The organism is Paenibacillus oceani (genome assembly GCF_014705615.1).
Classification (GTDB): Bacteria; Bacillota; Bacilli; order Paenibacillales; family NBRC-103111; genus Paenibacillus_AB; species Paenibacillus_AB oceani.
In genome coordinates this window covers 1-115343 of record NZ_JACXJA010000014.1, presented here as the reverse complement: position 1 = coordinate 115343, position 115343 = coordinate 1, and the positions used below count along the sequence as shown (strand labels likewise).

Annotated in this window: 97 protein-coding genes and 3 pseudogenes (1 of these 100 running past the window's edge); 27 read left to right on the top strand and 73 right to left on the bottom strand. The window is 56.1% G+C overall.

The window, feature by feature from the left end:
* The 3 genes in view from IDH45_RS11855 to IDH45_RS11845 are tightly spaced (at most 34 nt apart) and all read right to left on the bottom strand, a layout consistent with a single transcriptional unit that may run on beyond the window.
* Nucleotides 1–1746, bottom strand: the 5' portion of a protein-coding gene (locus IDH45_RS11855; RefSeq protein ID WP_190927780.1) for a hypothetical protein. 171 nt of this gene lie to the left of the window's left edge; 1746 of the gene's 1917 nt are visible here — the first part of the coding sequence; the start codon lies at nucleotides 1744–1746; its stop codon lies beyond the left edge, outside the window.
* A gap of 23 nt (nucleotides 1747–1769) precedes the next feature.
* A complete protein-coding gene (locus IDH45_RS11850; RefSeq protein WP_190927778.1) occupies nucleotides 1770–3089 on the bottom strand; it encodes an ABC transporter substrate-binding protein in 1320 nt (439 codons plus the stop codon).
* 34 nt (nucleotides 3090–3123) lie between these two features.
* Entirely contained in the window at nucleotides 3124–4407 is a 1284-nt protein-coding gene (locus IDH45_RS11845; RefSeq protein WP_190927776.1) for a sialidase family protein, read from the bottom strand.
* A 368-nt stretch (nucleotides 4408–4775) separates the two neighbouring features.
* Between IDH45_RS11845 and IDH45_RS11840 the strand changes: the two genes are divergently transcribed.
* Nucleotides 4776–5819 (top strand): LacI family DNA-binding transcriptional regulator, encoded by a 1044-nt coding sequence (locus IDH45_RS11840; RefSeq protein ID WP_190927774.1) that lies wholly within the window; start codon nucleotides 4776–4778, stop codon nucleotides 5817–5819.
* Nucleotides 5820–6509: 690 nt separating this feature from the next.
* On the opposite strand, the gene IDH45_RS11835 is transcribed toward IDH45_RS11840, so the two are convergent.
* The 3 genes from IDH45_RS11835 to IDH45_RS11825 all read right to left on the bottom strand — a co-directional run bounded on the left by IDH45_RS11835 (nucleotide 6510) and on the right by IDH45_RS11825 (nucleotide 10505).
* Nucleotides 6510–7397 (bottom strand): helix-turn-helix domain-containing protein, encoded by an 888-nt coding sequence (locus IDH45_RS11835; RefSeq protein ID WP_190927772.1) that lies wholly within the window; start codon nucleotides 7395–7397, stop codon nucleotides 6510–6512.
* Between the two features lie 98 nt (nucleotides 7398–7495).
* Nucleotides 7496–8572, bottom strand: a complete 1077-nt coding sequence (locus IDH45_RS11830; protein WP_190927770.1) for an SGNH/GDSL hydrolase family protein — start codon at nucleotides 8570–8572, stop codon at nucleotides 7496–7498.
* Nucleotides 8573–8633: 61 nt separating this feature from the next.
* Nucleotides 8634–10505 (bottom strand): twin-arginine translocation signal domain-containing protein, encoded by a 1872-nt coding sequence (locus tag IDH45_RS11825; RefSeq protein WP_190927768.1) that lies wholly within the window; start codon nucleotides 10503–10505, stop codon nucleotides 8634–8636.
* A 317-nt stretch (nucleotides 10506–10822) separates the two neighbouring features.
* On the opposite strand from IDH45_RS11825, the gene IDH45_RS11820 reads away from it, so the two are divergent.
* The gene (locus IDH45_RS11820; RefSeq protein WP_190927766.1) at nucleotides 10823–13510 is read left to right on the top strand and encodes an alpha-L-rhamnosidase; all 2688 of its coding nucleotides are present in this window, start codon (nucleotides 10823–10825) and stop codon (nucleotides 13508–13510) included.
* A 94-nt stretch (nucleotides 13511–13604) separates the two neighbouring features.
* Here the strand turns inward: IDH45_RS11820 and IDH45_RS11815 are convergent, their stop codons facing one another.
* From IDH45_RS11815 to IDH45_RS11805, 3 genes are read right to left on the bottom strand one after another with little or no spacing between them, the layout of a single operon-like run.
* On the bottom strand, nucleotides 13605–14681 hold the full coding sequence (locus tag IDH45_RS11815) for a serine hydrolase domain-containing protein (RefSeq protein ID WP_190927764.1): 1077 nt from the start codon (nucleotides 14679–14681) through the stop codon (nucleotides 13605–13607).
* Between the two features lie 22 nt (nucleotides 14682–14703).
* Nucleotides 14704–16008, bottom strand: coding sequence for an ABC transporter substrate-binding protein (locus IDH45_RS11810; protein WP_190927762.1), 1305 nt, complete (start codon nucleotides 16006–16008; stop codon nucleotides 14704–14706).
* A 25-nt stretch (nucleotides 16009–16033) separates the two neighbouring features.
* A complete protein-coding gene (locus IDH45_RS11805) occupies nucleotides 16034–17311 on the bottom strand; it encodes a beta propeller repeat protein (protein ID WP_190927760.1) in 1278 nt (425 codons plus the stop codon).
* 318 nt (nucleotides 17312–17629) lie between these two features.
* On the opposite strand from IDH45_RS11805, the gene tnpA reads away from it, so the two are divergent.
* The 6 genes and pseudogenes from tnpA to IDH45_RS33990 all read left to right on the top strand — a co-directional run.
* Complete coding sequence (tnpA, locus tag IDH45_RS35265) at nucleotides 17630–17743, top strand: IS66 family insertion sequence element accessory protein TnpA (protein WP_397327038.1); 114 nt, start codon at nucleotides 17630–17632, stop codon at nucleotides 17741–17743.
* Nucleotides 17740–17967: a hypothetical protein gene (locus IDH45_RS11800; protein WP_223836577.1), complete on the top strand. Its 228-nt coding sequence runs from the start codon at nucleotides 17740–17742 to the stop codon at nucleotides 17965–17967. The genes tnpA and IDH45_RS11800 overlap by 4 nt, the downstream gene beginning before the upstream one ends.
* Nucleotides 17961–18311, top strand: coding sequence for an IS66 family insertion sequence element accessory protein TnpB (tnpB, locus tag IDH45_RS11795; RefSeq protein WP_190927758.1), 351 nt, complete (start codon nucleotides 17961–17963; stop codon nucleotides 18309–18311). Before IDH45_RS11800 ends, tnpB begins: the two co-directional genes overlap by 7 nt.
* A 106-nt stretch (nucleotides 18312–18417) precedes the next feature.
* A pseudogene (locus IDH45_RS34635) lies at nucleotides 18418–18954 on the top strand (IS66 family transposase); the annotation flags it as partial.
* 85 nt (nucleotides 18955–19039) lie between these two features.
* Nucleotides 19040–19243, top strand: a pseudogene (locus IDH45_RS35260) (site-specific integrase); the annotation flags it as partial.
* A gap of 95 nt (nucleotides 19244–19338) precedes the next feature.
* Nucleotides 19339–19868, top strand: a pseudogene (locus IDH45_RS33990) (IS66 family transposase); the annotation flags it as partial.
* An 84-nt stretch (nucleotides 19869–19952) separates the two neighbouring features.
* Here the strand turns inward: IDH45_RS33990 and IDH45_RS11775 are convergent.
* Nucleotides 19953–20975, bottom strand: coding sequence for an arsenic transporter (locus IDH45_RS11775; protein ID WP_317891193.1), 1023 nt, complete (start codon nucleotides 20973–20975; stop codon nucleotides 19953–19955).
* A gap of 252 nt (nucleotides 20976–21227) precedes the next feature.
* Here IDH45_RS11775 and yqeK point away from each other — a divergent pair, with 252 nt between their 5' ends.
* Nucleotides 21228–21881: a bis(5'-nucleosyl)-tetraphosphatase (symmetrical) YqeK gene (gene yqeK, locus IDH45_RS11770; protein WP_190927753.1), complete on the top strand. Its 654-nt coding sequence runs from the start codon at nucleotides 21228–21230 to the stop codon at nucleotides 21879–21881.
* A 284-nt stretch (nucleotides 21882–22165) separates the two neighbouring features.
* Here yqeK and IDH45_RS11765 read toward each other — a convergent pair whose 3' ends face one another.
* The gene (locus IDH45_RS11765) at nucleotides 22166–22501 is read right to left on the bottom strand and encodes a YolD-like family protein (RefSeq protein WP_190927751.1); all 336 of its coding nucleotides are present in this window, start codon (nucleotides 22499–22501) and stop codon (nucleotides 22166–22168) included.
* Nucleotides 22502–22620: 119 nt separating this feature from the next.
* Entirely contained in the window at nucleotides 22621–23028 is a 408-nt protein-coding gene (locus tag IDH45_RS11760; RefSeq protein ID WP_223836576.1) for a hypothetical protein, read from the bottom strand.
* 585 nt (nucleotides 23029–23613) lie between these two features.
* Between IDH45_RS11760 and IDH45_RS11755 the strand changes: the two genes are divergently transcribed.
* Entirely contained in the window at nucleotides 23614–24297 is a 684-nt protein-coding gene (locus tag IDH45_RS11755) for an SOS response-associated peptidase (protein ID WP_190927749.1), read from the top strand.
* Nucleotides 24298–25220: 923 nt separating this feature from the next.
* Here IDH45_RS11755 and IDH45_RS11750 read toward each other — a convergent pair.
* The 8 genes from IDH45_RS11750 to IDH45_RS11715 all read right to left on the bottom strand — a co-directional run bounded on the left by IDH45_RS11750 (nucleotide 25221) and on the right by IDH45_RS11715 (nucleotide 37213).
* On the bottom strand, nucleotides 25221–26783 hold the full coding sequence (locus tag IDH45_RS11750) for an extracellular solute-binding protein (protein ID WP_190927748.1): 1563 nt from the start codon (nucleotides 26781–26783) through the stop codon (nucleotides 25221–25223).
* A 135-nt stretch (nucleotides 26784–26918) separates the two neighbouring features.
* Nucleotides 26919–29264 (bottom strand): DUF4962 domain-containing protein, encoded by a 2346-nt coding sequence (locus IDH45_RS11745; RefSeq protein WP_190927746.1) that lies wholly within the window; start codon nucleotides 29262–29264, stop codon nucleotides 26919–26921.
* Nucleotides 29265–29271: 7 nt separating this feature from the next.
* Nucleotides 29272–31431: a heparinase II/III domain-containing protein gene (locus IDH45_RS11740; protein ID WP_190927744.1), complete on the bottom strand. Its 2160-nt coding sequence runs from the start codon at nucleotides 31429–31431 to the stop codon at nucleotides 29272–29274.
* Nucleotides 31428–32198: an SDR family NAD(P)-dependent oxidoreductase gene (locus IDH45_RS11735; RefSeq protein WP_190927742.1), complete on the bottom strand. Its 771-nt coding sequence runs from the start codon at nucleotides 32196–32198 to the stop codon at nucleotides 31428–31430. The genes IDH45_RS11740 and IDH45_RS11735 overlap by 4 nt, the downstream gene beginning before the upstream one ends.
* A 75-nt stretch (nucleotides 32199–32273) precedes the next feature.
* Nucleotides 32274–34121, bottom strand: a complete 1848-nt coding sequence (locus IDH45_RS11730; RefSeq protein WP_190927741.1) for a cache domain-containing sensor histidine kinase — start codon at nucleotides 34119–34121, stop codon at nucleotides 32274–32276.
* Nucleotides 34118–35155 (bottom strand): response regulator transcription factor, encoded by a 1038-nt coding sequence (locus tag IDH45_RS11725; RefSeq protein ID WP_190927739.1) that lies wholly within the window; start codon nucleotides 35153–35155, stop codon nucleotides 34118–34120. Before IDH45_RS11725 ends, IDH45_RS11730 begins: the two co-directional genes overlap by 4 nt.
* 210 nt (nucleotides 35156–35365) lie before the next feature.
* Nucleotides 35366–36217, bottom strand: coding sequence for a carbohydrate ABC transporter permease (locus IDH45_RS11720; protein ID WP_190928013.1), 852 nt, complete (start codon nucleotides 36215–36217; stop codon nucleotides 35366–35368).
* Between the two features lie 39 nt (nucleotides 36218–36256).
* The gene (locus IDH45_RS11715; RefSeq protein WP_190927737.1) at nucleotides 36257–37213 is read right to left on the bottom strand and encodes an ABC transporter permease; all 957 of its coding nucleotides are present in this window, start codon (nucleotides 37211–37213) and stop codon (nucleotides 36257–36259) included.
* 104 nt (nucleotides 37214–37317) lie between these two features.
* Here IDH45_RS11715 and IDH45_RS33985 point away from each other — a divergent pair, with 104 nt between their 5' ends.
* Nucleotides 37318–37992, top strand: a complete 675-nt coding sequence (locus IDH45_RS33985) for a YdeI/OmpD-associated family protein (RefSeq protein ID WP_223836575.1) — start codon at nucleotides 37318–37320, stop codon at nucleotides 37990–37992.
* Nucleotides 37993–38046: 54 nt separating this feature from the next.
* Here IDH45_RS33985 and IDH45_RS11705 read toward each other — a convergent pair whose 3' ends face one another.
* The 5 genes from IDH45_RS11705 to IDH45_RS11685 all read right to left on the bottom strand — a co-directional run bounded on the left by IDH45_RS11705 (nucleotide 38047) and on the right by IDH45_RS11685 (nucleotide 44493).
* Nucleotides 38047–38334, bottom strand: a complete 288-nt coding sequence (locus IDH45_RS11705; RefSeq protein WP_190927735.1) for a stage VI sporulation protein F — start codon at nucleotides 38332–38334, stop codon at nucleotides 38047–38049.
* A 1069-nt stretch (nucleotides 38335–39403) separates the two neighbouring features.
* Nucleotides 39404–41458, bottom strand: a complete 2055-nt coding sequence (recG, locus tag IDH45_RS11700; protein WP_190927733.1) for an ATP-dependent DNA helicase RecG — start codon at nucleotides 41456–41458, stop codon at nucleotides 39404–39406.
* A complete protein-coding gene (locus tag IDH45_RS11695) occupies nucleotides 41455–42309 on the bottom strand; it encodes a DegV family protein (RefSeq protein ID WP_190927731.1) in 855 nt (284 codons plus the stop codon). The genes recG and IDH45_RS11695 overlap by 4 nt, the downstream gene beginning before the upstream one ends.
* A gap of 29 nt (nucleotides 42310–42338) precedes the next feature.
* Complete coding sequence (locus IDH45_RS11690; protein ID WP_190928010.1) at nucleotides 42339–44042, bottom strand: DAK2 domain-containing protein; 1704 nt, start codon at nucleotides 44040–44042, stop codon at nucleotides 42339–42341.
* Nucleotides 44043–44133: 91 nt separating this feature from the next.
* Nucleotides 44134–44493 carry an Asp23/Gls24 family envelope stress response protein gene (locus tag IDH45_RS11685; protein ID WP_190927729.1) on the bottom strand — a complete coding sequence of 120 codons (360 nt, stop codon included), beginning with the start codon at nucleotides 44491–44493 and terminating at the stop codon, nucleotides 44134–44136.
* 276 nt (nucleotides 44494–44769) lie between these two features.
* On the opposite strand from IDH45_RS11685, the gene rpmB reads away from it, so the two are divergent.
* Nucleotides 44770–44958: a 50S ribosomal protein L28 gene (gene rpmB / locus IDH45_RS11680; RefSeq protein ID WP_120745324.1), complete on the top strand. Its 189-nt coding sequence runs from the start codon at nucleotides 44770–44772 to the stop codon at nucleotides 44956–44958.
* 390 nt (nucleotides 44959–45348) lie between these two features.
* On the opposite strand, the gene spoVM is transcribed toward rpmB, so the two are convergent.
* The 22 genes from spoVM to IDH45_RS11570 all read right to left on the bottom strand — a co-directional run bounded on the left by spoVM (nucleotide 45349) and on the right by IDH45_RS11570 (nucleotide 68483).
* A complete protein-coding gene (gene spoVM / locus IDH45_RS11675) occupies nucleotides 45349–45429 on the bottom strand; it encodes a stage V sporulation protein SpoVM (protein WP_110840399.1) in 81 nt (26 codons plus the stop codon).
* A gap of 217 nt (nucleotides 45430–45646) precedes the next feature.
* On the bottom strand, nucleotides 45647–45922 hold the full coding sequence (locus IDH45_RS11670) for a hypothetical protein (protein ID WP_190927727.1): 276 nt from the start codon (nucleotides 45920–45922) through the stop codon (nucleotides 45647–45649).
* Complete coding sequence (gene rpe, locus IDH45_RS11665; RefSeq protein WP_190927725.1) at nucleotides 45919–46599, bottom strand: ribulose-phosphate 3-epimerase; 681 nt, start codon at nucleotides 46597–46599, stop codon at nucleotides 45919–45921. Before rpe ends, IDH45_RS11670 begins: the two co-directional genes overlap by 4 nt.
* Nucleotides 46600–46602: 3 nt before the next feature.
* Nucleotides 46603–47529, bottom strand: a complete 927-nt coding sequence (gene rsgA / locus IDH45_RS11660) for a ribosome small subunit-dependent GTPase A (RefSeq protein ID WP_190927724.1) — start codon at nucleotides 47527–47529, stop codon at nucleotides 46603–46605.
* A complete protein-coding gene (gene pknB / locus IDH45_RS11655; protein ID WP_190927722.1) occupies nucleotides 47529–49652 on the bottom strand; it encodes a Stk1 family PASTA domain-containing Ser/Thr kinase in 2124 nt (707 codons plus the stop codon). Before pknB ends, rsgA begins: the two co-directional genes overlap by 1 nt.
* Nucleotides 49649–50434: a Stp1/IreP family PP2C-type Ser/Thr phosphatase gene (locus IDH45_RS11650; protein ID WP_190927720.1), complete on the bottom strand. Its 786-nt coding sequence runs from the start codon at nucleotides 50432–50434 to the stop codon at nucleotides 49649–49651. The genes pknB and IDH45_RS11650 overlap by 4 nt, the downstream gene beginning before the upstream one ends.
* 8 nt (nucleotides 50435–50442) lie before the next feature.
* Nucleotides 50443–51558 (bottom strand): 23S rRNA (adenine(2503)-C(2))-methyltransferase RlmN, encoded by a 1116-nt coding sequence (rlmN, locus tag IDH45_RS11645; RefSeq protein ID WP_190928008.1) that lies wholly within the window; start codon nucleotides 51556–51558, stop codon nucleotides 50443–50445.
* Between the two features lie 618 nt (nucleotides 51559–52176).
* Nucleotides 52177–53703: a 16S rRNA (cytosine(967)-C(5))-methyltransferase RsmB gene (rsmB, locus tag IDH45_RS11640; RefSeq protein ID WP_223836574.1), complete on the bottom strand. Its 1527-nt coding sequence runs from the start codon at nucleotides 53701–53703 to the stop codon at nucleotides 52177–52179.
* A complete protein-coding gene (fmt, locus tag IDH45_RS11635) occupies nucleotides 53700–54659 on the bottom strand; it encodes a methionyl-tRNA formyltransferase (protein WP_190927718.1) in 960 nt (319 codons plus the stop codon). Before fmt ends, rsmB begins: the two co-directional genes overlap by 4 nt.
* Nucleotides 54660–54663: 4 nt before the next feature.
* Nucleotides 54664–55149, bottom strand: coding sequence for a peptide deformylase (def, locus tag IDH45_RS11630; protein WP_190927716.1), 486 nt, complete (start codon nucleotides 55147–55149; stop codon nucleotides 54664–54666).
* 70 nt (nucleotides 55150–55219) lie between these two features.
* Nucleotides 55220–57844 (bottom strand): primosomal protein N', encoded by a 2625-nt coding sequence (gene priA, locus IDH45_RS11625; RefSeq protein ID WP_190927714.1) that lies wholly within the window; start codon nucleotides 57842–57844, stop codon nucleotides 55220–55222.
* Nucleotides 57837–59054, bottom strand: coding sequence for a bifunctional phosphopantothenoylcysteine decarboxylase/phosphopantothenate--cysteine ligase CoaBC (gene coaBC, locus IDH45_RS11620; RefSeq protein ID WP_190927713.1), 1218 nt, complete (start codon nucleotides 59052–59054; stop codon nucleotides 57837–57839). The genes priA and coaBC overlap by 8 nt, the downstream gene beginning before the upstream one ends.
* A gap of 116 nt (nucleotides 59055–59170) precedes the next feature.
* Nucleotides 59171–59383, bottom strand: a complete 213-nt coding sequence (gene rpoZ, locus IDH45_RS11615; RefSeq protein ID WP_190927711.1) for a DNA-directed RNA polymerase subunit omega — start codon at nucleotides 59381–59383, stop codon at nucleotides 59171–59173.
* 3 nt (nucleotides 59384–59386) lie between these two features.
* The gene (gene gmk, locus IDH45_RS11610) at nucleotides 59387–60013 is read right to left on the bottom strand and encodes a guanylate kinase (protein ID WP_190927709.1); all 627 of its coding nucleotides are present in this window, start codon (nucleotides 60011–60013) and stop codon (nucleotides 59387–59389) included.
* Nucleotides 60003–60266, bottom strand: a complete 264-nt coding sequence (gene remA, locus IDH45_RS11605) for an extracellular matrix/biofilm regulator RemA (protein ID WP_110840413.1) — start codon at nucleotides 60264–60266, stop codon at nucleotides 60003–60005. Before remA ends, gmk begins: the two co-directional genes overlap by 11 nt.
* Nucleotides 60267–60375: 109 nt before the next feature.
* Nucleotides 60376–61263, bottom strand: coding sequence for a YicC/YloC family endoribonuclease (locus IDH45_RS11600; protein WP_190927707.1), 888 nt, complete (start codon nucleotides 61261–61263; stop codon nucleotides 60376–60378).
* Nucleotides 61264–61349: 86 nt separating this feature from the next.
* Nucleotides 61350–63209 carry a bifunctional homocysteine S-methyltransferase/methylenetetrahydrofolate reductase gene (locus IDH45_RS11595; protein WP_190927705.1) on the bottom strand — a complete coding sequence of 620 codons (1860 nt, stop codon included), beginning with the start codon at nucleotides 63207–63209 and terminating at the stop codon, nucleotides 61350–61352.
* Nucleotides 63210–63294: 85 nt separating this feature from the next.
* Nucleotides 63295–64131, bottom strand: coding sequence for a diaminopimelate epimerase (gene dapF / locus IDH45_RS11590; protein WP_190927703.1), 837 nt, complete (start codon nucleotides 64129–64131; stop codon nucleotides 63295–63297).
* Between the two features lie 412 nt (nucleotides 64132–64543).
* A complete protein-coding gene (locus tag IDH45_RS11585; protein WP_190927701.1) occupies nucleotides 64544–65452 on the bottom strand; it encodes a GNAT family N-acetyltransferase in 909 nt (302 codons plus the stop codon).
* A 100-nt stretch (nucleotides 65453–65552) separates the two neighbouring features.
* On the bottom strand, nucleotides 65553–66419 hold the full coding sequence (locus IDH45_RS11580; protein WP_190927699.1) for a sugar phosphate isomerase/epimerase family protein: 867 nt from the start codon (nucleotides 66417–66419) through the stop codon (nucleotides 65553–65555).
* 2 nt (nucleotides 66420–66421) lie between these two features.
* Entirely contained in the window at nucleotides 66422–67465 is a 1044-nt protein-coding gene (locus tag IDH45_RS11575) for a Gfo/Idh/MocA family protein (RefSeq protein ID WP_190927697.1), read from the bottom strand.
* Nucleotides 67466–67496: 31 nt separating this feature from the next.
* The gene (locus tag IDH45_RS11570) at nucleotides 67497–68483 is read right to left on the bottom strand and encodes a Gfo/Idh/MocA family protein (protein ID WP_190927695.1); all 987 of its coding nucleotides are present in this window, start codon (nucleotides 68481–68483) and stop codon (nucleotides 67497–67499) included.
* Nucleotides 68484–68749: 266 nt separating this feature from the next.
* Between IDH45_RS11570 and IDH45_RS11565 the strand changes: the two genes are divergently transcribed.
* On the top strand, nucleotides 68750–69664 hold the full coding sequence (locus IDH45_RS11565; protein WP_190927694.1) for an AraC family transcriptional regulator: 915 nt from the start codon (nucleotides 68750–68752) through the stop codon (nucleotides 69662–69664).
* A gap of 61 nt (nucleotides 69665–69725) precedes the next feature.
* Here IDH45_RS11565 and IDH45_RS33980 read toward each other — a convergent pair whose 3' ends face one another.
* The 4 genes from IDH45_RS33980 to IDH45_RS11555 form a co-directional block, all read right to left on the bottom strand.
* Entirely contained in the window at nucleotides 69726–69944 is a 219-nt protein-coding gene (locus IDH45_RS33980) for an ATP-binding protein (protein WP_223836573.1), read from the bottom strand.
* A gap of 3 nt (nucleotides 69945–69947) precedes the next feature.
* Nucleotides 69948–70493 carry a histidine kinase dimerization/phospho-acceptor domain-containing protein gene (locus tag IDH45_RS33975; RefSeq protein ID WP_223836572.1) on the bottom strand — a complete coding sequence of 182 codons (546 nt, stop codon included), beginning with the start codon at nucleotides 70491–70493 and terminating at the stop codon, nucleotides 69948–69950.
* Nucleotides 70439–70825 (bottom strand): two-component system response regulator, encoded by a 387-nt coding sequence (locus tag IDH45_RS33970; RefSeq protein WP_397327032.1) that lies wholly within the window; start codon nucleotides 70823–70825, stop codon nucleotides 70439–70441. Before IDH45_RS33970 ends, IDH45_RS33975 begins: the two co-directional genes overlap by 55 nt.
* 234 nt (nucleotides 70826–71059) lie before the next feature.
* Nucleotides 71060–73843, bottom strand: a complete 2784-nt coding sequence (locus tag IDH45_RS11555) for a calcium-translocating P-type ATPase, SERCA-type (RefSeq protein WP_317891192.1) — start codon at nucleotides 73841–73843, stop codon at nucleotides 71060–71062.
* A gap of 241 nt (nucleotides 73844–74084) precedes the next feature.
* Here IDH45_RS11555 and IDH45_RS11550 point away from each other — a divergent pair, with 241 nt between their 5' ends.
* Nucleotides 74085–75854, top strand: coding sequence for an Rqc2 family fibronectin-binding protein (locus tag IDH45_RS11550; protein ID WP_190927692.1), 1770 nt, complete (start codon nucleotides 74085–74087; stop codon nucleotides 75852–75854).
* Nucleotides 75855–76122: 268 nt separating this feature from the next.
* On the opposite strand, the gene IDH45_RS11545 is transcribed toward IDH45_RS11550, so the two are convergent.
* The 7 genes from IDH45_RS11545 to IDH45_RS11515 all read right to left on the bottom strand — a co-directional run bounded on the left by IDH45_RS11545 (nucleotide 76123) and on the right by IDH45_RS11515 (nucleotide 83695).
* Nucleotides 76123–77154 carry a helix-turn-helix domain-containing protein gene (locus tag IDH45_RS11545; protein ID WP_223836571.1) on the bottom strand — a complete coding sequence of 344 codons (1032 nt, stop codon included), beginning with the start codon at nucleotides 77152–77154 and terminating at the stop codon, nucleotides 76123–76125.
* Between the two features lie 22 nt (nucleotides 77155–77176).
* Nucleotides 77177–78178 (bottom strand): Gfo/Idh/MocA family protein, encoded by a 1002-nt coding sequence (locus IDH45_RS11540; RefSeq protein WP_190927690.1) that lies wholly within the window; start codon nucleotides 78176–78178, stop codon nucleotides 77177–77179.
* 898 nt (nucleotides 78179–79076) lie between these two features.
* Complete coding sequence (gene galU / locus IDH45_RS11535) at nucleotides 79077–79982, bottom strand: UTP--glucose-1-phosphate uridylyltransferase GalU (RefSeq protein WP_190927688.1); 906 nt, start codon at nucleotides 79980–79982, stop codon at nucleotides 79077–79079.
* Nucleotides 79983–79999: 17 nt separating this feature from the next.
* Nucleotides 80000–80893, bottom strand: a complete 894-nt coding sequence (locus IDH45_RS11530) for a PHP domain-containing protein (protein WP_223836570.1) — start codon at nucleotides 80891–80893, stop codon at nucleotides 80000–80002.
* Between the two features lie 368 nt (nucleotides 80894–81261).
* Nucleotides 81262–82173 (bottom strand): selenium metabolism-associated LysR family transcriptional regulator, encoded by a 912-nt coding sequence (locus IDH45_RS11525; RefSeq protein WP_190927686.1) that lies wholly within the window; start codon nucleotides 82171–82173, stop codon nucleotides 81262–81264.
* Nucleotides 82174–82716: 543 nt separating this feature from the next.
* Nucleotides 82717–83154, bottom strand: a complete 438-nt coding sequence (locus IDH45_RS11520) for a hypothetical protein (RefSeq protein WP_190927685.1) — start codon at nucleotides 83152–83154, stop codon at nucleotides 82717–82719.
* Between the two features lie 280 nt (nucleotides 83155–83434).
* Nucleotides 83435–83695, bottom strand: coding sequence for a YlbG family protein (locus tag IDH45_RS11515; RefSeq protein ID WP_190927683.1), 261 nt, complete (start codon nucleotides 83693–83695; stop codon nucleotides 83435–83437).
* Between the two features lie 72 nt (nucleotides 83696–83767).
* Between IDH45_RS11515 and IDH45_RS11510 the strand changes: the two genes are divergently transcribed.
* Complete coding sequence (locus IDH45_RS11510) at nucleotides 83768–84772, top strand: asparaginase (RefSeq protein ID WP_190927681.1); 1005 nt, start codon at nucleotides 83768–83770, stop codon at nucleotides 84770–84772.
* Nucleotides 84773–84788: 16 nt separating this feature from the next.
* On the opposite strand, the gene IDH45_RS11505 is transcribed toward IDH45_RS11510, so the two are convergent.
* From IDH45_RS11505 to IDH45_RS11495, 3 genes are all read right to left on the bottom strand, one after another.
* Entirely contained in the window at nucleotides 84789–85235 is a 447-nt protein-coding gene (locus IDH45_RS11505; protein WP_223836569.1) for a YlbF family regulator, read from the bottom strand.
* Between the two features lie 120 nt (nucleotides 85236–85355).
* Complete coding sequence (locus IDH45_RS11500) at nucleotides 85356–87371, bottom strand: helicase-associated domain-containing protein (protein WP_190927678.1); 2016 nt, start codon at nucleotides 87369–87371, stop codon at nucleotides 85356–85358.
* Complete coding sequence (locus IDH45_RS11495; protein WP_190927677.1) at nucleotides 87368–89077, bottom strand: DNA repair helicase XPB; 1710 nt, start codon at nucleotides 89075–89077, stop codon at nucleotides 87368–87370. The genes IDH45_RS11500 and IDH45_RS11495 overlap by 4 nt, the downstream gene beginning before the upstream one ends.
* Before the next feature lie 153 nt (nucleotides 89078–89230).
* Between IDH45_RS11495 and IDH45_RS11490 the strand changes: the two genes are divergently transcribed.
* Entirely contained in the window at nucleotides 89231–89941 is a 711-nt protein-coding gene (locus IDH45_RS11490; protein ID WP_190927675.1) for a thermonuclease family protein, read from the top strand.
* Nucleotides 89942–90078: 137 nt separating this feature from the next.
* Here IDH45_RS11490 and IDH45_RS11485 read toward each other — a convergent pair whose 3' ends face one another.
* On the bottom strand, nucleotides 90079–90495 hold the full coding sequence (locus IDH45_RS11485) for a CBS domain-containing protein (RefSeq protein WP_223836587.1): 417 nt from the start codon (nucleotides 90493–90495) through the stop codon (nucleotides 90079–90081).
* 120 nt (nucleotides 90496–90615) lie between these two features.
* Nucleotides 90616–91824 carry an amidohydrolase gene (locus tag IDH45_RS11480; RefSeq protein ID WP_190927672.1) on the bottom strand — a complete coding sequence of 403 codons (1209 nt, stop codon included), beginning with the start codon at nucleotides 91822–91824 and terminating at the stop codon, nucleotides 90616–90618.
* A 194-nt stretch (nucleotides 91825–92018) separates the two neighbouring features.
* On the opposite strand from IDH45_RS11480, the gene IDH45_RS11475 reads away from it, so the two are divergent.
* The 4 genes from IDH45_RS11475 to IDH45_RS11460 all read left to right on the top strand — a co-directional run bounded on the left by IDH45_RS11475 (nucleotide 92019) and on the right by IDH45_RS11460 (nucleotide 94824).
* A complete protein-coding gene (locus tag IDH45_RS11475; protein ID WP_190927670.1) occupies nucleotides 92019–92366 on the top strand; it encodes a YugN family protein in 348 nt (115 codons plus the stop codon).
* 19 nt (nucleotides 92367–92385) lie between these two features.
* Nucleotides 92386–93591 carry a putative lipid II flippase FtsW gene (gene ftsW / locus IDH45_RS11470; protein ID WP_190927669.1) on the top strand — a complete coding sequence of 402 codons (1206 nt, stop codon included), beginning with the start codon at nucleotides 92386–92388 and terminating at the stop codon, nucleotides 93589–93591.
* The gene (locus IDH45_RS11465) at nucleotides 93588–94088 is read left to right on the top strand and encodes a GNAT family N-acetyltransferase (RefSeq protein WP_190927667.1); all 501 of its coding nucleotides are present in this window, start codon (nucleotides 93588–93590) and stop codon (nucleotides 94086–94088) included. Before ftsW ends, IDH45_RS11465 begins: the two co-directional genes overlap by 4 nt.
* Nucleotides 94089–94302: 214 nt before the next feature.
* Complete coding sequence (locus IDH45_RS11460; protein ID WP_190927665.1) at nucleotides 94303–94824, top strand: Crp/Fnr family transcriptional regulator; 522 nt, start codon at nucleotides 94303–94305, stop codon at nucleotides 94822–94824.
* Between the two features lies 1 nt (nucleotide 94825).
* Here the strand turns inward: IDH45_RS11460 and hmpA are convergent, their stop codons facing one another.
* Complete coding sequence (hmpA, locus tag IDH45_RS11455) at nucleotides 94826–96067, bottom strand: NO-inducible flavohemoprotein (RefSeq protein ID WP_190927662.1); 1242 nt, start codon at nucleotides 96065–96067, stop codon at nucleotides 94826–94828.
* Between the two features lie 286 nt (nucleotides 96068–96353).
* On the opposite strand from hmpA, the gene IDH45_RS11450 reads away from it, so the two are divergent.
* Both IDH45_RS11450 and IDH45_RS11445 read left to right on the top strand, forming a co-directional pair.
* Nucleotides 96354–96842 carry an HPP family protein gene (locus IDH45_RS11450; RefSeq protein ID WP_190927660.1) on the top strand — a complete coding sequence of 163 codons (489 nt, stop codon included), beginning with the start codon at nucleotides 96354–96356 and terminating at the stop codon, nucleotides 96840–96842.
* A 103-nt stretch (nucleotides 96843–96945) separates the two neighbouring features.
* The gene (locus IDH45_RS11445) at nucleotides 96946–97503 is read left to right on the top strand and encodes a DJ-1/PfpI family protein (protein ID WP_190927658.1); all 558 of its coding nucleotides are present in this window, start codon (nucleotides 96946–96948) and stop codon (nucleotides 97501–97503) included.
* A gap of 533 nt (nucleotides 97504–98036) precedes the next feature.
* Here the strand turns inward: IDH45_RS11445 and IDH45_RS11440 are convergent.
* Entirely contained in the window at nucleotides 98037–98417 is a 381-nt protein-coding gene (locus IDH45_RS11440) for an Asp23/Gls24 family envelope stress response protein (RefSeq protein WP_190927656.1), read from the bottom strand.
* 174 nt (nucleotides 98418–98591) lie between these two features.
* Here IDH45_RS11440 and cax point away from each other — a divergent pair, with 174 nt between their 5' ends.
* Nucleotides 98592–99650 carry a calcium/proton exchanger gene (cax, locus tag IDH45_RS11435; RefSeq protein ID WP_190927654.1) on the top strand — a complete coding sequence of 353 codons (1059 nt, stop codon included), beginning with the start codon at nucleotides 98592–98594 and terminating at the stop codon, nucleotides 99648–99650.
* Between the two features lie 50 nt (nucleotides 99651–99700).
* On the opposite strand, the gene IDH45_RS11430 is transcribed toward cax, so the two are convergent.
* Nucleotides 99701–99994 carry a YlaN family protein gene (locus IDH45_RS11430; protein ID WP_190927652.1) on the bottom strand — a complete coding sequence of 98 codons (294 nt, stop codon included), beginning with the start codon at nucleotides 99992–99994 and terminating at the stop codon, nucleotides 99701–99703.
* A gap of 229 nt (nucleotides 99995–100223) precedes the next feature.
* Here IDH45_RS11430 and IDH45_RS11425 point away from each other — a divergent pair, with 229 nt between their 5' ends.
* Entirely contained in the window at nucleotides 100224–101471 is a 1248-nt protein-coding gene (locus IDH45_RS11425; protein ID WP_190927650.1) for a PucR family transcriptional regulator, read from the top strand.
* 107 nt (nucleotides 101472–101578) lie between these two features.
* Nucleotides 101579–102688, top strand: coding sequence for an alanine dehydrogenase (gene ald / locus IDH45_RS11420; RefSeq protein ID WP_190927999.1), 1110 nt, complete (start codon nucleotides 101579–101581; stop codon nucleotides 102686–102688).
* 104 nt (nucleotides 102689–102792) lie between these two features.
* Here ald and IDH45_RS11415 read toward each other — a convergent pair whose 3' ends face one another.
* The 5 genes from IDH45_RS11415 to IDH45_RS11395 form a co-directional block, all read right to left on the bottom strand.
* On the bottom strand, nucleotides 102793–103038 hold the full coding sequence (locus IDH45_RS11415; protein ID WP_190927649.1) for an HPr family phosphocarrier protein: 246 nt from the start codon (nucleotides 103036–103038) through the stop codon (nucleotides 102793–102795).
* A gap of 119 nt (nucleotides 103039–103157) precedes the next feature.
* On the bottom strand, nucleotides 103158–104273 hold the full coding sequence (locus IDH45_RS11410) for an aminopeptidase (protein ID WP_190927647.1): 1116 nt from the start codon (nucleotides 104271–104273) through the stop codon (nucleotides 103158–103160).
* Between the two features lie 25 nt (nucleotides 104274–104298).
* Nucleotides 104299–104985, bottom strand: a complete 687-nt coding sequence (locus tag IDH45_RS11405) for a TVP38/TMEM64 family protein (RefSeq protein WP_190927645.1) — start codon at nucleotides 104983–104985, stop codon at nucleotides 104299–104301.
* 147 nt (nucleotides 104986–105132) lie between these two features.
* Nucleotides 105133–106011, bottom strand: a complete 879-nt coding sequence (locus IDH45_RS11400) for a hypothetical protein (protein WP_190927643.1) — start codon at nucleotides 106009–106011, stop codon at nucleotides 105133–105135.
* An 80-nt stretch (nucleotides 106012–106091) separates the two neighbouring features.
* Complete coding sequence (locus IDH45_RS11395) at nucleotides 106092–107981, bottom strand: sensor domain-containing diguanylate cyclase (protein ID WP_190927641.1); 1890 nt, start codon at nucleotides 107979–107981, stop codon at nucleotides 106092–106094.
* Between the two features lie 521 nt (nucleotides 107982–108502).
* On the opposite strand from IDH45_RS11395, the gene rpsD reads away from it, so the two are divergent.
* Nucleotides 108503–109102 carry a 30S ribosomal protein S4 gene (gene rpsD / locus IDH45_RS11390; RefSeq protein WP_190927639.1) on the top strand — a complete coding sequence of 200 codons (600 nt, stop codon included), beginning with the start codon at nucleotides 108503–108505 and terminating at the stop codon, nucleotides 109100–109102.
* 111 nt (nucleotides 109103–109213) lie between these two features.
* Here the strand turns inward: rpsD and tyrS are convergent, their stop codons facing one another.
* The gene (gene tyrS, locus IDH45_RS11385) at nucleotides 109214–110470 is read right to left on the bottom strand and encodes a tyrosine--tRNA ligase (protein WP_190927637.1); all 1257 of its coding nucleotides are present in this window, start codon (nucleotides 110468–110470) and stop codon (nucleotides 109214–109216) included.
* Nucleotides 110471–111034: 564 nt separating this feature from the next.
* Here tyrS and IDH45_RS11380 point away from each other — a divergent pair.
* On the top strand, nucleotides 111035–114202 hold the full coding sequence (locus IDH45_RS11380) for a transglycosylase domain-containing protein (RefSeq protein ID WP_190927635.1): 3168 nt from the start codon (nucleotides 111035–111037) through the stop codon (nucleotides 114200–114202).
* Nucleotides 114203–114284: 82 nt separating this feature from the next.
* Here the strand turns inward: IDH45_RS11380 and IDH45_RS11375 are convergent, their stop codons facing one another.
* Entirely contained in the window at nucleotides 114285–115025 is a 741-nt protein-coding gene (locus IDH45_RS11375) for a metallophosphoesterase family protein (RefSeq protein WP_190927633.1), read from the bottom strand.
* Nucleotides 115026–115343 lie beyond the last annotated feature (318 nt).

The window sequence follows — 115343 nt, the reverse complement described above, 5'->3', positions numbered from 1 at the left end:
GATAACTTTGATCGTGGCCGTATCGCCCGCGACAGAATGATCTTTATCCAACATGATGTCATAGACGTAAGCAGCAGTTCCGGCCGTCGGAGCGAATTGCAGCTCGGTCGGGGTCATTCTCGGCTTTACCGTATATGTACCGGCGGCTGAAACACTCACCGCTTGGTATCGCTTGACCGCCGGATTCGGCACGTCTTGCACCGCGAATATTCGCGTTCGGTTGATCGACGCATCCATCGCGATGCAAGCCGTCACCGCCGTGTGATTACCCCTCAGCGTGTAGGCGCCGATCGTGATGTCCGTCGAGCCGTTGCGCAGCTCGAACAGCTTCGGAATTTCCAGGAAAGCGCCACTCGCTATCGTCAGATCGGGACAAGCATCGATGACAAAACCGATATCCGCCGCCTTCTGGATATCGTAATTTGTGACAGTTCCGGAAGAACGCAGCGCATATACGCCTACAGAAGTCGATAGATGGGGCAATGAGCCATGCACGATGTTGGCCCCGCTAATCTGCACTCGTTGGCAATCTTCCAGGTGAATGCCGCGCCATTCACCGGAATGGTTGAAAAAAGCGTCGGATCGATAGGCGGAGACGCCGGAAATGATCATTTCGGGGCGCTTCACGAGCTTATACGCCATACCGACGGCATTCACATGACATGCGGTAATAAACCCTCCAGGCTCGGACGAAGAATTGGTCGCCTCGATGCCGTACCAGCAGCCGACGATTTCCGAGCCGCTTCCGATGTGAAAGCCTTCCGTCCCGCTGCCGAGCTCGACGCCACGATACAAGTTGTTCAACCTCAAGGTCATATCCACTTGGATGTTGCCAACCGCACCCGATAAGCGTATGCCTGTCATCTGATGTTGACCTGCCGGGTCCTCATTCGGATTGAAGGTGCCGAAGCCGGTCAGGGCGACCGTGCCGCCCCTAGCGTCTCCCATCTGGACGACAACGTCCCAGCCTTCTCCCGGGAATATCGTCTTCCCGCTGTCCGCTCCGAGAAAAAACACGTCGAAATCGTATCTCGGCCTTTTATTGGCAAAAATACCCGTCCCATTGGGCGTAACGATCGCATACCTGCCGATCGTGCCGATCGTCCGTATCGTCAGCGGCCCGATCGAAAGCGCCTCATGCGCATTGCCCTCCAAAACGTTCATGCCATCGATACCCGTCATATTGCGGAAGTTCAGCTCCGAGGCGTACCCGTCGGTCCGGATGACCAATCCCATAGGAACGTGCAGCGTATTCCCGTCGACAACAAATTTGCCAGCCGGCAAATAGAGCGATTTGTACCCGCAATTAAGCCATGCTTGCAGATGCGCGAAATCGTCCGCACTTCCGTCGCCTCTTGCCCCGAATTGCCGTGCGCTAATATCTTCAGCCTGCGCCAGCTTCCAGCGCCCGCCCGATACCGCCGCGATTACGGTGCCGCCATTGTCCGACGAAGTCGTGTCTGCGGCGTCCAGCACATACAGTCCTTCGCCCCCATCCCCGGGCGAGTAATAGCCAGTAACGAGTACGCTCGACGGGTGCGGCGGGTTGAAGGTTCGCAACTCGGCGAGCGAATCGACCGAGCAGAGTGAATGGAAGCTGCTCCCCAGCCCGTACATATGGTTCATGACGGATTGACTTCCCGCCGACGCCGAAGATATTCCCTTCAGCATCGCATGCGACGCGAATGCCGAACCAACAACACCAAAGGCGGTCAGCACTTTTCTTCTGGTCATCCGATCGTCCATCTTCCCTCTCTCCTTTACCTCCATTATTTGGCGGAAAGCTCGGCTATCTTTTTGTCCGCTTCCTCCGCCGCATCTCGAAGCGCAGAGTTGACATCGGTGGTGCCGTTAATGAAGTTGACCAAATATTTGTTCATAATGCCGAGCACAGCGGAGTCATAGGTGGTCGATCGGGCAGGTGTCGGATACTGCATGTCGAAAATATGTTTCAGATTTTTGCCCTTGGCCGCGGGATGGTCCGCAAATGCCTGGTCACGTATGCCCGCATCGTTCAGGGCGGTGACGAGACCGGAGCGGGTGGAGTTCGTTTGCACCTCCTGATCGGAGCTTAAGTAGGCAATGACCTGAAACGCGATATCTTCGTTTTTGCCTCCTTTCGGAAGGGTAAAGCCGTCCGAAAAGACGCCGGTACCGACACGGGGATTTTCCTTGAAACTCGGGAACGTCACAACGTCCCAGTTCAGACCGCCATTCGCCATCGCGACCATATCGACATTCTGCAAAGCCAATATGTCGGGAAGCATCGCTATCGTTTTATTTTTCATAAACACGTCGCGCGAACGGAAAAACGCATCGGCCGGCGGCTTGCCTTGCGCGTCCTCTATCTGCTTCGTCATCTCGAAAAGTTGTCTCCAGCCGGCACTGTTCACAAGCGACTTCTTGGACGACGCATCGGCATACGGCAACGACAGCTGGCCGGACATCCGGTTCATCTGCAGCGGCGGACGGATGCCGACATATTGGACGCCGCTGTCCACGCGCGTCAGTTGCTTACCGATCTCGATCACGTCGTCCCAGGTCATGAAATCTTTCGGATACGGAACGCCAAAACGGTCAAAGATGTCTTTATTGTAGTGCAGCGCGAAGCCGAGCACGGAAAATGGCAAGTAGTACATCTCGCCCTTCTCGCCGTACGACTTGATGCTCTCGATTATTTTCGAATTGTAGGGTTCGAAGTTGAAGCCGTGCTTCTTGGCAAGCGGCCCCAGATCGGTCATCAGGTCTAACTCCTTCAGCGCCGCCAAGTTGGTCAACCCTTCCGTAATGATGTCCGGCATCGTGCCCGCCGCCAGCATTTGCGGGTATACGACCGACGGCGGCTGCGCCTTTTTTTCCATCCTCTCCAAGGTGACATGCGGAAATTTTTTCTTGACGAACTGATTGTAATATTTCTCAAAGTCGCTATCGTTCGCCGCCGTGTATACTTTCAACGTTACCGGCTTGGGCGGCTCCTCCGTCTTCGTCTCGGGAACCGCCTCCGTACCCGTTTTGCCTCCTCCACATCCTGCGAGCAGTCCGATCGATACGGCGGCGACCGCCATTCCCGTAATTTTTTTGTTAAACACCGCAATCTCCCCTTTTATACAATGTTTCATTCGATCAATACGCCAATTCCCTGAACCGATCGATACGGTGAAGCGTAATCAAATTTCCGTTATGCGCGCATGAAGCGCTTTCATCTCCGGATCGACTTAAAATCAGCAGATCGTCGCCCGCTATGACCATACTCGCATAATGGCGAGCCGCCGCGGAATGCTCCGTCTTTGCAACGAGTCCGGCGAAACACCAATCGATCGCATTTTTGGAAAAATGAAGCTGCAGTCGATTGCGCTCGTTGTTCGGCAAACTGAAACGGTCATCCGAAAGCTTCTCCGCACGCGTCATGCTGTCCGTAGCTTGCGTGCTCAGCAACCAGTATAGCTGAGAAATTTCGTCATACACGATATGGAACTTCATCTGCCCGCCCGGACAAGGAACGAAGGCAATGCGTTTGCCCGAAGGCGTCGTTTCCAGCATCGTCTCGATCGTGCCGTCTTCTCGCTCGACCGCTTTCGCCATAGCTGCAAATCCGGTTCCGCCCGTATGCGCGCGCATCCATAAGTGAAACGTACGTCCGGTCGGATCGAAAAAGTAATGGTTCTCGTCGACGAAGCGGACGATATTCGTTTCCAGCCAGCCCATTCGAAAGCAAGTTCTGCCGGGAACTATCCGATTGTGCCCCCCCTTCCCCTCGACCCGGTAAAACGGGACGCCGAAATAGTCCAGCTCATCCTCCGGCACCGCCTCTTCGAAGATGAGCTCCGAGGCGAACGTCCAATTGTCCCGGCGGGTCAGATCGGCATCCTCCCGTCCGCGGAGCAGCACCGGAGCCATCACGCTGACTGGCCAACCATGGATATCCGGCTTCGTGATCCGCTCCATGACCAAGTATACGTTTCCATTGGCGTGAACGACGTTGGCCGGGGACTGATGCCAACATTGCCCCTCCGTGAGCGTACGGGGCTCGCTCCAGGTCACTCCACCGTCATTGGAGCTAATGACCGTAAGGTCATGACAGTGACCCAATACGTACACGCTGTCGCCGGCCACAAACGGACGGGCGTGCATAAACGGGAAGTCGGCCCGGTGCGTCCAAGAACGCCCGTTATCGTCCGACGTATAAATTTTGCCGCACCAAAGCGCGCCTCCTTCAATCCTCCGGCTCGGCCCGGGCATCTCGGCCATTCCCGGGCCGCTAATATCCAGCGTCGCGATCAATCTTCCGTTCGGAAGAATGGCGATTCCGGGACTGTATGCGAATATACGACTCGGATCGGGCGATTCGTAGATCGTGACGTACTCGGGAGCCAGCTCCCGGACTCGGTTTCGATTCCATTCGTTCAATCTGGTCCACTCCCTTCACGCAAGTAAACGCTATTCATTGCAAACAATTTCATCGACTCCCGTAACGTTCTCCATTAAAGAACTGTGTTCAAATGCCATAAGATAAAAACCTTTTATCACAAAACTAAAAACACCCCCTCAAATAATAAAAACGTTTTTATAAAAAAATAAAAAAAACAATAAAAACAATTAGAACCCATTGATTTTTAGTCATTATCGCACCAAAAACCAATTTATATTTTGATTATACCAAAATATTCATAACGGTCAATATAAAAACGTTTTATAAATTTGGCGAATTTATTGGACCAACCGCAATCAAAACGATATAATAGAGACAACACTTGCACTCGAAGGAGCCTAAATGCATGAGTACGATTAAAGACGTAGCCCGGGAAGCCGGCGTTTCGATCTCGACGGTGTCCTTCGCCATTAACGGAACGGCCCCTGTAGCGCCCGAAACAAAAAAACGGATATTCGAGACGATCGAACGGCTGAACTACCAGCCCAACTCGGCCGCCCGAGGCTTGGTCACCCGGAAATCGAACAATATCGGCATATTCGTCCCACATCCGGATTCCTCGATCTTCACTTTTTCCGGCAACCAGCTTTTCGCCAATTTGCTGCAAGGAATCGGCGAGGTCGCCGGTGAGAAGGGCTACAACCTGCTGCTTGCCTGGGACCGTCCTGACAAGGAAAAGCCGTCCAAGGTCATCGAGCTTGCGCGCAGCGGCTCGGTAGACGGGCTGTTGTTTCTGATCCCGAACCACGACCATACGATCATCGACCAGCTGATCGAGATCAAATTTCCGTTTGTATTCATGGGGAACCACTATTCGGACAAACCGGTCGACTCGGTCGATATCGACAATTTCCAGGCGTCATACGAGTGCGCGAGCCATCTGCTGAAGCTAGGTCATAAGCGGATCGCCTTTATCAGTCCGGGACCGCTCGACTTTCTCGTCAGCGAAGACCGATATGAAGGCTATTCGAGCGCTCTGAAGGATGCGTACATCGAACCGGACGAACGACTTTTTTATGTAGGGGACGACAGCAAGGCCAGTGGATATCGGGCGATGGAGCATTTCTTCGCTAGCGGCGAATCGCCTTCGGCTATCGTGGCCGGACGGGACGTTCAAGCGGTAGGCATTCTGAAGTACGCCAAAGAACGCGGAATGGACATTCCGCGCGATATCGCCGTCGTCAGTTTCGAAAATTCCCAATTGGCCGAGATGTACGACATCACCTCCTACAGCACAGACCTATACGTCATTGGAAACAACGCGGCCAAAATGCTGTTCAAGCTGATTTCCCGCAAAAAAGAGCGTCAGCCGCAAAACGTCGTTATTCCTTCCGAGCTGTTCGTCCGGGGCAGCTGCGGGAGCGTCTCCCGAAATGATCCGCTTTCCTGAGCACAAGTCCCTGACCCTATTGGAGGTGGGACAGCTCCTTCATTCAAGCCCAAATAGGCTGAACGAAGGAGCCTTCCTGCATTCTACACACACCGTCTCATGTCCCCCACAAGGACGCGACACCGAGCAAACGGGCCAATTCCCACAACTCTTCTACCACGCCGACGTCTACCGGAATCCCTTCCCTTAAACGCAGCTTTTCCCGGAGGAATCATTTCCTGAAGGCGTAGCCTATTGCCCATATCGCAGATGCCCTGGAACCGGTTGAAGACCAAACAAGCGAAACCGAACACTTTTCTGCAACAATTGGAGGCGCAATGGGATCAAACTATAGTTGTTACTTGATTGTGTCGTCGTAAGCATATTCCTGTTCAGCCGCACGAATCTTCTAATAATGGATCTCAAACCATACTATTCCTGCGCGTAAAGTCGATTTTAGAATTCCTTATGCTCAAAAGGGTTGCATCAAGCTTAAAGTACAAAACACATATTTTGAAAATATTACGCAGCTTTCTTAGTCTCAAGGATGTTTTTATTCAGACGGTCTAACGCGAGCTTGCATAGGTTGTATGTTAAACAGCTCAAATCCAGATCAATCTATTGGTTCATCGATTTGATCAACATACGGGCGGCACCCCGTTTCTTGTGTGGAGTAAAAAGAACCCGATCGAATCGTCAGTGAAACAGAGATCAGATGTTGTCCAGGTAACCGTTCTTTCTGTATGTCATCGGGGAAACCCCGGTTTTTCGTTTGAATATGATATGGAAATGCTTCATGTCTTTAAACCCCATCGATTCCGCGATCTCGTAAACTTTCCGATCCGTCGTCCGCAATTGCTCGCAGCAACGCTCGATTTGCATGGAGTGTACATAATCGGTATAAGTTTGACCTGTCGCTTTCTTGATCAATCGATTGAACTGCCTGTTCCCGATACTGATTTTCGCGGAAATTTCGGTCAGCGACAATGGCGTTTCCAGATTACGATGAATATAGCGGATCGCTTCTTCTATTCTGGTGTCGGCTTCGGCGCATGTGTGGCTGGGTTTGCCGCCCATCGAGCGGTACAAAACGAGCAGCAGTTGGACAACATAAGTGAGAATCATCAAGGCGCGGCCTTCCTGCCTGAAGGCGAATTCCTGATAAAGGCGCTGCATCAAGCTTCTCATTTCGGCAGACCGCTCCTCCACTTTAAGCCACTCGGTCCTGTTTCGAATGGAAAGCAGAGCACCCGCATCCTCCGACGGAAGCAGCATCGAATGGCTGTCTAAGACCCGGTCGAACAGTTCCAGGCCAAATATGCAGTTATATACGATCAACGGATCTTTTACAGCCGCATCCGCCGGACGGAACACATGGGAAATACCTACGGGAATATAGAACAAGTCCCCTTTCCTTACCGGCACAATCCGATCTCCGATATAATGAAATCCCTTTCCTTCGGACACGTATGTAATCTCGACGAAGTCATGCGAATGCTCCTGCAGCCTGAATTTTTCGCTCGATCTGTTCACGAAGATAGGGAAATCTTGTCCGAAGTAAAACTGCCCCTGTGCCGACTCGATAGGTCTTCTGATCACATTCCCGTACCTCCCAAACAGATCTCGTGTTTTTTCAATCCACAAGGTCATTATATCCGTATCTCGATGTCAGGCTCAACCTCCATTCCCCCTTGCAATCACCCTTCAACTCCCACTCCTGATGATCCCTTACTGCTTAGCGCCGGCGCGGATAAAAACAACGAGCCGACAAAATCGGAATATACGCCGGCCAGGAAATCGTTGGGATGGTTAATATTGTTGCCGGTCATATCACGGTACTGCTTGTACTGGAGCAACCGCTCGTGCATCGTCGTCATATCCGCCATCACGACTCCCGGTCCGGTCAAGGACCGAATAACGTCCCGGTAGCTTCGATGCTCACCCTCAGACGCGATCGTCAGCTCGGGATTCGGCAGAGAGGTGGCGATCAACGCGAATTCCGCCGACGGCTGCAGCCGCTTCACTTCCTTCATAATAAGGCTCGTTTGGTTCCGAAAAACGTCGGGCGGCACTTTACTCGTGCCGTCGTTCATCCCGAACGCCACAATCGTCAAATCCGGCTTGTGCACGGCCACCAGATTCGACGCATTTGCTGCCCCCCATGCCGAGGTGGTCCCTCCCTTGGAAGCATTGATCCATTCGATCGACGACGCCGGGTACGCTTCGCGAAGCATACCGGCAAACCTCTCTCCCCAACCGGGCGAATAAGGCGGCACGCGAAGCGGACCGCTCGCATCGGAGCCTGCCGATATGCTGTCCCCGTACAGCGCGATGCGAACCGGTTCGCCGTTCGCCAGTTTCCGGAACAATTGCGGCAGCTCATGCTCTGCACGCCGAGGCACCGGCCAATCCCGATGCTGCCCGCCATGCGTATAAGTGACAAGCAACTGATGACGGTGAAAAAAAGGGGGGCTCTCCGCCAGCGCATAACCTCCGCCGTATTTCGGCCATTTCCGGACTTCGTCCGACTCGGTCGGGTGCAGTCGCTCCTCGGTCAGCCAGGCGGCACGCGAATGGGGAGTCAGCTTCAGTCGTCCGTCCTCCCAAATCCAGTCTTTCCCTCGCACATACTGTGTCGATTTACAGGCGTCTTGCACGATGTCGATTTCGAGCGGGTCATAAAGCAGTCGAGCTTCCGGCGGCCGACCCGATTCGGAGACGAGCAAGATCGACTCTTCGCGCATAACGTTGCACTGCCAAAACGGTACGAACATTTCATTTCCTCCTAAGGTACGTATTTCCAGTCTGCCACTTCATGAAACTCAAAACGGTTTGCTACACCGATGGTTCGATCATCAAGGTCCCGGTTACATGGAAAAAGCTCGACGACAGCAGCTCCGCAGCTGTCAGCCTGCTGCTGCCGGCGCCGCTTCGGTTCAAGTACAGATCGATTTTGTCGGAATTCGGGCCGATCAACCCTTGAATCGAGCCGGTTCCAGTGCCATGCGATACATTCAAGGTCATGACACTTACGAATTCATGTCCGTTCGTTTTGTTCATGATCGCCGCCGGCAAGCCGATGATGGAGACATTGCCCGATGCGCCCGTAATGTCGTTCAACTGCAGCCGAATGCTGAACGTGATGATCCCTTCCCCTTTCCGCCAATACCCTTGCCGGATCGCATGCTGACCATCGGGGAGCACTCCGCCGGTCGAGGTCGACAAGCGGGGCGCGAAAGTCTGAGTATGATAATACGGCTTTTGTCCCGAGCTGAACCCTTCTACGCACATTCGGAACTCCAAATCGTTTCCCACGAACACGTTGGTGCCCTGGTTGTACCAGACGGTCTTGTCGAACTTCGTATGGCGGGCATCCGCCGAAATCTCGATATGCGTATCGTTTGCCGGCGTAACCCCGTCGGCCTTATACCTCCCGGTAAATCTTTCGATATGGCACTGGACGAAATAGTCTCTGCTGCTTGCGCCGACCCGGATCGAGTAGGGGGAGGAGCTGGCGAACCGGGTGCCGTGAAAATGATGTCCCTGGATCGATTTTGCAGGCGTATTTATGTTCCCGTCGATTTTGAAAGCGCCGCCGTCGGTGTCCGACATGCGTGAGCCGCGATGATGATTCATATCGAAAAAGCGGGAGCTTCCATAGATGTAAAAGTCCGAAAATCCGCCGGCGCCGCGCAAGTCGCCGGAGACGATCGAATCCGTACCCGTTTTGGGCAACGGTCCGTATACGAGCAGTCCCCAAAATCCGGACGACCAGTAATCATGCAGCGTGCTGCCGTCGCAGTTGCCCCTCTCCTGGGTGACATCATACATCGTCCCGGCCAAGCGCCAATACCCTTCCACCCTGACGCGCGTTGCGGTGAAAAACGACTTCGAGCGGATAAAAATGCCTACATCCCAGTCCGAGCCGTAGTCACCGGCCGGATCCGTACCCGAGAAAGCATTGGCGATGTACAGGTCTTCCAAATGCACATTGGCGCTTTCGACGGAAAATGCCGTCGAGATCGGATCATCCGTTCCGTCATCCGGATGCTTTCTTTGTGTCTTTACCCACTTGGGGCCCGTACCGAAAAAATAGAATCGGCTGCCGAACCTTCGCCCCGTTCCTTTGACGATCACGGGGTTGTTGAAGACAATCGATTGGGCAGTAGAAAAACCGTATAATCCTCGCGATATCCGAATGATACCAGCACCGGCGTAGGCTATGCAAGCTTTCAATACCGGAGAATTATCCGTACCCGTCTTGGCGACAGCGTCATAATCGGCTTTCGCACCAAGATCGTCAAAGTACACTTCGCCGATCGTGTTCGGCACATACTGCCATATGACCCCGTCGGCATCGGTCAATGTCGCCGAGCCGCGTTGTCCGGGCGTCTGCGAAGGTGCGCTTGTATCGGCGGTTTTCATCCACTTCGCGCCGCCGATCCCGGCCGTATAGAAGCCGCCGGTCTCGAGCATCCCCCCGGCCGATACGCCGGGATACGAGTCGCTGATCATATCGGTGGTCAGCGCCACGCACCCACACGCACCCGTCGAGTCGCTCTCGGTCGTCTTTTTCTTTCCTTTCGACTCCGCGGTGGAACCGCCCGTTTGCGAAAGCATAGTCCCGACAGCTACGGCCGTACCGGCGATACCGATGTTTTTCAGCAGCTTGCGTCGGCTAATACCTAAATCGTCTCCATTATGCATGTAATCCTGCCTCCCGATAAATGGATGTACGGCACCGATAGCTACCGATTGCCGCCAATCGTCGATTGGTACTAAACTATAATGTAAGCGTATGCAATTCTCTCCATTGTAAAATAGACGATCTTATTTTATATAGGGGTAAAATGACTTTTTTATAGTCGTAAAATGACTAGCAATTTGTGTGATGAATAAAGTGTACAGACTGACCGGAAGCGCGACATGTCCCTATCTGCCTGCAATAATGTCCAATCCCGCCTCGATTTCGAGTTGGCCCCCGTACTATACTGAGGAAAAATCAGATAAGAGGTGTGCTGCTCATGGAATCGCTTGCTGTCGTCCAACTGAAGACGGAGTATAAACAGAACCCGCTTGGATTGGGCACCCCCATCCCGCGCTTAAGCTGGAAAATCCGCTCCGAACGCCGGAACGTCGCCCAACAGGCATATCGTATACAAGTGGCCGAGGAGGACAGTACCTTCTCCGCTCCGCTGTGGGATTCCGGCAAGACGCTGTCCGATCGTTCCATCCACGTCGAATATGGCGGGCCGGCCTTGAAGTCGCGAACGCGTTACTATTATCGCGTTCGCGTATGGGACAGAGCCGATATCCCGTCCGATTGGAGCGATGTCGCCTATTGGGAGACGGGCCTGCTCGATACGAGCGAATGGTCGGCCTCCTGGATATCCCCGCCGCTTCTTAGGGAGGAAGCCCTCCCCGCCGACTATTTGCGTACAACCTTCATCCCGAAGGGGCGACCCGTGCGAGCCACCGTATACGCCACCGCCCTCGGACTGTACGAGCTGCACTTGAACGGCAAGCGCGTCGGCGATTCGCTGTTCTCGCCGGGATGGACGAGCTATCGCAGCCGGCTGCAAGTGCAAGCTTACGACGTCACCGACCTGTTGGAGGAGCAAACTAACGCGCTCGGAATCGTCCTCGGTGATGGCTGGTACAAGGGCAATATCGGCTGGCTAGGAGGGCGGCAATATCAGCGCAATTATTATGGAAACCGGAGAGCGGCTCTAGCCCAGTTGCATCTTAAGTACGAGGACGGCTCCGAGCAAATGGTGACGACCGACTCCTCCTGGTCATGCTCGACCGGGCCGATTGTACAGTCGGAGATTTATCACGGCGAAACGTATGACGCTCGGCTGGAACAAGCCGGATGGTCTACGGCAAATTTTAAGGTCGACGGACGCTGGCGTATGTGCGAGTGCATAGCGCACGGCAAGAACATGCTGGTCGCCCAGGAAAGCGAGCCTGTTCGTATTGTGCAGAATATTCATCCGATCGCCGTATTCCATACGCCTAAGGGTGAAACCGTGCTCGATATGGGACAAAATATGGTCGGTTGGGTCCGCATGACGGTACGAGGCGAAGCCGGACATCAAATCATTCTCCGCCATGCGGAAATTCTCGACAAGGACGGCAATCTGTACACCGACAATTTGCGTACGGCCAAACAAACGAACGTGTATATTTGCAAGGGCGGCGGGGAGCCGGAAACGTACGAACCCCACTTTACGTTTCAAGGCTTTCGTTATGTGCAGATCGACAACTATCCGGGCGAGCCTGCCACAGAGCATTTTCTGGGCAGAGTTATCCATTCGGACATGGAGCAGACCGGCCGCTTCGAATGCTCCGAGCCGCTCGTCGACAAACTGCAACGCAATATCATCTGGGGGCAACGCGGCAATTTCCTCGATGTGCCGACCGATTGTCCGCAGCGGGACGAGCGACTCGGCTGGACAGGAGACGCCCAGGTGTTTATCCGCACCGCATCGTTCAATATGAATGTCGCTTCTTTTTTCGGCAAATGGCTGAACGATGTTGCGGCCGATCAGTTTCCCGACGGCGGTGTACCCGCCGTTATTCCCGACGTGCTGACGAAAGCTCCCCGCTCCTCGGCCGCTTGGGGCGATGCGGCCACCGTGTGTCCGTGGACCGTCTACTTGTGCTATGGGGACAAACGTATACTGGAGCGCCAGTATGAGAGTATGAAGGCATGGGTCGAATATATACGCGTCCAAGGCGACAACGAGCTGCTGTGGAATACCGGAGCCCATTTCGGCGATTGGCTCGGCATGGATGCCAAGGAAGGCAGCTATATAGGAGCGACTGCGAGCGACTTGATCGCCACTGCCTTTTACGCCTATTCCGTCCGTCTTGTCGCGAAGGCGGCGGCCGTCCTCGGCCGTGAGGCGGACTCACTGCGATACGCGGAGCAACATCGCTGCATTGTCGCCGAATTCCGCAACGAATTCGTCTCGCCGAACGGACGAATCTGTTCGCCGACCCAGACGGCGCACGCCTTGGCGCTTGCGTTCGGGCTTGTAGAGGGCGAGACCCGACGCAGGGTTGCGGATGCGCTGAACCGAATGGTCGCCGACAACGGCTATAAGCTGACGACCGGCTTCGTCGGTACTCCGTATTTGTGCATCGCCTTGTCCCAGAACGGCCATCATGAGACGGCGGCCCGGCTCGTGCTCCAACAGGAATATCCGTCTTGGCTCTACTCCGTTCTGCAAGGCGCGACGACGATCTGGGAGCATTGGGACGGCATACGGCCGGACGGGGCGTTATGGAGTCCGGAGATGAATTCGTACAACCATTATGCATACGGGGCCATCGGCGAATGGCTGTACCGGATGCTGGCCGGCATCGATACCGACGACGTGGAAGCCGGCTTCAAGCGAATCCGCATCCATCCCCGTCCCGCGGAAGGCTTTCGCTACGCGCGCGCCACCTACGAATCGATGTACGGAGAAATCGGCTGTGGCTGGGAACGGAACGAGGACGGATATATGAGGATCGATGTCGTCATTCCGCCCAATACGACGGCGGAAGTCTTTTTGCCGGGTGCTTCCTTGCGCCTTCTGGAGGCTGACGGCCGTCCGTTCACCAATACGGAGACGGTCGGCCTCGAACCGGCCGAGCAGGAGCAAGATGGCGTCCGCCTGACGCTTGGCTCGGGCCGCTACCGATTTGCTTACGGCCCGGCCTGAGTTGGACACTCCCATTTGCCGCCCGCCTTCCTATCGCCCGCGGATGAAAAGAAACCTCCGGCCTGCGCCATGAACGGCGTTCCGGAGGTTTTCTTCATTTGATCAAATTCATCGAAGTCGAGGCGCCCATAATCAGGTTCATTAACCGCTTGTAGTTTCTCCAGTGACGATGAAGCCGTTGACTATTCGTGACGATCGCCGCAGCGACGCTATAGACCGGATCGACCATCATCATGCAGCCGCTGAAGCCGGGATGGCCTACCGCACTCGGCGAATTCAGGTCTGCGAAGCAGCCGTACGCATCACGTTCGGTTTTTATAAACATAACCGGCGTTTTCGAGAATTTCCCGTCTGTCGATTCGCGAAGCATAAAATCGACGGCCGCTTCCGAAAAGATGACGCGATCGCCGCAACGTCCTTTGGACAGAAAGAGGGAAGCGAACTTCGCCAAGTCTTCGGCGGTGGAGTGCAGTCCAGTTCCTCCACGAGGAGCACGCCGGTCGAACATCGCTTCCTCCGACCTATTGTCCAGAGAACAGGGCAGCACGTATTCCCCGTTCGCATAAATTGCACTGTCGTAGCTCGTACGCTTCATTCCAAGGGGATTGAACAGCAGGGCTCTCGCATTGTGCTCGATCGGTTGTCCCGAGATCCGCTGAATCATATCCATCACGATTTCGTGGTTGACCGTGTCGTATACCGCACGTTCGCCGGGCGCCGCTTCGCGCTCCTGCGATTCGTAGACGCCCTTCAGGAACGTCTCCATTTCCCCGCGGGCCGGATTTGCAATCGGCTGCTTCTTGTGCCCGGCGCTGTGCGTGAGCAGATGTCCGACAGTCGCATCGGCGAACGGATATTCCGGCACGTGCTGCCGAACCGGGTCGTTCATCGACCATACGCCCGCTTCCATCAGTTTGACGGCCAGAGCCGACGTTACGATTTTCGTAATTGAGCCGACATTAAAAGCGGTGTCCGCTCCGACGAACCGGCGGTCGTCGGGGTGCAGCGTCGGACGGCCGTGCGCATAGCGGTATACGAGCCGGCCGTCCTTTACAACTGCGACAGTCATGCAGGGCGTCAATCCTTCCTCGATTGCGGCGGTCAGCGGTTTATCCAACAATCGGGCATATCGCCCGTATGCCTCTTCATGAACCTGCATTCTCGCACTCATCCCTCCGTCGGCCCAGTCCCGCTTATTTATTTTTCTGTTCGTCGACGCTCATATTCAATTCCTCGTCCGCCTTGTTCAACGCCGTGTTCAAATCGATGCTCCCAGCGATATATTCCTGCAAATATTTAATAATCGCTTTGCTGCCGGCCGCATCGTGTATCGTTTTGCCGTACGATTCCGCGGGCTTCAGCTTGAAGAACGGGGCAAAGTCGATTCCTTTCGCGAGCGGATTCCCGGCATACAAATTTTTAATCGCGTCGGGATTAGTCACGACAGGAATGCTTCCCAGCTTCGCATTGTTGATCTGCACCTCGTCCGAGGTAAGATGGGCTACGACCTGAAACGCCACATCCGGGTTTTTGCTCGTCTTGGAGACGACCATCACTTCCATGAACCCGGACGGACCGACCCACGGCTTATCCTTGAAAAACGGGTACGTCGTCAGTCCCATATTCATGCCTTTCGCAGGATCGGGGAGGGTGAGCAAATTCGGGTACATCGCCATTTTTTTGTCGACGTTGAACGCTTTCCCCGCGTCATTGTATTTGGAGCCCGCCGGATAGTTGCCCGGTATCGAATAAACATCCTTGTAAAACTGGAACAATTTCCTCCAACCCGCATTCGCCCCGATGACAGATTTCTCCGTCCTCGGATCGACATATGGGGCGGAGAGCTGGGTTTGCAGCCGATTATGGGCGGTGCTCGGACTGAAACCGCGATATTCGATCCCCTCATGCGTCCGTGACAGCTTGACCGCCAATTCCGACAAGTCCTCCCACGTGCTGCCCTCCTTGGGATAAGGGATGCCGAACAGATCGAAGATATCCTTGTTGTAATGCAGCGCCCACAAGTATGTCATCTGCGGCCAAGCGACCAATTCCCCGTTTTTGGAATACGAGCGAATTTCCTTGAGTACCCCCGGATCGATTTTGGACAGATCGAACTTGTGCTTCTTGACCAGATCATCCAGACTTAGCGGAATGTCGAGCTCAAGCGTCGGGGTCAGGTTGGTCAGCCCGTCGAATATGATGTCCGGCGCATTACCCGAGGCAAGGAGCTCGGCAAGCTTCGGTCCGCGCGCGATACGCTCCAGCGTAATATGAGGAAACTTACTGCGAATCGGTTCCGCGATCCGTTTCTCGTAATACTCCTCCGGGACCGCCGGCGCTATAAACAACTTCAACGTGACTGGCTTCGCCGGAACCTCAGGAGTACTCGTGGCGGCCGGAGGCAGTTTCTCCTCCGACGGCGCCGGACTGCCTCCGCACCCGGCGGCAAGCGTGCAGGCCAATACGGAAATCAATGCGGTTGCTATACGTTTTTTCACAACGGAATCCTCCTCGAAAGCTATTTTAATAAACAAGCCCGCGAAACTGCTTCACGATATGGAACGAAATGAAGTTGCCGTTATGCGAATCCGGAGCCCTTTCATCGCCGGAGCGGCTCAGCACGTACAGGTCGTCGCCGTTGATCGCCATACTCGCGTAATGTCGAGCTTCCTTCGGGGAATCCGTCATCGCGATGAGTCCGGCGAAGCACCAATCGATACAATTTGTAGAGAAATGCAGTTGAAGCCGATGCCGTTCGTTGTTGGGCAAATTGAAGCGATCCGGCGGCAGCTTCTCCACCCGTGTCATGCTGTCCGTTGCTTGGGAGCTCAGCAGCCAATACAGTCTCGTCTGCTCGTCATACAAAATATGAAATTTCATTTGCCCACCCGGACATGGAACGTACAGCATTGTTTTGCCGGACGGCGCCTTCTCCGTCATCGTGACGATCGTTCCGTCATCCTGCTCTACCGCCTTCGCAATCGCTGCATACCCGGTTCCTCCGGTATGCGCCCGCATCCAGAGATGGAACGTACGTCCGGTCGGGTCGTAAAAATAATGGTTTTCGTCGGTAAACTGCACGACATTCGTCTCCAGCCAGCCGATCGCGTTCATGTCCCTTCGCGGGGCAAGCATCAGGCGACCGCCAGGGTCCGTCGGGAAAAACGGAACGCCGAAATAATCCAATTCCGATTCCGATACGACATCCCGAAAGGCGAGCTCGGAGGCAAACGTCCAGCTATCCGGGTCGGCAAGGTCGGCGGTTACGCTCGCTCTCATCAATACTGGAGCCATCACATTGACCCGCCAGCCTTTCAGGTCATCATAGATGTACTTCTCCATGACCAGATATACGTGTCCTTTGGCAAAGTGAATGTTGGAAGGGGCCTGGTGCCAGCTCTGCCCCTTCGTCAGCCGAACGGGCTCGCTCCAAGAATCGCCTCCGTCCTCCGAATACATAATAAACAGGTCCCCATCCTGTCCGAGGACGTACAGCCGTTCTCCGGCCACGAACGGACGGGCGAATACAAATGGAAAGTCCGTGCGGTGAACCCAGGTGCCTCCCCCGTCGTCGGACGTATACAGCTTTCCACGCCATGGCTGTCCGCTTTCCGCATCCAGCTTTGCCCCCGGAAGGCAGCCAACGCCCGGTCCGCCCAAATCCATCGTAGCGACGATACGCCCGCCCGGCAATACAGTCAGTCCCGGGCTGTATGCGAAAACGCTTTCCGGATCAGGCGATTCAAATACTTTAACAAAATTTGGCGCCAATTGTTTAACTCGCGCTCTGTTCTCTTCCACTTGTGAATTCCTCCGTAACATGATGATCTTATTTCTATGCTTGCCTATCTCCGCTTCTTCGTGCCCAGCGCCCAGAGATTGCCGACAAGCCGCCAATGACTCGAAAGCGCAACATGCGAGCCCCCCTTCTATACCCCGATACATGATCATTATAGTGGAAGCAAAAGACCCCCATAGGGGAGAAAATGGACATTATTATAGGTTTGATGAGACTCGAACCGGCAGATAAATCGTAAGCGTCAAACTGTTCCCACCTTCAAACGGATTGAATCCCATGAGAAAATGAGGTAACCGAGAACGCAAGGAGGTTGCCCCATTATGGCAAATGAACATCTTCGACAGCAATGGGTCACACGCATCGCCGAGTACCGGGCCAGCGGCTTGACCCTGAAAGCTTGGTGCGCGGCCCACGACTTACGGTTGACCAAATGAAATACTGGCTCTACAAATCGAAAACGCGCACGCCTTCCGACTCGACCGTTTCCTCTACGCCAGCTCCGGCGACATGCTTTGTACCGCTGGCCGTAGCCGAGCAGGGAAAACGCGCGCCGCTTGTCCTTCGCGTCGGTCCGGCACAGATTGAACTTTACGCCGGCTTCGATCCCCGGTTGCTTCGCGAAGTCGTGCACGCGCTGGCGGAGGTGGTGACGTGCTGACGCTTCCGAACCCCCAGCACGTCTATTTGACCTGCGGACCCACAGATTTGCGCAAGTCCATCGACGCCCTCGCCGCTCTCGTGCAGGAGGGCTTCGGCTTGGATCCGTTCGCGCCCAGCCTCTTTGTGTTTTGTAATCGCCAGCGTGACAAGCTCAAGATGCTGCTCTGGGATCATAACGGCTTCTGGCTGTTGTACCGGCGGCTGGAGCGCGGCACGTTTCAGTGGCCGACCGGCGGCGAAGGAACGGTCACCGTTTCCAGCCGCGAGTTGCGCTGGCTGGACGGCCTGGCGCTGGAGCAGTGCAAGGCGCATCCGCCCGTTCGGGCCGAGGCCGTCATGTAGCCGAATTTGTTTTCGGTGTTTCGCCTCATTTCCCGGCAGGAATTTTGCCCCTGCCATGTCGAATCTTGTGAATATGGAAAACCAAACGAACCTCCCCCCGACAACTGAAGAACAATTCCAGCTGGCGCAGCGCCGGTGTTTCGCCTCCTCCAGCGAACAGACGCCTCCGTGCTGCTGTTCAATGAAGCAGAGGCCGAGGCAGACCCCGTCCAGGAAGAGCCGACGCTGGAAACCGAAGTGCGACGCGAGCTCAAGGTGATTCCGGCCGAAGTAAAGGTTGTGGAACATGTTCGCTACGTCTACGGTTGCCGTCACTGCGAGCGGGGCGTACATCATGAGCCAGAAATACGTGGAGGGGATGCCGCTGTATCGTCAAGAACAGCAGTGGGCCCGTTTTGGGGTCGAACTGTCCCGGCAGACGATGGCCAACTGGATGCTTCACGGCGCCCAGTGGCTCACCCACGTATATGAGCGGATGAAGGCACACCTGCTGCGGCAGGACATTGCCTGCGCCGACGAAACGACGCTGCAGGTGCTTCGGGAGCCCGGACGGGCGGCGGAGCAGAAATCGTATGTTCATCGGGTTTTAGAATCCGTGGATCGTTCGAGCCCTAAGCGGCGCACGGGTACAAGAACTGTGTGATTTAATCGTTTCAGACATCAAAATTCAACAGATGGCAACGATTAAGCTTACGGGGAAAGGAAATTAAAGCAGGATTGTACCGCTCATGAACACGATGTCTAATCTATTGGGGCAATACCTTCAAGAAAATAGATTGAATGTTGCACACGCCTCAGCTTATCCCGTTTTTTTCAACCGTGCCAGAGGAAAATTGACGCGGGAAGGCGTTGCTTACATCGTTACAAAATATATGGATGCTGCAAAGACGGTTTCACCTGAATTATTCCCGAAAAAAGTGTCGCCCCATTGTTTTCGGCACAGTAAAGCCATGCATCTGCTACAGTCAGGCGTAAATCTAATCTATATAAGGGATCTGCAAAGAACGTCCCGTTCACGGGCACGGTGGCGCAGCAGGGACTGGACTTCTGCAACCGCCTCTACGCGATCGAGCGACAGGCCGAGGGGCAGCGCCGCCGGAAAAACGCTTCGCCATCCGTCAGGAGCAAAGCCGTCCTGTGCCGGATGCTTATTTGGCTTGGCTTCAGGAACAACAAGGCCGGGTGTTACCCAAAAGTCTGACCGGAGCGGCCATTACCTACTGCCTGAACCAATGGGAGCGGCTGAACGCTTATCTTTTGGACGGACGGCTGGAGATCGACAACAACCGAAGCGAGCGTGCCATCAAGCCGTTCGTGATTGGCCGGACGAATTGGCTGTTCGCCAACACGCCGCGAGGTGCTCAGGCGAGCACGACGATCTACAGCCTCGTGGAGACGGCCAAAAAGAATCGATTGCATCCGTTTTACTATCTGACCTATCTGCTGGAGAAGCTGCCTCAGCTACCTGATCTAAAAGATCAAGAGGCGCTGGATGCTCTGCTTCCCTGGTCTTCCTCGCTTCCCTTAACTTGCCGCGTGTTTAACACTACAAAATAGCTTATCCGAGTCCCCGTCTGCTGGCCAGGTGGGGACTATTTTACGCTTACATTCATATGACGTTAGCTTGATCCGGCCCGTTCCTCAACCCCCACCCAACACCCGAAGCCAAACATACAATCCCCCGAGAGTAATGAGCAGAGTAGGCAGCGTCAGCACAACGCCGATTTTAAAATAGTACCCCCACGTGATGCGAACGCCTTTCCGAGCCAAAATGTGCAGCCACAGCAATGTCGCAAGGGAGCCGATCGGGGTCATTTTCGGACCGAGGTCGGTGCCGATAACGTTGGCGTAGATGAGCGCTTCGCGAAGGATACCTTCGGTGGACGTGCCGTCAATCGCCAAAGCGCCGATCATAACGGTCGGCAAATTGTTCATGACAGACGACAGCACCGCCGCAATCATCCCCATGCCCATCGTAGCCGCCAGCAAACCGGATGCGGCGAGCTGCTCCAGCGCGCCGGCCGGCAGATCGGTAAGTCCCGCGTTGCGCAGGCCGTAGACGACGACGTACATCCCGATGGAAAATATAACGATTGACCAGGGCGCTTCCAGCAGCACTTTTTTGGACTGAACGGCCGGACTGCCGCGGGAAGCCAGCAAAAACAGCAAAGCGACCGCCCCCGCGATAAACGATACCGGCACAACGACCCACTCGCTGAGCAAATAAGCAACGAGCAGTACGCCGAGAATAACCCAGGAAATGCGGAACAGCCGCTTATCCTTAATGGCCGCTGCCGGCTGCTTTAAGTCTGCGGTGTCGTAATGCGTGGGGACGTTTCTGCGAAACACGATATACAGCACCGCTACGCTGGCCGCCAAAGAAAAGAAGTTCGGAACCACCATCCGCGACGCGTATTCGACGAACCCGATCCCGAAATAATCAGCTGACACGATATTGGTCAAGTTGCTGATAATAAACGGCAGCGACGTCGTGTCGGCGATAAAACCGCTGGCCATGACAAAAGGCAAAATCCGCGCTTCCTCCAGCCGCAGCGCCCGAACTTGGGCAAGCACGATCGGCGTTAAGATAAGCGCCGCTCCATCGTTGGCGAAAAACGCCGATACCCCCGCCCCCAGTTCATAGCATCCGCCCTTCCCTCGCATTGTCCTTTCTCCCCGTACAGCCAAAGCACTCATCATGTGTTGCCGCCAATAACAGCCCGCTTCCAAGGTCCAGGTCCGCCACTTTCGCCCCGCATAACGCCGCTTCCTTGCCCGAACGCCATGTTTCCACTTTCTCTACTATAAGCCGAGAGGGTAACGGGAGCAAAAGGTTTTTGACGGCGGCCGGGGCAGCGAATCGGTTGTATGGTAAACTGGGATAAAACAATATCTCTGGAAGGAGTTTGAACACCCTTGCATCCTTTTTTTGAAACGGAAGCCCGTACCTTTCAGCACAGCGGCGATACGGCAGCGGACGTACGCCGGTTTCTCGAATCGCACGGCTGCCCCAAGACGGCGGAGCACAGCATCAGGGTTGGCGCCGAAGCCCGCTCTCTCGCGATGCGGTTCGGCGCGGACCCGGACGCGGCGGAAACCGCCGGCTGGCTGCACGATAGCAGCGCCATCTATCCGAGCGCCGAACGGGCTGTCGTGGCCCGCAAGCTCGGCATCGAAGTGCTCCCGGAAGAAGAGGCGTTCCCGATGATCATCCACCAGAAGCTGTCCGTTGCCGTAGCCCGGGATCTGTTCGGGATAACCCGGCAGGACGTGCTCGATGCGATCGGCTGCCATACGACCTTGCGAGCCCCTTCCACGCTGCTGGACCGGATCGTCTTCGTCGCCGATAAAATCTCGTGGGATCAGGCGGGAACCCCGCCGTATCTGGCCGAGCTGAACGCCCAGCTCGAAAAGTCGCTGGAGCATGGAGCGATGGCGTATATCGGCTACCTGTGGTCGCAAAAGGCTAAGCTTAAAGTCGTCCACCCTTGGCTGGCGGACGCTTACCGGGATTTGCCGGCCGTCATCGCCCGGCAAGAGGTGACGCTGCCCCTGCGGAACAGCCGCTAGCGTCATTCTTGCCACCACCCGGCCGCTCCCTGTTCCGGATACCTTGTACCCGAACTTCGGCACGCCGGCAGAGCGGGGGCGGCTCTTTCTAGCCTCCCCTGGCCACCTATCCATCCAGCCGGCCCTTGCCGGGAGAACGCGCCCGCGCTTCAGTCAGCCAGCGGCGCTACTGTTCGACAGCTTGGGCGGGCCGCTGTTCCGCCCAGCCCTGCCGAACTGCAGGCTGCCCGAGCGGACTTGCAACCTCATCCCTTAAGTCTGCGACCTGAACCCGCTCAGTCCTCTTACCCCCGTGTAACGTTGACGATATCCGCAAACCGGATCGAGACAGTCTCTCCAGCGCAGGCTACTTTCACCCGACGCAGCGTAAAGTCGATTTTGACCACTCTCCCTTGGACGGTTTCGTCCCGGACGGGATCGAAGACGCAGATGACGACATCCGTCTGCCGTTCCGTCGACTCCAGCAGCAGCAGCGCGTATTGTTCCAGCGCCTGGTCGTCCAGCAGAGGGCGTTGCCGATGCCCGGTCTCCTTCTGCTTGGCCGCAAACTGCGCCTTATGTTCCGGCAGCATCATACGCGATGATTCGAACAGACCATTCCCTTCCAGTTTCTTCCCCATGTTGTCATTCCCCCAATCTTGTCCTGCCAGCCATTCGCCTATTCCGCCGCAGCCGCGGGAGGATCGTTCGTACCCGGGACGCCGGCGTACCGTTACAAGGAACCAACTTCCCGCCATCATCACTGAGCCAGATCGAGCTCCAAATAAACGCTCAGCTTGCGCTCTACCTCCGATTTGACGAGCCCCCACAGCATCGAGCATTTGCGGTGGTAGCCCCTGCACATAAAATCCGCCTCGAGCTGCTCCTTCGCCCGCCGCTGATCGTAAATCCGGATTCCCCGGCTTTTCAGCTTGCCGCGAAGGGCGGCCATTTCGCCGCTTACCCGATCCTGCACTTTTCTTAAGCTTTTGATATACAGCAGCGACATCGTCAGCTTGAGCGTATCGAGCGTCCGGATGTCGCGCTCCAGCACATCGAGCACGACCGGCAGCAGCATGTAATCGAGCACCCATTGCAGCTCTTCCTGCGTCTCCAGCGGGGTCCGCTTGATTCCGTCCGGCATGTGCATCGTCCCACCTTCACCCATTCGAACATCCCCTTTTTTAGAAAAGCTTCTAAGCCGACTAAGCGACTATGTGACTAAGCGAAGCCTTCTCTACGACGAACTCTGCGCAAGCGGGAGCTTTCTTGCAAGCGGTAACCGTTCAACTCGGCTAAAATCGTATACTTCCAGCCTCACAAATAAGAACAAATGTTCCCTTACTAGTATATACAATAAGCGAACATACATTCCTGTTTCAAGAGGGAAAATTTTGATGCGCGCCAACTTTGTCCGGCTCCGGCCGCTCCCGGCATACGGGAGGCGAACTGGAAGATGCGGTTTGAAAAGCGTACAATGGAGGTAAGAGCAGCAGCTCCACAAGCCTTCTCCACGATGAAGGCCCTACGTAAAGGGGGGCCTGATATACCGAAATTCGCGCTTTCATGCCGTTTTCATCCGTTAAGCTAGAGCGAGTAACCCCTTTCGCCAAAATCCGAACGCCGCAACGGTTCCCTTGTTCCACTCGTTCGTTTGATGCAACTGGATTATTGAATGATGGGAGAATCCCCCAAGTAACATTCCCGGATTCGTCATAGATGCGAACAAACTTTCCCGTAAGGAGGACTATCCATGTGCGGCAGATACACAGTTACGGTCACGCTTGAGGAACTGCTGATGCGGTATCAGATCGATCCGTTTTTCCCGCTGTACCACCGTCCGAAATATAACGTAGCCCCGGGCCAAATGGTGGTTGCCGTTATTAACGACGGGGCGAGCAACCGGATCGGGGAATTGAAATGGGGGCTCGTGCCGGAATGGTCGAAGGACGAAGCGGCAGGGTTCAAAATGATCAACGCCCGCGCCGAAACCGTAGCGGAGAAGCCGGCTTACCGGACCGCCTTCGAGCGCAGACGGTGCCTTATCCCGGCGGACGGCTTTTACGAGTGGAAAAAAAAGCAGGACGGCGGCAAACAGCCGATGCGCATTACGATGAAGGACGAATCGCTCTTCTCGATGGCCGGCCTGTACGAGTCGTGGACAACCTTGGACGGACGCAAAGTCAGCACATGCACGATCATTACGACGACCCCCAACCGGCTGATGGCGGACATTCACGACCGGATGCCGGTGATCGTCCCGCCGGAGCAGGAGGCGATCTGGCTGGACCGCAGCATGCGCCAAACGTCCCTGCTGCTCGGTCTGCTGCGGCCTTATCCGGCCGAGCAGATGACGGCCTACCCGGTCGCCGCCGGGGTCGGCAATGTCCGAAACGACAGTCCCGAATGTATACGCAGGCTCACCATCGACGATTAGGGCCGGCCCAGGCCGAGGCCCCGGGTGGAGCGAATCGCCTCCCGTAGCCGGCAGCAAAAAACCGTTCCTGCCCAGAAGGCTGCTACTCAGGACCCTGCGTAGTAACCCCAGAGGCAGGAATCTCCCTGATAATAGTGGCGGGAAAAACCGTCCGGTGAAGTCCGACATGATCCCCTTTAAGTAGACAGTGTTAAGAATCGACACTGAAGATGTCCGAACGGTCCTTTGGCGTGCAAGCCCTCGCGATTGTGCGGGAGAAAATGCATACCTTAGCGCCGACTGCTCGTGGGCGAGGTTTTGCGGGTACAAATCGACTCCAGATGAAACCCGTAACTCTTTCCCGTGAGCGGATTGTGTTCGCCTTCGCCAAAACCGTCTACGCGTGTGAGCCCGGTACAAATTAAGAGTCTTTGGCACCTCCTATTTTCGGCCTTTTCGACGAACTAAAACGAATAGAAGCGGTTTGCACCTCTTATTTCCTCCAACTGATGGGAGATGCACCCTTTTCGCGGATTTTAGCAGCTTCTAACCGCTCTTATCCTGTGTTCATGCGGGTTTTCGGGCCATATAGCGGGTACAAACCGCTCTTATTCGCGTTTCCTCCCCCACTTGAATCGGGGGGGCAAAAAGTTGAACGGCCACGAAAAGCGAACTTGCGACACCCGCTGACCCGATCAGTAAAGGGAATCCTTTTCCGCTTCACCACGGTAAATATACATCGATCTATGCACGGAAAAGAGGGGGCCAAAAGTGCCCACGTGACAGAGGCGTCCCAATATCCGAGCGCAAAAGGACCCCAAAATCCACGGTAAAGTGGAGACTGAGGTCCTTTTTCTTGAGGGAATCGGTTCTGGATGAGGCTCAAAAAACGATTAATGACTTTGGGGACATCCCCTCTGAAGAAGCCGCGCCCGCATTCGGCCTTACCGCCGCGGCATCGTGATTCCTTCGTTTTTGTTGAACTTGTCGGTCGCTTCCTTGATGACCTCGTTGCCGCCCTTCGATTTCCATTCCTCGATTACCTTCGGCCAGTCGGAGATCGGCTCTTTGCCGTACACCATTTTGACCATGTGGGTGAGCAGAAGCGGCGGTGCGGTGTCGGAATTAGGCGAAACGTCCGGATTTTTCGTAAGCGACTCCAGACGCGGCTCGAATGTGATGCCGTCGCGCCCTTCCTTGGCGAGAACCGTATCGTAAATCTGAATCAGCTTTTTGCCTTCAGGCGTCAGGTCCAGCGAGCCTTTGTTGTACGTCGTATCCTGAACCATCCACAGGAACGCCTGTCTGTACCGCTCTTCGTCGACAGCCGTCGGATCGGTCGGCGACGTATAGACGATTTTGCCGTTCTCCGTCTTGTACGTCTCGCCTTCAACGCCAAACGTGAAAAACTTCTCCGCCTCGTCCGAGACCATCCAGTCGAAAAACTTCACGATGCTTTCGGCGTTTTTTACATCTTTTTTAATAAAATACGAGCGGGTGACCGATCCGTACAAATAATGGCCGCCCTTGCCGTCAGTTCCGGTCGGGGAAGGGATAATTTCCAGCTTCGCCTCGGGAACGCTCGCCTTCAGCTGGGCCTCCCATTGCAGCAGCTCGTTCGCATTCATCGTCCACATGCCCGCTTTACCGGCCAGGATCGTGTTTTTGAACGTCGTCGGGTTGATCGTCGCGAACTCCTTGTTAATCAAGCCTTCATCGTACATCGTCTTGTACACGCCAAGCGCCTTCTGCATATTATCCGAGTCGAAAAACTTCGGAACGACCTGGTCACCCTGCTTCTCGAACATCGACAAATACGGATACACGTCATACGCTCCAAAAAACGTATCGGCGTATTTGAAATCTTGCCGGCCCATATACGGATTCTCGACGCCCAGCTTCTTGAACGCGCGCAGCATATCAAGCGTTTCCTCCACTGTCTTCGGCGCCTTCAGCCCGGCTTTATCGAGCAAATCTTGGCGAACCCAGGTCGCTCTCCGCGAAGGATTGGACAAATATTCCGGAATCGCGTAAATTTTGCCCTGATACGATACTTGATCCCAGGCGTCCTTCGGAATTTTCTTCAGCAGATTTTGCCCGTGCTTCTTGAGCAGGTCGTCCAGCGGCATAAAGACGCCCGCCTGCACCGAGCCCGCCATTTCTTTGCCGTTGACGCCTCCGCTGCCCTGCATCACGTCCGCAACGTCGCCAGTGGCGAACATTTGCACCATCTTCTGCTCATATTCCTTATGCGGCACGAGCACGATGTTCAGATCGGTATTCGTTTTTTCTTCCAGCCGCTTGACCCACTTGTCTTCGTTCAGATTCGGGGACTTCTCCACATAGTTGAAAGCCAGCGTCCGCAGCGCGATCGAAAACTTCGTCTTTTCTCCCGGGCCGGCCGCCTGGCCGTCTTTGCCGGAATTCCCGTCCTCTTTCGTACCGCAGCCGACTAAGGTGCCAAGGGCAAGCGTGCTCACCAAGCTCACTTTAAACCATTTGTTCATGATACCCCTCTTCCCTTTTCGCTATATTGAAAACGCTTTATCGTGGTTCTAGCCCTATCTTATCGCCGGATGCGGATTTCAACAATGGAGTGGCTTTATGTCGGTTTGTCATTTTTTCAGATTTACCCGTCACGCCTAATACGATTTGGCGATTTCAATACGCTGTGTCCTGCCGTCCTCCGTGAAATACAAGTGAACCCCGTGATCCTGATCGTCCATAAAAAACGAGACGTATTTGGCGTCCCCCTTCTTTATCGGGACGAGCAGCGCGGCAATGCGGTGACTGGACGCCTTCCGGGTCGAAGCCGTTAAATGCCAGTGAAGCGGCAGCCCTTCGATCTCCGAAGGATCGACGTCCGTGAATTCGTTGTGCTGCGACAGCTCAAGCTCTCCCGACGAGCAATAGGCGAACCGGCCGGCAAGCTCGGCCTTTTCCCCGTTAACCCGGAACGACTGGCCTTTGATCGTCATCGGATGCAGCGTGTGGAACAGCCAATCGACGGAAGCCGGCTGCTCCAGATCCACGTAATCGACAATCACAAAATACGACTGTCCTACGAAATAAATTTCGCGGACATACGATTTCAAATCCGGCACCAACTGCCTGTAAGCGGCGGTCGCATCGGATCGGACGAAACTGCAGTCCCCGGTATCGCACACTTCGAGCACCGTTCCGGAGGCCGCCATGTTCAGCACCTTATCGGGTCCCGCATATTGGCCCTGCCCGTCGATCAGGATGACGTTTTTGGAGCGGGTCTGTCTGCGCCATTGAAGGTGCATCGTGCTGCCGAAGGCGACGTAATACCCGCTCTCGATCGCCAGCGGTTCGCCGAACGCATGCAGCAGAAAAGCGTTCTGATCGCCGTGGCTGTGGCTGATCGAGCCGTAGCGGCTGCTCTTCGTCAGCAGCATGATATGCTCCTGCGGATCGTCCATGCGGCGGTGCATCGCCACCCAGCCGACGTCCTTGAACCATTTGACCGCTTCAATGCCGACAGGCGCCACAGACTCGACAGGCGGATAATCGTGAAGATACGTCATCTCGTCGAAACGGAAATCCCACCAGCCGTAATTGTAAAATTTACTGTCCGCATCAGGGTTCAGACGTTTCACTTGCTCATAATACCATTGGTAGCGTCCGTCCCCCGTGACTCCGGCAAACTGGCGGACATTAAACCCCGTCTTCAGGCTGGGCGGATCGCCGAGCGTTGACTGATCCGCGAAGCTGGCGCGCCTTACGTCCGGCGGGAACACATACAGCGGAAAATCTCCGGTTCGCCGGAAAAAGGGCCGGCGGTACAAATCGATTCCGGTGTAAGACCGCAGCAGATTCATCGCTTCGGTGACGAACGCCATGCCGGTCGTCCAGTACATCGGCCCCTCGGCCCAGCCTCCGTCCGCGCCGCCCCAAGGCGAATACAGGCAGGCGAAATATTCGATCGCGTAGTCGAGCCACTGCTCGGCCTTCGGCTCTTCCCCCAGCAGCGCCATACAGCAAGGAACCAGCACCGACGACAGCGAGCGGACGGCATGGCTGTCGTACGGCACCTGATGAATTTTCGACCGCTCGATCACGTGGCAGGCGACCTGCTCGGTACGGCGGAACAAGCTGCGGCGCACTGCCGCCCGCTCCGCCTCGTTCAGCTCCCCGTGCAGCCAGTCGTAGCCCCAGGCAAGCGCGCCGGCGATGCGGAAAGCCGCTTCGTCGTTATAGTCCCGGCTCGTCGCTCCCTCCGTATTCCAAGACGCCACATGCAGCAGCCACCGCTTCGCCTGACCGATCCGTTCGCGGTCTTCGAGCACGATGCCGGCGACGCTTAAGTGACGGACCGCATACAAGCACTCCTGGCAATCGATGTACATCCGGCGCCAAAGATGGGCCACCCGCTTGTTGTCCGGATATGGTGCAGGCTCCGGGATGAGCGGCCGGTTCGTCCAGGGGAGTACCGATTTCTCCATAAACTCGCCCCAGCCGTACGCGGACGCGTCTTTTCGCACCGCATCGCGGAACGGCGCAAGCGAATCGGCTTGCAGCCACAAGCGGGGGTGCCCCCCGCCCGGCGCAGGGTAACGGGTGCCGCGTCCCGGCAGCGGCGTCTCCGGCAGCCCTGCCGGCACTTCAAACGAACGGACCCGGCTCCATTCCGTCCGCTGCCCGGCACCCGTATTCGCCGCAGCGCCGATCCCGGCGGCACAGCCGTCCGCCGTCTCCTCCCCGATCAGCAGGGCGTAACGCCAGTAGCAGATACCCGGGGCAAGCGGCCGATCCGGGGTGAAGTAGTTATATGGAACGGGCTCATATACGTCCGTTCGCTCCGCCTCGAAGCCCGGCGAAGACGATAGCTGCAGCACGTACCGGTCGTCGGACTCCGCCGCCGGCATCCAGGTGAAGCGCGGCGGATTTTCCAGCAGTATCGTCCGCTCGTTCGGTTCATACGGGACGGTTAGTATGTCGCTGTTCGGCTCGTACAGCTTCGTCATTTCCGGATCACGCTCCTCGGGTTGGCTCTGCCAAACGTAAACCTGCCTGCTTCGTAAAATGAACGGTCCGCCGCACACCGTTCCCGTCGGCGATATCCAGCGCGGCACCTCCTGCCGTTCCTTCGCGGAAATGAAGCGACAACGGCTCGGCGCCGTCGCGGTACATCGCGATGAACCTGGCCGAGCGCCCGCGCTGCCGATGAAGCAGACCTGCCCCAGGCTTGCTCGGATCGACAGATACGCCGGGCGTGCGGACCAACTTGGCCTCGGAGCCGGGAAACAGCACCATCGCCGCCGTCACCTGCTCCTCCGTTCCGTCCACAGTCATCCGCCATAAGCAGGTATCCTGGTCCGTCAAAATCGGCTTGCGGCTGTTTACCGCCCGAATGTGGGAGTAACCGCCGCGGGCGCCCAACACCACACCCTCAGCGCCTGCATCCCTGCCGGCCGCCTCCCACGCTTCCGGGGAGCCGGCGGGCGCCATCTCCCCGATCCCGTGCATCCACCAGTCGATCTCCGCCGCTTCCCCGGTCTGCACCTCGAACCAGTCGAGCAGCCATTCCCCGGTCAGCAGCAGATGGCGGTCGAACACCGTACCCGCGTAAGCCTGATCCGAACGGAGCCAGACGTGCGTCCCTTCCTCTCCTTCTTCGAATCGCATGCATTCGCCTTCATGCGGCGCTTGCGACTGTCCGCCGATCGACACCGTGTTATGGCTCGCCGTTTCCGCATACCAGCCTTTCCGCAATGGCGAGCCGTACGGCACCACTCCCCTATCCGGGGCGACGGCGCCGCTCTTGTGCATAAGCGATACGTGCAGCTTGTCGTAATGGCCGTGCGAGCCGCCGTGCGGACCGAAATCGGCCAGAAGGGACAGCTTGCTCCCCGGACGGCGCAGCACGACGAAACCCGAGTCGGCAAGCAGCAGCGATCGGCGCTGACTATAGTCGTCAGTCGGCGGAATCCCGGAGGGGGCGCGGGCTCCTCCTTCCAAGCCATCCAACGCTCCCTGATCCATACGATAAGCCGTCGGCGTCCAATCGCCCGTTCCGTACACCACAGCCTCCAGTCCGGTCCGCACCGGCCCGCCGTACAGCTGTCTGTAAGCTTCGGCAAGAATCGGCGCATACCGGGCATGCCCGTACCGGGTCAGCCCGGTCTCGAATACTTCGGCGATCTCCCGGGCGTAGGGCACCCGCGCGTAAGGGCCGTCGTGCAGCGCAGGCAGCTTGCCAAGATCGTTCGCCAGCCTGGCTAGCACGTCCAGCATCCCTTCGAAGCACTGACCGTCCGCTCCCCGGACCGCGTACAAATCGACGCCAAGCCGTTCCGCCATCTCCGCTGTAATGAAATACGCCCGCAGTACAAAAATGTGGTAATACGTGCTGCCCTCGAATTCGAACTGATCCGGCTTTACGCCGATCGTCAGATGATGGAGCAGTCCGCCTTCGCCGTCAACGAGCGCCAGCAGCTTTTCCTTCTCGCCGCGGGCGGCGTAGACGCAGGCAAGCGCCGCGTTTAGCCAAGCCGTGTAGTTATTTTCAGGATTGCGCTTTTCATGAATCAAGACGTGCCGGTACTGCTCCATACTGCTTTCCAGCAAGCCGAGAAACGTCTCCATCGCCGCAGCGTCCGCTTCGTCCCAGACGGCCGCACCTTCGTCGCGCAGCAGCAAATACCCCCGGATCAGCGTCGTCGCCCAGATCGCCTCCGTCAGCGCCTGATGAAAGGCTCGCCCTTTCAGCATCCAGGGCTGGGCGTCCGGATGGACCGGATAATGCGGAAACTGCGCGGCATAACCGGCAATCAGCTTCCGGCCGAGCGCGGCATACTCCTCATCGCCGATTCCCGCATAAACGGCCGCAGCCTGAAGCGCATACCGCGCCAGCGCCTGGTGCTTGAACACGAGCCAGGCGCCGCGGTAAGGCTCGCCCGACAGCCGGCAGCCGTGAGGGCAAACGTACGACAGCGCATCCGCCTCGGCCGGATCGAACAGCAGCTCGGTATGATGCTCCGGGCACACGTATTGGTGCCACCACCCGCCCGGCTCATGAGGGATCGCCAGCGCCTGCTCCGGCAGCGAATCCAGCTCGCGGCGCAGCAGTTCGCAGGCCGGCTGACCCCATATGTTCTCTCGCACCTTTTCCCGGATTCGTGTCGTCTTCATCGCATGAACATGCCTCCGTTTACTTCGACGGTTTCCCCGGTCAGGTAGGAAGCCAGATCGGAGACGAGGAACAGAACCGCCCCGGCCACGTCGTCCGGAGTGCCTTCCCGTCCAAGCGGAACGCGCCCGACCGTCGCTTTGCGTCCTTCCTCGGAGGTGAATGTCGCATGGAACGCCGTCTGACCGATAAAGCCCGGGGAAACGGCATTAACCCGGATGCCGCTGGCGGCCAGCTCTTTGGCAAGCCCTTTGGAATAAGAGACGATCGCGCCTTTGCTCGCCGCATATACGCTCGCGCCCGGCCCGCCCCCGTCATGCCCCGCCAGCGAGGACAGGTTGACGATAGCGCCCCCTCCCTTGGCCTTCATGCCCGGCAGCGCCGCTTTTGTTACGAACACGGTGCTTTTCAGGTTCACATCCATAATCGTATCGTATAGCTCCTCCGTCATATCCGCGTTGGAGCAACGCTGCACCAGATGACCGGCATTGTTCACGAGGATATCGATTCCAGTGCCGAAGGCGGCCTCGACGGCGCTCACGAGCGCACCGATCTGATCCAGCTTTGAGACGTCGGCCTGGAACAGCTCCGCCGTCCCTCCAGCCGTGCGGATCGTCCGGACCGTCTCCTCGCCGTCGCCCGCATTTTTCAAATAATTAACCGCCACCTTCGCTCCGCTGGCCGCGAGCCGGATCGCAACCGCGCGTCCGATACCCGAGCTGGAACCCGTTACCAAAGCGACTTTCCCCGTCAGATCGATCGTATTCATTGTTTCGTCCTCCTCATGATTTTTGTTTTTTGAGCACATGCCTATCTTTGAATGTCAGCCTCAGCCTCTGTCCGTTCAGTCCGCCGCTATGCTGAGCTTGTTGCGTATGCCCGGCATCGTCAGCGTAATGCGGGTTCCCTTGCCGCGCTCGCTGCCGACCGACATGCCGTACTGTTCGCCGAATACGAGCTGGATGCGCCGGTGCACGTTCATCAGACCGATGCCTCCGCGATGATAGATCGAGCCGGTGTCCGGTTCGGCCAGCCGGTTTTGCTTCAGCTTCTCCCGCAGCGCCTCCAGCTTCTCCGGGCTCATGCCGGCCCCGTTATCCTCGACGATCACGAGAAACCGGTCGTCCTCGCGCCGCGCGTCGATCCGGATGTAGTGCCGGTCCTCGATCCCGTCCGGGAACGCATGCTGAAAAATATTTTCCACGATCGGCTGCAGCGTCAGCCGTACCATCTTCTCCAGCAGCAGCTCGGGAGGAACCGCTACGTCGATGTCGAAGTCGCGCCCGTGCCGGTGCCGCAGTACCGTCATATAGCTGAGCACATGCTTCAGCTCGTTGGCCATCGTAATTTCCTCCAGATTCGTCTGGATCGAATACCGCAGCATGAAGGCCATCGCCTCCACCATCTCGGTAATTTCCGCGGAATCCTGGACGACGGCGTAACATTTGATCGTCTCCAGCGTGTTGTACAAAAAATGCGGGTTAATTTGCATTTGCAGCGCCTGAAACTCCGCCCTGTGCCGCTCCAGCCGGGTTTCCTGCAAATCCAGCAGCGTCCCCTGCTGCTTCAGCTCGGCTGCGTACACTTCCTCGACGAGCTCCGACAGACGGGTCACCATCCGGTTGTACGTCACGATCAGGCTGCCGATCTCGTCCTGCCGCTCGGGAACGTGAATATGGCCCCAATTGCCCTTCTCCGTCTGGCGCATGCCGTTCTTGAGCACCTGAATCGGCTTCACGATCGAGCGGCCGAACCGGAGCGCGGCGAAGATCGCCGCCACCAGCGTCAGCAGTCCGACGACAAGCGTTGTCGAGCGGATGGCGGATACCGGGCCGCGCAGCTCCTGCACGGGCACGGATATCGCGATCGTCCAGTTGGAATAGTCCGATTTGCGGGTGACGAACAGCCGGTTTTCCCCGTTCAGCTTCTCCAGAAAGCTGCCGTTGCCGGTCTCCGTCACTTTGTGAAGCAAACTTCCGCTCGAAATGCCCGCATATTCGGAATCCGCCGGCCGGTAGATCAAACCGCCCTGTTCGTCGACGATGAAGAAAAAGCCGCGCTCCCCGATATCGAGAGGCTTCCACATTTGCGCGAGATCCTGCTCCTTGAACTCAATCGCCAGCACGCCGTTCGGCGTATACGACGAGACTCCCCGCACCCTCCGGGCCATCGTAATGATCCGGTCCGCCTGGTCCGGCTTGATGCTCGACTTGAACATCGCAATCGCCCCGTTCTCCGGCGTCCGCTCGAGCAGCATCGCGTATTGCTCCGCAGGCCGGAAGTTCGGCGTATACAGCTGGGGCGAATTGTCGTCCGCGACGGCGCGTCCGTGCTCTCCGATCAAATAAATCAGATGCGTTTGCGGATGGAGAATGAACACCGTCGGAAACAGTTCCTTTTGCAGCGCATTGTAGTATTGATAGTACTCGTAGCTGTCGTTCGGATTGATATCGAGAAAGCGCTTCAAATCCATGCTGGTGAGCAGCGACTGGCTTGCCCGCTCATACGTTCTCAAGTAAATGTCGGTCTGATAAGCGGCGCTTGTAATGATCTGGGAAATGTACCGCTCCGACTGGCGGTCGAGCGCCCGCGACGACTGCGTGTACGAGAAAATCCCGACCGTAGTAAGCGACATGACGATGACGACCAGAAAATAGACGAAAAGCTGTCTCGACAGACGTTTCTTCATCATTCGATCCCGAGTCTGCTGCGGTATTCGGACGGCGAATAACCCGTATGCTTCTTGAACATTTTCGTAAAATGCGGATGATCGGCGTAACCGACCTCGTAGGAAATATCCGTAATCCGGTAGTGCGGCTGCTCCAGCAGCTTCTTGGCTTTGTCCATCCTCCGGCGGGTCCGGTACTGGACGAACGTTTCGTCCGTCGTCTGCTTAAACAGCTGGCTGAAATATGATGGATTCAGCCCCAGCACGTCCGCCACTTCCTCCAGCGACACCTCCTTGGACAAATGCTCGTCGATAAACGCCTTCGCCGCCTCCACCGGATTTTTCGCCTTTCCTTTGCGCTTCGCCTTCAAATCGGCGGCGATTTTGCGAACCGCCTCGGCCAGCCGTCCGAACGACTTGGCGCTCGTGGCGACGCCCTCCAGCCGCAGCTCTTTGTCGTGCGGCACGACGTCGCGGTGTGCCAGCTTCTTCACAAGCAGCGCGTACAGCTCCTGCAGCGCCTCGTTTTGCCGGCTTACCGTCAACTGGGCAAAATCGTAATCGCACTCCAGCCGTTCCAACAGCCGCTCCAGCTCTTCGCTGTGGAGGCTCCAGACCGCGACCTCCATCTGCTCCACCCATTCGTCCAGCCGGGCTACCGATAAATAATACGGCGACTGCTTCCGGCCCAGCGCGTTCGTCAGCTTAGCCAGCGTATCCCGCATATCCTGGACGCCGACCGGCTTCAGCAAATATTGCTTGACTCCGTACGAGACACACTTCTGCGCGTATTCGAAGTCGCCGTAGCCGGATATGACGACGACCTGAACGTCCGGCTCCTCCTCGGCCAGCCTCCGGCACAGCTCCAGCCCGTCCATACGCGGCATGCGAATGTCTGTGAATACAAAATCCGGTCGTTCCTCGCGGATTCGGGCAAGCGCTTCTTCCCCGTTTTCGGCCATGCGGACGGAACAGTCCAGCGACTCCGTCTGCCGGATCATTTTCTCGAGCCCTTTGCGAATCATCGGCTCGTCGTCGACGATCAGAATGCTGTACATGGTGAACGCCCCTTTTGCGGACAAACCAACGGCTCGCGCTCCAACACCGTGCTCCCGTCTGTAACGGAGGACGGCGGCGAAGAGCCGGCCCGTTTCGTTTGCTTCGCTTCGATTGGATTGACGTTGCTTCCGGTCCGAAGCCCCACCCGCCGTCTGAACCGCGACATGTTCCGTTCACCGCAGATCGGCCGGGACGAAGACGCATGCGCCCTACGATTTGACCGAACCGACCATCATGCCTTTGACGAAATGTCGCTGCAGAAACGGATAGATGAGAATAATCGGAACCGTGGCGATCATAATGACGGCCATTTTGATGCCTTCCGGCGAAGTGTGCGCGAGCGAGCTGAACACCTGGGACGACGGGTCGATGCTGATATCGTCCGTCTCGAACAGCTTCTTCAGCTTCACCTGCAGCGGCCACAGCGCCGGCTTGTTGATGTAATACAGCGCGCTCATATACGTATTCCAATGGTTCACCGCATAAAAGATACCCAGCGAAGCCATTACCGGCTTGGACAACGGCAGCACGATGCTGGAAATAATCCGCAGCTCGCCGCATCCGTCGATTCGGGACGAATCGATCAGCTCCGCCGGAATTTGCATAAAAAACGACCGCATAACGAAAAAGTTAAATGCGCTGATGGCCCCGGGAATCAGGAGCACCCACAACGAATTGACCAGGTGCAAATTTTTCATCAATATAAAGTTCGGAATAAGCGGAGCCGTAAATACCATCGTAATGAGCACGAACATAACGACGACTTGGCGCCCGACGTATTCCTGACGGGAAACCGGGTAAGCGAGCGACGCGGTTGCAAGCAGATTGATCAGCGTGCCGAACACCGTAATGTATACGGTAACTCCGAACGACCGCCAGATCGAGGCGTCGCTGAACACGTACTGGTAGTTGATCCAGGTAAAGTCTACCGGCCACAATCCGACCTTGTTGTTAATAATAGCTTCCGAGCTGCTGAACGATTGCGCGATTACGTTCAGAAACGGCAGCAGCATCGTCAGGGCGATGACGGTGAGAAGCACGACGTTGAACGCATTGAACATATTTTGTCCTCGGCTATATTTTCTCAAGTTTCTCACCCCTTAGTAAAGACTTTCACCCGTCGTTTTTTTGCTGAACACATTGCCAATGACGATCAGCATAAGCCCGACCAGCGATTTGAACAAACCGACCGCCGTCGTGTAGCTGTATTGCTGGGACAACAGGCCGACCTTGTAAATGTACGTATCGAGTATTTCGCCGTTCTCCGTATTAAGCGGATTGAGGAACACGTACACACGCTCGAAGCCGAGATCGAGAAACTTGCCGATATGAAGCAAAAACAAAATCATAATCGTCGGCAGCAGCGACGGCAGCGTAATCGACAGCGTCTGCCTCCACCGGCTCGCGCCGTCCACTTCGGCCGCTTCGTACAGATCGGGATTGATACCCGCCAGTGCGGCCAAATAAATGATCGTCCCGTAGCCGGTATCGCGCCATATGCCCGAGCCGATCAAGATCGTGCGGATATACGAATTTTCGCCCAGGAAGTAAATCGGATCGATGCCGAACAGCGACAGCGCTTTGTTCAAGATGCCGGTCGAGGGAGACAAGATGCCAATCGCGATCCCGCTTATAATGACCCAGGACAAAAAGTGCGGCATATACACGACCGTTTGCAGCACCCGCTTGTACAACACGAGTCTCAGCTCGTTGAGCAGCAGCGCCAGGACGATCGGGGCCGGAAATGCGATGAACAGATCGTACAGCCCCAGCAAAATCGTATTGTTCAAGATGCGGAGGAAATCGTAATGCTCGAACATCGTTTTAAAATGTTTGAGCCCGACCCACTCGCTGCCCGTAAATCCTTTGAAAATGTTGTAATCCTGAAACGCGATCACCGAGCCGAACAAAGGAACGTATTTGAATATGAAAAAGTAAACGATCCCCGGTATCGAGATGAAGTACAGCGCCCGGTATTTCCACATGTAATCCAGCCATCTTCCGCGGGGCGAAGACTTGATCGCCTTCTTGGCCTCGGGTTGTATTGCAGCCGCCATTCCGCTCCCCCCAACCGTCTGATATCGTAGTGCAAGCCTAGATTTGTAAGCGCTTGTTCTCTTTAATCATAAGGCGGGAGCGGTTCGCCAACAATGGAGTCCCTTTGATTGGACTTGTGTTTTTTTTAGGTGTGAAGCATGCCGCTCAGGCCGGGTTTGCAGAACAAAAAACGCCGTTCCGATGCAGGAATGGCGTTCGCCAGGCTGAAACTTATAGGACATCGGTGCTATTACGTCAGCGATCGGCTCCGGGGGAATGTCCATCCTGTCGGATCTTAACACGCGCCGGAGGTCTTCTAACGATAACGAGCGATGGCTGCAAACGTGACTTGATAAGGCATCATTGCTATTATGAAGATAGACGTCCCTACATCCTCTTGCTCCTGGCTTACGACATCGACTTGGGCATCGGCGCCGCAATGAATCGAAATCCCAGAAGCAAAAAAAGCTCATGGACGGAATTGAATAAAGAACGTGTCCGCCGCCTCGAAAAGTTGGGGTTCATGAGAGACGAAGGAAGAAAGGTGCTTCCTGATATGGACCCCAATTCTTTTAAAATAGATACGGTTATCGAGCAAAGACTGCAAGAGGAAAGGCAAGTATACGAGAATTTTTTGGCATTTCCTGCTCTTTATAAACGAATTCGGATCGACACAATCCAGAGCTATAAAAATCAGCCGGAATTATTTAGGAGTCGTTTAGACAAATTCATTACGCACACAAAAGCAAATAAAATGTACGGTCAATGGCATGATCATGGACGTCTTCTGGATTATTAAGAGGCGACAGTGGCAACGGTTCGCCCGACAAGGGAAGCGAAAGGGGATGGCAGCCTACCGGAACATCCCCCACAGCTTAATCAAATGAAACGTATTGTTCGGATCGATTTTCAGATCCAGAACCATCTGTACGATCTGTTTGGCCAAACCGTCCGAGATCGGCTCGCCCAGCGCCTTGGCCGTCTTGCTGAGCAGCGTCTTAACTTTGGAGCGGTCCTGCAAGTCCCCCTTCGTCACTCCGTCCATAATCGCTCGGACCCGGTCCTTCGTCTCCGGATGCTTCAGCTTTTTCCGGACCCTCTCCACCAGCTCGCGCGGAATTCCATACTTTTGATAGCTCAACGCCGGACACCTCCCGAAGTGGTCGTCTCTAATTGTATGCCGGATAGGCCGTCGTTTTGCCTGCCCGGGGAACAACTATCGGCTTTCACCTTCACTCAGGGCCAGAGACCGGAACGTACGGTTCCAGCAGTTCCAGCAGTTCCGTCAGCACGCCTCCTTCACGCGTTCGGGCGTCTCCGCCCATTCCATACAGGACAGCGAACGTAAGAAAAACCGTCCGGTCAAGAGATCGTATCCCCCTTAAGCAGACAGTGTTAAGAATCGACACTACGCCTACGCCCCCGGACGGCCCTTTGACGTGCAAACCCATACGTGAATGCGCGGGAGGGCAATGAGTACCTTCGCTCCAGCCGGTCGTTGATGAAGTTACGGAGGACTCCTTCGACTTAGATGAGCCGTACATCTCTTTCTAGAACGCGCCGCGTTCTGCTTCGCTGAAGCGAATTGTATACGAGCTCTATCCCATCATAAGAGTCTCTGGCACCCTTTATTTCCGGGATATTGAGCTGAAAGAGACAAATAGAGGCGGTTTGCACCCCTTATTTCCCCACTTGAAGGGGTCTGCGCCTTTTTCGCCGATATTAGTAGCTTCAAACCGCTCTTATTCCGCGCCCAAGCCGGTTCTCGGACCAAATAAAAGCTGCAAACCGCTCCTATTCGGTTCCCCCTCCCCCCCCCAGCCAGCAGCAGGACAAAAAGTCGAACGGTCATGGTGGTTGTTCTCCGATTCATATCCGGCCAGCCTCTTTCTTCTCCTATTCGCTTACGAGTTTTATTGTAACTGGAGCAACTTGAGACACTCACTGACTCGACAAGCAAGGGCCCTTTACCCGCTTTACCACGGTGAAGAATGTTAAACATTCTGAGCTCACAAAAAAACCTCCATCCCGCTTGCCGAGCGCACCGGCTTGGCGGATATCGGACAACCCTATCGCTTGTCCCATGTCCATACCAAGCAGCGCACTCCAGCCGATAGCGGATGGAGGTTCGCTTTCCTAACGCGGCAGCCGGCAAGCCGGCGCTTCCAAACCAAACGATAACACAATTCTCGCTCAACCAACCAGCCAGCTCAGTCCAGCCGCTCTCCGTCCAGAATATGCTCTCTCTGCAAAAATTCGCGCAGCGGCAGCATCTCCGCCGACGTCCAGAAATCCGGCTGGGCGACCAGCTCGGCCGCGTCGTCGCGGGCCATCTCCATAATTTCAAAATCGCTCATCATATCCGCAAGCTTGAACTCGGGCAGGCCGCTCTGCTTCGTGCCGAAGAAGTCGCCGGGACCGCGCAGCTCCAAATCGCGGCGGGCGATCTCGAAGCCGTCGTTCGTCTCGGTCATGACGCGCATGCGCTCCTTCGCCGTTTCGTTTTTCGGGTCGGCGATCAGAATGCAGTGCGACTGATGCTCCCCCCGGCCGACACGGCCACGCAGCTGGTGAAGCTGGGACAAGCCGAACCGGACCGCGTCGTAAATGACCATCACCGTCGCATTCGGCACGTCGACGCCGACCTCGATGACAGTCGTCGAGACGAGCACCTGTACCTGATTCTCCTTGAACAGGCGCATTACCTCGTCTTTTTCCTGGGCCGTCATCCGTCCGTGCAGCAGCCCTACCCGGAACTCCGGAAATGCGTGCGACATCTGGGCGTGTACGTCGATCGCATTTTGCACGTCCAGTTTCTCCGATTCCTCGATCAGCGGACATATCACGTACGCCTGCCGCCCCGTGCTCACTTCGTTGCGGATAAAACCGATGACCCGCTCCAGCTTGTCGTGTCCGACCGCATACGTTTTGATCGGCTTGCGCCCTTTCGGAAGCTCGCGCAGCGTGGATACGTCCAGATCGCCGAACGCCGTAATCGCGAGCGTACGCGGAATCGGCGTAGCCGTCATCGTGAGCACGTCCGGGTTCATTCCTTTACGGCGCAGGATGCTCCGTTGGTTGACGCCGAATCGGTGCTGCTCGTCCGTTACGACAAGCCCGAGCTTCCGGAACAGCACATCGTCCTGGATGAGCGCATGGGTCCCGACGACCACATCGATCAGTCCCATATGAAGCGAAGCGATCACGTCCCGGCGCTGCCGGTCGGTCAGGCTACCCGTAAGCAGCCCTATCGTCATTCCGTAAGGCTCAAACAGCTTTTCCAGCGACCGTTTGTGCTGCTCGGCCAATATTTCCGTCGGCACCATAAGCGCCCCCTGGCAACCGGCTTTTACGGTCGCAAACAAGGCGGCCGCCGCCACCACGGTTTTGCCTGCGCCGACGTCGCCCTGCAGCAGCCGGTTCATACAATACGGCTCCTTCAAGTCGTGCAAAATTTCCGCGATCACCTTTTTCTGCGAATCGGTCAGCTTGAACGGCAGCGCACGGACGAATTGCCGCACGTCCTCGTTGTTGAACTCGTGGGCGACGCCGTCTTCTTTTTGGCGCTGGATGGCACGGAACGCATGAAGCTTCAATTGGAAATAAAACAGTTCCTCGTACACAAGCCGTTTGCGGGCCTGCTTGCCTTCCTCCACATCATCCGGATGGTGAATCCGGTACACCGCCTGCTTTCGCGGCATGAAGCCGTATTTGTCGACCAACTGCTTCGGCAGCGCCTCGGCTACGAGAGCCCCGAACTGGACGAGCGCCTGCTGGATGGTCTTGCGCATCCATCTTTGGGCAAGCGCCCCCGTAATCGAATAAACAGGCTGCAGCGTCCCCGACCGGGACGAGCTTCCTCCCGGAAACTCACACTCGGCGACGGTAAGCTGCAGCCTGCGGCTGTCCCATTTCCCCGTCAGCAGGAGCTGGGCACCCGGCCGCAGCCTGTCTTTTAGAAAATGCCGGTTGAACCAGACGGTTTGGATCATTAGCGGATCGGCGAACACCTTGCAGGTCATGCGGGATTTGCTGCGTCCGTACATTTGCACGCTTGGCTCGCTGTACAGCTTGCCCTCGATCGTTACTTTCTCCCCGTCCTTGACGTCCGCGAGATCCCGAATCCGGTAATCCTCGTACCGGAACGGGAAATACTCCAGCAGGCGGGCGACGGAGTCGATTCCGAGCTCTTCCAGCTCTTTGGCTTTGGCCAAAGAGACGCCCTTCACGCTGCGGACGGGAAGCGTATGAAGATCCGTGCTCATGACGCCGGGATGGCGAATGCAGCCACCGTACCCGGACCGGTGTACGTACCGATGACCGGACCGATGTCCGTATACGTCAGCTTGGAAATATGGAAATGCTCCTGCAGCAGCGCGCTGAACTCCTCGGCCGCCTCCCGGCATTGCGAATGGGCCACAGTCAAGTGCAGCTCCTTGCCGCCGAAGTCCGTCTTCATCAGCTCGACGATGCGAGCCATCGCTTTTTTGTGCCCGCGGGCTTTATCGATCGAGTTCACTTCCCCGTCGTCGTCGATCGTCAATATCGGCTTAATGTTCAACAGCGAGCCGAACATAGCCGCCGCTTTGCCGATCCGGCCGCCTTTTTGCAAATAATCGAGCGTGCCAACCAGAAAGTAAATACGCAGTTCCCGGCGAATCTTCTCGATCAGCGCCAGAATGTCGTCCTTGCTTTTGCCCTCCTGAGCCGCTTGGGCCGCTGCGACTACGAGAAGGCCGATTCCGTACGAGGCCGACTTCGAATCAACGATCGTCAGATTCGGCTTATCCTCCAGCAGCGACTTGGCCAGTACGGCCGACTGATACGTGCCGCTCATCGCCGAGGACAGATGAATCGAGATCACTTCCGTCCCGGGATCTTCCGTCAACGATTTGTAGATTTCGAGAAAATCGACCGGCGACGGCTGAGACGTCGTCGGCAGCGCAGGCGAGGACGTCAGCTTGTTATAAAATTCGTCCGATTGAATCGTAATCGAATCATAATACGTTTCCGTACCGAAATGTACTTTTAGAGGCACCATCTCAATGCCGTATTCTTTCCGGACCGACTCCGGAATGTCGGACGTACTGTCCGTCACTATTCGGACTTTCCCCATCGGCGCACCCCTTCATAAATGAATAATCATCATTCTACCGAAAATAAATAATAATACAGCGGCTGGCCGCCGGCATGCACTTCGAGCTCCGCGTCGGGATACGTCTCTTCAATGAGTGCCGCAAGCTGGCTAGTAACCGGCTCCGCCGCATCCGCCCCTGTCAACACCGTAACCACTTCTCCGCCGTCCGCCATCATGCTGTCCAGCAGCTGACGGCACGTTGCGAGCAGCTCCGGCGTCGAGGCGACAATCTTGTTGTTATGAATGCCGAGATAATCTCCCGCCCGAATGTCCATTCCGTCGATTTGCGAATCACGGACGGCGTACGTAACTTGTCCCGAATGAACGCGTGCGATCGCTTCCTCCATCACGGAGGTGTTGTGCTCCGCAGTCGCCCCCGCCTGGAAGGCAAACAGCGCCGCCATTCCCTGCGGAATCGTCTTCGTCGGAATGACGATCACATTCCGGTCCAGCAAATCGCGGGCTTGCTGAGCGGCCAGCACAATGTTCGAATTGTTCGGCAGCACGAACACCGTCTCGGCATGAACACGCTTGATCGCGCTGACGATATCCTCGGTGCTCGGGTTCATCGTTTGTCCGCCGGACAATACGACATCGGCTCCCAGACTCGACAGGATGGCGGCCACGCCGTCTCCGGCCGCTACAGCTACAAAGCCGTACGGCTTCGCCGGTTTTCCGGACGCCTCCGGCTTCGCCGCCGGAGCTTCTTCGCGGGCCGGCTGTGCCGCCGGTGCCGCATGGTGGGATGTGGCCGGAGCGGCGCCTTCTTCCAATATATGCGTATGCTGCTCACGCATATTGTCAATTTTAATTTTGACCAGCTCGCCGAACCGCTGGGCAAGCGTCAATACTTCGCCGGGATGCTCAGCATGCAGATGCACTTTGACCAGATCGTCGTCTGAGACGACCAGAACGGAATCCCCGAACTTCTCCATCTCGCCGCGGAACGACAACTCGTCAAACGCAAGTCCGGGCGTCTTGCCCGGCTCCAGACGGATCATAAATTCGGTGCAATAGCCGAACTCGATGTCCTCCGTCGCCATATGGGCCTGGGCCGATCTTGGCTCGGCCGTTCCATGTCCAGGCAAGTCAGCAGCCGTACCGGGCGCCGCAATGAGGGACGCAACCGGCATATCGCCGCTTAACGCCGCTGCGAAACCTTCATAGATAAGAACCAGCCCTTGGCCGCCGGCATCGACGACGCCAACCTGCTTCAATACCGGCAGCTGCTCCGGCGTCCGGGCCAGCGCTTCCTTCGCTTTGGCCAGAACCTCCTTCATCAGCTCGCCGATATCGGAGCTGCGCCGAACCGAGGCGACGGCATGTTTGGCCGCTTCGCGCGCGACGGTCAGAATCGTTCCCTCTACCGGCTTCACTACCGCTTTGTACGCCGTATCTACGCCTTGTTGGAGCGCAGCCGCAAATTTATGGACATCAATGTCTTCCGCGTCCTGTACCGCTTTCGCGAATCCGCGGAACAATTGTGACAAAATCACTCCTGAATTGCCCCGGGCGCCCATAAGCAGCCCTTTAGACAGCGCTTCGGCAGATTTGCCGATATGCGGAGACGTTTTTTTCTTGAGCTCTTCGACACCGGAGGTCAAAGTCATATTCATGTTTGTTCCCGTGTCTCCGTCCGGCACGGGAAATACGTTCAGAGCATTTACATTCGCAACGTTCGCGTGCAATGCTTCCGCGCCCTTATAAATCATGCTAGTAAAAGTGGAACCATCCAGTGAATTAAAGCGCTTACTCAAAAAAAAACCCCTTCCTCTCGGATATTCTGCCGATTCGAACGCCGTCTCAGCGTGCGATTCGCACGCCTTGGACGACTATATGTACGAAATCGATCTTTAATCCGACGACCTCGTTCAATACGTATTTCACTTTGGACTGCACGTTGTGCGCAACTTCGGATATTTTGGTTCCGTAGCTGACGATGATATGCAGCTCGATATGCACCCCGTCCGGTTCGCTCCGGACTTCGATGCCTCGGCCCAGATTTTCGCGGCCGAGCAGTTCCGCAATCCCGTCTTTAAGCTGTTTGCGCGAAGCCATGCCGACCAGTCCGTAACAATCGAGAGCGGCCGATCCTGCCAATACCGCTACCACTTCGTTCGATACGAATACTTTGCCGAGTTCGCTGTCGATTTGCATAGGCATGGCATGTTCCTCCTCCGGGTTACTTGCTGACTGTTCCGAAATTACCGCCCTGCTTGGCGAAAAGCTTGTCAGAGCCGGCAAGCATTAGCTTACGCCGCCAAAAAAGCAGGTGCATGATTTCGCAACCGTCCTACCTTACGACTACCTTCCATTTTACTATAATCGACATCAGAAAGAAATGCAAAACCGCCACTCGCGTAGATTGACGCCGCAGTTATCCATATGATAATATATTGGGGTATGTGTTCGGTATGAAAGTGTCAGGAGGTGTAACTCATGTCCCGCAAATGTACGATTACTGGTAAAAGCCCACGCCAAGGCAACCACGTGTCCCACGCCAACAACAAAAACAAACGCACCTGGGGCGTTAACGTGCAAAAAGTCCGCATCATGGTAAACGGTAAGCCGAAGCGCGTTTATGTAAGCGCCCGTGCTTTGAAATCCGGCCTTGTTGAGCGCGTGTAATTCCAACGCTTGCAAGATGCCATATTGCATCAAGCCAACTGTGAATGAAACTTATGGTTTCCCAAGACAAGCGACCGCCATCCGGCGGTTGTTTTTCTTTTATGTCAAACCCCCAAGCCGAGCCAATGGGTCGCCAACATGGCGATTGATGACAAAAAGCACCCGTTCAGGTGCTTTTATCGCTTAACCAAGACAGACGGCCCGGTCCTTCGCGCCCCAGGACCGGCCGTTATCAGAATCCGGCCGCATGCATCCGCTCCACGAATTCATCGGTACGTTTCAGATGGGCAGCCGAAAGACGTAACGGCGCCCTAAGTATGAATGTATCCGTCTTAGGTCACAGGCATCGTAATGAACGCCCGGCGGCGAGCCTATGTCCTTTGTACAAGCTCAGCTTTTGCTGAACGAGTTCAAAATCGCTTTCACGACACCGCCCAGAAACTTCGGTAGCTTGATCGTATAAAATTTCATTTCTACCCCTCCCTCGCATGTTCCGCACGGCCGCGAACGTCCGCCCGCCGCTTGACCGAAAATGGCGCCGCCGTACGAATTCACCTTATGTCTCCATTGTATTCGCCGCCTGCGGAAAAGGTGATGACCCGAAACAAAAAAAACTACAAGAGCGGCAACTCTTGTAGTCATCTTATGCGGATAAAGGAAAAAAAATGCATTCGCCTGCGCGTTCTTACTACTCCAGCTTCAAGCCCGGCGGTTCCAGATTAAGAATCGGAATTTTGCCGATCATAACGTATACGACGGTCAGCAGCACCCAGAACACGAGCGATACGAGGATGAAGCTGATCCGCAGCCCTTTGCTCTCATAGGTTTTAAAATAATAAATGCCTATGAACAGCGCCCCAAGCGAATAAATATACCGGAAGATCGAGAATTCGTGCCAGGAGAAGATAAGCAGCAGATGTCCCGCCAAAAAGCTGCACAATAGCAGCATCAGCGTTTTTTTCAAAGAGAGCTGCCTCCTTTGTCGGAACCGCCGCGAATGCGCGAGATCGCTTCCTTGCGGTCCGCTTGGGCAAACACCGCATTGCCGGCCACGAGCACGTTCGCCCCGGCCTTTTTGACGAGCTCCGCCGTCTCCTCGTTCACTCCCCCGTCCACCTCGATGTGGACGTGTCCAAGCCCGCGCTCGTCCAGCATGTGACGAAGCGCCGTAATTTTCGGAAGGCTGGAGGCAATAAACCGCTGTCCGCCGAACCCGGGATTAACCGTCATCAGCAGCACCAGATCCACATCTTCGGCGATATGCTCCAAAGTTGAAAGCGAAGTCGCCGGATTTAATACGACACCGGCCTTAACGCCTTGATCCTTGATGAGCTGCACCGTCCGGTGAAGATGCGTGCAGGCTTCGACGTGCACCGATATGTAATCCGCACCGGCCTGAGCAAAAGCGCGTATATAATCGTCCGGCTTCGATATCATCAGATGAACGTCCAGCGTCAGCTTCGTGTGCGGACGAATCGCCTGCACGATAGGAGGTCCCAGCGTAATATTAGGTACGAAGTGGCCGTCCATCACGTCCACATGAATCCAGTCGGCTCCTCCGCGTTCGACGTCGCGGATTTCTTCGCCCAGACGGGCGAAGTCCGCGGACAGAATCGAAGGGGCAATTAACAATTCCCGCATATGTCAGTACCTCCGTTTCCGTTCTTTCATCTCCTGCAAAAAGACAAGGTAGTGCTTGTACCGGCTCGCAGCGACCGTCCCGCTCTCCACCGCCGCTATCACCTGACAGCCGGGCTCGTGCTGGTGCAGACAGCCGCGAAACTTGCAGCCCGAAGCGATCCGCTTCATCTCGGCGAAGCAGCCGGACAGCTCCTCCGGCTCCAGCTGTACGAAATCAAGCTGGCTGAAGCCGGGTGTGTCCGCCACGAGACCGCGTCCTTCGCCTTCCAGCTCGATCAGCTCGACATGCCGGGTCGTATGCTTGCCCCGGCCGAGCTTGGACGAAATTTGATTCGTCTCCAGCATCAGGCCGGGCACCAATGCGTTCAGAAGCGAAGATTTGCCGACGCCGGATTGGCCGGAGAAGACGCTGATCCGGCCCGCCAGCCGGGAGCGCACCTCGGATATCCCGTCCTCCGTCTTCGTGCTCGTGATGATGACGGTATACCCGATCTGCTCGTAGAGCTGCTTGGCGTCCTGCATCGTTATCGTTTCCTGCGAAGCGGCCTCCGCAGATTCGTCCTCGGAGTCCAGAAGATCCGACTTGGTGAGGCAGATGATCGTATCGAGGCCGGCGTTTTCCGTGTGAACCAGAAATTTATCCAGCAGTTGCAAATTCAGCGCCGGTTCCGCCACGGAGAAAGCAAGCACCGCCTGCTCCACGTTGGCGACCGGCGGCCGGATCAGCTCGGTGGAGCGCGGCAGCACTTCATCCACCGTACCTTCCCCGTTTTCCGTAACTTCGTAGATAACGCGGTCTCCAACCAGCGGGGAGACGCCTCTTTTCTTAAAGATCCCCCGCGCCCGGCATTGTACCGGCTCCTCTGCGGAACCGGCGGACTTCACATAATAGTAACCGCTCAATGCCTTCACAATGATACCTTCAGGCATTAATTTTGTCCTCCTGTAGTCGAGTTCGTAGTCGTAGTCGTGCCGGCCGGCGTTTGGGCGTTGCCGCCAGAGCCGTTTCCTCCGGAAGGCGATGTCGAGGCCGGTTTGTTCGCGGCGTTTCCGTTGCCTGCTCCTCCGGCGCCGCCTGCAGTTGACCCGGGCGTTCCCTGCTGCTGGGTAGTGTTGCCCGGATTGCCGGGAATACCTTCGCCCGGATAGGTGACCGACCGATAATCGATCCGTTCCTTGTCCCTGTAAAATTCCACAGTACCGACCATCCCCGGAGATAACACCACCGTCACATTAAACTGCTGGGGCGCTTTAATCGTTACAGGTCCCGAGCCCCATATCAGATTTTCGCCGCGGGCGTCGGTGTACTTGATCTCGATCGTGCTGTTCTCTCCCTTTTTGGCAGGCTCCATGAGCTTTTCGACCGTAACTTCCTTGGCTTCATCAGGGTATCCGGTGCTTACGCTGACCGTAACTTCGGCTCCAGGCAGGACGGACTCCCCTTCCTTGTACGGCGCTTGGAAAAACACCCGATCCTTTGGCTGCGAATACGACGGCTTATGCTCGACCTTCAGCTTCAAATCCAGCTTCGTAGCGATCGATTTGGCGGTATCCTCCGATTCGCCGATCAGCTTCGGCATCGGAAACTCTTTCGGGCCTTTGCTGACTCTCAGCTTGACGGCGACCGTTTTCAGATCATACTCCGCGTTCGGAGCAGGCTCTTGGGAGATAACGGTCCCGATCTCCTGATCGCTGTTTATATCCTCTTGCGTAACCTTCGTAATGTTAAGCCCCGCCAGCTCCGTTTTCACGTCGGTTGCTTTTTTGCCGGTCCAGTCCGGCATCTTCTGCTTCTCCGGCCCGAGACTGACGTACAGCGTCACGGTATTGTTAATTTTTACGGTAGACGGGGTCGGGTCTTGCTTCGTGACGATATCTTTCTCCACATCGGGATGATGCTCTTCGATCACCCTGCTGTGAAGCTGCTTTTGCACAAGCAAATCTTCGGCATTTTCCCGGGTCATGCCGACCAGATTCGGCACGTCCACGTCCGGCACATAAAGCATCTCCTTCACATACCGGACTCCCATGTACATCAGGGCGAGCAGCAGCAATATGACGACGGTCCAGACGACAGGCTTCACCCAGCCTCTCTTCTTCCGCCTCGGCTCCTCCTCCGGTTCATCCTCCACATCGTGGACGAACTGGTCGCTGCGTATAGCCGGCACTACCCGGGTTCTCTCGTCATCGTCGTAATCGTCGGAGACGAACGTAATTTTTGGTTCGTTCCGGCGGCCCGGCTCCAGACAAGTATCGAGATCCTGCAGCATTTCTTTGGCGGAGCGGTAACGTTCGTCGGGATTTTTGCGCATCGACTTCAGGATCATATTCTCGACGCTTTGAGGAATGAGCGGGTTGACTTTACGCGGTTCCTCCACGTCTTCCTGCAAATGTTTCAGCGCGACGCTGATCGGACTTTCTCCAAGAAAAGGAAGCCGGTTCGTCAACATCTGGTACAGCACGATGCCCAGTGAATACAGGTCGGACTGGGCGCCGGTCAGCGTCCCTTTCGCATGCTCCGGGGAAAAATAATGAACCGAACCGACGACCGAGCCGGTTTGGGTAATCTGCGAAGAATCCGCGGCCCTCGCGATTCCGAAATCGGTAACTTTGACGCGGCCGTTTTTGCCGATCAGGATATTATGGGGCTTAATATCGCGATGGATGATCTGGTTATAGTGGGCATGATCGAGCGCGTCGCATATTTGACTGGCGATCCGGACGGCTTCTTCGACGGGCAGAGGCGCTTTTTCCTTAATCGTCTCGTTAAGCGCCTTCCCGTCGATGCATTCCATGACGATATAATGCGTCTCGTCCTCCTGACCGACATCATAGATGCTTACAACATTCGGATGTGATAGCGACGCTGCGGCCTGGGCTTCTCTGCGAAACCGGCGGATGAACTCCTCATCGTGTACGTATTGCTGCCGCAGCACTTTTACCGCAACTTTCCGATTGAGCAAAATATCATGCCCTTTGTACACCAGCGCCATTCCGCCGCCGCCGATCCGGTCGAGTATCTCGTAACGCCCTCCCAACACGTGGCCGATCATGCATCATCCCTCCTTCCCGGATCGGTCGTAACGTCCGCCCCGCCCAACTTGTCGTTGGCCAGCAGAACAACCGTAATGTTGTCGCCTCCGCCTTCCTCGAGCGCCCGCTCCACGAGCCGGTCGACCTTGCCGTTCAGATCGCGGCTGTCCGTAATAACCGAGTACAGCTCCGCCTCTCCGACCAGGCCGCTTAATCCGTCGCTGCACAGGAGCAGGACGTCGCCGGTCCGCCATTCGGTATGAACGACGTCGACATCAACCTGCTTATCCGTGCCGAGTGCCCGAGTCACTACATTGCGAAGCGGATGGACGCTGGCTTCCTCCTGGGTGATCTGGCCGGATTTGATCAGTTCGTTGACGAGCGAATGATCCTCCGTCAGTTGGCGGATCGAGCCGTCCGATACGAGGTAGGCGCGGCTGTCCCCGATATGGCCGATAACAAGATCGGTAGAGGTCGCAAGAGCAGCGACGACGGTCGTGCCCATCCCTTGGTAGCGGGCTTGCTTCGAGGCAATCTCAAACACCCGGTCGTTGGCTACCGAGATGGCTCCGCGCACCGTGTCTTTGCGCTGCTCCACGTTCATATCCGCCGTAAGCACGCTGCGCATTTCCGTTTCTACGAGCTCGATCGCCATCTGGCTGGCGATTTCTCCCGCTTGATGTCCGCCCATGCCGTCTGCAACGATGGCGAGGGTAAAGCCGTTAAATTCGTCTCTCACCGCAGCCCGGTCTTCGTTAATCAACCGGATGAGCCCGGCATCCGTACGATGCGCGGTTTGCATACTTCCCCTCACCTCACCTGTGATTCCATATGCTTCGCCCGCAGCTGGCCGCATGCCGCGGCGATGTCGCTGCCCTGCTCCCTGCGAATCGTTGCGGGAATGTTGTGCTTCTCCAGAATTCGCTGGAAGGCAAATATATCGTCCCGCTCCGTACGTTTGAAATCCCGTTCCATTACAAAATTGACCGGAATCAGGTTGACATGGACCAAAGGCAGCATCTCCTTCAGCACGACTGCCAGCTCCTGAGCATGCTCCGCCTTATCGTTCACGCCGCCCATTAGAGCGTATTCGAACGTTATACGCCGGCCGGTCGTGCGCAGGTAGTATTTGCATGCTTCAATCAGTTCGGCAAACGGGTACCGGCGGTTAACCGGCATCAGCTTGGAACGCAGCTCGTCATTCGGAGCGTGAATCGATATCGCCAGATTGATCTGCATATTCTCGTCCGCAAACCGGTGAATATTCGGAACGATGCCGCTCGTCGAAACCGTAATGTGGCGCGCGCCGATGTTGAGCCCTTTCTCGTGAATCATTAGTTTCAGAAACTTGAGCATCGCATCGTAATTTTCGAACGGTTCGCCGATTCCCATAATGACGATGCTGCTTACCCGCTCTCCGGTCGCATCGAGCAGCTGCTGGGCTTTCACGATCTGCGCTACAATCTCGCCCGCAGACAGATTGCGCTTCAGTCCGCCCAGCGTAGAGGCGCAAAACGTACAGCCGATCCGGCAGCCCACCTGCGTCGTTACGCAAACGCTGTTGCCGTAGCTATGCTTCATCACTACAGTTTCGATCGCATTTTTGTCGGCCAGCTCGAACAAAAATTTCACCGTGCCGTCTTTCGACTGCTGGCTTGCAATTTCTGTGAGCGATACGAATACGAACGACTCGTCCAGCTTCCGGCGCAGCTCCTTCGACAAGTTGGACATCTCTTCGAACGACTTCACGCGCTTCACGTACAGCCAATCGAAGATTTGCCCCGCCCGGAAAGCCGGCTGACCGTTTTCTTTGAGCCAGGCCTGCCACTCTTCGAGAGACAAATCGTAGGCTGACAGCTTCTCCGGAATATGGGGCTGCAGCGGTTTTAACGGTTTTAAAGGTTGTAAAGGTGTAGACACAAGCATCCCTGCCCGTTGTTTGGATTTCACATGTATGCATGACACATCTGATGGTGTAGCAAATAGCAAATAATAAAGCTTGTCGGTAAAACGATCGCCGCAACAGCTTCTCTAGAATCGAAAATCGCTGGCTGGAGATCGATCGTGGCGGATAAACCCGCTGTCTCTCTTGGATAGGCGGTTGTTAAGAGCTGCAAACCGCTATTATTTCGCTCGTTATCCGTACATGTAGTCAAATAAGGGTGGTTTGCAGCTCTTAAATCGACGTTTTTTGGCTAAAATCGGTTTTTGGAGCAGAATAAGAGCTGCAAACCGCTCCTATTCAGCTCTCGATCCACATTTGGTGCTCAATAAAGGTCGTTTGCAGCTCTTATTTAATCATTTGCGTGAAGATCGGCTATTAGAGCGTACAAGCTTCAACCGGAAGCTGATCTTATTCTAGCATAACGGAGCGCCCAGCTAAAGTTGCCGGGCTTTTTGCGCTTTTCTAAGCTTTTCTTAAGCTTTTTCTTAATCCTCTTCAAAAGCCTTTTCAGTGCTTCTTCCAAGTCCCCGCGCAAGTCTGTCAGAGCTCTAGGACTCTCCTAAGCCCCGCCAAGGCTCTTCCAAAGCTCTTCAGCAGCATCACGAACGTTTGCGCAACACGGCGATAAAAAAACCGTCCGAGCCGAACTGATGCGGCAACACTGTGATCGTCCCGCCCGGGGCTACGGAATCCGGCGGCAGACGATCCTGCAGAGACTGCGGCGGCCGGCTCAGAGCGAATTCCGGATGCTCCTGCAAAAACCGCATCACGACCTGCTCGTTTTCCTCTTCGGCCACGGTACAGGTGCTGTACACCAGCACGCCTCCCGGCGCCAGAAGGGAAGAGACGCCGCTTAGCAGCTCGTACTGCAGCCCGGCGATCCCGGCCACATCCCCGGGGCTTTTCGCCCACTTGATGTCCGGCTTCCGCCGGATCACGCCCAGTCCCGAGCAGGGCGCGTCCAGCAAAATCCGGTCGAACGCCGTCCCCGCCAACGCCTCGGGAAGATTGCGGGCATCGATCGTTTTCGTCTCGACGCAGCGGAGCGAGAGGCGCTCGGCCTGGGCCGCGATCAGCTCCCGCTTATGCTCGTGAATGTCGCAGGCCAGTATGCGGCCGCGGTCGTTCATCAGCTCGGCCATATGCGACGTCTTGCCGCCCGGAGCGGCGCAGCAGTCGAGCACCTGCATGCCCGGTTCCGGCTGGGCCGCTTCGGCGACGAGCATCGAGCTCTCGTCCTGCACGGACAGCTCGCCGCTTACGTACCAGGGGGTCAGCGCCATATTGCCGCCGCTCTCGACCACTATGCCGGCGGGCGACACGTCGGACGGACGCGCCTCGCAGCCGGCTGCCTTCAACCGGCCGAGCAGCTCTTCCCGCGTCAGCTTCAGCGTATTAACCCGTACGCTTGCGCTTGGCGGCTCATTGTTAGCCCGGCACATCCGCTCCGCCGTCTCTGTGCCGAAGCGGCTTATCCAATCGGCGACGAGCCATTCCGGATGGGAATGCTCCAGCGCTATTCGGGCGACCGGTTCCAGCGAAGCGGGAACGGTCAGCTCCTCCTTGCGGCGAATGACATTGCGCAGCACGCCGTTCACCATGCCCGAAATGCCGGCATGCCCTCTCCGCTTGGCGATATTTACCGCTTCATTAACTGCCGCATGCTCCGGCACGCGGTCCAGGTAATGAAGCTGATACAAGCTGAGCCGCAGCAAATTGCGTACCCACGGCTCCAGCTTTTTCACTCCTTTGGCGACGAAACGGTCCAAAAAATAATCGATCGTATTTCGGCGCTGAATCGTCCCATACACGAGCTCTGTCGCAAGTCCGGCATCGGCCTTGTCCGGTTTATGCTTCAGCAGCGCCTGGTTCAGCAGCAGATTGCTGTACGCCTGCTCTGTCTCGACGCGCGTAAGCACGTCCAGAGCGATTTCCCGCGCGGACCAAGGCTGTCTCGGTGGAGCCGCCGGTCCCGGCTTTTTGCCGAAGCCTCCGCCCGTCTTGGGTCGTCCGCCGACCAGTCCGGGCTTGCCCGTTCCGGGGGATCGTTTGTTACCGTTCGGTTGCCGCTGCGCATCCGTTTTCGTCTTGGCGGACGTTTGCGTTTGTGGCTGCTTCGGATTCAATTCGTTTCCCCCAATACCGTTCCTTTGGCAATCGGTGTGCCGCGCTTCAGGTCGGACACGCTCATCGCCTTCTTGCCGGCGGGCTGAACGTGAGTGAGCCAGATCGAACCGCTTCCGGTAGCGACTTCCAGTCCGTCGTCCGTCATTTGCAGCACAGTCCCCGGCCTCACTTTCCCTGCGGAACCGTTCGTTCTCTCGTCATCGGCGGGTTTGCGGCTCGCCCATACTTTAAACACTTCGCCGTGAAGCAGCGTAAAAGCGCCGGGCATCGGATTCAGTCCGCGGATCTGATTAAACAGCTGGAGCGAAGATTTCGTCCAGTCGATCCGTTCGTCCTCGCGGGAGATATTGGGGGAGTAGGTCGCATCGGCTTCGTTTTGCTGTACCGCTTGGATACGCCCGGCCAGCAGCTCGGGCAAAGTCGTGCGAAGCAGCTCGGCTCCCGCCACGCTCAGCTTGTCGAACAACGTACCCGCCGTATCTTCGTCGGTAATCGGAACTTCCACGTTCGAGATCATATCGCCGGTATCGAGACCCGCCGCCATATACATAATCGTGACGCCGGTTACCGGCTCGCCGTTCATAACCGCATGCTGGATCGGCGCCCCGCCCCGGTATTTCGGGAGAAGCGAGCCGTGCACGTTAATGCAGCCATGCTGCGGCACGGCCAGCAGCGATTTGGGTAAAATTTGCCCGTAAGCCGCCGTTACGATCAAATCCGGCTTGAAGCTGCTAACCTCTTCAACGGCTGCCGGATCGCGGAGCTTGACCGGTTGGAGTACCGGAATGCCGTGCTTCATCGCTTCGGCTTTGACCGGGGTGGGCGCAAGCTCGCGTTTGCGCCCTTTCGGCCGGTCCGGCTGAGTGACGACAGCCACAACGTTGTAGCCCTGCTCCAGCAGCACTTGAAGGGAAGGAACGGCAAAATCAGGCGTTCCCATGAAAACGACGTTCATGTCTTCACTCCTCGCCCTTTTTTTGCCGTTCCTCTTCGCGGTATACGCTTTTGGCCAGATCGGTAAACAGCACTCCGTTCAAATGATCGACCTCGTGCTGGAATGCGCGGGCCAGAAACTCCGAAGCGGTAATGACGAGCTCGTCACCGTTGCGGTCCAGACCTTTAATCGTAATTGTCAACGAACGGTTAACGTCGCCTCTGAGCCCCGGAATGCTAAGACATCCTTCCGGCCCGAGCTGCTCGCCCTCCGCGCTTACGATCTCCGGATTGATCATCTCGATCAGCCCGTTGTCATCTCCTACGTCGACTACGATCACCCGCTTCAAAATACCGATCTGCGGCGCGGCCAGGCCGACGCCCTCCGCATCGTACATCGTATCCGCCATATCGTCCAGCAGCTTGTGAATGTTTGGTGTAATTTTCGGAACCGGTTTCGCTTTCTCGCGAAGCACCGGGTCCGGTTCTTTTACTATAATTCGAATGGCCACGGATCAGCACTTCCTTTCAAAAACATAAGTCATCCATTCCCTAATCGATCCGGAAGCGCCAAGGCGCTCGCTACATCAGCACTTGCGGATTAACGTCGATCCCGATCTGCAGCTTCTCCTGGCGCACCGTATCGTCAAACGCGGCCGCCACTTCGGCGATCATCCCGGAGACGTCGATATCCCCCCGATATTTTACCATGCATTGAAACCGATATCTATCTTTGATTCGCGGGATCGGCGACGCGACAGGCCCGTACACCTCGAAGTAAGGCGCGTCCACCCCCCGGCCACACAACCCTCCACGTTCTGGTGCCGGTCCGGCGCCCGAACGCTTCCACTTGTCCTTCAGTCTCACGGCAAACGATTCCCCCGCCCGGACAAGCATCGGCACCTGTTCGTGGGAGAAGGTGATCAGCACCAAATCGCAGTATGGCGGGTATCCGCGTTCTCTCCGCATTTCCAGCTCCGTCTCCAGGAATGAGGCATAATCATGATGGCTGGCGGTTACGATGCTGTAATGATCGGGAGTATACGTCTGGATAAACACTTCGCCGGGAAGCTTGTGCCGTCCCGCCCGTCCGGCGACCTGGGTGAGCAGCTGGAACGTCTTCTCCGCCGCACGGAAATCGGGCAGATGCAGCACCGTATCGGCCGCGATGACGCCGACAAGCGTGACGTCCGGGAAATCAAGACCTTTGGCCACCATTTGGGTGCCAAGCAGCACATCCGCCTGCTTGTTGCGGAACCGGGTCAGCAGCCGTTCGTGGGCGCCTTTCTCGGAAGTCGTGTCCACATCCATCCGGATGACGCGAATACCGGGAAACAGCTTGCCCAGCTCCTCTTCGACCCGCTGGGTCCCCGTTCCGAAATAACGGATATGCTCGCTTTCGCAGCTGGGGCATTTTTTCGGTTCCGGCTCGGATAAGCCGCAATAATGACAGCGCATCGTCCGGGATACCTGGTGATAGGTTAGCGAGATGTCACAGTGCGGACATTGGACGACGTAGCCGCACGACCGGCACATGACGAAAGTCGAGTAGCCGCGCCGGTTTAACAGCAATACGGTCTGTTCTTTCTTGTGTAACCGTTCTTCAATCGCTTTATACAAGCCGCGGCTGAACATGGAGCGGTTGCCTTCCTTCAGCTCCTCCCGCAAATCGACAATATGAACGGCAGGCAGAGGACGCCCTTCGACACGATCCTCCATCGTCAGCAGTTGGAACGGGGAGCGGTCTGCCGAACGTTCGTTTGTCCGGGCATAACTTTCCAGCGACGGCGTCGCCGAGCCGAGCACGACGACCGCCCCCTGATGCGAAGCGCGCTGAACCGCCACGTCGCGGGCATGATACTTCGGGCTCTCCTCCTGTTTATAGGAAGCTTCGTGCTCCTCGTCGATAATGATCAGGCCGAGCTTCGTAAACGGAGCGAACACAGCCGAGCGGGCGCCGATCACGACGCTTACCTGCTTCGTGCCGATTTTGCGCCACTCGTCGTACCGTTCGCCTTGGGACAAGCGGCTGTGCATCACCGCGACTGCATCGCCGAACCGGCTCTTGAACCGTTCGACCATTTGCGGAGTGAGCGATATTTCCGGGACGAGCACGATCGCTTCCCGCCCTTGGTCGAGACACTGCTGGATCGATTGCAGGTACACTTCGGTCTTTCCGCTGCCGGTTACGCCGTGAAGCAGGAAGACGCGGTGCTCTCTCTCTTCGAGCGCAGCCGATATCGGAACGAACGCCCCGCGCTGCTGATCGGTGAGCGGCAGCGGCTCCGTTTTGGCAAACTGTCTGCCTGCATACGGGTCCCGGTATACCTCCCGCTCCTGAACCGACAGCCAGCCTTTCTCGGCAAGCGCCTTGACCGAGCCTGCGCTTATGTTCAATTTCTCGGTCAGCTCTGCGAGCGGCAGCGGCTCCGGCTGCCCGGCGAAAAAAACCATCAGCTCTTTTTGCCGTTTCGCCCCGGCTCCCAGCTTCTCCGCTTGCTCCAGCATCGTCGCCCGGTCCGCAGCCGCCTCGACATACAGCACCTTCTTGGCGTTCATCCGGTCCTTCACCGAGTTGATCTCGGCCAGTATTCCTTGCTCCAGCAAATTTCTCAGCATCAGGCTGGCATCGGGAAAACGGCGAAGCAGCGCTTCCGCCGGTACCGCGCCTTTTTGCTTCACAAAGGCAACGATATTCTCTTCCTCCGGACTGCGGGCAAACATATACGCTTGTCTCCCGGTCTCCCCGGCAGGCGAGTGGGTCTCTTCTCCGGCAAAAGCGATCATTTTCTCGTATTTGGCCTTTAACGCTCCCGGAATCATCGCTTGGAGCGCCGTAATCTCGTGGCATATATACGTCCGGCTCATCCACCGGGCCAGATCGACCAGCTCCGGGTTCAGCGGAGGAACCAAATCGAGCACTTGCTCTACCGGCTTCAGCTTGCCAGCATCCATACTAGTCCGGTCCGACATGCCGACGACGAAACCTTGCAGCGTCCGGGGGCCGAACGGAACTCCGACACGGCTGCCGACCGCAACCCAGGACTGAAGCTGGGGAGGCACGATGTAGTCGAACGGTCGGTTCGTCTGTTTGGCCGGCACATCCACGATCACCTGCGCATAGAGACGGCGCTCCCCGAACAGATCGCCTTGCAGTAGCGCCCCGTCATACAACGCGGAAGGCGCCGTTGCGCCTTCCTTAGTCATGGCGATCACTCCCGCCGCGTGTATTCAACCGTAACGCTACAAGGCTCAGCAGGTTCTGCGCGACGTCCAGCTTGCTCATTTGCGGCAGCGATTCCACCAGACCGTCTTTGTCGTACACGCTTACGATGTTCGTATCCGTTCCGAACCCCGCACCCGGCACCGTCACATCATTAAGCACAAGCAGATCGCAATTTTTACGGGCCAGCTTGTCCATCGCATACTGTTCCCCGTTATCCGTTTCTGCGGCGAAGCCGACGAGGAACTGCTTCGCCTTTCGCTGGCCAAGCGTTTGCAAAATATCCGGATTTTTGACGAGCTCCAGCGTCATCGTCTCGTCTTTCTTCTTAATTTTTTTGTCGGACCGAAGAGCCGGACGATAGTCCGACGGAGCAGCCGCTTTAATGACGATATCCGCGTCCTCGAAGCGTGACAATACCGCGTTCATCATATCGGCCGTCGACTCGACATGGACGACCTTGACTCCAGCCGGCAAAGCCGCCGTCGCTTTACCCGTAACAACCGTGACGTCCGCTCCCATCCGCTTCGCGGTTTCCGCAATCGCATACCCCATCTTGCCCGACGAATCGTTCGTGATGTAGCGGACCGGATCGATTCGCTCCACCGTTCCCCCTGCCGTTACGATCACCTTCAGCCCGGAGAGCGGTTTTGCCGGATTCAGCATCCGTTCGATGGCCGCCATCATTTCTTCCGGTTCCGCCAACCTTCCTTTGCCGACGTAACCGCAGGCCAGCTGCCCTTCGCCCGGCTCGACGAAAGAAACGCCGCGGTCTCGCAACGTTTGCATATTCGCCGTTACGGCCGGATGCACGTACATATGCACGTTCATGGCAGGCGCAACCAGCACCGGCGCCTCCGTCGCGAGCAGCGTCGTGCTGAGCATATCATCGGCCAGGCCATGCGTCATTTTGGCGATTATGTTCGCAGTAGCCGGTGCAACGACAACCAGATCGGCGCTGTCCGCCAAATGAATATGCGACACGACGGAAGCATCCTTCTCGTCGAATGTATCCACCGCAACATCATGTCTTGACAGCGTCTGGAACGTCAGCGGGGCGACAAACCTGGTCGCAGACTCCGTCATAATCACCCGTACGTCCGCCCCCGCTTGCACGAGTTTGCTGCACAGCGCAGCCGCCTTGAAACACGCTATTCCTCCGGTAACTCCGAGCACGATCGTTTTTCCTTGCATCCTGCTCACCTCTCCATCTGATCAATGACATCCATCCGGCTGCGTCCCTCAACCTGGGAAGAGAAAAAAATAACAACCTGTGACAGGTTGTCGTCATACGAAACGTACATGTTCTCTTACTGTTTGTTTTCTCTATTTTGCGACTCCACGTGAATGTAATCGCCGTAGATTTCTTCGAGCGCAACTCCGACATGCTTGCTGGCGTGCTGGGCTTTCAGATCGGTCTTGGATCCGTCCCGCAGCATGCGGGCCCGCTTAGATGCCGCTACGACGAGCGAATATTTGCTGTCCACTTTGTTGATAAGCAGGTCGATCGATGGGTATAACATCTTTTAACGCACCTCTTCCATCCAAGAATTCACATAAGGCATAATCCGTTCGCGCTTGCAATGTTCGGCCGTAATGATCGAGCGGATGCGGGAGCAGGCTGTTTCCACCTGGTCGTTGACGACCGCGTAATCGTAATGCTCGAGCAGCCTGATTTCGTCAACCGCTACGGACAACCGGTTGCGGATCGATTCGTCGGTTTCGGTCCCTCGGGTTTCGATCCGGTTTTTCAGTTCATCAAGCGACGGAGGCATCAGGAAAATAAAGACGCCTTCCGGAAACTTCTGCTTGACCTTCATCGCGCCTTGCACTTCGATCTCCAAAATAATATCTTTACCTGCGTTGATCGTGTCTCGGACGAAGCTCCGGGGAGTTCCATAGTAGTTGCCTACGTATTCGGCCCACTCCAGCAGCTCGTCTTTTTCGATCATCGAACGGAATTTATCTTTGGATGTAAAAAAATAATTATCGCCTTCCGTTTCTCCTGCGCGCGGCGAGCGGGTCGTAGCGGAAACGGAATATACCAGTTCCGGTGCCAGCTTGCGAAGCATGGAGCATACGGTTCCTTTGCCTACGCCGGACGGGCCGGACAGCACGATCAAAAGGCCTTTGTCGCCCGCATTACTCGTCATGATCATCGTCCTTATTGTTAGTAAGTCGATGCGCCACCGTTTCCGGTTGTACGGCGGATAAAATGACATGGTCGCTGTCGGTGATAATCACCGCGCGGGTACGTCTGCCGTACGTGGCGTCAATCAGCATATGCCGGTCGCGCGCCTCCTGAATGATCCGCTTGATTGGCGCGGATTCCGGACTGACGATCGAGATGATCCGGTTTGCGGATACGATATTTCCGAAGCCGATATTGATCAATTTAATGGCCATCATTGCCCTCCTACGAATTCAAGACCGTTGGCCCGTTGTCTCGCAGCCTTAGCAGCCTTGCACTATTCTTGCCTTATCGATGTGCGCTCATACTTTAAAATGCGGCCGGTTACTCGATATTTTGCGCTTGTTCGCGTATTTTCTCAAGTTCCGCCTTCATCTCGACGACCCTGCCGACGATCTCGAGATGCCCTGACTTGGAACCGATCGTATTGACTTCCCGATTCATCTCCTGATTCAGAAAGTCCAGCTTGCGTCCGGCAGGCTCGTCTGTTGCTAGCAGCTTGCGGCATTGACCGATGTGGCTCTCGAGCCGGACGAGCTCCTCCCGGATATCCGAACGGTCCGCCATAACGGCTGCTTCGGTAAGCAGCCTGGGATCGTCCGGCAGCAAACCGGCGGATTCGCCCAGCAGCCCGGTCAGACGCTGATGCAGCTTCAATTTGTACTCTTCCACCGCTTTCGGAGCCCACTCGGCCGTTTCCCGTCTCAAACGTTCCAACCGGTCGAGCCGTCCGGCAACTTCGACCGCCAGATGGCCACCTTCCGCGCGCCTCATCTCCAGCATGCCGGCTGCCGCTTCCCGCACGCATTCCAGCAGCGGTTCCGTGAAATGATCCGCCGCCATCCCCGAATCCCGAAACGATACGATCCCGGGCAGAGCGAGGATATCCCTCAGCGAGAGAGAGTCGCTGAAAGCGAACCGTTCCTTAATCTGTTCCGCCGCCAGGCGGTATGATTCGGCAAGCGGCCAGTCGATCTCCGCAAGGGCTGCCGTCCCCGGTTCCTTCTCGACGGTGACGGACACGTCCACTTTCCCGCGCTTGACGGAGTGCTGAACGATCCGTTTCACCTTGTCTTCCAGCCGCATCCATTCGCGGGGAATACGGACGGAGATTTCCGAGTACCGGTGGTTGACCGATCTCATCTCGACCTGCAGCCGGCAGCCGCAAACGGAACGGCCGGATTGACCGAATCCGGTCATGCTTTGAACCATGGGTATCACATCCATACCCTATTCTAATTCATTTTGCAAGAGGGGACAAGTGGAAAAGAGAGCTGTCCCAAGGGCTCCGGGCGTTCTCAGCGCCCCGACTTCTCCCAAACGTACTGGGTCAGCTGAGCGCTCATGCCGTAAAAGTGCATCGGCGTCATGATGTAGATGCCTTTGAACCTCGGCATCGCCACGTCCAGCAGCTCCTTCGTAATCTGCACGCCCATCGCGCGGCCGGACTCGCCGCTGAGACCCGCCATTCGTCCGCGCACTTCCTCCGACAGCTTAATGCCCGGAACTTCGTTATGCAGAAACGTCGCGTTGCCTTCGCTGACGATAGGCATAAATCCGATAAAGATCGGCACGTTCAGGTGCTTCGTCGACTCGTACACGTTCTCGATCAGCTTCGCGTCATACACCGGCTGCGTCATAATAAAATCGGCGCCTGCCACGATTTTTTTCTCCAGCCGCTGCACCGCTTTCTCCAAGTACTTGACGTTGGGATCAAACGCCGCGGCAACGATAAACTTCGACTTATGCTTCAACGGCTTGCCGGAGAAAGCGACGCCCTCGTTCAACTGCTTGATCAAGCGGATCATCTCGAACGAAGTCATGTCATAAACCGAGCTGGAGCCCGGCAAATCGCCGAATCTCGACGGATCGCCGGTAATGACGAGCGTATGATCGAGTCCGAGCGCATGCATGCCCATCAGATGGGATTGCGTGCCGATCAGGTTGCGGTCGCGGCAAGCGATGTGCAGCAGCGGGCGAACGCCCAGCTTCTCCTTGACGAGTATGCCGAGCGGAAGGTTGCTCATCCGGGTGACGGCCAGCGCATTGTCGGCCATCGTGATCGAATCTGCGCCCGCTTCCTTGAGCGCCTTCGCCCCTTCCATAAACTTGCTGATGTCCAGATCTTTCGGCGTGTCCCATTCGACGATCACCGTATGCCGCTCCTGAACGAGCTCGAGCAGCGAAGGCTCCGCCGCGCCCGACGGCTGCGAAACCGCAACCGTTCCGGCGTCTGGCGAGGCCGGCTTAACCGGACCGGCGCTGCCGACGGCACGCCCTGCCGAGCTCGGCACGTAATGCTCCAAGGCTTTCGCCATCGCGGCGATATGCTCAGGCGTCGTTCCGCAGCAGCCGCCGATGAGACGCGCTCCGAGATCGGCGAACTTCAGCGCGTTCTCCGCAAAATAATCCGGCTTGGAGCCGAACGTGTACTTCCCGTCCACATAACTCGGCAATCCCGCATTCGGAAAAATCGAGAACGGAACTCCGGGAACCGGGCGAAGCTTCTCCAGCGTGCGGATGATTCCGTTCGGACCGCTGTGGCAATTAAAGCCGAGTACGTCCGCCCCTTCGGCGTGAAGCTGTTCGAAAGCGGTCTGATAATCGACGCCGTCGTTCGTCATCGCCCCGCCGTCGGTCGCAAACTGGCCGATGACCGGCAACCCGGTTAACTGCCGCGCCACACGAAGCGCAAGCACAATCTCTTCCATATCGTAAAAGGTTTCCAGCAGCAGGCCGTCAACTCCCGCCTCCAGCAGCGCCTCCATCTGTTCCCGGTAATCGCGCTCCAGTTGCTCCGGAATGACGTTGCGGCGGCGGGCCGCCCGGATCGAGCCTACCGCGCCGATAACGTAGGCGTCTTCGCCGACCGCCTGCCGGGCGAGCTCGACGCCGGACTGGTTGATTGCCCGCACGTCCTGATCGAGTCCGAATTTGGACAGCTTCTCCCTGTTCGCCGAGAACGTATTCGTTTCGATCAGTCTCGCTCCGGCTTCATAATATTGACGGTGAACGTCGGCAATGACTTCGGGCTTCAGCAGGTTGTATTCTTCATAAGAGACGCCTACCGGGAACCCCTGCTGATACAAAAACGTCCCCATCGCTCCGTCGCCGATCAACACCCGCTGTCCGAGCGCTTTACGCAAATCTTCTTTCATCCGGTTCCTCACCCAAGCTTTCTATATAAATCTCTCTATTGAAAACTGCAAATCTCCCATCCGAAACCTGCCTGCTGCTATGGATCTATTCAACCAGCGTACCCCGGTATACGGTTACGGCAGGGCCGGTCATGTACACCCGGCCATCCTCTTCCGCCCACTCGATCTCCAGATCTCCGCCCTTCAGCGAGACGACGGCGCGGCGGCCGGACGCGCCCCTGAGCACCGAAGCGACCAGCGTGGCGCACGCTCCCGTGCCGCAGGCCAGCGTAGGCCCGGCCCCGCGCTCCCAGACGCGCATGTCGATATATTCGCGGGAGCGGACCGTGGCAAATTCGACGTTAACCCGCTTCGGAAACAGCGGATGCTGCTCCAGCTTCGGCCCCCAGCGGTACAGATCGAACCCGGCGGCATCGTCCACGTACACGACGCAATGCGGATTCCCCATCGACACGGCGGTAAACCGGAAAGTAACCCCGTCAATTTCCACCGGATAATCCACTACCGGATTTCTGTCCACCGTCGTTGGGACGGACAGCCCGTTCAGCACCGGAATCCCCATATCTACCGTAACGGAAACTGCCTTGCCGTCCTGCACTTGAAGCCGTACGGGCTGAACGCCTGCGCCGATCGTTTCGATCGCAAGCTCTGTTTTATCGGTTAAACCATTATCGTATACGTATTTGGCTACACACCGGATGGCGTTGCCGCACTGCTCCGCCTCCGAACCGTCGGAATTCATAATCCGCATCATAAAATCGGCACGGTCGGAAGGCAGCACGAACACCAGGCCGTCGGCCCCGATTCCGAAAAACCGGTTGCAGCATGATACGGCTAGCGAAGCCGCGTTGTCGGGCAGGCGGGACTCGCCCGCGATTACGATAAAATCGTTGCCCAATCCGTGCATTTTAGTAAAATTCATGGCGGTTCCTCGGTTTCTGAATCGTTTGGATTAGACCTTATTATAGTGCATAACGGACAGTATGCCTAGTGATTTTGTAAGCAATATCGAATCTGGCGGAGGAAACCGCCATTTTTCCCGCCGTTATCCGGGATAATGCGGAAATCGTTAACAATTCGGCGGTCGGAAGCGGCGAAGCGAACGGAGGGACGAAGCTGATGCAGGCACGATCGAGCGGCTGGCGGGGGCACGGCTGCGATAGGCATTCATCAGGCGGGGACATTCATCCGGTACGAAAAAAAGCCCCGGACCGCCAAAGTCAAGGGCCGGAGCTACTCTTATGATATCGTGGAAGCCCTGGCGCAACTCCAATAAGGGACGCCGGATTGTCAGCCCCGGGGCTGTTCGGGCGGCTTAACCGCCTCTATGAACGTTAAGCCGAAAAGTCCGCGACCATCAAATACTGGGTGTATATCGTCTTGAAGCCTGCTTCCTCCAGCCATTCGGTGACCGCCGGGTCGGACATGGACAAATTGTCCGTCGTTCTCGTGCAAGCGGCGTCCGCCGGTCCGAACGCACCGGCAACAGCGGCCCGTGCGAGCCGGTTCCGGTCCGGGCGTTCCGGGTCGGCGGTACAATGGAATAACACCGCTCCTGCCAGCTCCCCGTTCTCTCCATAGGAACGCCGGACAATCGCGTAAGCGCCGATTGCACCCTGCTCGTCGATAACCGCAATCCCTTCGCTGTCGCTCCGGTTGAACCACTGACAGTTCCACGCCGAATCATGACGGAAAAACGGAAGCGCCGTCAGCTCGCGAAGCTTGGCGGGCCGGACCCGGTACGCTTCGTCCGCTTGCACGGCGGAAGCCGGCAGCGGGCCTTCCAGCTTCGCTCCGATCAGGCCGTCGCACTTGCGGAACCCTGCGCTTTCATATGCCGCAATCGCTCCCGCATTTTTCTGAACGACCTCCAAATAAGCGATGGACGCACCGCTCTCCTTGATCGCCTCCGCCGCTTCCCGCATCAGAAGTTTGGCCAGCCCCTTGCCCCTCTGGTTCGGGCTGACTCCGGTTCCGCCGTTCCAGGCGATTTTGACACCGCCCGCTTCCTTCAACGCGATCATGACGAATCCGGCCGGTTCTCCGTTCACAAAGGCCGCGACCGAAAGGTCCGTGCGGATCGACTCCCGTCCGAGCCTTGCCGTAAACTTCTCAAGCGTCGTGGACATATCCGAATAGTAGCCGGAAAATCCTTGATTCCACAGCTCCACCGCCTGGCGGAACGTACAGTCTGCCAAACGCCGGATTTCAATCGAATCCCGCTCCGTAAGACGGTTGTCCATAAAGCACTCTCCCCCCCGCAAAAAATAAGCCGGGAACGGAAGAAGACCCGCTGAATAGCAGGCACTCTTCCGTCCACCCGGATCATTCAGTTATACTACGCTACATATCATAGCCCGCTTCCCGCAGCATCCGCTCCAGGTTGACGCGTGCTTCGGTAATCCGCCGATCCAGTTGCTCCACCGGAATGTCCGCACCGAACTCGCCGTTCAACCCGTCCAGACGTTCCACGATTACAGGACCCGTAAAGCCGGTCTCGCGCATCGTGGCGAATATCGCGGGGAAGTTGGCTTCTCCCTCGCCCGGAATCGGGAAGTCGAGCGCCGCGCGTGCTCCCCGGTGGTCTTTGGCGACAACGGAGATCGTCTGGGCCGCAATGGCGGGAAAATCGTCCGCCGGCTCGATCCCTTCATAAAACCGCACGTTGCCTGGATCATAAGACGCTTTCACGTGCGGTGAACCGATCGTACGCAGCGTGTCCGCAATCACTTCCGCCGTAGCCGTATTGCCGGTGTGCGGCTTGATCGTGACGACCAGTCCGCGCTTGCCCGCTTCCTCTCCGACCCGTCGGTATTTGTCCGCGAACGCCTCGTTGATCGGCGCCATCTCTTCGTCGGAACGCGGCTCATCCGGAAATCGCTTGTAACTCGTCGTACCGAGCGATAACAACTCCTCCACGCCTAGGGCGCGGGCAAACTCGAGTCGTTGGATGGCCCGTTCGATCGGCTGATTCGGATGCAGGACATCCGTACTGACCAGCGAGACAGGCTCGAGCCCGTACTTATTCAGCAAGGCCGCGATACGCTCCGCTTCCCCTTCGAGCCCGTCGTCGAATGCAGGCTTGCCTTCGTGCGGCAGGCCGAACGAAACGTAACGGTAACCTGCTCGGGATATGCTCTCCAGAGCGCGTTCGAACGAATGCTTGTTATAGATCCAGCTCATGCATGCAAGCTTGACGGTTGGCTTCATTGTTACACCCCGGTCCGCGAAACGCTGCGCAGCGCCGAATAATCGACCGCCACCTCGCGGCGTTCCTTAAGCGAACGATACGCGGCTTCCGATACCGCTATGACGCGCAGTCCGTCCTCAAGCGAGATAAGCGGCTGCTTGTTCTCACGGATGCAGTCAATGAAATGCCCGTTCAGCTGGACCCACATATCGTTGTCCGCAAACGATATTTTCTGCTCGGGTCCGCCGTCGTCCTTCACCAGTACCTGGCCGTTGTTGTTCACGACGGTCAGATTCTCCGTTGCGACTCCGGTGATATCGTATTCCACCCGCGTCACCCACGGGGTGCTGACTTGGCCGATCCCGCCGCTCGCAAACCGCAGCGATACCGTGAAGGCATCGGCTACGCTGCCCGGAGGGAGCAGGTATGTGCCGCCGTAAGCGAACACCGATTCCACCTCGCCGCACATCCAGGTAAGCAGGTCGTAATCGTGAGAGCCGTGGGAGAAAATTGGGCCTTTGGCCGTTACATCGTCAAAATACCAGCTCGGCGTATCGTAGTAATGATCACGGTACTTGTCGTACACCCGCTGATTCGGATCGAGGAAATGCGTCCGCATCGACCAGGCCTGGATCGTCTTGCCCGCGCCCGCCCGGGAAACCGTCTCCTTCATCGTCCGGTAAGCCGGAGCAAAGCGGAGCGGGTAAGCGACCATCGACTTCAATTCCGGATGTTTCGCTCCGGCCGCCACGATCTCGGCCCCGTCTTCCACCGAGGTGGCAAGCGCCTTCTCCAGAAACAGGTGCTTGCCCGATTCCAGAACAGCCTTGGAGGCATCGACATGCAGATGATCCGGCGTAGCGACCCATACCGCATCCAAATCCTGCTCCAGCAGCGCCTCATAAGAATCATACACGGTAGCGCCCACTTCGGCGGCGAGCGACTCCGCTTTTTCACGCGTCCGGTTGTGAACGGCCGCCACCTTTACGCCCGGCAGCTTGTGCAGCGTGCGGGCATGCAGCGATCCCATCAGACCGCATCCGATTAAGCCAACTTTGATCGTCATCGTTATCCAGCCTCCTTCATTATCGCTGCCGTTACAGGTTCACCGGGGTGCCCTGGCTGTTGTACATCGCCCAGATCGTCCGGTGCGATTTCAAAATCTCGTGACCATCGGTCTCCGGCCGCTGTCCGGTTGCGATGCTTTCGAGGAAATGCTCGATTTCGAACAAAACGTTCTGTCCGCGACGTGCCGGATATTCGGCAGGACGCTCGTACAGCGTTTCCGTACCTTCCTTCGAGATCGCTTCGACCTTCCACATGCTGTTGTCCAGCTCCAGCATGCCTTCGGTCATATGAATTTGGAATCTCGCCGGTGTTTTCTTGTAACGCATGCCCCAGCTGGTCACCAGATGAGCGAGCGCTCCGCTTTTGAATTCGATGATGCCGTGCGAAGTTCCCTCCCCTTCCATCCAGTCCGTGCCGACACGCGTTCCGAAATGAGAGACCCGGGCCGGTTCGCCAAGCAAATAGAGCAAAATATCGATATAATGGCAGCCATGGCTGAACAAGGCGCCTCCGCCAAGTTTTTCTTTGCTGGAAAACCAGGTGCCCGGAGCCGGTGTCAAAAAGGCTTCGACCCACCCTTGCGCACTGATCGGCTTGCCGTACTTGCCGCTGTCCACCGCTTCCTTCAGCTTGCGGATCGCCGGCAGGAACCGTACGACGAAGGCGAGCATCAGGGTGACGTTGTTTTGTTCGGCAGCCTGAATGACGTTTAAGCAATCTTCCTCCGAATTCGCCAGCGGCTTCTCCAGAAGGACGTGTTTGCCGGCGGCGATCGCCGTAAGCGACTGAGGAGCATGCAGATGATGCGGCGTACAAAGGCTGACGGCATCGATATCGTCCAGAATCGTCGTCCAGTCCGTCGTGTAATTGCAGCCCAGATCCGCGGCTACTTTCTTTGCTTTCTCTTCGTCGAGATCGACGACCCACCGCAGTTCGGATCGTTCAGCAAGCTTGTAAGCGTAAGCGTGATCGAGCCCCATGTTAAGACCAACTACAGCTGTGCGGATTTTACTCATCTGTTTTTTTCCTCCATTCGGCTGGAAACCGTTTTCTCACCGTTATCATAACGGCGAACGGAAAGAAAAGCTTTATCTAAAACGACGCAAAATTTGCACTTTTGAATCGGAATCTTTGCACTTTAGGAGCAGTGGCGCCAAGGGATGTCCGCCCCTGATAACACTCGCAGCCATTTGACAAGGGAAGGTCGGCCGCATACGATTAACTCAGGAACCGTTTGCTGGAAAAGCTTCTTTATACGAAACGCGTCCAAAAGGTGGGAGCCATGAGGAAACGACACCGGCACATTAAACTGAGAGAGCAAATATCGGTCGATAAAATATACTCGTTCCATTATAACGAGCTGCGTCAGGGCTACGTATACAGCGGCGAAAGGCACGATTTCTGGGAGTTTCTGTACGTGGACAAAGGGGAAGTGGAGATTACGACCGACTTTACGACCTTTCATGTCAAACAGGGGGATATCGTATTTTATACGCCGAACGAATTTCACAGCTTGCGCTGCAACCGGAAGACGCCGCCGAACATTTTTATCATCTCGTTCGAATGCAAGTCCGAGGCGATGAGCTTTTTCTCCCATAAAGCGCTTCATCTCGGCAACGAAGAGCGTCAACTGCTATCGCAAATCATCGAGGAAGGCAACAAACTGTTCGTCCTGCCTGTAGCGCGCCCTTATTCCGTAACGGTGAAGCGCAAGTCGGCTCACCCGCTCACACGTAAGGAAAAGTTCGATTTCGGCGCAGAGCAGCTGATTAAAATTTACTTGGAAGCGCTGTTCATCCGGCTCATCCGCAACAACCAGGTACAGGCGCAAAAGCCGAAGCTGTCGTCGATTACGAAGGAAAAAGGCCAGCGAGAGCTGGTCGGGCGCATTGTCCGCTATTTGGAGGAGCATCTGCACGAGCACCCGTCAATCGACCGGCTGTGCGCCGAATTCGCGCTGAGCAAGACGCATCTGCGCACCGTTTTCCGCCAGCATACTGGCAGCGGAATTACCGAATATATGAGCAAGCTGCGGATCGAGCGGGCGAAGCAGCATATCCGCGAGGATACGTGCAACGTCACGGAGATCGCCGAGCGGCTCGGCTATACGAGCATTCATTATTTTTCCCGCCAGTTCAAGAAAGCGACCGGCATGGCCCCTTCGGAATATTTGAAGACGATGAAAGCACAGATGTAAGCGAATGGCGGCAAAACCCGGGAGGTAAGACCAATCCGGCCCCTCCCGGACCGCACGTTGTTTAGAGGTTGCCGTCGCCGGACAAGATCGCCTCAGTTTTTTTGATAACACTTCCATTAAATGTCATATCAGGAAGCCGGACTGTAAACTTCGTGCCGCCTGGGCTGCTGTCCACTTCGATGACCGCCCCGTGCCGGGCCGCAATGCTGTAGCAGACCGCCAGCCCCAGCCCCGTACCATGCTCCTTCGTCGTAAAAAACGGCCGCCCGAGCTTCTCCATATTCTATTTGCCGATCCCGTGCCCCTGATCGGCGATCCGAAGCACGCCGCAGCCTTTTTCCGTACACGTCGCAATCGTTAATATTCCCCCCGGCTCCATCGCTTCCAAACCGTTCAGCGAGATGTTCAGGACGAGCTGCCGGATTTCTTTCTCATCCAGCTCCAGCTCCGCCAATTCCCCGTATTCGATATGAATGTGTTTGCCTGACAGCATCGCTTCCGCATGAAGCAGCGGATACAGCGACTCAAGCAGCCGGTTGAGCGAAGCCGGCCGGATATCGGTCTGTTTGTTTTTCGCCAGCGACAAATATTCCGTAATGATGCTGTTGGCCCGGTCGAGCTCATCCAGCATAATGTCGATATGCTCGCTTCCCATCCGCCCTCCCACGCCTTTGGACAAGTGGAGAAATCCCCGGATCGTCGTCATCGGATAGCGGATTTCGTGCGCGATGCCGGCGGCCATCTCGCCGATCAGATTCAGTTCGGACAGACGGGTCATTTCCTTCTCGAACCGGAGCTGCTCGGTGATGTCGATGATGACTTCCAGCAAACATTGATCATGGTCGATCTCGATCGGTGACAACGGTGCAGCTTGACGAACGCTTCCACTTTCATTTTAAGCAGTTCCGGGTCAACCGGCTTGAACAAATAATCGATCGAACCGACGTCATAGCCCCGTCTGTCATGCTCGTGGGAAAAACTAATGGCATTCAGGAAAATAACAGGTATGTCTTTACACCTGTCCCGCTGCTTGATCCGTTTAACCATCTCGAAGCCGTTCAAGCCCGGCATCTGTACATCCATCAGGATGACAGCCAGGTCGTCGATCTCCTCCTGCAGCAAGTAGCAAAGCGCCTCCTCGCCGGAGCCGAGCGCGATCACTTCATACCGGGTGGAGGATCCCCCCCCTCAGTGCCAGTAAATTCGCGGCGCAAATGAACAAAAAAAGCCGGAGCGCACAGCCCGGCTTTCTAACACGTATACTCAACCTCTGCTATCCTAGCGCTAGGAAGCAGTTCCCACTGCGAACCGGTCTCCCAAACGGGTCCTTTGCAGCCCAGCGGTTCGTTCGGGAAGTTCTGCGGAATCTCCTCTTGCTTGCGTGCGGCAGCGCTGTTATCTGGCCGCCGTATTGGAGCGGTAGCCGGATACGAGCTTGCGGCGTTTGCGGCGCTGTGTCGTCAAAATGCTGCCAAGCCCGAACAGGAACGTCGGAATTGCCGCGAATACAAGCGTAATGAGCCATTCGTCAAACCCGAGCGCCATCGTTTTGAAGACCGGCTGCAGCGCTTCGATGTACAGAACTCCCAGCAGAAGGACGACCGACGAAATAACGGCGAGCACCAAATATTTATTTTGCAGCGGATTGCGGTGAAAAATCGAGCGCGAGCTGCGGCAATCGAACACGTGGATCAGTTGGGCCATGACCAACGTAGCGAACGCTACTGTCTGCGCCCGGACCAATCCTTCCGCGCTGTCCGGATTTTGCTGCAGCGTAATCCAGAAAGCTGCCAGCGTACATACTCCGATCAGTATGCCGCGACTGACGACCTTCCACCCCAGCCTGCGGGCGAAAATGTTCTCTTTGGCTCCGCGCGGCTTTTGCTGCATCAAATCTTTTTCCGCCTGGTCGACGCCGAGCGCCATGGCCGGCAAGCCGTCCGTCACCAGATTGACCCAGAGAATCTGGATCGGTACGAGGGGAAGCGGCATGCCCATCATCATCGCCAGGAACATCGTCATGATTTCCCCTACGTTGGAAGCGAGCAAATACCGGATAAATTTGCGGATATTCTCATAGATGCCGCGTCCTTCTTCGATCGCCGAGACGATCGTGGCGAAGTTATCGTCGCTCAGTACGAGTGCGGACGCTTCCTTCGTTACGTCCGTACCGGTTATTCCCATCGAGATGCCGATGTCGGCCGCCTTAATGGCCGGCGCGTCATTGACCCCGTCGCCGGTCATCGCCACGACATGGCCTTTGCGCTGCAGCGATTTGACGATCCGCAGCTTGTGCTCGGGCGATACGCGCGCATAAACGTAGACGTGATCCGACTTCTCGTCCAACTCATCGTCCGATAACGCATTCAGCTGCTGGCCGTTCATCGACATCCCGTTTTGCGGAACCATCCCGAGCTGGCGGGCAATCGCCTCCGCCGTCGATTGATGGTCGCCGGTGATCATAACGGTTTTGATTCCGGCCCGTTTGCACGTTTGGATCGCGTCGCGAACCTCCTTGCGGGGCGGATCGATCATGCCGGTCAGTCCGACGAACACCAGCTGATTTTCGAGAATATGCGTCGTATCTTCGCGGTCCGACGGCTTGAGCTCCTTGTAAGCAAGACCGAGGACGCGCAGCGCGGAGCGGGCCATTCCCTCATTGGCGGCGATCACCTTTTGTTTCAGCGTCGGGGTGAACGGGATGACTTTGCCGTCCCACAACACGTAGCTGCATTTCTCCAGCACGACGTCCGGCGCGCCTTTCGTGAACAGCAGCCGGCCGCCCTGATGCTGAAGCAGCACCGACATCCGCTTCCGGTCGGAATCGAACGGAAGCTCGCCCTTCCTCTCATACAGCCCGTCGAGCGAATGCCGGGTAATGCCCGCCTTCGCCCCCAGCACGACCAGCGCGCCTTCCGTCGGGTCCCCCTTGATCGAGTACACCGGCTTCACCGGCCCTTTGCCCACTTTCCGCTTCTGTTCCGGAATTTCCTCATGCAGGTTGGCATTATTGCACAGGACGGCGATTTGCAGCAGCCGTCTCAGCGACTGATTTTGCCGCAAGTCGACCAGCGCGCCGTTGCTTAAAATTTGCCCCGAAGGCTCGTACCCGTCGCCCGTTACTTCGAGCACGTCCCCGCCAAGCCAGACGTGTGTGACCGTCATCTTATTTTGCGTCAGCGTTCCCGTCTTGTCCGAGCAGATAACCGAAGCGCATCCTAGCGTCTCGACGGAGGGCAGCTTGCGGACGATCGCTTTGCGCTTGATCATCCGCTGTACACCAAGTGCCAGGGCGATCGTAACGATCGCCGGCAATCCTTCGGGAATCGCCGCGACCGCCAGGCTCACGCCGGCCAGGAACATGGCGTATGGCGGCTGTCCGTGCATAATGCCCGCGATGACGACCATAATCGTAAGACCGATGGCGACGGCGATCAATATTTTGCCCAGCTGTTCAAGCCGATGCTGCAGCGGCGTTTCCATCGTATCCGTATTTTGGATCAGATCGGCGATTTTGCCCATCTCCGTCTCCATACCGGTCCGGATGATGATGCCTTTGGCCGTTCCCCGCGTCACCATCGTCCCCATAAATCCGATATTTTTCTGATCCCCGAGCGGTACTTCGCCCTCCTGCAAAGCGTCCGTATGTTTGCCGACCGGTACCGATTCGCCGGTAAGCGCCGACTCCTCCACGTACAGGCTGTTCGCCTCGATCCACCTGATATCGGCCGGAATCCGGTCGCCGCTTTCGATCAGCACGATATCCCCCGGCACCAGCTCCCTCGCCGCCAGCAAAACGAGCTCGCCTTCCCGGATTACTTTCGCTGTAGGAGCGGACAGCTCCTTAAGTGCGCGGAGCGACCTCTCGGCACGGAACTCCTGAATAAATCCGAGCACGCCGTTCATGACAATAATCGCTATGATCGTAATGGCGTCCAAATACTCGCCAAGCAGCCCGGAGATGAGCGTCGCCGCCATAAGCACAAGCACCATAAAATCTTTGAACTGGTTGAAAAAAAGCGCGATCAGCGATACACTGCGCTTCTCCGTCAGTTCATTGGGGCCGTACTTCTCGCGGCGCGCCCCGACTTCTTCCCACGTCAGCCCTTGCGCCGGAACGACGCCTTGCGTCTTGGCCGACTCCGCCGCCGCCATGTGATACCAGTTCTTCTGATCCACGTCCCTTCCCCTCCCGAAGCGTTGAATGGTACACGCTCACTCATGGTAAATGTATTCAGACAAGCCGGAAAATATCCCACCGCCCGTCCGAATCCGTTTTTTTGCCGGATCCGTTCGCACAAAATGATTAAAACATTTGTTCCGCCGGCCCTGTTTATGGCATGATAGGGGAAGCTTACGTGTTACCGGCGGCCGAATATCCGTGCCGTGCCGGTTTTTCATACAAAGGAGAGAAAGCCTCATGTCTTTGGACGGACTCGTCACCCGCGCCATCGCCAGCGAACTCGCGGTGTGCGTAGGAGGCAGAATCAATAAAATTTATCAGCCCGCCGGACACGATATCGTGCTCCAGCTGCGGGCGCAGGGCCAGAATCGCAAGCTGCTGCTGTCGGCCAACCCGACTTACCCGCGCGTTCATTTTACGGAGTCGTCGTACACGAATCCGACCGAAGCTCCAATGTTCTGCATGCTGATGCGCAAACATTGCGAAGGCGCGGTCATCGAGAAGGTATCGCAGGTCGGTCTCGAGCGGATTCTCCACATCGACGTCCGGCAGCGCGACGAAATCGGCGATATTAGCGTCAAGCGGATCGTGATCGAGATTATGGGCCGGCACAGCAACATTATTTTAGTCGACCCGAAGACGAATGCAGTGCTGGACGGCATCCATCACGTTACGCCGGCGATCAGCTCGCATCGGATCGTCATGCCCGGAAGCCAGTACGCCGCTCCCCCGGAGCAGGGCAAAGCGAACCCGCTCGAGGCGACCGAGGCTTCATTCAGGCAGCTGTTGCAGGAAAGCGGCGGCGATGAGGAAACCGGCGCCGCGCCTGTCCGGCAGCAGCTCGTAAACCTTTACAGCGGAATCAGCCCGCTGGCCGCCAAAGAAATTGTAGGGCGCAGCGGCGCGGCGCCTGGAGCTGCTGCGGGCGAGACGGATATGGGCGCCGTCTGGAAGGCGTTCCGCGATGTGATGGGAGCGATCGAAGCGAACCGCTACGTGCCGGTAATCGTAGAAGAAACGGGCGGGAAAGCTTACTTTTCGGTTATCGAACTGACGCATATTCATGGAGAAACCGGCCGGTTCGATACGGTCAGCGCTTGTCTGGAATCCTATTACGGGGATAAGGCGGACCGCGATGCGGTGAAGCAGCGGGCGGCCGATCTGCTTCGTTTCTTGCAGAACGAGCGCACCAAAAATGCGAAAAAGCTGGAAAAGCTGCGCGATACGATCGAGGACGCCAAAGAAGCGGACAGCTTCCGCATCCTCGGCGAGCTGCTCACCGCCTCTCTTCATCTGGCGCAAAGGGGCGACAAATCGATCGAAGTGATCAACTATTACGACGAGGACCAGAAGCCGCTCGAAATCGAGCTGGACCCCCAACTGACACCGTCGGAAAACGCGCAGCGGTACTTCAAAAAGTATACGAAACTCCGCAACAGCGTCAGCGCCGTTCAAGAGCAAATTGAAGCGGCCGACATCGAGATCACGTATCTGGACACGCTGCTCGCTCAGCTCGACCGGGCGACGCTCGGCGACATCGAGGGCATCCGGGACGAATTGGTGGAACAAGGGTATCTCCGCGACCGGGGAGGCAAGAAGGGGAAAGCCAAAAAGAAAAAAACGGACAAACCGCTGCTCACCTGCTACACGTCTGGAGAAGGCATACCGATCTATGTCGGCAAAAACAACATCCAGAACGAATATTTGACCAACCGGCTTGCCCAGCCGAACGACACCTGGCTGCATACGAAAGATATTCCCGGCTCTCACGTCGTCATCCGGGCCGATACTTTCGGGGAGACGACGCTGCACGAGGCGGCGATGCTGGCCGCTTACTACAGTCAGGCCAAATCTTCGAGCCAGGTGCCGGTCGACTTCACGCTGATCCGGCATGTACGCAAGCCGAACGGCTCCAAGCCCGGCTATGTCATCTACGAACGGCAGAAGACGTTATTCGTAACGCCGGATGATGAAGCGGTCAAGTCCATGCCCGTTACTGTAAAGTAGGGCCTTGCGGGCCGATGCCGGCCATTTGGCGGAGTACGAAAGAAAGACTGTCCTGAAAGTCATTTTGCGCTTTTTCGAACCTCGCTCGAATTTTCTGAAGAAAAAGGACCTCAAGCTCCACCTTACCGTGGAAGTTGAGGTCCTTTCGTTTGGCTATGGGGACGTTTCCGTGTTTTGCGAACGCTTTTGGGAACGCCCCTTTTGGATGCGCAAACTTATACGTATGGGAGCAGGAGGAACCCGCTGCCTCCGCTGCACGCCCGCTTTATCACGGCTTCAGCGCGCCGCTTCGGGCTTTATCCCGATAAGCTCCCGGCGTCGTGCCGAATCGTTTGCGGAATACGTAGTACAAATAATTGCCGCTTGCAAATCCTTGCTCCAGAGCGATTCGCTCGATCGGCTCGTCGGATTCGAGCAGTTGCCCGCATACGCGCTCCAGCCTGACCGCCTCGATATACTCGCTGAACGAACCCATGCCTTGCTCGCGGAAGATGCGCTGCAGTTGCCTGCCGCTGATCCGGATTTTCTCCGCCACTTCCTCCAGCGTAATCGGCCGCTTGTAGTTCGCCTGAATAAATTGGCAGGCCAGCTGAACCCGGTAAGCGTTCATATCCCTTGTCGGCAAATTCGGCTCTGCCTGCCCGCCCCCGTAAGCGCGAACCGACCGGAGCAGGATTTGGATCACGGCTTGTTTAATCGTCGTGTACATGCCGGTCTCGTTGCCCGACCAGGCGCGAAAAGCGGTCATAAAGCAGTCCATCGCCCCGAACTGGTCCACCGCCGGCTTGCGCGGCAAACTGCGGAGAAGACGGACGCACTCTTCCGCTTCCTCGACTTCGGACTCCATTCCCCATTCCCCCGAGACGGCGGAATACTGCGCTCCCGCTTCATTGGGAGGATGCTCGTTCAGCTTGACGAAATCCAGGTGGAGACACAGCTCATCCATCCCTTCGACCGCGTCGGCTTCCTGGTAATGCTCGGCCTCCGGACCGGTCAAGTAAAACATCCCTTCATGAAACGGATGCCGAATATCGTCCATAATGACGAGCCCTTTACCCCGGGGAATGAAATGGAATTCGAATTCCGCATGCTTATGAAAAGGGACCGTTTTGGATGGCGCAAACGTCGTCCAGTGAAAGCGGAGAACCCGGAATCCGTAATCGCCCCAGCGAAACCGGATGTCCCGCCGCTCCAACTCGTTATGCCGCCCGTTCATAAAAGCGTAAGGGCTTGGCTTCTCGCTTCTTCTCGCAGAGGACGCAACCGTCTCTTCCCGGCGCTGCGCTTTATGGATAGCCATCGGCTTTCCCCCGCCCGGCCGGTTATCGAACCAGCTCGCTTAGAAGCACCGGCTGATTGCGCTGGACGGACAGGTTGGACGCTTCCATCAGCTTCGTCAAGTCGAGAGCGAGGCCGATATTTTCCTCCGCGGTCGTCCCGTTCTGAATATGACCGACCCATTGCTGAATCGCCGAAGCGCAATTCGAAGGCTGCTGCTTGACGCTCCAGGACTTCGCCGCTTCCTCGCCGAGCTTGGACGTCCGCAGCACAATCTGATTATCGTGCGTGCTGTACAGAAGGGACCCTTCGGTACCGTGCAGCTCGAGCGAGAACGGCGAAAACTTGTTGACGAATCCGGCTTCCACGATCCCGATCGCGCCACCCGGATACCGGAGCACGGCTACTGCATTATCGTCCACTTCCTTGCCCGTCACGTAGCCGTAATTGGCTGTGACGCTTTCCGGCAAACCGAGGAACAACCGGGTCAGGTACATCGGATGACAGCCGAGATCCACCAATGCGCCGCCTCCGGTTTGCTCCGGGTTGTAGAAGTGGGTAGGCAGCCAGTTCGCTATAGCGCCGCCGTGGGACAAGCGGGCGCGTACGAGCGTCAGCTCGCCGAGTAGCCCTTCGCGCAGCACTTCCTGAATCGCCAGCGTATATCCGTCGTTCAGCCGCGGAAGCGATACCGTCAGCTTCACGCCGGAGCTGTTGACCGCCTCCACAATTTCGTTCGCTTCGCGCAGCGTCAGCGCCAATACTTTCTCTGTAAAAATGTGTTTGCCGGCATTCGCCGCCTTCACCATAACGTCCCGATGCATGCTGGACGGCGTATCGACGACAACGGCATCGATATCCGGCTGCGCCAGCAGCTCATCGAGCGATTCGTAAAACCGTACGCCCCTCGCTTCCGCCTCTCCGCGGCCGCGCTCGTCGATTTCGTCCCAGATTGCTACAATTTCCGTATCCGGATGCTCGTTGATTTGTTTGGCATAATCTTTCGCATGTACGTGCCAGAAGCTCAGCATGGCCACTCGTATCACAACAGATCCACTCCTCGCAAGGACTATTAATATACGACATCAATTACAAAATACCACACCCGCGCCCTAATTTGTTACTACTTTATTGTGACATCGAGCTATATTATTACGACACGACTAACAATTCCCAAAAGGCAAAGCCCAACCCCTCATTCTATTCCGCTCCTTCAAGCCCGTTTTAACCGTAAGAAATGGCTTGCTGAAAATTATGACTTTAACAAAAACCGTTCGGATGGTCCTTTGACGTGCAAACCCATGCATTTGTACGTTGGAAGGGAATGGGTACCTTCGCTCCAGCCGCTCGCCCTCAGGTAGTGTTGTCTTCATGAGTTGGTATCGCTAACGAACCCGCATTCGTTATCAGAACAAAATGCGGACGTTTGAATTTGTAACGAACTCTTGTATGGTTATTCCCGCAAAACGGATCGTTTTTTTCACTCTCGGTACGAAAACGATCCCCGGATTCGTTACGTCTGGAATAACGTCGTTTTTTCAGCCATTAGCACGATCCGATTCGTTAATCATCGAACTGGGTATACGTTCGCTAACGCCAAGGAAGGAAAGCCCTCCCCTTCAGTGCGGTAAAGAACTTAAACTTTCTGGCAGAGAACAAAAACTCTAACGGACACAGCGGTCGTTATTATGGTGAATATCGATCCATTTGTTTTCTAACGGACATGGATGCAGCTATTTGGTGAGAAATGTTACTTTTAGAGGTGGTTCGGAGTAAATAAGCGCTGTGGTGACCGTTACATTTTAAAAAACGGTTTTTTAGCGAAATAGCCTCCACCAAGTCCGTTAGAGTGTGGTTTAACTTCGCTTTATCACCGTAAAGCACTTAAACATTCTGATCTAAAAAAAGGAACGAGCCTCTACAGGCTCGTTCCCGCTGTATCCGCTATCCCCGGGCCCGCATCATTTCCAGGTCCCACTTGCTTACAAGCGCCGACAAGTATTGCCGGACGTCGTCCCGCAAATCGTCGCGGCCCAGGGCAAATTCGATCGTCGCCTCGATATAGCCCAGTTTGTCCCCGACATCGTACCGCTTTCCTTCGATCGGGTAAGCGAGCATAGGCTTGTCCGTGTTCAACAGACGGAGCGCGTCCGTCAGTTGAATCTCCCCGCCCCGCCCGGGCTTGCCTTCCTCCAGCAGCCGGAAAATATCCGGCTCGATAATGTAGCGGCCGATAACCGCCATATTGGAAGGCGCCGTTTCGCGGTCCGGCTTCTCGACCAGATCCTCGATCCGGGTATGAGCGATCGGCCCTTCCCAGCCGCCTGCCGGCGATACGATTCCGTACTTGTGAACGTCTTCCCAAGGCACCTGCTGCACGGCGATGACCGACGTCTGATGACGTTCGTACAGATCGATCATCCGTTTCAGGCAAGGCGGCTCCGAATCGATAATGTCGTCGCCGAGCAGGACGGCGAACGGCTCGTCGCCGATAAATTTTCTCGCGCAGTATACCGCATGCCCCAATCCGAGCGGCTGCTTCTGACGGATATAATGAATGTCCGCCATATTCGATATGTCCTGGACGATCCGGAGCAGATCGGAATTCCCTTTTTCCTCCAGCGTCGCTTCCAGCTCCACCGATTTGTCGAAATGATCCTCGATCGCCCGTTTATTGCGTCCCGTTACGATAATAATGTCTTCAATGCCCGAAGCGATCGCTTCTTCCACAATATATTGAATCGCCGGCTTATCCACGATCGGCAGCATTTCTTTCGGCTGCGCCTTCGTCGCGGGCAGGAACCGGGTTCCGAGACCTGCAGCCGGTATAATGGCTTTACGTATTTTCATATATACGGTCACGTCTCCTATCGTCGATTAGTGGCGCTTGCTGCTCTGAGACGTTCTAACACCGAAGCGTCGGCGGTACGGGAGCCAAGCGGAGCATGGAACACAACACCGCCCCGGGAACCGTGAAAATCCGAACCGGCGGTCGCGATCAAGCCGTGTTGTTCGGCCATCTCCGCATACTTGGCCTCCTCCTCCGGTCCATGGTCGGAGTGGTACGCTTCGATTCCGGCAATCCCGTACTCGATGAGCCGTACGACCAGTTCGTCATTGCCATACAATCCCGGGTGAGCCAGCACCGGCACGCCCCCCGCCTCGCGAATCCAGTCGACCGCGTCCTCCGGGCGGATTCTCGGCGGATTGACGTAGGCTGCGGCGCCTGTGGCCAAGTAACGGTTGAACGCATCGGACATGTCAGAAGCATGCCCTTTTCGAACAAGCACCTCGGCAATATGCGGCCTGCCGATCGTCTCGTCTTTGCCGGGAGTTTTGCGGGCCTGTTGAATCACTTCCTCCATCGACACCTCGATGCCGAGTGATGCAAGCTTGCGGAGTATCATTTCATTCCGGGTGTTGCGCGTCTCCCTCAACTGCTTCAATCGTTCCAAAAACGCGGTGTTCCCGGTATCGATAAAATAACCGAGCACATGAATATCCCTTCCGTCGGCAACGGTGCTTATCTCTACGCCCGGTATTACTTCGATGCCGATAGCGCCGCCTTCCGCCTGCGCCTCTGCAACACCGGCTACCGTATCGTGGTCGGTGATCGCGACTCCGCGCAGACCGGCCTCCCGGGCCAGCCGGACTTGAACCGCCGGGGCGTTCGTGCCGTCCGACGCAGTCGTATGGGAATGCAGATCGTACTTATCCGTCAATTCGCCCTCCTCGCTTTCCTCGTTATAGAAGTTGTTCAAAAAGTCCACTTTTGATCACGAAGCAGATACAGGAAGCCTGCTCGACATCGAATATGGCATTCAGCCGGAACTTCCGGTGCTCACGTAGCTGCCACTACGCTCCGCTCCTCATTTCCTAGCTTCATCCCATCTTCTCGGTGCTGAAAACCGGACTTTTTGAACTCACACTTTAAGAAGTTGTTCAAAAAGTCCACTTTTGATCACGAAGCAGATACAGGAAGCCTGCTCGACATCGAATATGGCATTCAGCCGGAACTTCCGGTGCTCACGTAGCTGCCACTACGCTCCGCTCCTCATTTCCTAGCTTCATCCCATCTTCTCGGTGCTGAAAACCGGACTTTTGAACTCGCACTTATACTCTGAATTCTTTACAGCCATGCATTCAGATCGCGTTCGCGCAAAAACGATAAAAAGGTGACGGCCGATATCGGAAGCAAAGCCGCCTGCAAATAAATCGAATAAAAATGCCGGGTAAACGTAAGCCCCTCGATCGTCTTCATCTTGAAAATGCCAAGCGCCATCTCGTGCCGGACGGCTGCCTGCGACAACAGCGTAATCCCGAGTCCCGCTTCGACCGCGGATTTGATCGCCCCGGTGCTGCCGAGTTCCATAACAATCTTCAGTTGCTCCGAACCGACCCCGACGCGATGCAGCTCCTGCTCCATCACCTGGCGGGTGCCGGACCCCTGTTCCCGCAAAATAAACGGATACTTCTGCACGTCGGCCATCGTCACGATGTCTTTGTCGGCCAGCGGATGATCCGACGGGACAATCAGCTTCAGCTCGTCGTTCAGCACGATTTCCGTCCGGACGTCCGGATGCTGGATCGGCGCTTCCACGAGACCGAAGGTCAACTGGTGATTAAAGATCTCTTCGAGAATTTGCGTCGTATTCATTACTTTCAAGCTGACGGATATGCTCGGATACTCTTTGCCGAACGGACCGAGCAGACGGGGCAAAATATATTCCCCGATCGTGAGGCTCGCTCCGAGCTGAAGACGGCCTTCCAGCAGCTGTGTAAATTTCGACATCGCCGAATCCGTATCCTTGATCAGGTCGATGCTGCGCTTGGCGAACGGCAGCAGCGTCCTTCCCGCTTCCGTCAGCTCGATCTTTTTGGTAGACCGGTGAAACAGCTTCGTCCCGAAGTAATCCTCGAGCGACTGCACTTGCATCGTTACGGCGGGCTGTGTCATATGAAGCGCCTGGGCGGCCATGGAGAAGCTGCCTTTATCGGCGACGGTATAAAAAATATGAAGCTGATGGAAGTTTAACGCCAAGCCGATCCCGCCCCCTCTCTACTTGATACTGTATCGCATGCGGCCTTCCTTTTGCAACAAATGGAAGAGAACGCCAATCGAGACGCCACCCGGACAACAAAACGGTGTTGAAATTCGCGTCACAACAGAAAGGATGATCGTGAATGCCCCAGAATCACGCCGCCACGAGTCGTGTACCCACATCCCACAGCTTCAGCCCGGTACTATACAAAATAGAAGCCTTTGGCACCCTTTATTTTCGGCCTTTTCGAAAAACCAGAACCAATAACGGCGGTTTGAGCCCCTTATTTCAACCAGTTGGCGGATTGTCACCCTTTTCACAGATATTAGCGGCTCCAAACCACTCTTGTTTTATCATCCAAGCAGGTTTGGGACAAAATAAAGCTCCTAAACCGCTCTTATTCGGTTCCCCATACTCGTAAAGTAACAACAGCTTCCGATCGAAGCAATTCGTTGCAGGGCATTACTGCATATGCAGAGTTAAACTTCTTTAATGACGATAAAAGGCATGCGGCGATTGCCGGCATGCCCCATTAAGGTTCGTTATTTACGCTTGCGGCTGTTCTTGATCAAGGTCATCCTCCGGGAATGCCGGAGCCAGGAGTAATACGATTTCAAGTCCCGGAGCTCGATCACTTCGGACATACGACCGAGGAACGTCACGATGATCATCTTATGCAGCGGATTGCCGGCAATGTCGAATTCGTTTTCCATAATCGCAAACTCAGCTACCATGACCAAATCGTCCTCGACAACATAAACGTCCTTTTCGTTTTTGTAATAAGGCTTGATTTGGTCTTTTTTTAATCGATCCCATAGAAAAGCGCAAATGTCCTCGAATCCTGTTTTTTCACTCTCTACGCGATCGATCCAACGGGATCGGGCATGATTCGTGATAATGATGTCTGCTACTTTTTTATCGCCCAAAACAACATGAAAAGGTTCATAGGTGCTCCAGCGATCCATAATTTTATCCTTCATAATCCCAACCCCTCTCCTAACCAAATCAGGCCTTATTACCTATGTACAACGGGAGATAACTTTATTTTACTCGATCTTTAAACATTTTCCAAATGGAAAATGCACCATTTTGCATTCCGGATGCACCCAAATTCATGCACGCCAATTCTATATAAAAACACCGGAAGCTTACTAGGTTGCAAGCATTCCGGTGTGATATAGTAGAGAGATCCGGTTTTTTTCGAGTGCTCACAAGTTGTCTTTCATCCAAGCTTTTTTTTAGAATGATGTGGAAGAAGTGTTACGTGTAAAGTTTCGCTTTATCCGGCACATTACTATTATATTCAGTACGGATTTCATTTCGATACGACCGTTCGACTTTTTTTACGAACGACAATTTCTGGACCGCCTTCGTCGTTTCTTCCGCCTTATCGGCGTTCACATAGAGGACGACGTAATGCATACGTTTGGAAATATAATGGATGCTGCCGTACTTCTCCAGATGTTTCGTCTGTTTCAGATCGGACACCCACAAAATAAGGCCGGTGCGTTGTGGATACATCGTTTTTTGTCCTTTCGTTATCGGATCGACAAAACATATCTCTATATTAAGGTTCAATCGGGAGTGAAACAAATGAAATCTGCGATGCTTGTTCGTGCCGTGCGTACTCCGATTACGGAATCGGTCCACCGGGGCCATATGGCGGTCGTGAACACGGCTGGTAAGCTGCTGGCAAGCGCCGGCGATCCCGGATACCGGACCTTCGCCCGTTCGGCTGCGAAACCTTTGCAAGCCGTCCCGGTCATCGAAGCCGGCGCCGCCGAGCGGTACAGCTTCGACGGCGGGCAAATCGCGCTGATGTGCGCCTCTCACAACGGAGAACCGGAGCACCTTCAAGCCGCCCTTGAGCTGCTCGCCAAGCTGGGCTTGACGGAAGCGGCGCTGCAGTGCGGACCGCACTATCCGTATTACGAGCCTGCCGCCGAGCGAATGAAACGGGCGGGGGAACAACCTACCCGCCTTCACAACAATTGTTCGGGCAAACATGCGGGCATGCTGGCACTAGCCCTGCTCTTGAACGCATCCACCGACGACTATATGTCCCCCGCTCATCCCGTTCAACAGACGATGCTCCGGACGGTGTCCGAATTATCCGGGGTTCCTTCGGAGGACATCGCGCTCGGAACCGACGGCTGCGGCGTTCCCGTATTCGGCCTGCCGCTGGACCGCCTCGCTTATGCGTTCGCCTCTTGGGGCGCTCCGGACCGTCTATCGACTCCGACGGCCGAAGCATGCCGCAAGATCATCCGCGCCGTCCGGAGTCACCCGCACTTTATAGCCGGAACGGACCGGTTCGACACCAGGCTGATTGAAGCGACCGGCGGACGGCTTGTAGGCAAGATGGGCGCCGAGGGCGTCTTTGCCGTCGCCAATCCGGAGCGGAAGGCGGCGCTGGCCGTCAAGATCGAAGACGGAGCCCAACGCGCCCTCTATCCAGCGGTGACGGAAGCGCTCGTCCAGCTCGGATGGCTCACCCTTGACGAGACCGAGGCGCTCCGGACGTTCCATCGCCCGCCGGTCCGCAACTTCCGCGGAGCCATCGTCGGCGAGCTGGTCCCGGACTTCGCGCTGCGTTAAGAACCAAGCTGCGGCATCAGCCGCAGCCGCCATTACAATTGCCGCCGCAGCCGCCTTTGGACGGAAGCGGGTTGTTGCTTGGAACTTTGATCGTATCGGACACCGAATAAGCGATTGTCTCCGACACGTGAAGCAACAGCTCGTCCAGCCGCGCCTCCGCTTCTTTGAAATGCCGGACGGATTCAATGGCGTCCAGCCTTTCCTGAGCCAGATTGGCGGCGTCAAGCGCGGCGTGGTAGTCCGGATGGTAATGTCCGAACCGCTGGCAATCCTCGAACGTCTCTTTCGCCTTGGCGAAAGCTTGCATCGCGCTCTTTACCTCCGGATCGCCATCCACCGCGTTTTTCCAATATAAATAGTCCGCAACTTCCGCGGAGCTGTTGATCATGTCTCCGACTTCATACGCTTGAAGCAGCACCTGGGCCATGTCAAGCGATTGGGTCTCGGTCATGTTCACCGGCATGGGCCTCCTTCGTCTCGCGGGTCACTGGTAATACAGTCAGAACCGGCAGTGTGCGATGGATCGGCCGGGCGGTTGCCGTAAACCCGAGTCCGCCGCGCAGATGTAAGGCCTGAACTGATACTAGTCGTTAATTCCCGGCAGGATAAGCTGCATTTCCTCCCATTGATCCGGCGATATCCGCACCTCGCTTAGCTGCTCGAAGCCGGTTACCGCCCAATCGTCGCGGATGCCGTCCAGCCGGATCGGGATGAAAACCGTGTCCGCTCCTGATTTTCTCAGCTTGAGACACGCCTTCCATTCGAGCGCCTTGAGGATCATCTGCTTGCGGGTCGAAGCGTGATACGCCCTGCAGTCTTTGAGCCACATAGACGGCACTTCCTGCAGACCGGGATACACATCCTCGACTAACGGAAATTTGCCCTCCTTACCATAATACTGTACAGTCGCCTTCGAGTAAATATGCCCTTTAGCCGGGTTGTCGGCCGGCTCGCCGCTGCGGCTATCCGGGAAGTCCCCGTCATCCGCCGCGGGAAGCTGCAAATAGACGGCTGTACCGCCCTCTGCTCCCTTTTTCCCGCCGGGGCTGTATCCGCTTCTTTCCAGCAGGGCACGCAGCTCCGCCTCTTTTTCCGCAGGCACAGTCCAGGCCGCCGGCCCGAGCGTTTCGCCCAGAAGGGGCGCGATCCGTTCGTCGCCTCCGATCATCCTGGCTGCCGCTTCATCCCGGCACTTCAGTACGACATACGGTGCAAGCCTGAGCTGCGACTGCTGTTCGCCCCACTGCTGGATGGCGACCCGTACGTTGTCCGGCACTCCGTGCTTGGCATGAAGCTCCAGAAACCCGACCGTTCCGTCCGCCGTTCTGCCTTGCTCCAGGGCACGCATGATCGTCTCCCGGGTCATCCTGTAGACGGCCATATGTTCATGCCTGATCCGATCTGCGATAAGCTCAAGCTCCCAGCGCACGCCATACGGACAATCCGGCGGAACGATAAGCTCGAAGTCCGGCTGAATAAACAGGCAGGGAGCCGCGACAGCTTCGTCACGGGAGGAAGAGGTTGCTGCGGTTGTCCCTCCCCCGGTTTTGGAACCGGCAGGGTTGGTCAGCCAGCGGAACAGCTTTTTCCCGTCCGGTGTCGCTCCGCTTTCCGCCCAGCCCCAGGCTATAAGCGGTGATAGCCAGTCCATAAGCAGACCGGATCTTGACGGGCTATCGCCGGTCAGTCTCCCGGCAGTCAATCCTTCGGATTCGCCCGGCATCTGCTCCGCCACTGCGCATACGGAGATCCAGACCGACTCGGGCATCTGCTCGATACAGCTGACCGCATGCTGCAGCCAGCAGCAGCGCGGAGCGTTCATCTCCTTCCATAACGCGTAAAGGACCGCATGCATCTCCGCTTCCGTTTGGCGCAGCCAGCCGCGCATCAGGCTGTTCCTCACGGCTAACCGTCCGTCCGCCTTTTCCAGCAAACCCAGACTTTGCCCCATCGCGCATAAATAAGCGGCCGCCGCAGAACCGTAGTCGGGGTCGGGCCGGAGAAGCGTTCCTGCATCGCGGAATTCCTCGTCCTTGACCGGAGTAAGCGCCGACAGTTTGCCGGCATGACGCTTATGCATCGTTCCTTTCTGCGTGAGTGCCACTTCTTCTTTGGCCGTATAAGCCAGTACCGACAGCAGCTGCGAAGGAATGCCGGGACGGTAGTCGGAGTCCGACGCTGCGTCCGAGCCCGCATATACCGCCGCAGTCTGGTCGAATGGGAGGAGTTGCCTTCTCCAAAGCGGGAATGTATCCTCCGCCACCCGGTGCTCGGCTTCCCCCCATTTCCGCTGTATGGCAAATACGATTCCTCTCCGGCTTAGCCGGATCAAACCGACCTTAAGCGCCGCTCCCGGAAACGCCTTTCTGCCCGCCTTCTCCAGCTTGGGCCAGTCGAACGGCTTGTAACCGAACGTACGCAGCACGAGGGTGAGCGTCTTGATTTCCAGATCGTATAACGAACCGTTCAGCTCGCTGATTTTACGCTCGTCGGCGAGCAGCTGCTCCAACGTCCCGGCTTCTTCCTCCCAGCCGTTATGACGGCGAATCTCCTCGCGCATCGGCACGTTCAAGCTCTCCAGCAAAGCGGCCAATTTCATGTCGCTCCCTCCTCCTCCATCTCCGCTGCCTGCAGCGCTTCCGCTTTCCGGATCTCGTACCGGTATCCCTGCTCCAGCAAAAACAGCTGCCGGTGCACCGAAAACTCCTGCTCTCTCGTGTCGTCGCTGACGAGCGAATAGAAGAATGCCCGGTTGTCCTCCACTTTCGGCCGCAGGATGCGTCCGAGCCGCTGCGCCTCTTCCTGGCGCGATCCGAAGCTCCCGGAAACCTGAATCGCGACGCGCGCGTCCGGCAGATCGATCGCAAAATTAGCCACCTTCGAGACGACCAGCGTCCGAATCTCCCCGCGGTTAAACCGGGCGTACAACCCGTCCCGCTCCTCGTGCGGCATCTCGCCCGATATCATCGGCGCGTTCAGATCGGCGGAAATCCGCTTCAACTGGTCTAAGTATTGGCCGATTACGAGCGTCTGATCGTCCCGATGCCGCTCGAGCACGTCGCGGAGCACCTGCAGCTTGAGCGGATTCTCCCCGGCGATCCGGTGCTTGCTGCGCGACTCGGCCCGCACGTACGATTCGCGGATTCTCTCCGGCATCGGCACTCTCAGCTCGGTGCACTGCACCTTGGATACCCAGCCTTTGTGCTCCAAATCTTTCCACCCGGCCTCATACAGCTTCGGGCCTACGAGGGAGAATACGTCCTCTTCTCTTCCGTCCTCGCGGACCAGCGTGGCGGTCAGTCCCAGCCGGCGCGTGGCCTGGATGTCGGCCGTAGCCCGGAATACCGGAGCCGGCAGCAAATGCACCTCGTCGTAGACGATCAAGCCCCAGTCCCGCTCGCTAAACAGCGACATATGGGAGAAGCCATCCTCTTTCCGGTGACGGTGCGTCAAGATTTGATACGTCGCGATCGTGACCGGGCGAACCTCCTTCCGGCTGCCGCCGTATTCCCCGACCAGTTCTTCGTGCAAGTCGGTTTTACTCAGCAGCTCCCGTTTCCATTGCCGGACGGAAGCGACATTGGTCGTCAAGATCAGCGCGGCGCATTGCAAGCGGGCTAAAGCGGCGATGCCCACCACGGTTTTGCCCGCCCCGCAGGGCAGCACGACGACTCCGCTCCCCCCATGCTGCCCTATGCCGTCGTAAAAGGCGTCCACAGCCGCTTTCTGATAATCCCTCAGAATAAAAGCATCCCCCGAAGCGGATACGTCCTTCAGCCGAATCGGCAATCGTTCCCCGTGATGATAACCGGCGACGTCCTGTACCGGAAATCCGAGCCGGATGAGATCCTGCTTGATCATCCCGCGGTAAGCGGCGGCAACCTCCAGCCCTTCGGACGCACCGCCGCCGATAAAGTACGTCTGCAACGATTTGTAGCCGGCCAGCTTGTCCAGTAGACCCGGCTCATCCGAGACGAGCAGCAGCTTCTGGCCATCCAATCTCAGCTTGACCAGCCCGTAGCGCGATACGAAATGAATGATGTTTTGCCTCGCCTGCAGCGGAACGTCAAACTTGCCGTACCGGTTCAGCACATCGAGTATTTGCTCCGCATCCATACCTGAAGATGCTGCGTTCCATAGCGACAAAGGCGTCATCCGGTACGTATGGATATGCCCCGGCGTTTTGACCAGCTCGGCGAAGCGGCTTATAGACGCGGCCGTTTCTTCGCTTAACGTATGGTCTGCCTCCAATAACATCGTGGAATCGCTTTGTACGACCAGCGGCCGCTGCGGATCGTAACGCATAGCTCTCCCTCCTATTCCTTTCGGGAAATGGCACTCTTCTCTATTAGTATGAAATGAATCCGGCGGAATTAAACGGACGGCTCCTCGATTTGAACCGGAGCCTGTGAAAAGGTACTATAGAATCTGATCTTATGGAGAGAGGAACGTAGTGTAATGAAACCGATGGTGGTATGGCTCTGGTTCACCCTCATCCTTGCCGGCTGCGCGGCGCCTTCCGGGAGCGGCGAGGCAAGCGATATGAGCGGCATATGGAGTCGGTATCCGGAATTGAAAGGCCAGAAGTACGAGACGACGGAAGTAAAACGCGTAGTAGACGGGGATACGCTGGAGACGAAGGAAGGCGATAAGGTGCGGCTGATCGGCATGAATACGCCCGAGACGGTCAAACCGAACAGCCCTGTCGAAGCGTATGGCAAAGAAGCAAGCGCCTTCAGTAAAAAGCAGTTGACCGGTAAAACCGTCTACCTGTTCGCCGACGCCGGCGACACGGACAAATACGGCAGGAAGCTCCGCTACTTGTTCATCCAAGGCGAATCCGTCATGTACAACGAGACGCTGCTCCGGGAAGGGTACGCCAACACGATGACGATTGTGCCAAATGTAACGTTCGCCAAAACGTTCGTGGAAGCGGAACGCGAGGCCCGCAATACAAACAAAGGGCTATGGGGCAAAAAAGGCGGCAACGGCGAAAGTCCTAACCGGACGGCATCCTGCAAAGAACCGAACATTAAAGGCAATATTAATTCCAAAAACGAAAAAATTTATCATGTGCCGGGCGGCAAGTCGTACAATCAGACGAAGGAAGAGATGCTGTTTTGTACGGAAGAGGAAGCGGAAGAAGCCGGATTTCGTAAAGCCGGCTAACTGATAAGCAGAAACACGGGCAGACCGGCCGCCTGCAGCATCCGCGTATTCGGGCAGTGCCGAGCCGAGCTGCAGCGTATGCTAGCGCCAGGACGTACAAAACCCGGGAGCCTTAGGCGTCTCCCGGGTTTGCGTAATTAATGAACCGTTGCGGCATGGTCCACATTTTCGGAAATTTCGCTGAGCGCTTCTCCCGCTTCGTTTACGAAAATCTCCCGAACGGCCAAGTCGGCGATCGCGACAACCCCAATCAGCTCTCCGCCGCTCACGACAGGAAGCCTGCGGATTTTTTGGCGCGCCATCAGCTTGGCCGCTTCGTCTACGGACGTGTCCGGTCCGACCGTCGTGACGTCCTTGGAGATCACTTCTTCCACCGCAGTCGAGCCGGAATGTTTCTCCGCATAACCGCGGATGACAAGGTCCCGGTCCGTTACGACGCCGATCAGCTTCCGCCCCTCGACTACAGGAATAAACCCGATATCGTTTTGCTTCATCTTGACGGCAATTTCGTAAATGTTATCCTGCGGCGAAACGGTGACGCAGTCGGTGCTCATAATATCTTGTATCGTTCTCACGTAGATCCTCCTCTTCAGTCGTTGATGACAGATTGCTTCTATAGGCTTTCCGCCCGGCTGAAGAGAAATGCATGTGAGTTTGTACCATGCGCAGAATGTTCAGCGGGAGCTTCCGCTCAAATAGCTGACGGCCATCGATGCCAGAAGCTGCGCCGACTGCAGCATGGCCGACTCGTCGATATCGAACATCGGATGATGGTGAGGCGCCGCAATACCGGCGGCCGGGTTGCCGGCGCCGACGAACATGAAGCAGCCCGGTACACACTGCAAATAATAAGAAAAATCTTCCCCGGCCATAATCAGCGGAGAAGCCTGAACGTGCTCCGCACCGAACAAGCTTTCCGCAACGCGGAAAAACCGTTCCGTCTCGGCCTTGTCGTTCACGACCGGAGGGTATCCGGGCTTGTAGTCCAACTGGATGTCCGCTCCGAACATCTCTCCGGTATGGGCGCAGATCCGTTCCATTCGGGAGACGATGGTTTCCCTGACCTTATCATCGAAGGAACGCACCGTTCCGTTAATGCTGCATGTTTCCGCGATCACGTTGAAGCCGTTGCCGGCCTGAAACTTGCCGATGGAGACGACGCCCGGCTCGGTCGGATCGACACTGCGGCTGACAATGGTCTGCAAATTGACGACCAGATGCGAACCTACGAGTATGCTGTCGACCGTCTGATGCGGCAAGCCTCCGTGGCCGCCCTTCCCCCGGATGTGGATGACGAATTCGTCGGCGGCGGCCATAACCGGTCCTGGGGCCGAATAAACGATTCCTGCGGGAAACGGCGTCCACAGATGGACCCCGTATACACGATCTACGCCGTCCAGCGCCCCGTCTGCGATCATCGGCTCCGCGCCGCCGGGACTGATTTCTTCCGCAGGCTGGAACAAAAACCGGACATCCCCCGGCAATTCGTCTTTGTTCTCTGCGAACATCTTCGCCACCGCAAGCAAAGCTGCCGTATGCGCATCGTGTCCGCAAGCGTGCATCACGCCCGGCACGGTGGAAGCGTAGTCGCACGATTTGCCGTCCTGAATCGGCAGCGCATCCATATCGGCTCTCAGCGCAGCAGTCAGGCGTGGGCCTCTACTCCGGCCTCCCCGGACCGTGCCGGTTACCCCGTATCCGCCGACCCCGGTTCTTACCTCGATTCCCCACTCGGCAAGCTTCCCCGCGACAAAGGCTGAGGTCATCTGTTCTCCATAAGAAAGCTCGGGATGACGGTGCAAATGGCGCCGCCATTCGACCATGTCCGGAAATAACGATTGCAGCCGTTCCGTAATGCTGTTCACTTTCCTGCACCCCCGCATAAGCTCGCGATTCTGATCCCTTCATTGTACCAGAACGAAGCCTCCGTTTCATCCGCATCGCCCCGAGCCGTCATCAAATTTTAATATATCGGATCTTAATAGGCTTGCGCATGCAAGGGAAACATACTATCATGAATAGAGGATTGCGCCCCTATCGGAACTACTTTAAATGATACGCAGGAGGTTTCCCTATCGTGATTATTGAAAATGCGGGAATTAAAGGATTAAAAAGCGATTTGGCTCATCTGGACGGCGCTTCGGAGAAGCTGGGCTTCGTTCGCTGGCAGTGGGAATATTACCGCGCTACCTACGACCTGAAGCTGGAAGATAAAGCGAATAAGGTGGATTACTTCCTTCGCATCAACACAAGAGCGGTGGAAGGCAAGCTGGAATCGCCTTATGCGATCCTTGTCATCGAAGATACATACTTGGGACGCGGCACGTTCCCGCACGGACTCGATTATGATTCGCCGGTACCGGATCAGATCGTGAAAGTAGCCAATCAAAAACTGGCCGAACTGAAAAAACAGCTGAGCGAATAAACGTGAAGGCGGAACCGATATGACCGAACAACGCAGAGGCACACCTGATTTTTTGCTGCTGCTTCTTACGTTCCTGCTCGTCGGCTTCGGGCTCGTGATGGTGTTTAGCGCCAGTTCCGTTACGGCACTTGCCAAAGAGAAGTTCGGCAACGATCCGTTATACTTCGTGAAAAAACAAGCCATCTTTGCCGTCGCCGGCACGGTTGGCATGTTTTTTCTTATGAACATTCCTTACAGGCGGCTTAAGCCGCTCTTGAGGCCGGGGTTTATCGTCGTACTCGTTATGCTCGTGCTGGTGCCTTTTATCGGCTTCGAGGTCAACGGGGCGAGAAGCTGGTTTAACCTTCCGGGCGGCATGGGAAGCTTGCAGCCTTCCGAGTTCGCCAAAGTCGGCGTCATTTTATATTTGTCGCTTTTGATCAGTAAAAAAGGCGAGCGGTTTCGCGATCTGAAAAACGGGCTGCTGCCCGCTGTCATCATCGTCGGGATTGTGGCGGGACTCATCATGCTACAGCCGGATTTCGGCTCCACGATGATTCTTGTTCTTGCCGCTTCGCTCGTAATCGTGGTCGGAGGCGCCAATCTCAAACATATTTTCTTGGCCGTAGGGTCAATCACCGTCATTGCAGCGATCTTTCTGGCGGGCTACCTTATCTCCGCAGACTCGCTGGGCTACCGGATGGACCGGATTGCCTGTTATCTGGACCCGTGGTTCGATCAGCAGAGCAGCTGCTATCAGTTGGTGCAGTCTCTATATGCATTTGGCCATGGCGAACTGACCGGAGCGGGTTTCGGACAAAGCATCCAGAAGATGCATTATTTACCGGAGGCCCATAACGACTTTATTTTTGCAATTATCGGGGAAGAATTCGGGTTTATCGGAACGGTGCTTTTCCTGCTGTTGTATTTGGCGTTTCTATGGCGCGGATTTATCGTTGCCCTGCGCTGCACCGATCTGTTCGGCAGTTTGGCAGGGACAGGCATCGTAGGTCTGATCGCCATTCAGGCGTTGATTAATATGGGCGGAGTGACGGGGACGATTCCCATGACCGGCGTTACGCTGCCGTTTATAAGCGCCGGGGGCTCCTCCCTTTCGGTTACGATGGCCAGTATCGGCATCCTGCTCAGCATATCCCGGGACATCACAAGGCCGGACCGGGCCGAGAAACCGGAGAAACGTACCGGCTTCGCAAGAGATCGCAACGATTGGAGCAAACGCGCATGATCCTTCGAATCCGCCCGGCGGTAAGGCAAGATCTCCCGAAACTGCTGGACATCTACAATGATGCTGTCATTCACTCTGCGGCCACATTTGATCTGACACCCCAGACGCTACAGGAGCGGGAACGCTGGTTCGCGCAATTTAACGAACGGTTCCCGATTATTGTAGCGGAGAACGAATCGGGTGTGGCCGGTTATTGCTGTCTGACACCATATCGGCCAAAGCCGGCATACCAGTTGACGGCAGAGCTTTCCATTTACTTGGATACAGACTGCAGAGGCGGCGGAATCGGCTCCGTACTGCTGCAGCACATGATCGATATGGCGCGGGATCTCGGCTTTCACGTCCTCATATCCGGCATTACCGGGGGCAATGAGGCAAGCGTGCGCCTGCACCGCAAATTCGGCTTTACCGAAGCTGGCGTGCTTCGCGAAGTAGGCTGCAAATTTAACGCCTGGCAGGATGTATATTTGTATCAGCTCATCCTCGAGCGTACCTGACGCTTGCAGGGGGAACACCATCACGCATCCGGTAATTATCCAGAGTCCTTACGGGCTCTTTTTTATCGCCGCAAGCCAAATGAAACTTCTTTAACCCGAAAAGACCCTCTCTTAAACAGGGGTATTCACCGGAAAAAGCGTCGTTTAGAAGCTGTTCGTATCGGTTGAATCGAGTGCGGACATCGGGAGCCAGGAAAAAGAAGGAGGGCGGCAAATGCTTCTTCACAAAGGGGAAACGTTATTCCGGCAAGGGGAAAACGGGCCGCTGTATCGTCTGAAGAGCGGCCTGCTTAAAATTATTCGCGTACATGAAGACGGCAATCCGGTCTTGGTGAATATTATCGTTTCCGGCGAGATGATCCCCCACCACTCCTTAATTACGCCGAAGCCTTACCACGGGACTGCAGTCGCAATCGTCACCAGCGAGGTTGAAGTACTGCCCTCGAAGGAATGGTACGATTCGCTTGCGGGCAATCCGGATAAATGTCTGGAGGTCGCTTTGCTGCTCCAAAGCAAGCTGAGAATGATGCAGCAGCGCATCGACCAGCTGACCCAGACGACTCCGGCGGCCAAGCTGAAAAGTTTGCAGGAATGGTTTGCGGTTTATATCTCGCCGGCTACGCTGACCGACGTTTTAACCCAGGACGAAATCGGACAATTAATCGGCATGCGCCGCGAGACGGTGAATCGACTGCTCCGTTCGCAAGCGGCGAAGCTTCGCTCGACGGACGATTAGGTTAAGGCTGGGTCTGAAGCGCCGGCTGTTCCAGGCTGGCCGCCGGACCGAAAAACTCGTAATGAAGATCGGAGTCCGCGACGCCGCATGCTTTCAGCGCGCTGTTGACGACCGCCATGAACGGCTGAGGCACGCAGAAGTAAACGCTGGAGTTTGTCGAAGGGATTACGGTTTTCAACCAGTCCGCATCGACGTAGCCTTCCCGGTGATATGTTCCCGCGGCTTGGTCCGCTTCATTAGGCTCGGCGTAGCAATACCGGACGGACAACTGCGGATGAGCCTGCGCCAACCGGTTCACATGCTCCTTCATCGCATGGACGCTTCCGTTCTGAGCCGAATGGATAAACGTGACAGGGCGATGCGGCTGTGTTTCCACCAGTGTGTTCAGCATGCTGACCATCGGAGTCAGGCCGACCCCGCCGCTGATCAGCACGACCGGTCTCTTATCGTCGCGGTTTAAGGTGAAGTCGCCCGCCGGAGCCGACAGCAGCAGGACATCGCCCTCATTCGTTTTTTCATGCAGAGCGGTAGACACCTTTCCGGCCGGGCGGCTGCCGATAGCATCTTCCCGTTTCACCGATATCCGGTAGTACGGTTTCCCCGGCGCGTCGGAGAGACTGTATTGGCGAATGTGCGTGTAGCCGTCGTCCGGCAGCTTCGTTTGGACGCTCACGTATTGTCCCGGCTCAAAACCCGCGATCGGCTTGCGGTCCTGCGGGACGAGGTAAAACGAAGTGATCACGTCGCTCTCCTTCACCTTCTTCTGGATAACGAATGCCCGGAACCCTTCCCAGCCTCCGTCCTGCCCTTCGGCTTGGTCGTACATCGATTGTTCGACTTCTATGAATACCGAGGCGATCACGCCGTACGCATCCGCCCATGCCTGCAAAATCTCGTCCGTGGCCGCATCGCCCAACACATCCTTTATCGCGGCGAGCAAGTTCTGACCGACGATCGGGTAGTGCTCCGCCTTCACTCCCAGGCTCCGGTGCTTGTGCGCAATCTGTTTGACGACCGGCAGGATCGCCGGCAACTGGTCGATGTGAGCGGCGGCGGCGTATACCGCATTGGCCAGCGCGGCCTGTTGTTTGCCCTGCTTCTGATTGGCGTGATTGAATATATGGAGCAGCTCGGGATGACTTGAGAACAAAAGCTCGTAGAATCGTTTGGTAATCTCGGTTCCGCGGTCTTTAAGAATCGGCACCGTGGATTTGATGATGGCGATCGTAGCTTCGTTTAGCATGTTTCATTCTCCTCACTGTTTTGGACTTGTATCGTGCCTTATGTGCCCATTATAAGGAGCCGGAGCATGCGCGAAGTGTGATTGCAATCACTCCAATAACCAACGTTCTGTGACAAAGCACACAGCCGCTTCGTTATGCAGGCCGGCATCGCGTTTCCATCTATAAGCGATTCTCGCATTTGCATAAGCATTTCTTATTTGTTGTTAAACAAAACTATCGTGTACAATATGGATTGACTAGTATTCAAATCGGAATTTGAGTTTATCAAAGGACAAGTTCGACAACATGTTACTGCGTTCATTCGTCATATGCGGATATCTTGCCGCCGTCTACTGGATCTCCGCGCACTACCCCATTTTTAAAATGGTGTTTTACCCGACTCTCGGCGCGTTCAGCTACTTGTTCATGCAGCGGATGGACCAGATAAAGGACATCCGGAGGGTCATCTTCGGAGCTTGTATCTCGACCGGAATCGGAGCGGTCTTCTACACGATCAGCAGCGGCGCTCTCTCGCTGCTCGCTACCGCGCTCGTGACCGTCTTATTGATTCAATGGTGCAGGTGGAATGCCGCGCCAATTCTCGCCGTTTCCTTAATCCCGTATTTCGCCCGTCCGGAAGTCGTCTGGATGCTGCCGCTTACGGTTCTCGCTTCACTGCTCTGCCTGCTTCTGCCGTTATGGCTGATCGGGAAGCTGGAGCTGCGGCTGCGAAAAGCTGCCCAGGCCAGGCTGGCGGCCGCACCGCTCCGGGCGGCTGCGAAGCAGGACGTATAACGGGCAGCCACGCCGGACGCTTCATTCTTCTACTTTACAGATCGGGCGGGTTGCTGCAAGATAGAAGGGTAGGCTATCCGATAACGAGGAGTGTGAGTCCAAGATGTCCAAGAAGATCTTGATCTTGACTGGAGACGCTGTGGAAGCATTGGAAGTGTACTATCCGTTTTACCGGGTTTTGGAGGAAGGGTACGAGGCGGTTATCGCTTCTCCGACCAAAAAAGTGCTGAAAACGGTCGTTCACGACTTCGAGGGTTGGGACACTTACACGGAGAAGCCGGGCTACCTGCTGGAGTCGCATACTTCGTTCGCCGGAGTGAATCCGGCGGAATTCGACGGCCTGATCATTCCGGGCGGCCGAGCGCCGGAATATATCCGTCTCGATCCGGATGTTCCCCGCATCGTCGGCCATTTCTTCGAGGCGAACAAGCCGGTCGGCGCCATCTGTCACGCCGCGCTCGTCCTTTCCGCATTAAAGAACAGCAGCTATTTCCAAGGCCGCAAAATGACCGCTTATTCCGCCTGCAAGCCGGATATCGAAAATCTCGGCGCCGAATACGCCAAAGAGACGCTGTGCGTCGACGGCAACATCGTATCGGGACATGCCTGGCCGGATCTTCCCGGCTTTATGCGCGAATTTCTCAAGTTGGTGAGAGGTTGAATATCCGGAGAGACCGTCTCGATACGGTCCCTTCCTTCTTTGTGCGGGTTATGTCACGATGTTGCGTCGCCTGTTGCAGACAAACAAAAAATTAAGAAAAACCGTCCGGAAAAGCATCCGGACGGTCCTTTGACGTGCACCCCCCCTACAATTGTACGTTGGAAGAGAATAGATACCTTCGCTTCAGCCGCTCGCCCTCAGTCGTGTGTCTTCATGCGGTGGTATGGCTAACGAACCCAGTCCAGTATTCGTTATCAGAGCCGAATGCAGGCGTTTGAATTTGTAACGAACTCTTGTATGGTTACTCCCGCAAATCGATCGTTTTTTTTCCACTTTCGGTTCGATAACGATCCCCGGATTCGTTACGTCTGAAATAACTTCGTTTTTCAGCCATAAGCACGATACGATTCGTTAGTCATCGCACCTGAGCATACGTCACTAACGCCGAGTAAGGAAACCTTCACTTTAGCACACTAAAGAACTTAACCTTTCTGGCAGCAAACAAAAAAGCGGCGCGAACGCCGCTCCACACTTTACTTGATCCGGGCCGGGACTTCTTCCGCTTCCTCTTCCTTGAAAGCGACTCCCTCTACCTTGACGTTCACTTCAACCACGTTTAATCCCGTCATGTTCTCTACCGCTTCTTTTACGTTTTCCTGCAGACTGCGGCAGACGCTCTGTATAATCGAGCCATAATGAACGATGACTCGCAGATCGATCGCGGCCTCCAACTGTCCGACTTCGACGGAGACGCCTTTTTGTACATTTTTTCCGCTAAGCCGTTTGGCAAGTCCTTCGGAAATGCCCCCCGACATAGCAGCGACGCCTTGCGTCTCGAGAGCAGCCAATCCGGCGATAGTGGCTACGACGTCATCGGAAATGCGGATCATTCCCGGTTGGTTTTCAGCGGACATTGTTCTCACTCCTCGTATACGGATATTTCCATTGTACCTTTTTGGAAGGGCGGTTCGCAACCGGATAAGCAGAAGCGGTTTTTCTTTGCAACTGGAAATTTTTCCATTATAGTAGAATAGGATCCACTTGATGCTGGAACACTGGTAGTTGACGGAAGGAGCAGAGATCACATCATGAAGCAAAAGCTGTTTTACACCATTCTGATCGCCAGTTTTCTGCTGAGCGGCACCGCCCACTACAGCGGTTTGAATACCACTTTGCAATTCGTCCTCTGCTGCATAGCCGTTATTTTTGCCGCCGGGTTTATGGGCAAGGCGACGGAGAGCGTCGCTCACTATGCCGGGGAGCGGATGGGCGGTTTCCTGAACGCCACGTTCGGCAATGCGGCGGAGCTGATCATCGCGATTTTCCTCGTACGCGACGGGCTCCACGACATGGTGAAGGCGAGCATTACCGGCTCCATTATCGGCAATATGCTGCTCGTGCTGGGACTCAGCGTGTTTCTCGGCGGCCTCAAATACAAGGTGCAAAATTTCAACGTGATGCTGGCCAGCCATAACGCCTCGCTTATGCTGCTCGCCGTAGTCGCCCTGATCGTGCCGGCCATATTCGCCAAAAGCTTCACGTTCAAGGAAATGGATATGCTCAGCACGATCGTCGCCGTCATCCTCATTATCGCTTACGGCTTATGGCTGTTGTTCTCCATGGTAACGCACAAAAAAGAACTGAGCGACGTCTCCGCTCGCGACCCTGAGGATCATGCGCATACGCTCAATTGGAGCAAGGGCAAATCGATCTTTTATCTCGTGCTCGCCACCGTGATGGTTGCCTTCATAAGCGAATGGCTTGTCGGCACCCTGGAGCATTTCACGGAAACGTTCGGCTTGTCCGAGCTGTTCGTTGGCGCGTTTCTGATTGCGATCATCGGCAATGCCGCCGAGCACAGCGCCGCCGTGTTCCTCGCGATGAAAAACAAAATCGGCGCCGCCGTCGAAATCGCCATCGGAAGCAGCCTGCAGGTCGCCCTATTCGTCGCTCCCGTACTCGTCATCGTCAGCCACTTTATGGGCGATCCGATGAATATCGTTTTTACGTTATACGAGCTCGCCGCCATCGCCATCGCCGCTGTGTTAGCCCGTTCGATCTCCCAGGACGGCGCGACGAATTGGTATGAAGGATTTTTGCTGCTGGTCGTCTATGTTATCCTGGGAATCGCCTTTTTCCTCGTCTGACCGCCCGGACTCCAAAATTGCACAAAAAAAAGAGTAGCTCCAAGGCGGAGTTACTCTTTTCTGGATAGGGCGAGCGCTTCGTACAGCTGCGCAAGCTTTCGCTCCAGATCGCTTATTATAAGCTTGCCCGACGCTTCGTCAATCAGCCCCGCCCGGATCGCGAAATCGATTTCACGGGACAATCCATACATCTGTGTATCCAATACCTCTTCGTAAAGAGGGCATCTGCGATTCGTCAATGTTTCCATTTGGATCTGAATCAGCTTTTCGATGTTGTCCGCATCTTCTTGAAGCAGGTTCAGCGCTTTCTGATGCAAACCGACCATGACGTCCGATGTAGACATCCGTTTTCCCCCTTTGCGCAAAGCTCATCCAATCTCTATATGCTTATGATAGTCGAAAAACGATGATTACACAAGCGCACAACAGATTAGAATTATAGCCGCGTCTATTTTTCGCATTGAATCGGCGCGGGCCAATCTATAAAATAGTAGGGAAACCACCTAAATAGTCAACCATTCGGATGCTGGTATGTTTGTATGCGAATTGGGCGGAACAATAAGGAGCGCGCGGATGAACGCGGAATTAAATCCTTTCAACCGAAGCTTTGACCATCTGGAAGCTTTGGCCGACAAAATAGGCGAAGTGCTCCACGCACCGGTAACGGTCGAGGACGCAAACCACCGGCTGCTCGCCTACAGCAAGCACGACCCCGGGACCGACGCGGCGCGGATTGCCACGATCATCGGCCGGCGCGTACCCGATAACGTGATAGCCAGCTTGTGGAAAGACGGCGTGATCCCCCGGCTCATGCAAAGCGACGAACCTGTCCGGATCCGGTCGATTCGCGATGTCGGACTCGGCGACCGGGTCGCCATCTCGATCCGCAAAGACAATCAGGTGCTCGGCTACATCTGGGCGCTCGAGGTGGAACGGCCGCTGGACGAAGCTTGTCTGCTTCATCTGAAGCTTGCAGCCCAGGCGGCGAAGATCAAGCTTTTGCGTCTCCAGACGCAAAGAAGAAAAGAGGACGAGGAACGTTGCGACTTTTTCTGGGAGCTGCTTACCGGCCATCACCGGACGGCGCTTCAGGCGAAGCTCAAAGCGGACTCGCTCGGCGTCACTTTGCCCGGCCTGTTCGGCGTGATCGTCTTTCAGTTCGGACACGATGTCTCCGAACAGCTAAATCAGCAGATCCAATATATCGTAACGGCGATCCAGAAAACCCGTCCGCTGCTCCATGTCCTGTCGGATAAACAGCTAATCGCCCTCGTCCCGGGAACGAACGCCTCCCGCTTCGCAGCGGAAGCCGGGGAATTCGCCCTGTCGTTTTATCATCAGATGAAGGAACGATTCGGCAGTGAACCGCTCAACTGGGGAATCGGCTCCTCGTGCGAAGAGGTGACCGCAGTCGAGCAAAGCTACCGGGAAGCGCTCACCGTGCTGCAGATCAAAGCGCAGTTTCCCGCCGAGACCGGTTCCGTCACCCACTACCACGAGCTCGGCTTTTACCGCTATCTTCCTTACTTCCTCGAACAAAAACGGCTGCACCGGTACGAAAACGCGTCGTTAAAACAGCTCCGGACCTACGACCGGGAGCATCATGCCAATCTGATTGAGACGCTGGAAACGTTCCTCGCCTGCGACAGCAACGTCAAGGTCGCCGCCGACGCCTTGCATGTTCATACGAATACGCTTGCTTACCGGCTGAAGCGGATTGCCGAGATCGGCGGTATCAACTTTGCCAATGTCGATCAGAAAACGACTTTGTTTCTGGATTTAAAGACGGACAAATGGAGCGGCAATCCGGATCGTTTGTGACTTTTCACAAGGGCGTCCCCTTTTTTTCTCGTTTCATCACGAAGCTAGACCGCTCGCCGACACGTATACTTGGTAACGAAAACCAAATCGGGGGAGCTGGATGGATGATGAGAATCGGGGTACCGAAAGAAATCAAAAACAATGAAAACCGGGTAGCCGTCACTCCGGCCGGAGTCATGGCGCTCGCGGGCGCAGGACACGAGGTGCGGATCGAGACGAACGCGGGAGCGGGAAGCGGTTTTCCGGACGAGCTGTACCGGTCGGCAGGGGCATTGATTTGTACCGACGCCGCAGAGGTATGGGACAATTCCGATCTGGTGATGAAAGTAAAGGAACCTCTTTCGTCTGAATACGGTTACTTTCGGGACGGTCTCATTTTGTTCACTTACTTGCATCTGGCCGCCGAGCCCGAGCTGGCCCGGGCGCTCACAACCAAGGGCGTAACCGCGATCGCCTACGAAACCGTTGAAGTCAACCGCTCGCTTCCGCTGCTGACGCCGATGAGCGAAGTGGCCGGCCGGATGGCCGCCCAGATCGGAGCGCAGTTTCTGGAACGCCCGCACGGCGGCAAAGGCATTCTGCTCGGCGGCGTGCCCGGCGTCAAACGCGGCAAGGTGACCATCATCGGCGGAGGCGTCGTCGGTACGAATGCAGCCAAAATCGCGATCGGCCTCGGTGCCGACGTTACGATTATCGACGTAAGCCCGGATCGTCTGCGACAGTTGGACGACATATTCGGCACGAGCATCCGGACGCTCATGTCCAATCCGCTGCATATTGCCGAATCGGTGGCGGAATCCGATCTCGTCATCGGCGCCGTGCTGATTCCCGGTGCGAAAGCGCCGAAGCTGGTCAAGGAAAGCGCCGTTCGCGCCATGTCGACCGGCTCCGTCATCCTGGATGTGGCGATCGATCAAGGCGGCATCTTCGAGACGGTCGACCGGCTGACCACGCACGATAACCCGACATACGAGAAGTTCGGAGTCGTTCACTATGCGGTTGCCAACATGCCCGGAGCCGTGCCCCGCACATCAACCATGGCTCTGACCAACGCCACGCTGCCTTATGCGCTTCGTATCGCCGGGTCCGGCCTGCAGGCTCTCCTGTCCGACAAAACGCTCCTGAGCGGCATTAATACGTTCCGGGGAGCAATCACGCATCCGGCGGTCGCACGCGACCTCGGCTACACGTACGTTGCGGTCGAACAAGCCGTATAAGATTCGTCGTCCGTTTAGGCGGTTGCGCAACCAAAAGGCTGCCCGGGTTATCCCGAGGCAGCCTTTTGGTTGCGTCTGTATATCGAACGGACCTGGAAGTCCGCTCAGCTTACGACATTAACTTGCAGGTTATGCTTCTTAAATACTTCGACCATCGCAGCCTTTGCTTCTTCAGCGTCGGGACCGTGAACGTGCAGATCGTAAACGCCCGAGTCGAGCAGTGTCGTGAACAAGCCGAGAATGCTCTTGACGTCAATGAATTTATTTTCATATTGAAGTACGATAGAAGATCTGAACTTGTTAGCCGTTTGCGATACTTCAACAATTGCGGCGTTGCTGGCGCTTGACATGGCACAATCCCTCCAAGTAGAAGCGGAGTAATCCGGCTTCCGTATTTGATACTTCTATATTAGCGTGGAACATCTATTCGCGCAATGATAATTTGCCAGAACTTGCTGCGGGCTGAAATCTATTTCAAGTTTTCGGGATTGAGCCCCTGCAGCTCGGGAATGACGAAGCGTCCGTCCTTGCGGATCAGCACATCGTCGAAATACACTTCCCCACCGCCGTATTCCGGCCGCTGGATGAGCACCAGGTCCCAATGAACCGACGAACGGTTGCCGTTGTCGCACTCTTCATAAGCCTGGCCCGGAGTAAAGTGCAAACTGCCGTCGATTTTCTCGTCGAACAGCGTATCCTTCATCGGGTGCAGGATAAACGGATTAAATCCGAGACTGAACTCCCCGATATAGCGGGCCCCTTCGTCCGTATCCAAAATGTCGTTCAGCCGCTTCGTATCGTTGGAGGTAGCCTCGACGATTTTCCCGTTCTCGAAGCGGAACCGGATATTTTCGAACGTAATGCCGGAATTTACGCTTGGCGTATTGTATTGCAGCACACCGTTCACGGAGTCCCGGACCGGGCAGGTGAACACCTCTCCGTCCGGAATGTTGCGGTGTCCGGAACATTTTTTGGAACCGATCCCCTTGATCGAAAACGACAGGTCGGTGCCCGGCCCTGTGATTCGTACCCGGTCGGTGCGAGCCATCAGCTCGGCCAGCGGGTCCATGGCGATATCCATCTTGCGGTAATCGAGGTTGCACACGTCGAAATAAAAATTTTCGAAAGCCCGGGTGCTCATACTGGCAAGCTGGGCCATAGACGGGTTCGGGTAACGCAGCACGACCCATCTCGTCTTCTTGACCCGGCGCTCCAGATGAACCGGCTTGTAGTAGATCCGTTTGTACATATCGTTCTTGTCGCTCGGGACGTCGGACAATTCGTTGACGTTCTCCCCGGACCGGACCGCGATGTACCCATCCATCTGCTCCATACGCCTTAGGTCCATCTCCGCCCAATGCTCAAGCTGCTCCTTCGTGATCGACTGCAGCACCGAGCTCAGCACCGCCCTGTCTTCGTAGATCACATACGGGAAGCCGCCTTTCGCATGAACCTCCTCGACGAGACAGCGGACGATCTCCCTCTCCGGGCCGATCATCTCGATCAGCACCTTGTCGCCGGGCTGGACGTTCACCGAATAGCCGACCAGGTTGGCGGCTAACGTTTGCAATCGTGGATCTCTCATAAGTCCGCTCATCTCCTTATGTAAGTTAGGTCGCTTCGTCCCGCTTGCCGGTCCATCTCGTCTTCATATACTGGCCGAGGCAAATCAGCAGAACGAACAAAACCAGCACCAGCAGCAGCCGGATTTTATGTTCCTTGAACCGGATCAGATCGTGTCCGATGAACGTTTCCATCAGCACGACCGGCAGTTTGCCCAGCACGGTCGCCAGCAAGAACGGACGAAACCGGATATTGGATACGCCGGCGCCGAAGTTGATCAGCGAGGACGGAATGACCGGGATCAGCCGGCCAACCAGCGTGTAGAAGAAACCTTGCCGCTCCAGCTTGCGGTTGAACGACTGTACGGCCGGAAACTTCGCCAGTCTGGCTTCGACCGCGTCACGGGCTATGTATCTCGCGATCAGAAATGCGCACACCGCGGATAGACACGTCATTCCGTAATTGATCACAAATCCTCCGGTCAAACCGAACACATACGCATTGGCGCCAGCGAGCAGCACGAAGGGAACAACCGGAAACCAGGTTTGAAAAAAAATAGCGAGCATCCCAGCGATAACTGCGTATATCCCGAACGAATGCAGCAGATCTGCAAGCTGCTCCACGTTGCCGTGACGAAGATCCCTTCCCGTTTCCGTAAACAGGATGAAATAGGCTGCAGCTGCGAACATGGCTAGAGGAATGCCGTATTTCAAACGATTACGTAAGGTGCTCAACCTGTATGCCCTCCCCTGTACATCCTCCCATATTGTAACACGGATTCGGACATGGATAAAAGGCAGGGCCCCGCCGCAGGGAAACTGCGCGCAACGGGAAAGAAGCCCCTCCCGGGCACTGATCTTCGGTGTGCGAAGCCGGCGACGTCAGGTGCTTTTCTTGTTATTATAATCCGTGAAAAGGTAGTCGACGCGAATCGTCTCGGTCTTCGGATGACCGTCCGAAGTATACTTCATCTCCGTCTCGATCTGCATCTTGCGGGGAAGGCGACTTACCCGGTCCACCCAGATCCGGTATACGGCGCCCGCCTTAAGCGATCCTTCCGCCTCGTCCAGCTGCCGCTTCGTCAGGAGGACGCTCTGCTCCAGCTCGCCCCTCATACGCGCCGCCTCCGCTTCGGACAGCCCGTGCCTCGTCCGCAGTCCGGCGAGCTGCTTGTCGATATCGAGCACATCGGCTTGACGGGCCAACTGATCTCGGACCGCCTTCGTTACATCGGCCCTCTCCGGCGTTACCGTAAGAATCGTTAGACGGGTATCCTGTTCGTCTCTGGCGCTTTCCGTTTTTTTCGCCATCGTGTTCAACTGCTCTAGCTTGTACAGCGGGCTCCATGGCAGCAGTACGATCGCATCGCTTTGCGAAGCGGCCTCCGAGACGACCCATTCGTTCTGGGATTTGCTGAACACGACGGAACGGGGCGTTCCCACCGCTTGGGCCGCACCGATCGTCCCTGCTCCCGGGCTGCCCCGGTTAAAGCTCATCGACAGCCGGTTATGCCCGTTGACCACGCCTTCGAACGAGGCCCCTTCCTGCATCGGCAATCCCCCGACCGATACGCTCGTCGTCCCTTCAAACCGGAAATCGTCCGTTCCGGACAAGCCGGAGACGGTCTGCTTCAGCAGCTCGCCCGGATCGGACGGCATTCCCGTTAATGAGCACGCCTCCGCCAGGATCGCGATAATCGCAAAAACGGCAAGCGCGAACGCACGCCGCCTCAGCCGACTATATCTCCGTTTCGATAGCATGAAATCCCCTCCTGGGCATAACGATTCAACTTCACCTTATCGTTTCCCAAGAGAGTGTAGTTATTCCTGCGACATTCGACTCAATCGATGCAGATCCGGTTTTTCCCGGAATGCTTCGCCTTGTACAGCGCCATATCCGCCCGGTAAAAAAGCGACTCCACGCTGATTCTCTCGTCTTCCCAGTTCCAGTCCGAAACTCCGCACGATACCGAGACGATCGGGGAAGTTTCCGTTTTCACCTGCTTCCGGATCCGCTCCGCCACCTTGATCGCCTGCTCCTTCGAAACCTGGGGCAAATAAATGGCCAGCTCCTCGCCTCCCCAGCGGGAAGCAATATCGCCTTCGCGGATCGAGGTGCGGATTATCGCGCTTACCTGAATCAGCACGCGGTCGCCGATCTGGTGGCCATACGTATCGTTTACCTTTTTGAAGTTATCGATATCGACCAGAATAAGCGAGCCGCAGTAATCTTTTTTCTGAAACAGACCGATCTGGTCGTCCAAATAATGTCTGGCGAACAGCCCGGTCAGCCGGTCTGTCTGCACCATCCGGCGCACTTCCGCGTGCAGGTTCGCATTGGAGGCGGCCAGTCCGATATGGCTGGACAACGTCTTGAGCAGCTTGTAGTTATCGTAGGAGAAGTAATGGGCCCGCCGGTGCGCCATCAGAATGACGCCGACCACCGTTCCTTCCACCACGATCGGGCAAGCCAGCAGCGAGCGGGCGTTCGTCGCCTTCATCCAGACCGATTCGACGGCCGGATTGAACCTGTAGTCCGATACGATCAGCGGTTCTTTCGAAGCAACGACCCGCCCGGCAAACCCGTAATCGGAGGCCAGCACTTCGCCGCAAAAAGAAGCCGGCTCCCCGGCCCGGACGATAAGCTTGCCGCTCGGCTTGTCCAGCTCTAAAATGCACGAAAACTCCGCATTAAAAATCGTGCGCAGCTCCATGGAAACAAACGAATATATATCTTGCAGCTTCAGGCTTTGATTCAGACGCTGCGTAATCTCGTTAATCAGGCGCAGTTCCCCGACAAGCCGGTTCGATTGTTCATACAAGCGCGCATTCTCGAAGGCACTTCCTGTCGTATCGGCCAGCAGCGTAATCTCCTGAAGCGCCTCGAACTCCGTCTTTCCGTCCGGAATCGCAATCCGGATGACTCCATACACCCCCTGCTTGCCGCGCAGCGGGAAAACCGCATCGGTCCCGCATTGTCCGACGATCGGCCGGCCCTCGGTAAACGAACGGAAGCGGATATCTTCCTCGGACTGGTCAAAACGGAGCGGCTTGACAGACGGGATCGAGCTGTATTGATCTTGAGACAAATAAATTTCGTAAGCCACGGCCGGGTCCCGCTCGTCCAGAAAGCGGATTAACGTCTCCAGCACCTGGTCCGGATCGTTGCAGGAATGAATATGGATCGCCATGTCGAACAACGCTTTCTTGCGTACCAGCTGCTGCTCCAGCTCCTTCATCTGTCCGGCAAGCTCGTCATGCCGGGCTTCCGCCTCCTTTGCGCGAATCGCGGCGGCGAATGCCGTTCCGGTCAGCTCCATGGACTCCAGCAGCTCCGGCTCGGCTGTCGAATCGTCGGTTATACGAATCAAATAAGCGATCGGATCATTGCGGTCGGCGTAAAGGGGATACGAGGCGATGACGGGCGATGCGGCATCCCGGCGTTCGGAATGGACTAGAAATGCGGCTCTTGAAAACGTTCGGTCCTGACCGTTCACAGTATATGCAGCCCGGATCTCGCGCAGAAAAGCTTCTGGATCCGCTGGAAACGAAACGTTTATTCCGGAACCGGACGGGTTGATCGTATGATGAGCAATGCAGCGGCCGTCGGCATCCCACACTGCGTATACCGCAGCCCGGTCTGGCATATGTCTCTCCAGGCCGGTGACGAACGGGCCGAATCCATCCTCGATTAGTACAGCGAGTCGGTCCTGATGTAGCATTTCTTTCATAGCGAACCCCTTCTATGAAACGTCAATATTCCAATCATACTATGAATGCAAACGGGCTGCACTAAATTTTCGTTCAAAATTCGCTAAAGGAAGAATTCTCCAGAATCGGTCATCGCTGCGTTTTACCGTGCCATGCCGAACCATACCGTACCTAGCCGCGCCTTACCAATGCCATTGCCGCCACGAACCGTATATATTCGATAAGATACGCACCGGATCATTTACTTTCATTATATATACGTTCATTCTTGCATCGTCAGATTTCGCCCAATAGCGGTTTCCGCTTGACATCACCCCCAGGTTTCTAATAGAATTAATATTCGAGTGGAAAAAGGTGTTTTTTATGATTGGCGACGCACGATGCGACCCTCACGGTGTTCGTTACCAGCAGGCCAGCGGCTGAACTGCCTGCCGGGAAACGGGACTGATCGAAGTCCGTTTCGCAACGTATACCGCGTCGGAACGTCTCCCCTACGCCTACTCAACCATTAAACACTATCGGTATAAAGGAGCAAAACATAATGGCACGCTATACAGGTCCTAAATTTAAATTGAGCCGCCGCCTCGGCGTATCCCTTAGCGGGACAGGCAAAGAATTGAAACGCGCGTTTCCTCCAGGACAACACGGTCCGGGACAACGCAAGAAGCTGAGCGGCTACGGCATTCAGCTCCAAGAAAAGCAAAAGCTTCGCCATATGTACGGTTTGGGCGAGAAGCAATTCCGCAACTTGTTCGACAAAGCATCCAAAATGCAAGGTATTTCCGGTGAGAACTTCATGGTTCTGCTCGAAAGCCGTCTGGACAACCTCGTGTACCGTCTTGGCCTTGCCAACTCCCGTGCAGGTGCCCGTCAGCTCGTTGCTCACGGCCACGTAACGGTGAACGGAAGCAAAGTAGATATCCCTTCCTACACAGTTAGCACTGGCACTGTAATCGGCCTTCGCGAAAGAAGCCGCGGCTTGTCTTCCATCAAGGAAGCTTTGGCAAACCGCAACTTCCTACCGAACTACCTGGAGTTCAACGACACGGCAATGGAAGGCAAGTTCATCCGCCTGCCTGAGCGTTCGGAGCTTCCTCAAGAAATCGACGAGAAGCAAATCGTCGAGTTTTACAGCCGTTAATCTGGACTTCAACAATCAACCCCCGAGCCTCTTGGCTTGGGGGTTTTTGCTTTCGACCGTTTTGGTTTTAGCCGTTTTTTGCTTCAGCCCGTTTTGGCTTCGGCCGGCTGGTTACACGAGCTTGATTTTGACGAACTTCCGCTTCCCGACCTGCAGCACTTCTCCGCCCTCCAGTCGGACAACCGCGTTCGGGTCAGTTACCTTCTCTTCATTTATTTTCACGGCTCCCTGCGATACGCTGCGCTTCGCTTCCCCGTTCGAAGCTTGCAGTCCGGTCGTTACCAGCAGCTGGACAATCCGGATCTCCCCGCCGTTCAGCTCCGACACCGGCAGTTCCGCATCCTCGATCTCATCGGGCAGTGCCTTTTGCTGGAATACCGTCACGAAATGCCGCTTCGCCTCTTCCGCTTGCGTTTCCCCGTGGTACATCCTGACGAACGTGTATGCAAGCTTCATCTTCGCGTCGCGCGGGTGTACGGTTCCTTCCTCGAGTCCGGCCTTTAAGCTGCCGAGCTCTTCGTCGGGCAGGTCGGTCGCCAGTTCGAAGTATTTCACCATCAATTCGTCCGGCACCGACATCGCCTTGCCGTACATTTCATTCGGAGCTTCGTCGATGCCAATGTAATTGCCGAGACTTTTGCTCATCTTCTGCACGCCGTCGAGCCCTGCGATCAGCGGCAGCGTAATGGCGGCCTGCTGTTGTTTGCCGTACTCTTTCTGCAACGTGCGGCCCATAAGCAGGTTGAATTTCTGGTCGGTTCCTCCCAGCTCGACATCGCTGTCCAGCTTGACTGAATCGTAACCTTGCATCAGCGGGTAAAAAAACTCGTGCACGCCGATCGGTTGACCGTTCGCATAACGCTTCGTGAAGTCGTCTCTCTCCAAAATACGCGCTACCGTCACCTTTGCCGCCAACTGGACGACATCCGTGAAGTTCAGCTTGTTCAGCCATTGCGAATTGTAATGAACGGTCGTCTGGGCCGGGTTCAAAATTTTGAAGATTTGCGCCTGGTACGTCTCCGCGTTACGCTTCACGTCCTCTTCGGACAATTGCTTGCGCGTCTCCGATTTGCCCGTCGGGTCGCCGATCCGTCCAGTAAAGTCCCCGATGATCAGCTGCACTTCATGGCCGAGCTCCTGGAACTGCCGCAGCTTATGAAGGACGACCGTATGGCCGACGTGGATGTCCGGTGCGGACGGGTCGAGACCGAGCTTGATCTTAAGCGGCTTCCCGGTCAACAGGGAATTCGCTATTTTTTCCTTCAGATCCTCTTCGGGAACGATCTCCACAACACCCCGGCGGACGACTTCCAGCTGCCGTTCCGCTTCCTTTCTCATCTGCTCTGTCAACTGTTTCCATGCTTCCATCGCTGTTCGCGTCCTCTCTGCTGTTTTTTCCAAAATAAACGCAAAAAAAAGCCTTCTCGTCCACAAAAAGGGACGGGAAGGCTTTGACCCGCGGTACCACCCTAATTAAAGCAGCTGCTTTCGAATCCTTATAAGAACCGTTGTTAACTCTAAAGGAGACGGGCGCTGCTTTCACTTCATTTCGATAACGGGATCACCCGGCAAAAGCTTGGCGCCTCACGCGCTTCCCCTTTTGCTGCTCAGGACCGTAATTCGGCAACATGACGCATCCCGGCTCGCACCTTCCGCCGGTTCTCTGATATGCGCTGGCATCCGCCTACTGGCGCTCCCGGTATTCGCCGGGCCACGCTAGCCCTTCAAACGCTTTGTCATTTTAAGATTTAACAACAGTTATATCATAAGCGCAAAGTGAAAGTCAACGACAAGAACATTTCAAATTTCGATTAATTCTCGGATTTCACTAAAAAAAACGACGAAAATTCGCAATTTCTATCGGTTGTTCCAAATTATGAAATGACGATATGTGCTATAATAACTTTGTGTGCCCGAAGGAGGATTAACGGAATGACCAAGCCATCATCATCATCTTCTACAGCAAAAAAAGCGCTGCGCGTAACGTTGATAACTCTCAAATGGATGTTTATCGCCGGCATAGTAATCGGATTTGTCGGAGCGGGAGCGGCATTCGGTTACGTTAGCGCACTTGTAAAGGACGACCCCGTTCGCCCCCAGGAAGAAATCCTGGAGAGGATTAACGAAAATGCGATAACCGGCTTCGTCTATTTCAACGACGACACGCCGATCGGTCAGCTCCGTTCGGAGGAAGACCGCCGGCCGATCGGCAGCGAAGATCTGCCCAAGTTCGTCGAAGACGCCGTACTGGCGATTGAGGATCACGATTTTTACATGCATCACGGCGTCGACGTCAAAGCTTTTTTCCGGGCCGTTACCCAGAAGCTGACGAATGCCGACGTGCAGACGGGCGGCAGCACGATTACCCAGCAAGTGGCGAGACGGGTTTTCTTAACGTTGGACCGCAGCGACAACCGGAAGGCGAAGGAGATTTTGCTCGCGCTCCGCCTGGAGAGGCTGTTGTCCAAGGAGCAGATTTTACTCGCCTATTTGAACAAGATACCTTACGGCAACGGCTCGTCCGGCTATAATCTGTACGGGATCAAGGCGGCGGCCAAAGGCATCTTCAATATCGACAACCTGCACGATCTGCATACCGCCCAAGCGGCTTATCTGGCCGGCTTGCCGCAGCTGCCCTCCAAATATTCGGCATTCACGAGCCGCGGCGAACTGGACGAGAAAGCTTTTAACGGAGCGGTCGAACGGATGAAGCTGGTCCTGAAAAGAATGCTCGATGAAGGCAAGCTGACGCAAACGCAATACGACGAAGCGCTGGCATTCGACATCAAAGGCTCGCTCGCGCCGTCCCAGCCGAAAGCATACAATACATACCCGTACTTGATGCTGGAAGTGGAGCGCCAGTCAAGCGAAATATTGGCCAACCTGAGCAACCCGGACCTCAAGAAGGATACGAAGCAAGGCCAGGCCGAATACGCGGAAGCCGTCAAGCAGGCGCGCGAGGATCTGCAGCGCAAAGGATACCGGATATACACGACGATCGACAAGATGATCTACGACGAGATGCACGTCATCTCCGACAATAGCGACAACTTCACTCCCGACGATCCCGAAAAAGGGATAGAGCAGATCGCCGCCATCACCTTGGACAACGCCACGGGCGCCATTCTCGGGATGATCGAGGGACGCGATTTCCACAAGGAGCAGATGAACCTCGCCACCCAGATGACGCGTCAGCCCGGCTCTACGATGAAGCCGATCGCGGCTTACATCCCGGCCATCGACAAAGGAACGATCGCCCCGGCCGCCGTCATCGACGACGTGCCGGTCATCCTGAAGGACGGCAGTAAAGGGTTCCATTTGCCGGAAAACTGGGACAACAAATTTCATGGACTGGTGACCGCAAGGCAAGCCTTGAACCAATCGTATAACATTCCGGCGATCAAGCTGTTTATCGACGTCGTGGGCATTAACAACGCCTGGGATTTTGCCAAGAAGCTCGGAATATCGACGATCGAGAAAAGCGATTACGGAGCACAAACCGGAGTTATCGGAGGTTTGTCGCGCGGGGTTTCCGTCGAGGAATTGACGAACGCCTACAGCGCCATTCCGAATAAAGGCCAGTTCACGGACGCCTATATGATCCGCAAAATTACGGATTCGGAAGGCAAAATCGTATATGAGCATGTGGTGAAGCCTACGGCGGTTTTCTCCGAGGAGACGGCCTACCTCATCACCGATATGATGAAGACGGTTATCAGCTCGGGTACGGCTACCTTGCTGAAAAAAGACTTTAAACATTACAGCCAGATCCAGGTCGCAGGCAAAACCGGCTCGACGCAAAATGACGGCGACGCCTGGTTCGTAGGGTATTCTCCCGATATTACCGTCGGGGTATGGGCCGGCTACGATCAGCAGAAGTATTCTCTGAAGAAAAGCGGCTGCAATCTGAACAGCGAGCTTGGCTGCGGTACGCAGCGGGCCATGAAAATATGGGCCAAAGTCATGAACTCGATTGCGGATAACCATCCGGAACTGCTGCCGAACAAACAGTTCGTCAAGCCGGCCAATATTGTTTCGATGACGGTATCCGGTTATTCGGGCAAGCTTCCGAACGAGCAGACGAAGCAAAGCGGCAAGCTGGTCCGGGATATATTCAACAAAAAGTTTATTCCGACCGAAGAAGACCAGGTGTTGATCAAGCAGAAATACGTTACGTTCGACGGCAACGACTACTTGCCGCAGCCGGGAACTCCGGCCGATATGGTGCAAGAGAAAACCGTCGTCAAGCGGGAACGGCCGATCGGCGACATCATCAAGGAGATTCAAGCGATTTTGCCTCAATTGCCGGCCAAAAACCGTCCCAACATCTCGCATTATTACCCGCTTGATTACGATAACGACGCCGCGGTCGAGGTGGACCCGAGAGCCGACGACGGACAAATTCCGAACGCGCCGGGAGGCGTCACCCTGAAGCATTCGGCCGACAAAAACGAGATTACGTTCCAGGAAGCCGGAAGCGCCGACATCGTCGGTTATCGGCTGTACAAAGCGGATGCCCTCGGCGGCAAATTCGCACGCGCAGCCGGCAAAGTGGTCCTTTCCGGGCAAGACCGGATCTTTGCCGATACGGTATCCAGCCAGCAAGTCGTGGGTTATTACGTAACAGCCGTGGACGTAGCCGGCAAAGAGTCGAAGCCGAGCAAAGTGGTGTTCAGCGACGGAAGATCGACAGAGATCTCCTCCCCGCTCGATCCGTTCGGTGTGCCGAACGGTCAGCCGAGCGACATCAACGGCTCGGACGGTAAAGGCAACAACGGCAGCAACGGAAACAACAAGCCAGACGACAAGCCTGCCAAAAAAGAACCGCCGTCAGCTCCGAAAAACGTAACCGTCCAGCAGTCCGGAGCCGGGATTCAAATCGAATGGTCGGCCAATCCGAAGACGGAAGCGGTCAAACGGTACGATATCTACTTCAGCGATAAAGAAAACGGCAGCTTCAAAAAGATTCAGTCTTCCGAAACTCCGAAGCTGAACTATTTCGCACTCGTCTACGAAGGCTGGTACCGGGTCGTCGCCATTAACGAGCATGGCGAATCCAAAGCTTCGGCAAGCGTGCCTTTCAAAAGCAAGAAGCCATAAGACCATACTTCAACAGCCTTGACCTGCAACCGGTCAAGGCTGTTTTTGATGCGATCTATGCGGTTTTCCGGCAGCAATCCGGCTACCTCGCCCGGGTAATATCGCGCGTAAACTTCTCGAGCCTCGGCATTCCTCGAGCGGCTGCATCCTGCAGCACCTCTTCGCGGTCATACGGCACTCGAACGATCTGCACGGAAAACGGCGCCGGCGATTGCTGATGCAGCGCACCTTCCATGATGACGTAACCGGCCAGCGGAATGTCATCCAGCGGCAGACCGACGCTGCCCGCATTGACGACAAACATGTCCTCCAGCGGCATCACATAGGCCATATGAATATCGCCGTAGACGACGCAATCAGGCTTCTCTTCGCTGATTCCGAGCCAATCGCCCGTCAGCGGCGTATTTTCAAACAACGTTAACTTCTCCGTCATCGACGTCTTCAGCCGGACCCGGTCATACACGCTCGTCGGGGAAGCATGCAAGAGCCGGACCTTCCGCCCGCTCCAGTAAAAATCGTAGCAAAACGGAAGATTCCGTAAATAATCGAGCCTCTCCTGTCCAAGCAGAGGTTGTGTCCACAGCTGCCAGACCCATTCTTCGTTTTCCGGAGTTAACGTTATTTTATGATCCCAGTTGCCCTGCAGCACGACCTCGCAATGCTCGCGTATTTCATCGACCGCTTCAGCCGGATACGGGCCTTTGCCCACCAGGTCGCCCAGACAAAAAATTCGTCCGATCCCCCTCCGCTTGATATCCGTCCAGACCGCCTTCAACGCGGCCAGGTTGGCGTGAATATCGGATATTACCGCAATTCGCTCCATACACGTCTCCTCTGATTCATCGTATTGATGGAATAGACTCAGACTTCCTATCCTAAGGGAAACGGCTCGCCGCCTCCAGCTACTTTTTGGTTATAACGGTTCTATTCCAATAGAAAACCCCGCCGGCCTGATGTACGGCCTAGCGGGGCTGATGTATTCATAATAGCGGGCGATTAATCTTCGATCGTCGACAAGTCGCCGGTCGGCAGGCCAAGCTCCCACGCCTTGAGCACGCGGCGCATGATCTTGCCGCTGCGCGTCTTCGGCAGCTTATCCTTGAACTCGATTTCGCGAGGCGCGGCGTGGGCGGACAGCCCG

Coding starts and splice junctions, on each gene's coding strand:
- recG (WP_190927733.1), bottom strand. CDS start 41,458: ATGAGCACGGATCTTCATACGCTTCCCGTCCGCAGCGTGAAGGGCGTC.
- IDH45_RS11585 (WP_190927701.1), bottom strand. CDS start 65,452: ATGGACAACCGTCTTACGGAGCGGGATTCGATTGAAATCCGGCGTTTG.
- IDH45_RS11695 (WP_190927731.1), bottom strand. CDS start 42,309: ATGGGGAAAGTCCGAATAGTGACGGACAGTACGTCCGACATTCCGGAG.
- ald (WP_190927999.1), top strand. CDS start 101,579: ATGAGAATCGGGGTACCGAAAGAAATCAAAAACAATGAAAACCGGGTA.
- IDH45_RS11505 (WP_223836569.1), bottom strand. CDS start 85,235: ATGCCGGTGAACATGACCGAGACCCAATCGCTTGACATGGCCCAGGTG.
- IDH45_RS11415 (WP_190927649.1), bottom strand. CDS start 103,038: ATGTCAAGCGCCAGCAACGCCGCAATTGTTGAAGTATCGCAAACGGCT.
- IDH45_RS11720 (WP_190928013.1), bottom strand. CDS start 36,217: ATGTTCAATGCGTTCAACGTCGTGCTTCTCACCGTCATCGCCCTGACG.
- IDH45_RS11460 (WP_190927665.1), top strand. CDS start 94,303: ATGCTTCTTCACAAAGGGGAAACGTTATTCCGGCAAGGGGAAAACGGG.
- rlmN (WP_190928008.1), bottom strand. CDS start 51,558: ATGCTTGTGTCTACACCTTTACAACCTTTAAAACCGTTAAAACCGCTG.
- IDH45_RS11745 (WP_190927746.1), bottom strand. CDS start 29,264: ATGACGAAGCTGTACGAGCCGAACAGCGACATACTAACCGTCCCGTAT.
- tnpA (WP_397327038.1), top strand. CDS start 17,630: ATGGCAAATGAACATCTTCGACAGCAATGGGTCACACGCATCGCCGAG.
- IDH45_RS11395 (WP_190927641.1), bottom strand. CDS start 107,981: ATGAAAGAAATGCTACATCAGGACCGACTCGCTGTACTAATCGAGGAT.
- IDH45_RS11510 (WP_190927681.1), top strand. CDS start 83,768: ATGAAATCTGCGATGCTTGTTCGTGCCGTGCGTACTCCGATTACGGAA.
- IDH45_RS11765 (WP_190927751.1), bottom strand. CDS start 22,501: ATGGGGAAGAAACTGGAAGGGAATGGTCTGTTCGAATCATCGCGTATG.
- rpmB (WP_120745324.1), top strand. CDS start 44,770: ATGTCCCGCAAATGTACGATTACTGGTAAAAGCCCACGCCAAGGCAAC.
- galU (WP_190927688.1), bottom strand. CDS start 79,982: ATGAAAATACGTAAAGCCATTATACCGGCTGCAGGTCTCGGAACCCGG.
- IDH45_RS11440 (WP_190927656.1), bottom strand. CDS start 98,417: ATGTCCGCTGAAAACCAACCGGGAATGATCCGCATTTCCGATGACGTC.
- IDH45_RS11690 (WP_190928010.1), bottom strand. CDS start 44,042: ATGATTTATAAGGGCGCGGAAGCATTGCACGCGAACGTTGCGAATGTA.
- rpoZ (WP_190927711.1), bottom strand. CDS start 59,383: ATGTTATACCCATCGATCGACCTGCTTATCAACAAAGTGGACAGCAAA.
- IDH45_RS11825 (WP_190927768.1), bottom strand. CDS start 10,505: ATGCATAATGGAGACGATTTAGGTATTAGCCGACGCAAGCTGCTGAAA.
- IDH45_RS11775 (WP_317891193.1), bottom strand. CDS start 20,975: ATGCGAGGGAAGGGCGGATGCTATGAACTGGGGGCGGGGGTATCGGCG.
- dapF (WP_190927703.1), bottom strand. CDS start 64,131: ATGAATTTTACTAAAATGCACGGATTGGGCAACGATTTTATCGTAATC.
- IDH45_RS11575 (WP_190927697.1), bottom strand. CDS start 67,465: ATGACGATCAAAGTTGGCTTAATCGGATGCGGTCTGATGGGATCGCTG.
- IDH45_RS11735 (WP_190927742.1), bottom strand. CDS start 32,198: ATGAATACGATCGATCTGACGGGGAAAGTCGCTTTGGTAACGGGTTCC.
- IDH45_RS11400 (WP_190927643.1), bottom strand. CDS start 106,011: ATGCTATCGAAACGGAGATATAGTCGGCTGAGGCGGCGTGCGTTCGCG.
- rpsD (WP_190927639.1), top strand. CDS start 108,503: ATGGCACGCTATACAGGTCCTAAATTTAAATTGAGCCGCCGCCTCGGC.
- IDH45_RS11600 (WP_190927707.1), bottom strand. CDS start 61,263: ATGGTTCAAAGCATGACCGGATTCGGTCAATCCGGCCGTTCCGTTTGC.
- IDH45_RS11480 (WP_190927672.1), bottom strand. CDS start 91,824: ATGCGGGGGTGCAGGAAAGTGAACAGCATTACGGAACGGCTGCAATCG.
- ftsW (WP_190927669.1), top strand. CDS start 92,386: ATGACCGAACAACGCAGAGGCACACCTGATTTTTTGCTGCTGCTTCTT.
- IDH45_RS11550 (WP_190927692.1), top strand. CDS start 74,085: ATGTCTTTGGACGGACTCGTCACCCGCGCCATCGCCAGCGAACTCGCG.
- IDH45_RS11430 (WP_190927652.1), bottom strand. CDS start 99,994: ATGTCTACATCGGACGTCATGGTCGGTTTGCATCAGAAAGCGCTGAAC.
- IDH45_RS11820 (WP_190927766.1), top strand. CDS start 10,823: ATGGAATCGCTTGCTGTCGTCCAACTGAAGACGGAGTATAAACAGAAC.
- IDH45_RS11445 (WP_190927658.1), top strand. CDS start 96,946: ATGTCCAAGAAGATCTTGATCTTGACTGGAGACGCTGTGGAAGCATTG.
- IDH45_RS11750 (WP_190927748.1), bottom strand. CDS start 26,783: ATGAACAAATGGTTTAAAGTGAGCTTGGTGAGCACGCTTGCCCTTGGC.
- IDH45_RS11730 (WP_190927741.1), bottom strand. CDS start 34,121: ATGATGAAGAAACGTCTGTCGAGACAGCTTTTCGTCTATTTTCTGGTC.
- IDH45_RS11830 (WP_190927770.1), bottom strand. CDS start 8,572: ATGTTCGTACCGTTTTGGCAGTGCAACGTTATGCGCGAAGAGTCGATC.
- IDH45_RS11840 (WP_190927774.1), top strand. CDS start 4,776: ATGAGTACGATTAAAGACGTAGCCCGGGAAGCCGGCGTTTCGATCTCG.
- IDH45_RS11425 (WP_190927650.1), top strand. CDS start 100,224: ATGAACGCGGAATTAAATCCTTTCAACCGAAGCTTTGACCATCTGGAA.
- IDH45_RS11380 (WP_190927635.1), top strand. CDS start 111,035: ATGACCAAGCCATCATCATCATCTTCTACAGCAAAAAAAGCGCTGCGC.
- IDH45_RS11495 (WP_190927677.1), bottom strand. CDS start 89,077: ATGCGTTACGATCCGCAGCGGCCGCTGGTCGTACAAAGCGATTCCACG.
- IDH45_RS11485 (WP_223836587.1), bottom strand. CDS start 90,495: ATGAGCACCGACTGCGTCACCGTTTCGCCGCAGGATAACATTTACGAA.
- IDH45_RS11465 (WP_190927667.1), top strand. CDS start 93,588: ATGATCCTTCGAATCCGCCCGGCGGTAAGGCAAGATCTCCCGAAACTG.
- IDH45_RS11800 (WP_223836577.1), top strand. CDS start 17,740: ATGAAATACTGGCTCTACAAATCGAAAACGCGCACGCCTTCCGACTCG.
- rsgA (WP_190927724.1), bottom strand. CDS start 47,529: ATGCCTGAAGGTATCATTGTGAAGGCATTGAGCGGTTACTATTATGTG.
- IDH45_RS11650 (WP_190927720.1), bottom strand. CDS start 50,434: ATGCAAACCGCGCATCGTACGGATGCCGGGCTCATCCGGTTGATTAAC.
- IDH45_RS11450 (WP_190927660.1), top strand. CDS start 96,354: ATGTTACTGCGTTCATTCGTCATATGCGGATATCTTGCCGCCGTCTAC.
- IDH45_RS11515 (WP_190927683.1), bottom strand. CDS start 83,695: ATGTATCCACAACGCACCGGCCTTATTTTGTGGGTGTCCGATCTGAAA.
- spoVM (WP_110840399.1), bottom strand. CDS start 45,429: ATGAAATTTTATACGATCAAGCTACCGAAGTTTCTGGGCGGTGTCGTG.
- IDH45_RS33980 (WP_223836573.1), bottom strand. CDS start 69,944: ATGGAGAAGCTCGGGCGGCCGTTTTTTACGACGAAGGAGCATGGTACG.
- tyrS (WP_190927637.1), bottom strand. CDS start 110,470: ATGGAAGCATGGAAACAGTTGACAGAGCAGATGAGAAAGGAAGCGGAA.
- IDH45_RS11715 (WP_190927737.1), bottom strand. CDS start 37,213: ATGGCGGCTGCAATACAACCCGAGGCCAAGAAGGCGATCAAGTCTTCG.
- IDH45_RS11520 (WP_190927685.1), bottom strand. CDS start 83,154: ATGAAGGATAAAATTATGGATCGCTGGAGCACCTATGAACCTTTTCAT.
- coaBC (WP_190927713.1), bottom strand. CDS start 59,054: ATGCAAGGAAAAACGATCGTGCTCGGAGTTACCGGAGGAATAGCGTGT.
- IDH45_RS11815 (WP_190927764.1), bottom strand. CDS start 14,681: ATGAGTGCGAGAATGCAGGTTCATGAAGAGGCATACGGGCGATATGCC.
- IDH45_RS11500 (WP_190927678.1), bottom strand. CDS start 87,371: ATGAAATTGGCCGCTTTGCTGGAGAGCTTGAACGTGCCGATGCGCGAG.
- IDH45_RS11375 (WP_190927633.1), bottom strand. CDS start 115,025: ATGGAGCGAATTGCGGTAATATCCGATATTCACGCCAACCTGGCCGCG.
- IDH45_RS11685 (WP_190927729.1), bottom strand. CDS start 44,493: ATGCCTATGCAAATCGACAGCGAACTCGGCAAAGTATTCGTATCGAAC.
- IDH45_RS11410 (WP_190927647.1), bottom strand. CDS start 104,273: ATGAGAGATCCACGATTGCAAACGTTAGCCGCCAACCTGGTCGGCTAT.
- cax (WP_190927654.1), top strand. CDS start 98,592: ATGAAGCAAAAGCTGTTTTACACCATTCTGATCGCCAGTTTTCTGCTG.
- remA (WP_110840413.1), bottom strand. CDS start 60,266: ATGGCCATTAAATTGATCAATATCGGCTTCGGAAATATCGTATCCGCA.
- IDH45_RS11755 (WP_190927749.1), top strand. CDS start 23,614: ATGTGCGGCAGATACACAGTTACGGTCACGCTTGAGGAACTGCTGATG.
- rpe (WP_190927725.1), bottom strand. CDS start 46,599: ATGCGGGAATTGTTAATTGCCCCTTCGATTCTGTCCGCGGACTTCGCC.
- IDH45_RS11595 (WP_190927705.1), bottom strand. CDS start 63,209: ATGAAAGAAGATTTGCGTAAAGCGCTCGGACAGCGGGTGTTGATCGGC.
- IDH45_RS11740 (WP_190927744.1), bottom strand. CDS start 31,431: ATGAAGACGACACGAATCCGGGAAAAGGTGCGAGAGAACATATGGGGT.
- IDH45_RS11545 (WP_223836571.1), bottom strand. CDS start 77,154: ATGGCTATCCATAAAGCGCAGCGCCGGGAAGAGACGGTTGCGTCCTCT.
- IDH45_RS11760 (WP_223836576.1), bottom strand. CDS start 23,028: ATGGGTGAAGGTGGGACGATGCACATGCCGGACGGAATCAAGCGGACC.
- IDH45_RS11580 (WP_190927699.1), bottom strand. CDS start 66,419: ATGAAGCCAACCGTCAAGCTTGCATGCATGAGCTGGATCTATAACAAG.
- fmt (WP_190927718.1), bottom strand. CDS start 54,659: ATGAACGTCGTTTTCATGGGAACGCCTGATTTTGCCGTTCCTTCCCTT.
- IDH45_RS11565 (WP_190927694.1), top strand. CDS start 68,750: ATGAGGAAACGACACCGGCACATTAAACTGAGAGAGCAAATATCGGTC.
- priA (WP_190927714.1), bottom strand. CDS start 57,844: ATGACTAAGGAAGGCGCAACGGCGCCTTCCGCGTTGTATGACGGGGCG.
- IDH45_RS11725 (WP_190927739.1), bottom strand. CDS start 35,155: ATGTACAGCATTCTGATCGTCGACGACGAGCCGATGATTCGCAAAGGG.
- hmpA (WP_190927662.1), bottom strand. CDS start 96,067: ATGCTAAACGAAGCTACGATCGCCATCATCAAATCCACGGTGCCGATT.
- gmk (WP_190927709.1), bottom strand. CDS start 60,013: ATGACGAGTAATGCGGGCGACAAAGGCCTTTTGATCGTGCTGTCCGGC.
- IDH45_RS11490 (WP_190927675.1), top strand. CDS start 89,231: ATGAAACCGATGGTGGTATGGCTCTGGTTCACCCTCATCCTTGCCGGC.
- IDH45_RS11570 (WP_190927695.1), bottom strand. CDS start 68,483: ATGAGTAAAATCCGCACAGCTGTAGTTGGTCTTAACATGGGGCTCGAT.
- pknB (WP_190927722.1), bottom strand. CDS start 49,652: ATGATCGGCCACGTGTTGGGAGGGCGTTACGAGATACTCGACCGGATC.